This is a genomic window from Burkholderia sp. 22088 (genome assembly GCF_052045915.1).
GTDB lineage: Bacteria > Pseudomonadota > Gammaproteobacteria > Burkholderiales > Burkholderiaceae > Burkholderia > Burkholderia cepacia.
Map to the genome: position 1 here is coordinate 1 of NZ_JBQEPY010000013.1, position 110997 is coordinate 110997.

Here is a 110997-nt window from a genome sequence, read left to right on the forward strand (position 1 = left end):
GGTGGGTCTTCCGGTGGTGGGTCTTCCGGTGGTGGGTCTTCCGGCGGTGGCTCTTCCGGCGGTGGGTCTTCCGGCGGTGGGTCTTCCGGCGGTGGCTCTTCCGGCGGTGGGTCTTCCGGCGGTGGCTCTTCCGGCGGTGGGTCTTCCGGCGGTGGCTCTTCCGGCGGTGGGTCTTCCGGTGGTGGCTCTTCCGGTGGTGGCTCTTCCGGCGGCGGTTCTTCCGGCGGCGGTTCTTCCGGCGGCGGCGGTCACGGCAATGGTGGCGGCCACGGCGATGGCGGTGGTCACGGCAATGGCGACGGCGGTGGTCACGGCGATGGGGGCGGCCACGGCAACGGCGGTGGCCATGGCAGCGGTGACGGCGGCGGTCACGGTAACGGCGATGGTGGTGGTCACGGCAACGGCAATGGTGGCGGTCACGGTAACGGCGGTGGCCACGGCAACGGCGATGGTGGTGGCCACGGTAACGGCGGTGGCCACGGCAACGGCGATGGTGGTGGTCACGGCAACGGTGGCGGCCATGGCAACGGCCATGGCAACGGCGATGGCGGCGGTCACGGCAACGGCAATGGTGGTGGCCATGGCAACGGCGATGGCGGCGGTCACGGTAACGGCGGTGGCCACGGCAACGGCGATGGTGGTGGTCACGGCAATGGTGGCGGCCATGGCAACGGCGATGGCGGCGGTCACGGCAACGGCGGTGGCCATGGCGACGGTGGCAACGGTGGCCACGGCAATGGCGGTGGCAACGGCAATGGAAACGGCAGCGGCGGCGCTGGCAATGGCGGGGCCAACGGTGTCGGCAATGGCCATGGCAGCGGAAACGGCAATGGCGGCGGTCACGGCAACGGCGGATCCTCCGGAGGCAACCACTGACCTGCCGCGTTGCCCGGCCGGGCGTCGTCAGAGCATCTCGAGCACGCGCTTGCTGCGTGGCGGACGGAAGTACGCGTCAAGCTGCGCGCGCTCGTCATCGCTGAACACGAAATCGAGCGCGGCCCGGTTGTCGCGCACGTGTTCGATGCGCGACGCCTTCGGGATCGCGAAAACCCCCGGCTGCGCGAGCACCCACGCGAGCGCGACGCGCATCACCGACACCCCGCGCTGCCGTGCGATCTCGTCGAGCGGCGAGCGCTTCGGCAGCCGTCCATGATCGACCGGGCTGTAGGCCATCGCCGGCATCCCGTGCCCGGCAAGCCATGGCAGCAGGTCGAATTCCGGGCCGCGCCGCGCGATGTTGTAGAGGATCTGGTTGGTCGCGCACGCGCCGCCGCCGGCTTCATCGACGAGCTCGGCCATGTCGGCCGTATCGAAGTTGCTGACACCCCAGTGACGGATCTTGCCCGCGCGCTGCAGCGCTTCGAAGCCTTCGACCGTTTCATCGAGCGGCACCGAGCCGCGCCAGTGCAGCAGATACAGGTCGAGGCGATCGGTACGCAGGCGCTTGAGGCTCGCATCGCACGCGGCAACGACGCCGCGCCGGCTCGCATGGTGCGGATAGACCTTGCTGACGAGGAACACGTCGTCGCGCAGGCCCGCGAGCGCCTCGCCGACCAGTTCCTCGGTCGCGCCGTCGCCGTACATCTCGGCCGTGTCGACCAGCGTCATTCCGAGCGCGACGCCTTCGCGCAGCGCGGCGATCTCGTCCGCGCGCCGGGCAGGCCGCTCGCCCATCTCCCACGTGCCCAGGCCAAGCTTCGGAATCGTCTCGCCGTCCGGCAGGACGACCGTGGCGATCGTGTCTGTCATGCGCTCCTCGTTGCGGATTCATGGCCGCGCGCCGCGACCCAGGCATGGAATACGACGCATCAGTGTAGTCAATCGGCGCGCAATTCACCTATTGCACGGCAAAAACCGGCTATAACGGCGCCACGCGATGACTTAGAATGGCCGCAACCTGATCGATACCCACTCCATGAAGGCATCCACGGACGACCGCTGGCAGGACCTGCGCCCCGACCCCGACAACGACACGCCGCTCTACCTGCAGCTCGCCCGCAAGCTCGGCGACGCGATCCACGACAACCGCTGGACAGCCGGTGAGGCATTGCCCTCCGAGCGCGTGCTGTCCGATGCACTCGGCGTATCGCGCATCACCGCGCGCAAGGCGATCGCGCTGCTCGTCGAGCAAGGCCTGATTCGCCGCACGCAGGGCGCCGGCAATTTCATCCAGCCGCGCTACGAGGATCCGCTGTCGCGGCTGTCGAGCTTCAGCGAAATGCTCGAACGGCGCGGCTTCAAGCCGAGCTCGCAATGGCTCGCACGCGAGATCCAGCCGGCGAATCGCGACGAAGTGATCCAGCTCGGGCTGTCGCCGGCCGCATCGGTCACACGCCTGAAACGCCTGCGCCTCGCCGACGGCATCGTGATGGCCGTCGAGAATTCGACGTTTCCCGCGACGCTGATCCCCGATCCGCAGGCAATCGGCGATTCGCTGTACAGCTATCTCGAAGCGCGCGGCACGCCGATCGTGCGCGCGCTGCAGCATTTCCGCGCGGTCAACGCGACCGACGAGATCGCCGAGCAGATGGGCATCGCACCGCACGACGCGCTGCTGCTGATCACACGAATCGGCTATACGTCGGACCAGCGCGCGATCGAACTGACCGATACCTACTGCCGCAACGACTACTACGACTTCGTCGTCGAACTGCGCAAGTAACGCGAGCCGCGCCGCCGGCGCTTACAGCCAGCGCGCATCGTCGGTGCCGGGCGGCACGGACGGGCGCGCAAGCGACGGCGGTGTCACCGATAACCGCTCGGCGGGCCGCACCGCGTCGAGCATGCCGAACGGCGACGCGATGCGCTCGATCCGGTCGCTTACGTCGGCGCGCGCGAAATCGGGTGCCTGCAGGCCGTCCGGCACGATACCGAACGACTGCAGCCAGCGGCCCGTCTGCGCGAGCGACAGTCGCACGTGCCAGCTTCCCCCTTCGCGTGCCCTGCGCGCGAGCGCGATCATCGCGCCGAACGCCGCGAGATAACCCGTTGCATGATCGAGCGCCTGGCACGGCAGGTGGCGCGGCGCGTTCGCGTGCGCGGCCTGCTGTTCCTGCCACGCGATCCCGCTCGCCGACTGCACGAGACTGTCGAAGCCGCGCCGCTGCGCCCACGGCCCCGCATGCCCGTATGCCGATATCGACACGCACACGATGCCGGGCCGCCGCGCCGCCAGCGCGAGCGGTCCGAAGCCGCGCGCCGCGAGCGCGCCGGGCCGGTACGACTGCAGGAACACATCCGCATCGCGTGCGAGCGCGTGCAGCGTATCGACGCCCGCGTCGTCGCGCAGGTCGATCCACGTCGAACGCTTGCCACGCCCGTTGTCGATCACGAGCGGCGCGATGTTCGGCAGGTGCGGGCCGTTGACAAGCAGTGTCTGCGCGCCGTGCGACGCCAGCGTGCGGCCCGCGACCGGCCCCGCGATGATCCGCGTGAGATCGAGCACGCGCACACCGGCAAGCGGCTGGCCGGCGTCGCCCCCGCCGATCGGCTCGACGGGGGCATCGCCGATCCGCTCGATCTCGAACAGCGGCAGCGAGGCGATCGCACGCGCCTGCTCGTGTGCCGCCCACTCGTCAGGCGTTCTGATCAATGCGGCGCACAGCCCGGCCTCGGCCAGCGCGGTGTCGAGTGCTGCGCCGTCCCGCGTGCGGATCGCCGCGGCGACGTCGTCCCGCTGCGCGCCGCAGCCGAGCACGCCGAGCATCCCCCGCAGGTGATGCGGAAAGTTTGCGTGCAACTGGATCCAGCGCCCGTCGCGCGTCTCGTAGAAGCCCGTCACCGGATGACGCAACTCCGGCGGCGGGCCGTCGTCCACGCGCAGATAGCGTTCGCTGCGGAACGCGACGAGCGCGTCGCGCACCGATACGTCGACGGTTTGCGCAACGCCCGTGCGAAGCCGATGGCATTCGGCCGCCGCGAGCCCGGCTGCCGCGATCGTCGCCGCGGCCAGCGTGCCGACCCGGAAGGTCGACGGCAGCGTCGGGTCCTGCCCCGTCACGGTCGCGCGTGCCGGCGCGTCGGGGTCGCCGCGTGCGAGCCGCCACAGATGCGTCAACGCGAGTTCGGGTGTCATGGGGGGACGGGCCGTGGGGGGAGACAGGATCGAGTCTAGAATTCGCGACCGTCGCGAGCAATCCTGGACGAAAGCCGGTCCGCCAGCGCCGGGAGGCTACGTCGGCAACGATGCCGGCGCGTGACGCCGGCCGTCGCGCCATGCGACGAGCGGCCGCCACCACGCCTGCGCGGCGCGCACGGCGGGCGCGTCGAGCGGACCGAATGCGAACGTCGCGCCGTGCGCCCCCGCGCTGACCCAGACGCGCATGCCGGGCGTGAGCGTCAGCGAATCGCCGGCGCCGAGCCAGTGATCGTCGATCCGGCCCTCGATCGTTACCCAGACCTCGCCGTCGGCCACCTCCAGTGCGGTGCGATCGACGATCCGCCACCGACCGGCCGGCTCGTCGCCTTCGATCACGTAAAGTCGCAGTTCGCGCATGGCAGCCTCCTGGTCGCACGGGTCCGATGGCACCAGTATTTCGGACAGCGGCAGCACACGGACAGATACGGCGGCAGACCCTTTCGGCTGAACTGTACCGGTCACTCGACGAGGACAGGCACCCGCAGGCCGGACTTCGCACCGCCCTTGCGCCGAACCTGCACGGCGCGACGGCTTTCCCTACAATGTCGGCTGTCCCGCACCACCGCCCCGCCCCCATGTTCCAGCGCCCGCCTGCCGCCGCTCCCGGCGAAAAGAACCTCACCCTGATGCTCTGGCTCGTCGCAACGGGCTTCTTCATGCAGACGCTCGACTCGACGATCGTCAACACGGCGCTGCCGTCGATGGCCGCGAGCCTCGGCGAATCGCCGCTGCGCATGCAGTCGGTCGTGATCGCGTACTCGCTGACGATGGCGGTGATGATCCCCGTGTCGGGCTGGCTCGCCGATACCTTCGGCACGCGGCGCGTGTTCTTCAGCGCGATCCTGGTGTTCTCGCTCGGCTCGCTGCTGTGCGCGAACGCGCATACGCTGCAGCAACTCGTCGCGTTCCGCGTCGTACAGGGGGTCGGCGGCGCGATGCTGCTGCCGGTCGGGCGACTCGCGGTGCTGCGCACGTTCCCGGCCGAACGCTACCTGTCCGCGCTGTCGTTCGTCGCGATTCCCGGCCTGATCGGCCCGCTGATCGGGCCGACGCTCGGCGGCTGGCTCGTGAAGATCGCGTCGTGGCACTGGATCTTCCTGATCAACGTGCCGGTCGGCGTCGCGGGCTGCATCGCGACCTTCTATTCGATGCCCGATTCGCGCAACCCGGCCGTCGGCCGCTTCGACCTGAAGGGCTATCTGCTGCTGACGATCGGCATGGTCGCGATCTCGCTGTCGCTCGACGGGCTCGCCGATCTCGGCATGCAGCACGCGGCCGTGCTCGTGCTGCTGATCCTGAGCCTTGCGTGCTTCGTCGCATATGGCCTGTATGCGGTGCGCGCGCCGCAGCCGATCTTCTCGCTCGAGCTGTTCAGGATCCACACGTTCAGCGTCGGGCTGCTCGGCAACCTGTTCGCGCGGATCGGCAGCGGCGCGATGCCGTACCTGATCCCGCTGCTGCTGCAGGTGAGCCTCGGCTACTCGGCGTTCGAGGCCGGGCTGATGATGCTGCCGGTGGCGGCGGCCGGGATGTTCTCGAAGCGGATCATCACGCGCCTGATCACGCGCTACGGCTATCGCAAGGTGCTGCTCGTGAACACGATCATGGTCGGCGTGATGATGGCGAGCTTCGCGCTGATGCGCGACACGGTGCCGGTCTGGGTGAAGGTCGTGCATCTCGCGCTGTTCGGCGGCTTCAACTCGATGCAGTTCACCGCGATGAACACGCTGACGCTCAAGGATCTCGGCACGGGCGGCGCGAGCAGCGGCAACAGCCTGTTCTCGCTCGTGCAGATGCTGTCGATGAGCCTCGGCGTCACGGTCGCGGGGGCGCTGCTCGCGACGTTCACGGGCATGCTGCGCACCGTGACGCCGAGCAACACGCTGCCGGCGTTCCATGCGACGTTCATCTGCGTCGGGATCATCACGGCCGCTTCCGCGTGGATTTTTGCGCAGCTCGCGCCCGAGATCCGCAGCACCGCGCGCAAGACCGACCCGTCCGAGCGCGCGTGACGCGCGGCGCGCGCCGAACCGGGTCGGCGCGCACCATTGCGGTGCAGCGCGGGCCGTTCGATGCGCCGGCGATGACCGACGGCCCGGCCGCGACGCGCCGCCGCACGGGGTACGATGCCGTGCACGCTTCTTGCTCGCCTATTCTCTAGGTAAACTGGCAGTCTTCCTTCGGCCGACATCATGAGCATGATCGAAATCGATCCCCCCGGCTTTCAGCCGCCCCGCCCCGTCGCCGGCGACGACGGGAACCGGCGCACCGTGCTGTACGGCGGCTACACCGTGTTCAGCGTGTTCCAGCCCGTTTTCTCGGTGTCGCACCGCCGCGCGATCGGCTATCACGCGTCGCTGCGTGCGCACGACGAGGACAGCCGCCAGGTGGCGTCACACGAGGTGTTCACGCAGGCGGCGCGGCGCGGCGACCTGCTCGAGCTCGGCCGGCTCGCCGAATCGCTGCATCTCGGCAACTTCCACGCGTTCGACAGTCATGACGAATGGCTCTTCCTGAGCCTGCATCCGGCCGCGCTGATGGACACCGTCTACAGCGACGCCCTGCTCGCGAACCTGAAGGCGCTCGGGCTGCCGCCGCATCGCGTGGTGCTCGAAGTGCCCGAGCAGGCGGGCGGCGAAACGCCGCGCTACGCGGCGATCGTCGACGGGCTGCGCAAGGCCGGCTTCCTGATCGCGCTGGTCGGGTTCGGCGCGAAGCATTCGAACATCGACCGCGTGTGGCACCTGCATCCCGACATCGTCACGCTCGATCGCGGCATCCTCGCGCAGGCAAGCGAGCACTCGCATCTCGAACGCGTGCTGCCGGGGCTCGTGTCGCTGCTGCACGAATCCGGCCAGCTCGTGCTGATGGGCGGGCTCGCGACCGAACGCGACGCGCTGATCGCACTCGAGTGCGACGTCGATTTCGTGCAGGGCCAGTATTTCGCGGGGCCGAGCGTCGAACCGGTGCAACCGCAGGCCGCCGCGGGCTGCATGGATACGCTGTCGGCCGCATTGCGGCTGCGCGTCGCGCAACGCGAGCGCACGCAGGCGGAACGGCTCGCACCGTACGTCGCGGCGCTCGAGGAAGCGAGCCGGAAGCTCGGCGCGGGCGAGCCGCTCACCGATGCGGCGGCCGTCGTACTCGGGCTGCCCGAGACCGCCCGGTGTTTCCTGCTCGACGCATCGGGGCGCCAGATCGGCGACAACGTGCTCGCACGCGGCAGCGTATCGCAGCGCGCCAAGCGCTTCCGGCCGCTGCTGCACTCGGAAGGCGCGAGCTGGGAACGGCGCCCGTACTTCATCGACGCGATGCGCGCGCCGGGCCACGTGCACCTGACGTCCCCCTACCTGTCGATCAACGAGGCGCACCTGTGCGTGACCGCGTCGATCGCCGCGCCAGTCGCGACCGGCATGCAGGTGCTGTGCGTCGACATCAACTGGGAAGCGGCACTCAACCGCGAATGAGCGCACCGCCGCGCCGCGCTCACGCGGCGGCGGCCTTGCGCGCGATCAGCCGGTGCACGCGCTTGCCGGACGATGCGCTGACGACCTCGTGCTCGTCGATCACCTGCGTGCCCGCGCCGAGCGCCGCCCGCATCCGCGCCGAATCGAGCGGCGTGTAAAGGCGGCCGCGCTCGTCGCGCAACGCGCCGTTGCCGGCCACCCGCCAGCTCATGTACAACGTGCCGCCCGGCATCAGGAGCTCGGCCAGCCGCGCGGCGGCGGCCGCCGCGTCCGCCTGTTCGAGATGCATCACGACCGTTTCGCACAGCACGTTGCGAAACGCGCCGGACGGCACGCCGGCCAGCGCCGGCAGTGCGGCCAGCTCGAAGGTGAGGTCCGGATGGCGGCGCCGCGCCTCGTCGAGCAGTGCGACGCTCGCGTCGTAGCCGCGCGACGCGAGCCAGGCCGTATCGCGCCCGGCTCCGCAGCCGACGTCCGCGGTCGGCCCCGGCGAGAAATGCTGCTCCAGCAGCGCGTACATGTCGTCTGGCGCGGCCTGGTCGAGCCAGTCCTGCGCGTATTGCGCGGCATGGGCGTCGTAGGCATCGAGAGTCGGGCGATCCACCATGGTGACAGCTCCGCATAAGCGTCGTATGACGCACCCCGCATCTTGGCCGCAGCACCTGCCGTGCGGCCCCCCACGCCCCGCGCGTCGGCTTGCGCGGCCCCTACGCGGCCCGCACGTCGCCCGCGCGCACCGCCTGCGCGGTCAACTCGGCCCACAGCGCGGCGGCGCGCCAGGCCGGGCGCGCCGCCGCACGTTCCGCGTCATGCACGAGCGCGCACAGTCGCGCATTGACGGGCGCCTGCGCGCCGACGCGCGCGGCCAGCCGCACGACCTCGCCGTTGATCCACTCGACTTCCGTCGCACGCTGCGCCGCGAGATCGTCGGACATCGACGAACGCGCGAGCGGGTCGATCGCGAGCATCCGGCCGCCGAGCACGCGGAACGCGAAATCGGGCAAGTCGAGCACGGCCGGGATCCACGCGGCCGGCAACGGCGTCAACCGCGCAGGCCGGATCGCGGCCAGCGCCAGGCAATGCAGCGCTTCGCGCTGCGCGAGCGCGACGCAGCGCCGGTACGCATGTTGCGCGAGTTCGTCGCGCAGCGGCAGGTTCGCGAGTGCATTGACCGCGTTGTTCAGGTTGAGCAGCAGCTTCGCCCACTGCACGGCCCACATGTCGCGATGCAGCGCGAGCGGCAGCCCGGCGCGCGCGAATGCGTCGGCAAACGGCTGCAGCGCGGGAGACGCGTCGGCCGCAAGCGCGCCGGCCGAGCCCTGGTGAAACGCGCCGGGCTCGCGCTCGATCACGTTGAACGGCACCATGCCGGCCAGCACGATTGCTTGCGGCAGCGCCTCGCGCAGCACGTCGGCATTGTGCAGGCCGTTCTGGAAGCTGATCACGACCGTGCCGGGCCGCAGCACGCCGGCAAGTTGCGCCGCGGCCTCACGCGTCGCGGCCGATTTCACCGCCACGAGCACGAGCCGCGCGGCCGCCGCAGCCGCCGGATCGGTCGTGAACACGACATCGGCCGGGGCGAGCGTCGCACGATAGCCGCGCCGGTCGGTCAGCGTCAGCCCGCGCCGACGAATCGCATCGCCGATCCGTGCGCGCCCGACGAGCGTCACATTCGCGCCGGCCGCCGCGAGCCGTCCGCCGAGATAGCAGCCGACGGCGCCCGCGCCGAATACGCAGACCGGTGCGTCAGACATGCGAATGCGCGCCGCCGTGCACGGGGCCGGCCCGCCGCTCGACTTCGCGGCGCACTTCGCCGCGCAGTCCCGCGAAGAACGCGACCTCGGCGACGACGAACAGCGGCCCGACCATCAGGCCGACCAGATCGTCGACGAAGGCGGGCTTGCGCCCTTCGAACCAGTGCCCGACGAACTGGACGATCCAGCCGACGACGAACGCGCCGATGCCGATCGCGAGCCATTGCGCGGTCGGCAGCAACGCGAGCGCCTGCGCGGCCCACAGGCCCAGCGCGAACAGCGCGGTCATCACGATCCCGAACCGCAGGTCGAGCCGCAGGTAGAACACCGCGAACGCGACGGCGAGCAGCAGCGCCGGCGACAGCGCGACCCCGGCCGGCATCCCGAGCGCCGGCCGCGACAGCAGCACCTCGACCGCGAATACGATCATCGGGATCCCGACCAGATGCGTCGCGATGTTGCGCGCGTCGCGGTGGTAGGCCGCATATTGGGAAAGATGGTCTTCGAGCGTCTTCATCGCGTCTCCTGGTCGGTGGTTGAGCGCTATGATGCGCGTCACGCCCGAGAACCTCTGTCAGCTACCCGACATCGCGTGCCCATGCCCTCTTCGCTCGCCCCGTACCTGCCGCAGATCGAAGCGAACCCGTGGTTCGCCGCGCTGCCGCCCGCGTTGCGCGCGGACCTGCTCGCCCGCGCGGCGCTGCGCCGGCTGCCGGCCGGCCATGCGCTGTTCCGGCGCGGCGACCCGCCGTGCGGGCTGTACGCGGTACTGGCCGGTTCACTCACGATAGGTGCGGTCGACCCGCAGGGCAAGGAGGCGCTGCTGACGGTCGCCGAGCCCGTCACGTGGTTCGGCGAAATCGCGCTGTTCGACGGCCAGCCGCGCACGCACGACGCGATCGCGCTCGACGACGCGCTGCTGCTGCACGTCCCGCAGGCCGCGCTGCTCGCGATCCTCGACGCGACGCCGCAATACTGGCGGCAATTCGCGCTGCTGATGGCGCAGAAGCTGCGCCTGAGCTTCCTGACCGTCGAGTCGATGAGCGTGATGCCGGCCGCGCAGCGGCTCGCCGCCCGCCTGCTGATGATCGCCGACGGCTACGGCGGGATCAGCGCCGGCCGCACCCGCATCCGGCTGTCGCAGGAAAAGCTCGCGGCGATGCTGTCGCTGACGCGACAGACCACCAACCAGTTGCTGAAGGCGCTGCAGGCCGACGGTGTCGTGCGGCTGCACGTCGGTGAAATCGAGCTCGTCGACGTCGACGCGCTGCGGCGCGCGAGCGGGCTGCCCGACGGCATGCGCTGAGCCGCGGCAGCGCCGTCACGCGGCCACCCCGCCGTCGCCGCGTTGCGCTATCGTGGCGGCTCGTCCGTTCATCCATCCGCCGCGCCTTGAGCACATCGACCGCCTCCGCTCCCTCCCGCCATCCGTGGCCGGTGTTCATCGCATTCCTGCGGCTCGGCCTTACGTCGTTCGGCGGCCCGGTCGCGCATCTCGGCTACTTCCGCACCGAGTTCGTCACGCGGCGCGCCTGGCTCACCGAGCGCACCTACGCGGATCTCGTCGGGCTGTGCCAGTTCCTGCCGGGCCCTGCGAGCAGCCAGGTCGGGATGGCGATCGGCCTCGCGCGCGCAGGCTACGCGGGGATGTTCGCCGCGTGGCTCGGCTTCACGCTGCCGTCGGCGCTGCTGATGATGCTGTTCGCGCTCGGCGTGCACGCGACGGGCGCGCCGATCGAAGCCGGTGCATTGCACGGGTTGCGCATCGTGTCGGTCGCCGTGATCGCGCAGGCCGTGTGGGGCATGGCACGCACGCTGTGCCCGGATGCGCGCCGCGTCACGCTGATGGCCGCGGCCGCCAGCGTCGCGCTGCTCGCGCCGGCCGCATGGACGCAGGTTGCCGTGATCGTCGCGGCCGGATTGGCCGGCCTCGTGCTGCTGCCGCAGCCGGCGCGCGGCACCCACGATCCGTTGCCGCTGCATGTGTCGCCGCGCGCGGGCGCGCTGTGGCTCGCGCTGTTCGCCGCACTCCTCGTCGTACTGCCGTTCGCGGCCCGCGCGCTGCGCTCCGATACGCTTGCCGTCGTCGATGCGTTCTTCCGTACGGGCGCGCTCGTGTTCGGCGGCGGCCACGTGGTGCTGCCGCTGCTGCAGGCGGCCGTGGTCGCGCCCGGCTGGGTCGGCGATGCGGCGTTCCTGGCCGGTTATGGCGTCGCGCAGGCCGTGCCGGGGCCGCTGTTCACGTTCTCGGCCTTCCTCGGCGCGTCGCTGCGCCAGGCGCCGACCGGCTGGCTCGGCGGCACGATCGCGCTGGTGTCGATCTTCGCGCCGTCGTTCCTGCTGGTGGCCGGCACCGCGCCGTTCTGGGAGCGCCTGCGCCGCAGCACGCGGATGCAGGCCGCGCTCGCGGGCGTGAACGCGGCCGTCGTCGGGCTGCTGCTCGCGGCGCTCTATCACCCGGTCTGGACCGACACGATCATGGCGCCGCGCGACCTGGCCGCGGCGCTCGTCGCATTCGTCGCGCTGGTGTTCTGGCGCGTGCCGCCATGGGCCGTCGTGATCGCGAGCGCGGCGCTCGGCTGGGGGCTCGGCCTCCTCGCCTGATTGGGCACGCGGAGCACGTTCCGCCGCGGCAAAAACAAAAAAGCCCTCGAAACGAGGGCTTTTCTGCTGGGTACCGCGCGCCGTGGCGGCGCGCAGGTGCCGGACCTTACGCGAAGTTCTTCGCTGCGAAGTCCCAGTTCACGATGTTCCAGAACGCTTCGACGAACTTCGGACGTGCGTTGCGGTAGTCGATGTAGTACGCGTGTTCCCACACGTCGATCGTCAGCAGTGCCTTGTCGGCCGTCGTCAGCGGAGTTGCTGCGTTGCTCGTCGACACGATGTCGAGCGAACCGTCAGCCTTCTTCACGAGCCATGCCCAGCCCGAACCGAACGTGCCGACCGCGGCCTTCGTGAACGCTTCCTTGAATGCGTCGTACGAACCCCACTTCGCGTTGATCGCGTCGCCCAGCGCGCCCGTCGGTGCGCCGCCGCCGTTCGGCGACAGGCTGTTCCAGAAGAACGTGTGGTTCCAGATTTGCGCGGCGTTGTTGAAGATGCCACCCGACGACTTCTTCACGATCTCTTCCAGCGACAGGTTTTCGAATTCCGTGCCCGGGATCAGATTGTTCAGGTTCGTCACATAAGCCTGATGGTGCTTGCCGTAGTGGTACTGGATCGTCTCGAGCGAGATGGTCGGCGCGAGTGCGTCTTCAGCGTACGGGAGCGGCGGGAGCGTATGAGCCATGGCGATTCCTTCGTTGAGTATGTAGGGGGGCTTGTGTTGAATGCTGCCGAGCGTCCGATTGTAGGCGAGACCGAATAACCCCGCAAACTCACGGGCCATTTATCCGCGGTATGCGGAAAAGCGATGTTCGCGCATCGTCCACAGGGACGAGCCGATACCGCGCAACCGCCGTTCCCGCGCGTTTTGCCCGGTCGCGGCGCGTGCGCCGCTCACGTCAGATCGTATCGGCGAGGCGCGGCTGCACGTCGGCGAGCGACACGTCGGCCGAGCCTTCGGCGAGATGCACGGTCAGGCGGCGCTGCGGCTTCAATGCGTTCGGCGTGCGCACCGCGCGGCCCGTCTGCGCATCGATCAGCGCCGCATAACCGCGCTCGAGCGTGCGCTGCGGGCTCAACACCTCGAGCCTTGCCGCACAGGCCGACACGCGAGCCGTGTCGCGTTCGTGACGGCGCTGCAATGCAAGCGCAAGACGCTGCGACAGCCCCGCGAGTGCCTGGCGCGCCTGCGACGGATCGGGGCGCGCGCGCTGCCAGCGCAACTGCGCGAGCGCGAACCGCGCGCGCGCGTCGCGCACCGGCCGCGACGCCGCCGACGCCAGCCGCACGGCGAGCTGCTCGACATGCGTGCGCTGCCGCTGCAGCCGCTCGGCCGGGCTCACCAGCCGGCGCGCGAGCCAGTCGAGCTGCTGCGCGCGCTGTTCCAGCCGGCGTTCCATGCCGCGTGCGAGCGCACGCTGGCGCTCGCCGACCTCGCGCAGCAGCAGTGCGCGCTGCGGGCTCGCGAGCTCGGCGGCGCCGGTGGGCGTCGGCGCGCGCAGGTCGGCCGCGAAGTCCGCGATCGTGAAATCGGTCTCGTGCCCGACGCCGCTCACGACCGGCAGTTCGCTCGCCGCGATCGCGCGCGCCAGCGCCTCGTCGTTGAACGACCATAGATCCTCGATCGAGCCGCCGCCGCGACAGACCAGCAGCACGTCGACCTCGCGGCGCGCATTCGCGGTCTCGACGGCCGCGACGAGCTTTTCCGCCGAGCCCGCGCCCTGCACGGGCGCCGGATAGACGATCACCGGAATGTGCGGCGCGCGGCGCGCGAGCGTGGTCAGCACGTCGCGCAGCGCGGCGGCCTGCAGCGACGTGACGATGCCGATCGCGCGCGGGTGGGCCGGCAGCGGCCGCTTGCGCTCGGGGGCGAAGAGCCCCTCGCCCTCGAGCTGCGCCTTCAGCCGCAGGAATGCCTCGTACAGACGCCCCTGGCCCGTGCGCCGCACGGCCTCGACGTTGAGCTGCACTTCGCCGCGCGGCTCGTACATCGTCACGACCGCGCGTACCTCGATCCGGTCGCCTTCGCGCGGCGTGAATTCCGCGTATTGTGCGCGGCCGCGGAACATCACGCAGCGCATCTGCGCCTGCTGGTCCTTGATCGAGAAATACCAGTGGCCGCTCGCGGCGCGCGTGAAATTCGACACTTCGCCCGAAATCCACAGCAGCGGAAACGAGCGCTCGAGCATCGTCGAAATCGCGCGATTGAGCGCCGAAACGGGTATCACTTCGTCGCCGCCGCGGGTGGCGCCCGGCGCGGCAAATGGGGAGTCGGAAGGCATGGACGGTCGGATGAATGCTGGCGGCGACACGATAGTCCGACACGCGCGCGACGTCCAGCGCCGGGTGCGGGCGCGGTGACGCGCGGAAGGTGTCCACATTTTGGCAATCGTCGGCTTGAAACGCCTGAAAACCGCGGAAAAATCCAGACGATTTGCGATAACACATTGATTTTTATATATTTTTAAAACTTTCGAAACGATTCTCATCCGATTCGAGGCCCACCCGGCGGGCGTTTGACTCATTCGAGCGGGGAGTTCTTCACAGAGTTATCCACAAGCCGTCGCGATCCGGCCCCGTGGGCTGCGTCAGCCGGTCGGCTTGCCGCGCCCGCCCGCGGCGCGCTAGAGTGCCGCCTTCCGCAGACCCCGCGGCATGCGCCGCCCAACGGAGAATCCGCCTTGACGAATCCGTCCCACGCCGCGGCGCACGACCTGCCGCGCCCGGCCCGATGAGCGCGCCCGACGGCCCGCTCGCCCGGCTCGAAGCGCGCCTGACGCGCGAATGGCAGCGCCGCGGCGCGCTCGCGTGGGCACTCACGCCGTTCGCGTGCGTGTTCGGCCTGTGCGCGGCGCTGCGGCGCACCGCCTACGCGCAGGGCTGGAAGAAGCCGGTCGACGTCGGCGTGCCCGTCGTCGTGGTCGGCAACGTGACCGTCGGCGGCACCGGCAAGACGCCGACCGTGATCGCGCTCGTCGACGCGTTGCGGGCGGCCGGCTTCACACCCGGCATCGTGTCGCGCGGCTACGGCGCGAACGTGAAGGCGCCCACCGCCGTCACGGCCGCGTCGCGCGCCGGCGCGGGCGGCGACGAGCCGCTCCTGATCGCACGCCGCACCGGTGCGCCCGTCTGGGTCTGCCCGGATCGCGTCGCGGCCGCGCAGGCGCTGCGCGCCGCGCATCCGGACGTCGACGTGATCGTCAGCGACGACGGCCTGCAGCACTACCGCCTCGCGCGCACGGTCGAACTCGTCGTGTTCGACCACCGGCTCGGCGGCAACGGCTTCCTGCTGCCGGCCGGGCCGTTGCGCGAGCCGCTGTCGCGGCACCGCGACGCGACGCTTGTCAACGATCCGTACAGCGGCGCGCTGCCGCCGTGGCCCGACACCTATTCGCTCGCGCTCACGCCGGGTGCCGCGTGGCACCTCGACCAGCCGGCGCTGCGCCGCCCGCTGTCGCAATTCGCGAACGAGCGCGTCCTCGCCGCGGCCGGCATCGGCGCGCCGGAACGCTTCTTCGCGACGCTGCGCGCGGCCGGTCTCGCGCCCGCGACGCGCGCGCTGCCCGATCACTATGCGTTCGCCGACAATCCGTTCGTCGACGACGCCGTCGACGCGATCCTGATCACCGAGAAGGATGCAGTAAAATTGGGCGCTTCCTGGCGCGACGCTCGACTGTGGGTCGTCCCCGTCGAAGCCGCGCTCGACCCTCGCCTCATTGCCCTCGTTGTGGAGAAACTCCGTGGACGCTCGCCTGCTTGAAATCATTGTGTGCCCTATCTGCAAAGGCCCGCTCCACTATGACCGTGCCGCGCAGGAGCTGATCTGCAACGCGGACAAGCTCGCCTACCCGATCCGCGACGGCATCCCCGTGATGCTGGTCGACGAAGCGCGCCAGACCGTCGAAGGCACGCCGGTCGACCCGGCCGGCCGCTAAGCCGCCCGAGCCAGCCCTAGCCGCGGCCCGTCCGCGGCCAGGGCGCCGAACCCTCCGGGCGACCCGCGCCTGACGCGCCGCCCGCTCCGTTCTCTTCACCGCCCGCCCCGATGACTCACCCGCAACCCTTCATCGCCGTCATTCCCGCCCGGCTCGCGTCGACGCGGCTCCCGAACAAGCCGCTCGCCGATCTCGGCGGCAAGCCGATGGTCGTGCGCGTCGCCGAGCGTGCACGTGAAGCGGGCGCGCAGCAGGTGCTCGTCGCGTCCGACGCGCAGAGCGTGCTCGATGCCGCGCGCGATCACGGCTTCGAAGCGGTGCTGACGCGCGCCGACCATCCGTCCGGCACCGACCGTCTCGCGGAAGTCGCGGCGACGTTCGGGTGGAGCGACGACACCGTCGTCGTCAACGTTCAGGGCGACGAGCCGCTGATCGACCCCGTACTCGTGCGCGACGTAGCGTCGCACCTCGCCGCGCATCCGGCGTGCGCGATTGCGACGGCCGCCCACCCGATCCACGACGCGGCCGACGTGTTCAACCCGAACGTCGTGAAGGTCGCGCTCGACGCGCAGAGCGTCGCGCTGTACTTCTCGCGCGCGCCGATTCCATGGAGCCGGGACGCGTACCAGCCGCACTGGCCCGACGTCGCAGCCATGCCTGCGCCTGCTTTCCCGGTCTATCGGCACATCGGCCTCTATGCGTATCGCGCGCGTTTCCTGCGCACGTATCCGACGCTTGCGCAGGCGCCGATCGAACAGGCCGAGCAGCTCGAACAGCTGCGCGCGCTCTGGCACGGCGAGCGCATCGCGGTGCTGATCACCGAGTCCGCGCCCGAAGCCGGCATCGACACGCCGGCCGATCTCGCACGCGTGCAGGCCCTTTTTCAGCCGGGACCAAAATAACCCGTGGCATAATCAGGCGATTGTGCGAGCCGTCCGCGACCAGCGCGTCCTCGCTTGACCCCGCCCGTGGCCCTGCCGGCAGTCGCGCGTCGCCCAACCCGACGCGCCGCATCAGACCGGTCCGCCGCGCGCCAGGCAAGCGCCGCGCACACCGTCGCCGGCGCTTTTCGCGTCTCGCCACACGAATCTACATACTGGAGATATCACCATGCGTTTGATCCTGTTGGGCGCGCCCGGCGCGGGAAAGGGCACCCAGGCAAACTTCATCAAGGAAAAGTTCGGCATCCCGCAAATCTCGACGGGCGACATGCTGCGCGCGGCCGTGAAGGCCGGCACGCCGCTCGGCGTCGAGGCGAAGGGCTACATGGACGCCGGCAAGCTCGTTCCGGATGCGCTGATCATCGGCCTCGTCAAGGAGCGCCTGAAGGAAGCCGACTGCGCGAACGGCTATCTGTTCGACGGCTTCCCGCGCACGATCGCGCAGGCTGACGCCATGAAGGAAGCGGGCGTCGCGATCGACTACGTGCTCGAGATCGACGTGCCGTTCTCGGAAATCATCGAGCGCATGAGCGGCCGCCGTACGCACCCGGCATCGGGCCGCACGTACCACGTCAAGTTCAACCCGCCGAAGGTCGAAGGCCATGACGACGTGACGGGCGAACCGCTGATCCAGCGCGACGACGACAAGGAAGAAACCGTCAAGAAGCGTCTCGAAGTGTACGAAGCGCAGACCAAGCCGCTGATCACGTACTACGGCGACTGGGCGCAGCGCGGCGAGGAAAACGGCCTGAAGGCGCCGCAGTATCGCAAGATCTCGGGCCTCGGCGCCGTCGAGGAAATCCGCGAGCGCGCGTTTGACGCACTGAAGTAAGCAGCGCGTCGCGCACCCGCAAGCCGCCCGCTCCGGGCGGCTTTTTTTTGGTTCATCACGGATTACCGGGGAACGCGAGGCAGACTGCCGGCGATCGGCCGATTCCGTTGGAATACTCGGCTCGGACGACGTCCATAACTCACTTGCACTTGCGATGCGGTTCGGTTGAATCGATGCGCCTGACTTCGAAGAAGCTTTCGCCTCTCATCGCATGGCTACACCGCCATCGCAGTCATCTCGTTGCCGAGCGGCGCCGACCGTTTAGACATTCGTCGAAGGTTTTGCGCAGTTGTTGCCAACAGGAATTCGTCCTGCACTCCGCTCAGCTCTCGTGGCCTCAAGCGATCGAGCTTCAAAATTCGCTTCAGATGCGCGAACAGCATCTCGACCTACTTTCGATCGCGGCGCTATTGTTTGAACTCCGGTGTGCCCATAGCTTCCGCGCCACGTCCCGAGCATTTTCGTGAACGCACGCGCAATCTTGCGAAACGGGGCGGCTTCATGCTCAACGACTGCCGGAGAGATATCGCCGCCCCTTAACGTCAATTGGATTCCCGGCTCAAGCGTGGCAGGTAACTTTCGGGTCCCACTGATAATATCCAATCTTGCCGATATTTCCAGTTCTGCGATCAACCTCCATTAACGCAAACACTATAATATAATTATCTGTGCCAGTGCCAATAACAGAAGAATCGATACGGTTATCCAGAAACTGCTTAATATCGTAAGGCTCACCTTTGTCAATGTTGTAACCCAAATAAGACCCCGGGACATCACGCGGAGGGCCCTTAAATTGAAGGACATGCAGGATCCCGTTAGGTTTGATCGCAACCAGGGCTCCCGCATGGTTGATGTTTCCACTGAAGGAGAGACCGCGCCAACGGACGGTATCGCCGGTAAGGCCATAAATCGTGAGATCCGGTGTCGCGTTTGTTTTGGGATCCACATACTCCTCAGGAGCAACCAGATAGGCATATTTTACTGATTCCGGCCCGTGTTCGATCCACGTGGCGGCCTGAGGAGTATTATTATTCTTTATTGGATAATCGTGCAGAATTAACTCGACGTCAAACAATGCAACAATTTCGATTGTTGCGGGTGCGCCAGCGAGAATTTCTCGATGCCCCATGATTTTCTCCGAATTAAATTTGTGTCAAAGCAAAGGTGCTTGCGGCACCCGTTTCTCTTCTGGATTTAAAATCTTCTCGATCGAAGAATTCGAATCTCTCCAAAGAGTTCTCGCAGCGTAGGCGGAATTGGCGCGCGAATCGATTACACTCGATTACAGTCCGATGTAGCCGATAGAGGAGTATTGCTCACTAGCGGATTCCGCGCGATTCGCAGCAGTGGGACGGACAGCGATATCCACGGAAATTCGCGAAGACCCTTTTTTGCCCGGGCGGAATTCGCACGATCGTTCCGGTCTCGCCGTCACGCGAGGGTGCCCCGTACAATCGGTCGAGTGCGGGCGCCTCCGTTACCGGCGTGCCGGCATTTCAACCGATCACGCGGCAGGAACCAGGCAACCGCCTTGCATGGGATCGCCCCAAGCGCTGAAGCGCCAACGGCGGTCGACCGCCTTGCATGGGACCGCCCCAAGCGCTGAAGCGCCAAGGGCGGTCGACACGGAGACAGTCATGGAAATTCGCGGCAACGTATTTCTGATCACGGGCGGCGCATCCGGCCTCGGTGCCGGCACGGCGCGGATGCTCGCGCAAGCAGGCGGCACGGTCGTGCTCGCCGACCTGAACGACACGGCAGGCACCGCGCTCGCGGCCGAGCTGGGCGGCATCTTCGTGCACTGCGACGTGTCGAGCGAGACCGACGCGCAGGCGGCCGTCGACGCAGCGACGCGCGCGGGCACGCTGCGCGGCCTCGTGAACTGCGCCGGCATCGCGCCCGCCGCGAAGACCGTCGGCAAGGACGGCGCGCATCCGCTCGACGTGTTCGCGAAGACGATCAACGTGAACCTCATTGGCACGTTCAACATGATCCGGCTCGCGGCCGCCGCGATGGCCGCCACCGCGCCGACCGCGGAAGGCGAGCGCGGCGTGATCGTCAGCACCGCGTCGGTCGCCGCATTCGACGGGCAGATCGGCCAGGCCGCGTACGCGGCGTCGAAAGCCGGCGTCGCGGGCATGACGCTGCCGATCGCGCGCGACCTGTCGCGCAACGGCATCCGCGTGATGACGATCGCGCCCGGCCTGTTCGAGACGCCGATGCTGCTCGGCATGCCGCAGGACGTCCAGGACGCGCTCGGCGCGATGGTGCCGTTCCCGCCGCGGCTCGGCAAACCGGCCGAATACGCGCTGCTGGTGCGCCAGATCGTCGAGAATCCGATGCTCAACGGCGAAGTGATCCGCCTCGACGGCGCGATCCGGATGCAGCCGAAATAAGCACGCAAAAAAAACGCCCGCATCGCGGGCGTTTTGTCATTCACGGTTCCGGCAGGCAGCACGGCGGCGGCTCAGTCCTCGCCGTCGCGCTGCATCCGCTGCCGCAACTCGGTTACTTGCGATTCGACGACGGTCGCGTCGTCCGCGTCCGGCCGCTCGCCGAGATACTGCTCGAGATCCTCGAGTGCGGGGCGCAGGTAGTCGAGCCGCGCATACGCGAAACCGCGATCGCGGACTTCGTCGAGATGCTCGGGCAGCAGGATCACGAGCCGCTGCTGCACCGCGAGCAGCCGTTGCCAGCGCTCCGTCTGAAGATAGATCGTCTTCAGGTTGCGCAGCATCCGCGCGATGATCTCGCGGCTCGTCGCCGGCTGCAGCAGTGCGCGCAACGCGCTGTCGACCGCACCGGCCGCACGCGCGACGTACGGCTCGAGCATCTCGACCATCTCGGCTTCGGACAGCGAATGGCCGTTGGCCGGGTCGATGATCAGGTCGCCGTCCGGCAGCGTGACGCGCAGCAGGAAATGGCCGGGGAACGATACACCGCGCGCCGGCACGCCGATCTGCTCGGCAAGCTCCAGGTACAGCACCGACAGCGAGATCGGAATCCCGCGCCGCCGCTTCAGCACGGCGTTCAGGTGGCTGTTATCGGGGTCGTAGTAATCGTTGTGATTGCACGCGAAGCCGAGCTCGCGGAAGAAGAAGTCGTTCAGCGCGGCGACGCGGCCCTTCAGGTCCGTGTCGTCGGCGAGCCGCCGGCGCAGCCGCGCCGCCAGCATGTCGAGTTCGGCCAGCGTGCCCTGCAGGTCGAGGTCGGGATAGGCGTCCTGCGCCAGCGACAGCGCCGCTTCCGTGACGGGCAGGCTGTCGTCGTCCGCCACGAGCGTGCTGAAGTAGTCGAGGACGCGGGTCATTGCGGTCGTCACTTGGCGCGCCTTCTGAAATAAGCGTATTTGAAGCCCATCACCCACAACATACCGAAATATAGTGCAGCGAACAGCACGAGGCACGCGGCCATCAGCGCGATGCGATCGAGCGGCTGCGTACGCATCCCGGTCCAGTCGAAGCTGATCGACAGCCAGTGCATCAGGCCCGCGAGCACGAGCGCCGCGCCGATCAGCTGCACGAAGAAGCGCAGCCAGCCCGGCGACGGCTGGTAGATGCCGCGCTTGCGCAGCCCGAGGAACAGCAGCAGCGAGTTCAGGCACGCGCCGACGCCGATGCTCAGCGTCAGGCCCGCGTGGCCGATCAGCGGCACGAACACGTAGTTCGAGATCTGCGTGACGATCAGCACGCCGATCGCGATTTTAACGGGCGTCTTGATGTCCTGCTTCGCATAGAAGCCCGGCGCGAGGATCTTGATCAGGATGATGCCGACGAGGCCGATCCCGTAGGTCGCGAGCGCGCGCGCGACCATCGTGACGGTATGCCCATCGAACTTGCCGTAGTTGAAGAGGGTCGCCGTGAGCGGCGTCGCGAAGAAGAACAGCGCGAGCGCGCTCGGTGCCGCGAGCAGGAACGTGACGCGCAGCCCCCAGTCGAGCAGCGCCGAATACTCGTGCGAATCGGCGTCGACGTGCGCCTTCGACAGGCTCGGCAGCAGGATCGTGCCGAGCGCGACGCCGAGCAGCGCCGTCGGGAATTCCATCAGGCGGTCGGCGTAGTTGATCCACGACACGGCGCCCTGCCCGAGCCGCGACGCGATGTTGGTGTTGATGATCAGCGACAGTTGCGCGACCGACACCGCGAACGTCGCGGGCACCATCTTCGCGAGCACGCGCTTCACGCCCGGGTGGCGCAGCGCGCGCAGCGGGTTGAGGCCGATCAGCGGCACCATGTCGATCTTCTTCAGGCCCGGCAGCTGCACGAGGAACTGCAGCACGCCGCCGACGATGACGGCCCATGCAAGCGCGAACACCGGCACCTTCAGGTGCGGCGCGACGAACACGGCCGCGGCGATGAACGCGACGTTGAGCAGCACCGGCGCGAACGCGGGCAGCGAGAAGCTCTTGTACGTGTTCAGCACGCCGGATGCGAGCGTCGTCAGCGAGATGAACACGATGTACGGGAACATGATCCGCGTCATCGTGACCGCGAGCGGGAACGCCTGCCCGTCGGTGTGCAGGCCGGACGCGACCGCGAACACGACCCACGATGCGCCGGCGATCCCGAAGACCGACAGCACGGCTAGCGCCCACGCCAGCACCGTCGACATCGCGTCGACGAGCGCTTTCGTCGCATCGTGCCCCTGCTGGTTCTTGAACTCGGCGAGGATCGGCACGAACGCCTGCGAGAACGCGCCTTCGGCGGACAGGCGGCGCAGCAGGTTCGGGATACGGAAGGCGACGTAGAACGCGTCGGTGTATTGACTGGCGCCGAACGCACGGGCGATCAGCGTCTCGCGGGCCAGTCCGGTCACGCGCGACAGCAGCGTGAAGCCGCTGACCGTCAGCAGGGCTCGGAATAGATTCATGGGGCGCTTATTATACGGACGTTGCGTGGCCCGGCCAGCGGCCGATGCCGAAAAGCGCGCACGCCGCCGGTGCCCCGCCCGACGGTTGTCACGTTCAACTTGCCACTCGCTTGATTTTGTTGCTATAATCGCCGGTTTCTGGGCTCGTACATGCACGGCAACTGCCGTTTTCATGTCCCGGCCTCGGTTAAAATCACCGTTTTTTTATGCGCCCCTGGGCAATCGTTCTCAGGGGACGGATCGAAAAGCAGCGCTTGGCCGTCAGGCTCCAAGCTCTGGAAACAGGACAGGATAAGGAACCGTCATGGCTAACTCCGCACAAGCACGCAAGCGCGCCCGCCAGGCCGCGAAGGCAAACTCGCACAACTCGGCGCTGCGCTCGAAATTCCGTACCGCGATCAAGTCGGTTCGCAAGGCTGTTGAAGCCGGCGACCAGGCAAAGGCTGCCGAGCTGTTCAAGGCTGCCGTGAAGACGATCGACACGATCGCCGACAAGAAGATCGTTCACAAGAACAAGGCCGCTCGCAGCAAGAGCCGCCTCGCCGCGGCCGTCAAGGGTCTGCAGGCAGCAGCGTAATTCCGGTGCGCCCGCTCACGCGGGCGCTCCTGTTTCCTGCGATCGCAAAAAAGCCCGCCTAGGCGGGCTTTTTTGTCGCCTGTCGCCGGCGCACATCCTGCGGGCCGGCGACGTGTGCCAGGGCGGGCGCCGCATGCGCCCTCGCCCGTGCCGGCATCACTTCTTCGCGTCGTAGTCCGGCAGTTCGCACGCCTCGGTGACGACGAGGTTGTTGTCCTTCGCGAAATTCAGCACGAAATCGAACGCCATCGGCTCGACGTCGCGCAGCCGGGAATCGAGGATCACGCATTTGAGGTCGCCGAGCATCGTCGGACGCACGTAGAGCGAATACTTGAGACGCGCGTTCGGCCCGCTCGCCCCCGGCCCGAAGCAGGCCATCACACCGGCCAGACGTTCCGACCAGTCGCTCGGGCGAAACTTTTTCCCGTCTTTCGTGATGCCCTGGATGAAGAATTCGGTCGGAGGGGTTTCAGCCATGTGGTTACCCAAGTGACGGCCCGGCGATGTCCAGGCAACGGCGCCTGGATACGCGAACACAAAGCTGAAACGGACGGCGGCACAAGCATTCAGATGCCCCGAAAACGAGACGTCGACGTGTGCCGCCGGCGGACTGCACCGGATTTGTGCAGCGCACGGCTTGTGTCCGGCAGAGCGCGAAGAGGCTTGCCTGCCGGGCTGGAGAAAACTTTTGGATTATACCGCAGCGCGCCATCGCGCGTCGTTCCGACACCCCTCCTCCTGTGCCGCCCGCAACGCACGGCGATCGCGCCCCGCTTCTCTCCCTGGCTCGTCAAAGCACAGAAAATCCTTTATGCTGCTTTGAGTTATCCACACCCGACGGCGGCGCCGTCCGGCCTTGCTGCCGGGTGCAACCCGCCGCATTTCGCTTCATGACCGCCAAAACCATTCGTCACTACCTGCAGTTCAAGGATTTCTCGCTGGAAGACTACGAGTACGTGCTCGAACGCACGGGTATCCTGAAGCGCAAGTTCAAGAACTACGAGACCTATCACCCGCTGCACGACCGCACGCTCGCGATGATCTTCGAGAAGAACTCGACGCGCACGCGCCTGTCGTTCGAAGCCGGGATCTTCCAGCTCGGCGGCCACGCCGTCTTCATGAGCACGCGCGACACGCAGCTCGGTCGCGGCGAACCCGTCGAGGATTCCGCGCAGGTGATCTCGCGGATGGTCGACATCATCATGATCCGCACGTTCGAGCAGGAGATCATCCAGCGCTTCGCGGACAACTCCCGCGTGCCGGTGATCAACGGCCTGACGAACGAATACCACCCGTGCCAGGTGCTCGCCGACATCTTCACGTACTACGAGCACCGCGGCCCGATCGCCGGCAAGACCGTCGCGTGGGTCGGCGACGCGAACAACATGCTCTACACGTGGATCGAAGCCGCGCAAATCCTCGGCTTCAAGCTGCGCCTGTCCACGCCGCCCGGCTATGCGCTCGACATGAAGCTCGTGTCGCCCGACAGCGCGCCGTTCTACGAGGTGTTCGACGATCCGAACGAAGCGTGCAAGGGCGCCGATCTCGTCACCACCGACGTGTGGACGAGCATGGGCTTCGAGGCCGAGAACGAGGCCCGCAAGCAGGCATTCGCCGACTGGTGCGTCGACGAGGAGATGATGGGCCACGCGAACCCGGACGCCCTCTTCATGCACTGCCTGCCCGCGCACCGCGGCGAGGAAGTGACGGCCGGCGTGATCGACGGCCCGCAGAGCGTCGTATGGGATGAAGCCGAAAACCGCCTGCACGTGCAGAAGGCACTGATGGAGTTCCTGCTGCTCGGCCGCCTCAAGCACTGACGCGCCGGCACCCGGCAACCCATGTAAAAAGCGCCGATCGTCGATCGGCGCTTTTTGTTCGGGCCCACGAAAAGCGGTGCGAAACCCCGGTTACAGGCAGACGGGTTCGGGCTCGAGCTCGACGCCGAAATGCGCGCGCACGTCGGCCTGGATCGCCCGCGCCAGCGCGAGCACGTCGGCGCCCGTCGCGCCGCCGCGATTGACGAGCACGAGCGCCTGGCGGTCGTGCACGGCCGCCGCGCCCAGCACGCGCCCCTTCCAGCCGCAGCGGTCGATCAGCCAGCCGGCCGCGAGCTTGACCTGGCCATCCGGCTGCGGATACGACACGATCTCGGGCGCGCGGGCGCGCAGCGCCTCGAATTGCGCGGCATCGATCACCGGATTCTTGAAGAAGCTGCCCGCGTTGCCGAGGACGAGCGGATCGGGCAGCTTCGCGCGGCGGATCGCGACGACGGCGTCGAACACGTCAAGCGGCGCGGCCGCATCGGGTGCGATGCCACGGGCGTCGAGTTCGCGCGTGACGTCCGCGTAGCCGAGCCGCGGCGCCCATTGCTTCGGCAGCCGGAACGTCACCGACACGATCGCGAACCGGCCAGCCCCTTCCCGCTTGAAGAAACTGTCGCGATAGCCGAACGCGCAGCGCGCGGCGTCGAAGCGCTCGCTGCGCCCGGTCGCCAGCTCGACCGCGACCAGCGAGTCGAAATACACCTTCATCTCGAGACCGTATGCGCCGATGTTCTGGATCGGCGCGGCGCCGACCGTACCCGGAATCAGTGCGAGGTTCTCGAGGCCGGGCATCCCGTGCTCGAGCGTCCATGCGACGAATGCGTGCCAGTTCTCGCCGCCGCCGGCCTCGACGTACCACGCATCGTCGTCCTCGCGCACGACGCGGCGGCCCTTGATTTCATCGAGCAGCACGATACCGTCGAAATCGCGTGTGAACACGACGTTGCTGCCGCCGCCGAGCACGAGCCGCGGCAGGTTCGCGACGCGCGGGTCGCGATGGAGCGCCTCGAATTGCGACGCATGCGTGACGCGCGCGGCAAGGCGCGCGGTCGCGGCAATGCCGAACGTGTTGTGCGCGGCGAGCGGATGGTCGGGAAGCAGCGACAGGGTGGAATCGTCAGGAGGCATCGGCATTCGCGGTCACGTCCGCCCGGGCGGCGCATGGCCGGCCTTGGGCAAACGGAGGGGCATCGGTAAAATGGCAAACAGTCCGCAATTATAGCGAGTGCCCGCGCGCGAGCCGGGCGTCCGCATCTCAAGGGAGGAATGCCATGCCATCGTTCGACGTCGTTTCCGAAGCGAACATGATCGAAGTGAAGAACGCCATCGAGCAGTCGAACAAGGAAATTTCGACGCGCTTCGACTTCAAGGGCTCCGACGCGCGCGTCGAGCAGAAGGAGCGCGAGCTGACGCTGTTCGCCGATGACGATTTCAAGCTCGGCCAGGTCAAGGACGTGCTGATCGGCAAGCTGGCCAAGCGCAACGTCGACGTCCGCTTCCTCGACTACGGCAAGGTCGAGAAGATCGGCGGCGACAAGGTCAAGCAGATCGTCACCGTGAAGAAGGGCGTGACCGGCGATCTCGCGAAGAAGATCGTGCGGCTCGTGAAGGACAGCAAGATCAAGGTGCAGGCGAGCATCCAGGGCGACGCGGTGCGCGTGTCGGGCACGAAGCGCGACGACCTGCAGAGCACGATCGCGATGCTGCGCAAGGACGTGACCGACACGCCGCTCGACTTCAACAACTTCCGCGACTGATCGCCGGACGATCCGTCACGTCATCCCGCCGGGCCCCGCACACGCGGCGCGCCCGGCGTGCGGCAAGCGCCGCGCTTTCTCAGGCCTTGCCGCCGTCCTGTGCGCCGCCGTCCGCGGCCGCCTTCTTCTTGTCACCGATCCGGCTCTCCTGCCCCGCCAGCAGCTTCGAAATGTTGCCGCGGTGACGCCACACGAGCAGCACGCTCATCGCGAGCACGGCCCATGCGACCGGGTTGTGGCCCGTGCCGAACAGGAACACGTCGAACACCGGCGCGAACACGGCCGCCACCAGCGCCGCGAGCGACGAATAGCGGAAGAAGAACGCGACGATCAGCCAGGTGAGCGCGGTCGCGAGCCCGAGCACCGGGTGCACGGCGAGCAGCACGCCAGCCGCGGTCGCGACGCCCTTGCCGCCCTGGAAGCGGAAGAACACCGGATACAGGTGGCCAAGGAACACGGCGATCGCGACCCATGCGACCGCGACGTCGGGCAGGCCGAAGCGGCGGGCGAGCCAGACGGCAATCCAGCCCTTGAACGCGTCGCCGACGAGCGTCAGGATCGCGGCCTTCTTGTTGCCGCTGCGCAGCACGTTGGTCGCGCCGGGATTCTTCGACCCGTACGAACGCGGGTCGGCCAGGCCCATCGCGCCACTGACGACGACGGCGAACGACACCGAACCGATCAGGTAGGCAACGAGGGCGGCGAGCAGGATCTGCATGCGGTGGACTCTTCTTTCAACGTATCGGTAAAGGGACGGCTGCGCGGCAAGCCCGCAAGCCGAAACGGCGCCCATTCTACCGAACGGGCGCGGCCTGCCACGAAGGTGAAACCCTCAGTCGACACTGGCGCACTGTACGGGCTGCGCGCCGAGCAGCGACGTGAGCACGGCCGGCGCAAGACTGACGAGGTAGCCGCGGCGGCCGCCGTTCAGGTAGATCGTCGGCAGTTCGAGGATCGTCGCCTCGACGTAGACGGGCATCGTCTTGCGCGTGCCGAACGGCGACGTGCCGCCGACGAGATAGCCCGAATGGCGGTTCGCGACCTCGGGCTTGCACGGTTCGATGCGCTTCGCGCCGATCTGCCGTGCAAGGTTCTTCGTCGATACCGTGCGGTCGCCGTGCATCAGCACGATCAGCGGCTTCGCATGCTCGTCTTCCATCACGAGCGTCTTCACGACGCTGTGCTCGTCGACGCCGAGCTGGCGCGCCGATTCGCCGGTGCCGCCGTGCTCGACGTAGTCGTACGGATGCTCGCCGAACGCCACGCCGTGGCGGCGCAACAGCTGGGTGGCAGGGGTTTCGGACACGTGTCTGGATTTGCTCATGGCGGCATTTTAATGGTGAACGACCGGCTGGCGCGCAATCGCGCCCTTGGGCCCTTGGGCCCTCGCACCCGCGCCGACGGTATACTCGCGGCCCGTTTTCCGCCGGGCGGCCTGCTGCGTCGCCGCAGCGATTCCGCCCATCATCATTGCGGACATCGCGAAGCGCTATTGCCCGAATGGCCGATTGTGGCGCACGCGCCGTCATGGCACGATCGTTCGCCAACCTCGTCGGCCGCCGCCCGCCCCTTTTCTGGAGACGCCATGTCCTCGCCCCTCCGTTCTTCCGAGCCGCTCGACGTCGATGCACTGCTCGCCGCGCTGCCCCGCCGCATCGCCGACGTGCCCGCACGCCGGGCCGCCCAGGCACCCGGGCATCCGGCGCTGATCGAGGACGCACGCAGGCTGTCGTACGGCGACCTGTCGCAAGCCGTCGATGCGGCGGCCGCGCTGCTCGCCGGCCTCGGCGTGCAAGGCGGCGACCGCGTGATGATCGTCGCCGAAAACTGCGTCGCGCAGATCGTGCTGCTGTTCGCGGTCGCCCGCCTCGACGCGTGGGCGCTCGTGTCGAACGCGCGATTGTCGGCCGGCGAACTCGACGCGATCGCCGCGCACGCACGCCCGAAGCTGATCGCGTTCACCACCGACGTATCGCCCGACGCACGCACGCATGCCGCGCGGCACGGCGCGACACCTGCCGGCGCACTGCCGGTCGACATCGGCGCGTGGTCGTATCGCGTCGACGCGAGCGCGCCTGGCGAACCGGTCGCCGCCGACGGCGCCGCGCAATGCGCGGCGCTGATCTACACGACCGGCACGACCGGCACGCCGAAAGGCGTGATGCTGTCGCATCGCAACCTGCTGTTCATCGCGGCGACATCGAGCGCGCTGCGCCGCGTGTCGCCCGACGACGTCGTCTACACGGTACTACCCGTGTCGCACGTGTACGGGCTCGCGTCGGTCTGCCTCGGCAGCCTGTACGCGGGCGCGACGCTGCGGCTTGCGCCGCGCTTCTCGCCGGAAGCCGTGCGCGTCGCGCTCGCCGACGAAGGCGTCACGATCTTCCAGGGCGTGCCCGCGATGCACGCGAAGCTGCTCGAACACCTGCACACGCACGGCCACGCATGGCACGCACCGCGCCTGCGCTTCGCGTATTCGGGCGGCTCGCCGCTCGACACGAACCTGAAGGCACGCGTCGAGCGCCTGTATGGCGTGCCGCTGCACAACGGCTACGGAATGACCGAGAGCAGCCCGACGATCACGCAGACACCGCTCGACGCGCCACGCACCGACAGCTCGGTCGGCGTGCCGATTCCCGGTGTGGAGATGCGGATCGTCGCGCCGGACGGCACCGACGTGCCGCCCGGCGAAGTCGGCGAGATTCGCGTACGCGGGCCGAACGTGATGCTCGGCTACTACCGCAACGCGGACGCCACCCGCGCGGCCGTGTCGCCGGACGGCTGGTTGAGTACCGGCGATCTCGCGCGGCAGGAGGCGGACGGCGCGGTGACGATCGCGGGCCGCAGCAAGGAGCTGATCATCCGCTCGGGCTTCAACGTCTATCCGGTCGAAGTCGAGCAGGTGCTGAACGCGCACCCTGACGTCGTGCAGGCGGCCGTCATCGGCCGTGCGGTCGAAGGCAACGAGGAAGTGCTCGCGTTCGTCGAACAGGTGCCCGGCGCGACCGCCGACGAAGCGGCGCTGCACGCATGGTGCGCGGAGCGGCTCGCGCCTTACAAGCGCCCCGCGCATATCCGCGTCCTCGACGCGTTGCCGGCCGCATCGACGGGCAAGGTGCTGAAGCACAAGCTGCGCGAGTTGGTCTGACGCAGGCAGGCCGGTGCGCACACCGGAGCCTGCGCGGCAAAACGTGCGCTAACCGCGCGGATGGTGTTGCGCGTGCAGCGTCTTCAACCGCTCGCGCGCGACGTGCGTATAGATCTGCGTGGTCGAGATGTCGCTGTGACCGAGCAGCAATTGCACGACGCGCAGGTCGGCGCCGTGGTTCAGCAGGTGCGTCGCGAACGCGTGCCGCAGCGTGTGCGGCGACAGGTGTGCGCGCACGTCCGCGTGCTGCGCGTGACGCTTGATGATGTTCCAGAACTGCTGGCGCGTCATCCCGTCGCCGCGTGCGGTCACGAACAGCGCGTCGGCCGCGCGCGCGCCGAGCAGCGCCGGCCGCGCATCGCGCAGATAGCGCTCGATCCAGCCGTGCGCGACTTCGCCGAACGGCACGAGCCGCTCCTTCGAGCCCTTGCCCATCACGCGCACGACGCCCTCGTTGAGCCCGACCTCGACGGTCTTCAGCGTCACGAGTTCGCTCACGCGCAATCCGCTCGCATACATCAGCTCGAGCATCGTGCGATCGCGCAGGCCGAGCGGCGTGTCGATGTCGGGCGCGCCGAGCAGCGCCTCGACCTGCGCCTCCGACAACGTCGACGGAAACCGGGCCGCCTGTTTCGCGGACGAGATCCGCAGCGTCGGGTCGGCGCTCGCGCGATGCTCGCGCACGGCCCAGCCGTAATAGCGCCGGAACACGGACAGCCGCCGGTTCGACGACGTCGCCTTGCCGTCGCTGCGCGCGGCGATGTAGCCCGTCACCATCGCTTCGTCGACCGAATCGAGCGACGTGTCGTGGGTTGCGGCGAGCCATTGGGAAAACAGCACCAGATCGCGCCGGTAAGCATCGAGCGTGTTGCGCGCGAGCCCGTGCTCGAGCCACAGCGCATCGCAAAACACGTCGATCGATGCGCGGCTCGCGAGCAGCGCGGGGGACGCCGCGGCGGCATCGCCGTCGGGGGAAATCAGCGATTCACTCATCAGTACGGCACGCCCTCGTGCGCCAGCAGCCAGCGCTTCACTTTCTGGTAATACCCGTTGTCGTCGTGGTTCGCGAAACCGCCGAGGCCGCCCGCCGCGACGACGCGATGGCACGGGATCACGAGCGGGAAGTAGTTCGCGCCGCACGCCTGGCCGACCGCGCGCGGCGCGCTGCCGATCCGCTTCGCGACCTGGCCGTAGGTCAGCACCGTGCCGGGCGGGATATCGCTGATCACGTCCCACACGCGGTGCTGGAACGCGCTGCCGACCTCGGCGAGCGGCAGGTCGAAGCGCGCCGACGCGCGCGCGAAGTAACGTTCGATCTGCTTGACCGCGCGCTTCGCGAGCGGCGTATCCGGATCGACCGGCTTCACCGATTCGGGCAGATAGACGATCTCGCGCACCACCGCGGCATCCGTGCGGATGCCGACCTTGCCGAACGGTGCGTCGATGACTGCATTGAACATGGCCCTCTCCTGACCGATGGAAGCGCGCGGCAGCGCCGCGCGCCGACGACACTTTACGCCGCCTTCACACGGCACGCAGCGCCCATTCGACATGCTCGCGCACGACCGGCGACGGATCGTCGGCCCGCGCGCGCAACGCATCGACGATCGCATCGCGCGCCTGCGGCGCGAGCCGGCCCTCACCCGCGCGCAGCGCGTTGCCGAGCCCGACCGCGAGATTGCGCAGCCAGCTTTCGTAGCCGATGCGCCGGATCGCACTGCCCTGCATCCGCGTATCGAACGTGTCCGCATCCCACGCGAACAGCTCGACGAGCGTCGCGCGGTCGAGGCCGTGCCGCACGTCGAAATCGGCGACGGGCGCGGCCTGCGCGAACTTGTTCCACGGGCACACGAGCTGGCAATCGTCGCAGCCGTACACGCGATTGCCGATCATCGGCCGCAGCGGCTCGGGGATGCTGCCTTTCAGTTCGATCGTCAGGTACGAGATGCAGCGGCGCGCGTCGACGCGGTACGGCTCGACGATCGCGCCGGTCGGGCATGCGTCGATGCAGCGCGTGCAACTGCCGCAGTGGGCGCCGGGCGTCTCGGGCGCGGAGTCGGGCGATGTGTGCGCGTCGGTCGGCAGCGGAACGTCGACGTAGATCTCGCCGAGGAAGAACAGCGAACCCGCATCGCGCTGCAGCAGCAGCGTGTGCTTGCCGCGCCAGCCGACGCCGGCCTTCTGCGCAAGCTCGACCTCGAGCACGGGCGCCGAATCGGTGAACACGCGGTAGCCGAACGCGCCGATCGCCTGCTCGATGCGCTCGGCGAGCGTCTGCAGCCGGTTGCGCAGCACCTTGTGATAGTCGCGGCCGCGCGCATAGATCGACACGACGGCCGCCTGCGGATCGTCGAGCCGGGCCCGTTCGCGCGCGCGCCAGTCGTGCGGCACGAGTGCGCCGGGCGCACCGTCAGCGAGTGTTTGAGCCGGCAGATAGGCGAGCCGCGCGGAGATCACGCGTCGCGTACCGGCCACAAGTTCGGCCGGACGCGCGCGTTTCATCCCATGTTTCGCCATATAATCCATTTCGCCGTGGTATCCGGCTTCCAGCCAGGCGGCGAGGCCTGCTTCGGCATCCGAGAGATCGGTATCGCTGATGCCGATCGCCCCGAAACCCAATTCGCGCCCCCACGCCCTGATGCGCGCGGCGAGCGCAGTCAACGCCGCATCGTCGAGCGCACACGGTGCCGCGCCTTCGGCACGAGTCGAAGGCCTGTCGGATGCGGCGAGTTCCGGTAATCGGTTCATCGCACTATTTTACGAGAATGCCAGCCACGCCCAGCCAACCGCCTCACGACGCCATGCTGCCCGCCCTGCTCGCGGAGCGCGTGATCGCGCTCGCCGACGAAGCGGCCACCGAGGCTTTCGGCACCCGCTTCGCGCAAGCGCTCGACGCGGCGCGCATCGAGCTCGCCCGCGCGCACGCGTTCGACGGGCTGCAGATCCAGCTGGTCGGCGACCTCGGCGCGGGCAAGACGTCCCTCGTGCGCGCCATCCTGCGCGGCCTCGGCCACACGGGGCGCGTGCGCAGCCCGACCTATACGCTCGTCGAGCCGTACGCGCTCGAACGCGAGGATGGGGAACTCGAGGTCTATCACTTCGATCTGTATCGTTTCAACGATCCGGCCGAATGGTCCGACGCAGGCTTTCGCGAATATTTCAATTCCAGCGCGATCTGCCTCGTCGAATGGCCACAACAGGCGGGCACGCTGCTCGGCGTACCCGATCTGGTTTTCTCGCTCGACGTGGATGGCGACGGCCGCGTCCTCACCGTCCGGGCGTACAGCGCTTCAGGAAAGGCATGTCTCGAAAGATGTTGATCAAACCGTTCCGCTCGATCGAATCGGCGGCCACCGCGACGCACAACTGGCGGCGTCGCCAGATCCTGCGCGCGGGCGCGTCGACGCTGGTGCTCGGTCTCGTCGCGCCGCGGCTCGCGCACGCGTCGTCGGTGCTCGGCGTGCGCGTGTGGCCCGCACGCGATTACACGCGCGTCACGATCGAATCCGACCAGCCGCTGCAGAATACCCAACAGCTGCTACAGGGTCCCGACCGCCTCGTCGTCGACCTGAGCGGCCTCGATCTCGACCAGGCGCTGCGCGATCTCGTGTCGAAGATCGCGCCGAACGATCCGCAGATCCAGTCGGTGCGCGTCGGCCAGTATCAGCCGCACGTCGTGCGGATGGTGTTCGACCTGAAAGGTTCGGTGAAGCCGCAGGTGTTCACGCTGCCGCCGGTCGGCGCCTACAAGTACCGGCTCGTGTTCGACCTGTATCCGGCCGTCGCGCCCGATCCGCTGTCCGACCTGATCGCGCAGACGGAACGCAAGGAACAGGCGCTCAACGACACCGCGCGCGCGCAGCAGATGCAGCCGCCGTCCACGCTGGCCGGCCCGGGCACCCCGCCGCCCGCCGCGGGCGACAACAGCGATGCGTTCTTCCAGCGCTTCGCGCAGAACACGCCGGCCACGCCGCACACGCCGCACGCCGCCGGCACGCCTTCGACGCCCGCGAAGCCGGCCGTCAAGCCGCCGCCGGTCATCGCGCGCCGCGACGACAGCGACGACGACGGCGACACCTACAAGTTCACCGCACCGAAATCCGGCAAGGGCGGCACCGTGCGCCTGCTGACGGTGGCGATCGATCCGGGCCACGGCGGCGAGGATCCGGGCGCGATCGGCGGCGGCGGCACGTACGAGAAGCACATCGCGCTCGACATCGCGAAGAAGCTGCGCGCGAAGATCGACGGCGCGCCGAACATGCGCGCGATGATGACGCGCGACGCCGACTTCTTCGTGCCGCTGAACGTGCGCGTGCAGAAGGCGCGCCGCGTGGGCGCGGATCTCTTCGTGTCGATCCATGCGGACGCGTTCACGACGCCGTCCGCGCGCGGCTCGTCGGTGTTCGCGCTGTCCGATCACGGCGCGACGAGTGCCGCGGCGCGCTGGATGGCGAACAAGGAAAATTCGTCCGACCTGATCGGCGGCATCAACATCAAGACGGCGGATGCGGCCGTGAACCGCGCGCTGTTCGACATGTCGACGACCGCGCAGATCCGCGACTCGCTGCGCTACGGCAACTATGTGCTGAAGGAAGTCGGCGGCATCAACAAGCTGCACAAGGGCTCGGTCGAACAAGCCGGGTTCGCGGTGCTGAAGGCTCCCGACATTCCGTCGATCCTCGTCGAGACCGCGTTCATCAGCAACCCGGAAGAGGAGAGCCGGCTGAACGACGACAGCTATCGCGACCAGATGGCCGACGCGATCTTCCGCGGCATCAAGCGCTATTTCGCCGCGAATCCGCCGCTCGCGAAGAACCGGATGGCCTGACGGCCGTATCCGGCCATACTCGGCCACCCCGCCCCGCCGCCGGCACGCACTGCGTGCCGGCGCGTCACGATGCCGCGAAGCGGCGCATCAGTTTCCCGCCGAACACGTTCACCGCGAGCCCGCCCATCACGAGCGCCGTGCCGATCAGCTGCGCGCGCGTCAGATGCTCGTCGAGCAGCAGCGCCGACGAAGCCAGGCCGACGATCGGCACCAGCAGCGAGAATTGCGCGACCTGCGCGGCCGGATAGCGCGACAGCAGGCGGCTCCAGAGCCCGTAGCCGAGCAGCGTCGCGACGAACGCGAGATAGACGACCGCGAAGATCGACGCCCCGTTCAGCCCGGCGAGCGCGGTCGCGATCCGCTGCGGCCCTTCGAACCACAGCGACAGCAGGAAGAACGGCACGGGCGGCACGAGGCTCGCCCACACGACGAGCGACACGAGGTTCGCCCGGCCGACCTTCTTCGTGACGATGTTGCCGAACGCCCACATCGCGGCCGAACAGATCGTCAGCAGGAAGCCCGCGAGCGTCATTGCGCGGCCGCCCTGCGCCGCGATCACGACGAGCCCGCCCGCGGCGATCGCGAGCCCGAGCAGGTTCTGCATGCGCAGCCGCTCGCCGAGGAACAGCATCGCGAACACGAGCGTGAAGAATGCCTGCGACTGCAGTACGAGCGACGCGAGGCCGGCCGGCATGCCGACGTACATGCCGGTGAACAGGAACACGAACTGGCCGAGCTGGATCGTCGCGCCGTACAGCACCAGCAGGCGCCACGGAATCTGCGGCCGGCGCACGAAGAACACCGCGGGCACGGCCGCGAGCGTGAAGCGCAGCGCGCCGAGCAGCATCGGCGGCATGCCGTGCAGGCCGACCTTGATCACGACGAAGTTCACGCCCCACGCCAGGATCACGACCAGCGCAAGCAGCAAGTCCTTCGGGGCCATCATCGGCGTCTCCTCGATTGTCGAATCGTTGTGCAAGGTGTTCTCGAACCCTGTCGCTTTGCGCCAGGCGCCCGAGGAGGCGATCCCCCAAAGGGACCGCCTGCGGGGCAGAAAATACCGGGGCGGCCCGGCGTTTTCCTGGGAAGCCGGTCAGTCTACCGGGTTTCGGCACCCGGCCCGATACCCGCGCGGCGCGAATGGAATCGGCGGCGGACGGCCAGTACAATGACCGGCATCTCCCCCGCCGCCCCACAGGATCCGCCATGACCGCCCCGATCAAAGCCCTGCTGAAGCCGCACGTGCGCGACATCGGCAACCTGCAGGTGCGCCGCACGCTGCCCGCGCTCGCCGCACGCCTCGTCGGCCCGTTCATCTTCTTCGATCACATGGGACCCGCCACGCTGCCGCCCGGCACGGGGCTCGACGTGCGCCCGCACCCGCATATCGGTCTCGCCACCGTCACCTACCTGTTCGACGGCGCGATCCTGCACCGCGACAGCCTCGGATCGCTGCAGGAGATCGTGCCGGGCGACGTGAACTGGATGACGGCCGGCCGCGGGATCGTCCACTCCGAACGCACGCCCGACGCGCAGCGCGAAAACGGCCACACCGTGCACGGGATCCAGACCTGGGTCGCCCTGCCGCGCGCGCACGAGACGACCGAGCCGTCGTTCGAGCACCATCCGGCCGACACGCTGCCGAAGCGCAACGAAGACGGCGTGTCGCTGACGGTGATCGCCGGCGATGCGTTCGGGCTGCGCTCGCCGGTGATGACGTTCTCGCGCACGCTGTATGTCGCGGCCGAATTCGCGGCCGGCGGCCGCCTCGAACTCGACGCGTCGCACGAGGAGCGCGCGGTCTACGTGGTCGACGGCGAGCTCGCGATCGACGGCACGCCGGTGCCCGCCGAGCAGATGGCCGTGCTCGCGCCCGGTGCCGCAGTCACGCTGACGAGCGGCAGCGGCGCGCGCGCGATGCTGCTCGGCGGCGACAAGATCGACGGCGAGCGCTTCATCGAATGGAACTTCGTCGCCAGCAGCCGCGAAGCGATCGAACGCGCGAAAGAAGCATGGACGCGCCAGGAAATGGGCAAGGTGCCGGGCGAGACCGAGTGGATTCCGCTGCCCGAGTCGAAGCCGCGTTGAAAAAGGGGCGCGCCGCCCCCATCCTGACGACATTCGAACGAAAGAGAACGACATGGACACCACGCTTGCCACATTCGAGAAAGACGTCATCGAGGCGTCGCTGGACGCCCCCGTGCTGGTCGACTTCTGGGCGCCGTGGTGCGGCCCGTGCAAGACGCTCGGCCCGCTGCTGGAAAAACTCGAAGGCGATTACGAAGGCCGCTGGAAGCTCGTGAAGGTCAACGTCGACGAGAACCAGGAACTCGCCGCGCACTTCCAGACCCGCAGCATCCCGCACGTGATCGCGTTCGCCGACGGGCGCCCGGTCGACCAGTTCGTCGGCGTGCTGCCAGAAGGCCAGCTGCGCGCCTTTCTCGACCGGCTGCTGCCGGCCCCCGAGGAAGCCGAACGGCGCGCCGCGCAATACGCGATCGCCGAAGAGCGCCACGACGACGCGCTCACGCACCTCGAGGCGGCGCTCGCGCTGAATCCCGGCTTCGACGACGCACGCCTCGACCTGATCGAACTGCTGCTCGCGAGCAACCAGGTCGACGCCGCGCGCGCCGAGACGGAACGCCTGTCACCGCAGACCGTGCAAGGCGGCGACCCGCGCTACCAGGCGATCAAGACTCGTTTCGACGCCCTCGAAGCCACGGCCGACCTGCCGCCGACCGACGCACTCGAAGCGCGCATCGCGGCCAACCCGGCCGATCTCGACGCGCGCTTCGATCTCGCGCAGAGCCTGATCGCGCGGCGTGCGTATGAAGGGGCGCTGGAGCAGTTGCTGGAAATCGTCACGCGCGACCGCGCGTACGGCGACGATCTCGGCCGCCGCACGATGATCTCGGTATTCGAGCTGGCCGGCGACCGCCCGGACCTCGTCGCCGGGTGGCGGCGCAAGCTGAGCATGGCGCTCAACTGAGGGACGACCGGCCGGGCCGCAACGGCCCGGCTGCGTAACAGCCCGACTGCATAACAGCCCCGCATCGCATGCGGCGCGGCGCGCATCACGCGCCGCGGCATCGCGCCCGCGCCCGCGTGTCGCGCGCTCAGCCGGCGGCCTGCGCCGCGATCGCCCGCAGCGCATGCGCGGCGGCCGCGAAGCCGAAGCTCGCGGTCACGCACACGCTCGAACCGAATCCCGCACAGTTGAGCCCCGCGACGTGCGCGGCCGCGGACGGCTCCGCACCGTCCTCGAGATCGCAGGCGGCCGCTTCCGGATAGATCAGCGGCTCGTCCGAATACACGGCGCTGACCTTGAAACGCGCCTTCGGCCCGCGCGGAAAGCCGTGCTGCTTGCGCAACTGCGCGCGCACCTTCGACAGCAGCGGATCCTGGATCGTCAGCGCGAGATCGTCGATCCGGATGCGCGTCGGGTCGAGCTGGCCGCCCGCGCCGCCGACCACGACGAGCGGCTGACGCTTCGCGACGCACCACGCGATCAGCGCGACCTTCGTGCGCACGCTGTCGATCGCGTCGACCACGTAGTCGAAACCGCCGCCGAGCAGCGCGTCGAAGTTGTCGGGCTCGACGAAATCCTCGATCCGGTTCACGCGGCACGCGGGATCGATCAGCGCGATCCGCTCGGCCATCGCGTCCACCTTCGGCTTGCCGTAATTGCCGTCGAGCGCGTGGATCTGCCGGTTCGTATTGCTTTCCGCGACGTTGTCGAGATCGATCAGCGTGAGCGTGCCGACCGCGTTGCGTGCGAGCGCTTCGGCCACCCACGACCCGACGCCGCCGATCCCGATCACCGCGACGTGCGCGCGCTCGAACGCGGCGGCGGCCGGCGCGCCGTACAGCCGCGCGACGCCGCCGAAGCGCCGCGCGCGATCCACGTCAAGCTGGATTTCCGGGGTCGGGGTAAGATCAGAAGAACTGGGCGGGGCGGTGTCGGCGGCGGGCATGGCAGCAAGGAAAACGTAAGTCGTGCAGCCCTCTATTTTGCCTGAACTCCCCGCTCGCACGCGCCACTGTGCACGCACGTTTCTTGCGCGTTGGCTACAATGGTTCCAGATTGAAGCGTTTGCATAACATGACGACTCTCGCCGATCTCCGCATCAATTATTCGCGTGCTTCGCTCGACGAAGCCGATGTCGCCCACGACCCCTTCGCCCAGTTCGACCGCTGGTTCAAGGAGGCGCTTGCCGCCAAGCTGCCCGAGCCGAACACGATGACGCTCGCGACCGTCGGCGCCGACGGCCGGCCGTCGGCACGCATCGTGCTCATCAAGGGCGTCGACGAACGCGGGTTCGTCTTCTTCACCAATTACGAAAGCCGCAAGGGGCACGACCTCGCCGCGCATCCGCAGGCAGCGCTGCTGTTCTACTGGATCGAGCTCGAGCGCCAGGTGCGCATCGAAGGCCGGATCGAGAAAACCAGCGCCGAGGAAAGCGACCGCTATTTCGCGTCGCGCCCGCTCGGCTCGCGCATCGGCGCATGGGCGTCCGAGCAGAGCGCGGTGATCGACAGCCGCGCGACGCTCGAAGCGCAGGAAAAGGCCGTCAGCGAACGCTACGGCGACAACCCGCCGCGCCCGCCCCACTGGGGCGGCTACCGCCTCGTGCCCGACTCGATCGAGTTCTGGCAGGGCCGCCCGTCGCGGCTGCACGACCGTCTGCTCTATACGCGCGACGCCAACGCTTCGTCAGGCTGGTCGATCTCGCGCCTGTCGCCGTAAGCGCGGCGCCGGCGCACGCCGGTCGTGTCTCGTGTTGCATCCGGGCGCCCGCCGCGCAAGCGGCGGGCGCCGGTCAAGATACTTGGCTGTATTCGATTCAACGAACAAACGGAGAATCCAAATGTTCTGGGAAAAGAAGCTGGCACAGTGGGCGGACGAAGTACGGGCGAAAGCGAACATACCGGCGCGCCTCGTGCTGTGGAACGGCGACCAACTCGATTTCGGCACCTTCAGCGCGCCGCAGGTCACGCTGAAGGTGAACAGCGCGTCGGCGCTGCCGCTCTTGCTCGAACCGAGCCTCGACAATCTCGGCGAGGCCTACGTGAAGGGCAAGATCGACATCGAAGGCAAGCTGTCGGACATCATCAACATCGGCTACTCGCTCGCGCGCAGCACGGTGACGAGCGCGAGCAAGCTCGCGCGCGTGAAGCGCTACTTCAATCACACGAAGAGCACCGACAAGAAGGCGATCCAGTATCACTACGACGTCTCGAACGAGTTCTACAAGCTGTGGCTCGACGAGAACATGGTGTACTCGTGCGCCTACTTCGAGAACGGCGACGAGGATCTCGCCACCGCGCAGATCAAGAAGATCGACCACATCCTGACGAAGATCCGGCTCGAGCCCGGCCAGCGCCTGCTCGACATCGGCTGCGGCTGGGGTGCGCTCGTGCTGCGCGCCGCGCAGAAATTCGGCGCGCAGTGCCTCGGCGTCACGCTGTCGCAGAACCAGTTCGACCTCGCGACCGCGCGCGTGAAGGCGGCCGGGCTGGAGGACAGGATCGAGATCCGGCTGCAGGACTACCGCGAGATCGACGGCCAGTTCGACCGCATCACGAGTGTCGGAATGTTCGAGCACGTCGGGCGCAAGAACCTGCCGCTCTATTTCACGCGGATTCATGACCTGCTCGTCGACGACGGCATCGCGATGAACCACGGGATCACGTCGACCGACGCGGAAAGCGGCGAAACCGCGCTCGGCGGCGGCGAGTTCATCGACCGCTACGTGTTCCCGGACGGCGAGCTGCCGCACATCAGCCTCGCGCTGGAAGCCGCGCAGCGCGGCGGACTGGAAGCGATTGACGTCGAAAGCCTGCGACGGCACTATGCGCGCACGCTCGACATCTGGACGGAAAACTTCGAAGCGAAGGCAGAAGCGGCGCGACAACTCGTCGACGACGAAAAATTCCGCATCTGGCGCGTGTATCTCGCCGGCTGCGCGTACGCGTTCGAGCACGACGACGTGTCGATCTTCCAGATCGTGTGCCGCAAGGCCGGACGCAGCGCGAAAACGCTGCCGTGGTCGCGGCGCTATATGTACGAACACGCGCTGCCGCGCTAGGCGGCGCTTCACGCTGGGCATGCATGGGTGACGGCAGGACGCGGCGCAAGGGGCCGCCGGAACGACAGCAGCACGACGACGCGCACGCGCCGCACGCCGACGGGCAATTCGACCTGTTCGGCGTGCCGGCCGATGCTGCACGCGCGTCGCCCGAGGACGACGGCCCGCCTGCCCGCACCGACGAACACGTGAAGCCGGACGCGCGTGACGACGCGCAGCCGGCACCGCGCTCCCGCTCCCGTTCTTCCGACGAAACACCGCCTGCCGCTTCCGGCCTGCTGTGGGACGAACCGTCCCCGCCAGCCGCGCCGAAGAAAGGCCGGCGCCGACGCGGCGTGCTGCCCGCGCCGATCGCCCCCGAGGTGGCCGACGCGGCGGCCGGCCTGCCGCCGAACGTTCGGCTCGGCACGTCGTCGTGGTACTTCCCCGGCTGGGACGGCATCGTCTACGACGGCGATTTCGCGCAGACCAAGCTATCGCGCGAAGGGCTCGAAGCGTACGGCGCACATCCGCTGCTGAAGAGCGTGAGCCTCGACCGGTCGTTCTACGGCCCGCTGTCGGTCGCCGATTACCTGCGCTACGCGCAGCAGGTGCCCGACGATTTCCGCTTCGTCGTGAAGGCGCCGGCCTCCGTGACCGACGCGGTCATCCGCGGCCGGCGCGGCGAGCCGTCGGGGCCGAACCCGACCTTCCTCGACGCGCAGCTCGCCACCCGCGAGTTCGTGCAGCCGTGCCTCGAAGGGCTCGGCCGGAAAGCCGGCGTGCTCGTGTTCCAGTTCTCGCCGCTGCCCGACCAGCTGCTCGCGCAGCCGGCCGCGCTGATCGACCGGCTCGCCGCGTTCTTCGCGGCGCTGCCGCCGCTGCCGCCGGACGCCAACGGCACCCGCTATGCGATCGAGATTCGCGACGCGAGCCTGCTCACGCCGCGTTTCATCCGCGCGCTCGCCGCGCTCGGTGTGCGCTACTGCGTCGGCCTGCACGCGCGGATGCCCGACGCGCTGCGCCAGGCGGCCGCGCTCGCCCTGCTCGACGGCGACGCGCCGGGCCCGCTGATCGTACGCTGGAGCCTGCACAGCGGCTTCAAGTACGAACAGGCGAAAGCGAAATACGAGCCGTTCGACAAACTCGTCGACGAGGATCCAGCCACGCGCTCGGCGCTCGCCGAACTGGCCGCGCGCTATGCGCTGGCCGGGCAGCCGGTGATCATCACGATCAACAACAAGGCGGAAGGCTCCGCGCCGCTGTCGTGCATCGCGCTCGCGCGCGAGATCGCCGCCGCGTGCGCGCAGTGGCGCAACGAGGCGGCCTGACGCCCATTTGCGCCGGCTTCCGCCGTTCCGGCGCTTACGCGCCGCGCAGCGACTTCAGCCGGTGCGAGAACTTCTGCCGGAATTTCGCGAGCTTCGGCCCGATCACGACCGAGCAGTAGCCCTGCCCCGGGTTACGCGCGTAATAGTTCTGGTGATAATCCTCGGCCGGCCAGTAGTTGCCGTCGAGCGGCACGACCTGCGTGACGATCGGCTGCCCGAACACCTGCTCGCGCTCCAGCTCGCGGATCACGTCGAGCGCCGTGTCGCGTTGCGCGTCCGAATGCGTGAACACGACCGAACGGTACTGCGTGCCGACGTCGTTGCCCTGCCGGTTCAACTGGGTCGGATCGTGCGTCGCGAAGAAGATCTCGAGGATCTCGCGATAGCCGATACGCGCCGGATCGAACGTCACGTTGACGACTTCCGCGTGGCCCGTGTCGCCTTCGCAGATGTCGCGATAGCCGGGATTGCGCGTATGGCCGCCCGCGTAGCCCGACTGGACGGCCGTCACGCCGTCGACGTCGAGAAACACCGCCTCCGTGCACCAGAAACACCCGCCTCCCAATGTCGCGGTTTCAAGCATCTCGTTCACCATGAAATCAGTCCTTCGTTGATGTCGGCAGCCGGCACGCATGCGCCGGCACCACCGTTCCGTCTCGCCGCTGCCCACCCGGGCGGGTCGCAACGGCACTGCGGCAAGTATCTCACTCGCGCGCGAACCTGACAGGTTGCACAGGTACCGCGCACGACCGGCCGCCCGCTTTCTCGTCTACACTTAGGCACGCGCGAGCGCGGCGGCAAACCCGCTGCCTCGCGCAAAGCGCCCGATGCGTGCCCGACCCTGATGCAAACATCATCTGCCGGAACATCGATATGCATGCCTTAACAGACATCACCCGCATCACTCGCCCGGCCGTCGCCGCATCGCGGGCTGCCGCTTCGACCGTGCCCCCCCCTTGCCGTGCGTCCGTCTCGCCCCGCGTGCGGCGACCCGGAACACCGCCTTTCTCCGCTTTCACGATCTGATGCACGGCGCGCCGCACGTGTCGCCGACGCGTGCATCCGCCTGCCGATCGCGCCTGCCGGCGCCATGCGCGCCGCGCGGCAACCCCGACCCGCACGCCCGCAACGAACGGCCGTGCGTCAACGATCCGAACCCATCGAGAGGGCATCACCATGAGCATGCGACCTGACCCGACGTTTCACGCTTCGCCCGAGCTTGCGATGCAGGCGCCGGCGGAAGAGTTTGCCTATACGTTGTTGCTGAGCCCCGATTTTTCCAGACCCGACGCGCTCGCCGTGATCGACGTGAAGCCCGGCTCGCCGACCTACGGAAAAATCGTGCATACGGTGACGATGCCGAACACCGGCGACGAGTTTCACCACTTCGGCTGGAATGCCTGTTCGTCGTCGCTGTCGCCGCTGACCGGCCATGCGTTCCTCGAACGCCGCTTCCTGATCATCCCCGGCCTGCGCTCGTCGCGCATCTACGTGATCGACACGAAGCCGCATCCGACGCAGGCGCGCATCCACAAGATCGTCGAGCCCGACGAGATCTTCTCGAAAACCGGCTATTCGCGGCCGCACACCGTTCACTGCGGCCCCGAAGGCATCTATGTGAGCACGCTGGGCGGCGCGGGCAAGGACGGCACCGACGGCGCGCCCGGCATCTTCATCATGGATTGCGAAACCTTCGACGTGCTCGGCCGCTGGGAGATCGACCGCGGCCCGCAGGACAAGCACTACGACTTCTGGTGGAACCTGCCGCGCGACTACATGGTGTCGAGCGAATGGGCGCTGCCGCCGCAATTCGAGAACGGCATCGTGCCCGAGGACCTGCTCGCGAACAAATACGGGCACCGGCTGCATTTCTGGGACCTGCGCGCGCGGCGCAACGTGCAGACGATCGATCTCGGCGCACAGCACCAGATGGCGCTCGAAGTGCGGCCCGCGCACGACCCGGTGCGCGAATACGGGTTCGTCGGCGTCGTGGTCGACACGACGAATCTCGAAGGCTCGATCTGGACCTGGTGGCGCGAAGGCGGCAAGTTCCATGTGAAGAAGACCGCGACCATCCCGGCCGAACCGGCCGCGGCCGACGAACTGCCGCCGCTGCTGAAATCGTTCGGCGCGGTGCCGCCGCTCGTGACCGACATCGACCTGTCGCTCGACGACCGCTTCCTCTACGTGTCGTGCTGGGGCACCGGCGAGATGCGCCAGTACGACGTATCGGACCCGCACAACCCGGTGCTCGCGGGGTCGGTCCGCATCGGCGGCATCGCGCGCCGTGCGCCGCACTCGAACGGCCGCGCATTCGCGGGCGGCCCGCAGATGGTCGAGATCAGCCGCGACGGCCGGCGCGTGTACTGGACCAACTCGCTCTATTCGACGTGGGACGACCAGTTTTATCCGGATGGCGTGCCGGCCGCGCAGGTGCTCGCGCATGCGGGGCCGGAAGGCGGGCTGACGCTCGCCGACGATTACTGGGTCGAGTTCCCCGAAGGTTATCGCGCGCACCAGATCCGGCTCGAAGGCGGCGACTGCTCGACCGACTCGTTCTGCTATCCGTCGGTCAAGCGTTGAACGCCGGCCTACACGCCCAGTTCGCGCTGTGGGCGGCCGTGCTCGCGAGCGGGGTGTATCACGGGCTCAACCCCGCGATGGGCTGGCCGCTCGCGGTGTCGAACGCGCTGATGACGCGCCGCGGCGGCGCGCTCGTCGCGGCGCTCGGCTATCTCGCGCTCGGCCATGCGCTCGCGGTCTTCGCGGTGATGCTGCCGTTCGGGCTGCTCGCCGCGCTGCTTGCCTGGCAATCGGCGATCCGGATCGGCGCGAGCGCGCTCGTGATCGGCTTCGGCGCCGTGCTGCTGATCCGGCGCCGGCATCCGCGTGCGCTCGCGCGGATCCCGCCCGCGCGGCTCGGCCTGTGGTCGTTCGCGGTCGCGATCGCACATGGCGCGGGGCTGATGCTGGTGCCGATCTACCTCGGGCTCTGCGGGCTCGACCGGGACGCCGGCCACCGGGCGGCGGCCACGCTCGTCGATGCGCATCTCGGAATGGCGCTCGTCGTCGCGGCCGTGCATGCAATCGCGATGATCGGCGCCGGCGGCGGGCTCGCGTGGCTCGTGTACCGCTATCTCGGGCTGAAGTTCGTGTCGCGGAGCTGGTTCAATCTCGATGCGGTGTGGGCGTCGAGCCTGATCGTGACGGGCGCGCTGTCGCTCGGACTGGCGGCGGCGCGATAGATGGCGCGGGGATCGGCGGCGGGGAGATGCAACTGCGCAGGACCGCGCGGCGGCCCCGTTCGAAAAACGCGACAGAACGGCGTTGCCGGCCGCGCGCGATTGCCCGTCCTGCCGCGCGCCGCAGTGTTCGCTACGTCACCCTGCCCCCTCGATGCGCCGCCTGGCCGGGCCCGGCGGCCCCGATTCCGCTAAAATCGGGCCATGCGCACCCCTTCCCCATCGACCGCCTTGTCGCCTTTCGTCCGCCGTGCCCGCCCCGCTCGCGTCGCGCCGCGCCCGCCCGTCTCGTCCCGGATGGCTGCCCGATGAGCCAGGCCAATCCCCCGGATTTCGACTCGGCCGCTTTCCGGCAAGCGCTCGGCCAGTTCGCAACGGGCGTGACGGTGATCACGACGCGCGCGCCGTCCGGACAGCTGATCGGCATCACCGCCAGCTCGTTCAACTCGGTATCGCTCGATCCGCCGCTCGTGCTGTGGAGCCTCGCGCACAAATCGGCGTCGACGCCCGTGTTCCGCGGCAACAGCCACTATGTGGTGAACGTACTTGCTGCCTCGCAGCTCGACCTGTGCAAGCGCTTCTCGACCTACAAGGGCGACCGCTTCGAAGGAATCGCGCATGCGGCCGGCAACTCCGGGATGCCCGTGCTCGACGGCGCGCTCGCATGGTTCGAATGCCACAACCGCAGCCGCTATGACGAAGGCGACCACGTGATCTTCGTCGGCGAGGTCGAACGCTGCGGCGTGCGCGCCGCATCGGACACGACGCCGCCGCTCGTGTTCCACGGCGGCGGCTTCCACGGCCTTACACCGCTTTGATCGCTCCCGTGCGCGCCAGCCCGACCGGCGCGCCGGCTTCGTCCTTCAGCGTCTGCAGCACGATGTTCGAACGGATGTCCATGACGCCCGGCGCCTTGTAGAGCCGGTTCAGCACGAAATCCGAGTAGTGCTTGAGGTTGTGCGCGAGCACGCGCAGCAGATAGTGGCTCTCGCCCGTCACGACGAACGCGCCGACCACCTCCGGCCATTCGCGCAGCGCTTCCGCGAAGCGCTCGTGCCATTGATTTTCTTCGTTGCGCATCGATACCTGCACGAACGCCTCGAGCTCGAAGCCGAGCTTCTCGCGGCTCAGGCACGCGCGATAGTGCTCGATCACACCTTGCTCCTCGAGCAGGCGCATGCGGCGCAGGCAGGCAGATGGCGAAAGCGAAATGCGTTCCGCCAGGTCGAGATTGCTGATTCTGCCCTCTTCCTGCAGTACCGCCAGAATCCGGCAGTCGGTGGCATCGAGCGTGATCGCGTGCATTTTTGGTCCCCGTTTTCCCTCTGAGTCGAATTATCTGCCAATCCGGCGGTTTGTCCATGTTTATTTCGCAAGCACTTTCTGCGAGCGTCCACCTATCATTCGAAGCATCGACTCACCGAATCGTCATGCCATGGACACCCTCTGGGACATCTCGCCGCCTGTCAGCCCCGCCACCCCCGTGTGGCCGGGCGATACGCCGGTTTCCGTCGAACGCGTGTGGCGGATGGAGGCCGGCTCGCCGGTCAACGTCGCACGCCTGACGCTGTCGCCGCACACGGGCGCGCACTGCGACGCGCCGCTGCATTACGACGCCGACGGCGCGCCGATCGGCGCCGTGCCGCTCGACACCTATCTCGGCCCGTGCCGCGTGATCCATTGCATCGGCGCATCGCCGGTCGTGCAGCCGGCCGATGTCGCGGCCGCGCTCGACGGCGTGCCGCCGCGCGTGCTGCTGCGCACGTATGCACGCGCCAGCGTCGAACGATGGGACAGCGACTTCTGCGCGGTCGCGCCCGAGACCGTCGACCTGCTCGCCGCGCACGGCGTGAAGCTGATCGGCATCGATACGCCGTCGCTCGACCCGCAGGAATCGAAGACGATGGATGCGCATCACCGCGTGCGCGCGCACCGGATGGCGATCCTCGAAGGCATCGTGCTCGACGACGTGCCGCCCGGCGACTACGAACTGATCGCACTGCCGCTGAAATTCGCGACGCTCGACGCGAGCCCCGTGCGCGCGGTGCTGCGCGCGCTGCCCGCGCGTGCCTCCTGATTACCCCGACTGACGACCCACATCATGATCAAGACCCGTGAAGACGCACTCGCGCTCGACCGCGACGATCCGCTCGCCCCGCTGCGCGACCAGTTCTCCCTGCCCGACGGCGTGATCTATCTCGACGGCAACTCGCTCGGCGCGCAGCCGCGCGCATCGGCCGCCCGCGCGCAGCAGGTGATCGGCGCCGAATGGGGCGAAGGCCTGATCCGCAGCTGGAACACGGCCGGCTGGTTCGCGTTGCCGCGCCGTCTCGGCGACAAGCTCGCGACGCTGATCGGCGGCGCACCGGGCGAAACGGTCGTCACCGACACCATCTCGATCAACCTGTTCAAGCTGCTGTCGGCGATGCTGCGCCACCAGGCCGAGCGCGCGCCCGAGCGCCGCGTGATCGTGTCGGAGCGCTCGAACTTCCCGACCGACCTGTATATCGCGCAGGGGCTGATCGAGCAGCTCGGCGGCAACTATGAACTGCGCCTGATCGACGATCCGGCCGACCTGCCGGCCGCGCTCGGCGCGGACACGGCCGTCGCGATGATCACGCACGTGAATTACCGCACCGGCTACATGCACGACATGCCGGCCGTCACGCAGCTCGTGCACGACGCGGGCGCGCTGATGCTGTGGGACCTCGCGCACTCGGCCGGCGCGGTGCCGGTCGACCTGAACGGCGCACGCGCCGACGGCGCGGTCGGCTGCACGTACAAGTACCTGAACGGCGGCCCGGGTTCGCCCGCATTCGTGTGGGTGCCGCAGCGTCATCACGCACACTTCTCGCAGCCGCTGTCCGGCTGGTGGGGCCACCGCGCACCGTTCGCGATGCAGCCGGGCTTCGCGCCCGATCCGGGCATCGCGCGCTTCCTGTGCGGCACGCAGCCGATCGTGTCGATGTCGATGGTCGAATGCGGGCTCGACGTGTTCCTGCAAACCGACATGCAGGCGATCCGCCGCAAATCGCTCGCGCTGACCGATGCCTTCATCGCGCTCGTCGAAGCACGCTGCGCGGGCCTGTCGCTGAAGCTCGTCACGCCGCGCGCGCATCACCAGCGCGGCTCGCAGGCGAGCTTCGAGCATCCGCACGGCTACGAGGTGATGCAGGCGCTGATCGCGCGCGGCGTGATCGGCGACTACCGCGAGCCGTACGTGCTGCGCTTCGGCTTCACGCCGCTCTATGTGCGCTTCGTCGACGTGTGGGATGCCGTCGAGACGCTGCGCGACATCCTCGCCACCGACGCCTGGAAGGCGCCCGAGTTCGCCGAACGCGGCGCGGTAACCTGACCGGCCTTGCCCGGCGCGCACCGCGGTCACGCGGATTGCGCGCCGCGCCCCGTCATTCAAATCTGGAGATAGTCGTGAATTCTGGTCATATGCAGCCGCCCGGCGGCGACGCGCCGGCGGGCTGCCCGTTCTCGGGCGCACGCGCCGCCCATTCGGCACAAGCGGCACACGAAGCGCCGCACGTGCCGGGCGATGCCTCGGGCGAAGCCGGCTGGCACAACGCACAGCTCGATTTCTCGAAGTCGATGAGCTACGGCGACTACCTGTCGCTGAATTCGATCCTCGACGCGCAGCATCCGCTGTCGCCCGATCACAACGAGATGCTGTTCATCATCCAGCATCAGACGAGCGAGCTGTGGATGAAGCTCGCGCTGTTCGAGCTGCGCGGCGCGCTCGACGCGGTGCGCACCGACGCGCTGCCGCCCGCGTTCAAGATGCTCGCGCGCGTGTCGCGGATCCTCGAGCAACTGGTGCAGGCGTGGAACGTGCTGTCGACGATGACGCCGTCCGAGTATTCGGCGATGCGGCCGTATCTCGGGCAGTCGTCGGGCTTCCAGTCGTATCAGTATCGCCAGCTCGAATTCCTGCTCGGCAACAAGAACGTGCAGATGCTGCAGCCGCATGCGCACCGGCCCGACATCCTCGAACAGGTGCGCGCGACGCTCGAAGCGCCGTCGTTCTACGACGAGGTCGTCCGCCTGCTCGCGCGGCGCGGTTTCCCGATCGCGCAAGCGCGGCTCGAGCGCGACTGGACGCAGCCGACGCAGCACGACGAAACGGTCGAAGCCGCGTGGCTCGAGGTGTACCGCCACCCGCAGCAGCACTGGGAGCTCTACGAGATGGCCGAGGAACTGGTCGATCTCGAGGATGCATTCCGCCAGTGGCGCTTCCGTCACGTGACGACCGTCGAACGCATCATCGGCTTCAAGCAGGGCACGGGCGGCACCAGCGGTGCGCCGTACCTGCGCAAGATGCTCGACGTCGTGCTGTTCCCCGAGCTCTGGCACGTGCGCACCACGCTGTAACGCACCACTCGCCCGCCGTCACGACGACGTGCGGGCCAGTTCCTCCCCTTCGCGCGGCTGCGCCGCCGTACGTGACAGTCGCGGGATATGCCGCCGCACGGCGAGCAGCGCGACGCAGACGATGCGCATCGCGATCGCCAGCATCGTCAGATAGGCCGTGGCACCGCCCGTGGTGATCACGATCGCGCCCGCGAACGCGCTGAGGATCGCGCCGAGCCGGCCGAACGCGAGCGCACTTCCGGTACCCGTCGCGCGCACGGCGGTCGGGTAGATGTACGCACAGAGCGCATACATCGTCGACTGCACCGCGTTGACGAACAGCCCGTGCAGCCCGAGCCCGACGATCAGCCAGCCCGTGCGGCGGCTTGCATCGACCCCATCAGCCACACCGCACTCGCCGCGCCGCCGATGCTGCACAGCACGAGCGGCCAGCGCGACCCGGCATGCGCGATCGTCCACGCGCACAGCAGCGCGCCGATCACGCCGCCGAGGTTGTACGCGGTGAGCCCCGTCCCCGCGACCGACACGCTCAGCCCGCTCGCGGCCAGCATCGTCGGCAGCCAGCTGAACGCCGCATACACGGCGAGCAGGCACATGAAGAACGCGCACCACAGCGCGATCGTGTCGCGCGCCTTTCCACCCGCTCATTCCGCCCGCCGCCGCAGCGCACCATCGAAATGCCGTTTCCCCGCCTTGACTTTCGTTCGCCCGAATACGATCATTCGTTCACACAAAGAGCAAATGATCGAATTCGTACTCGGCAGGAAAATCTGGCACGAACAGGAGACACCGGATGAGCGCATCGCCCTCCGCCCGCACGCCCGTGCTGCTGCACATCGGCGCGGGCTCGTTTCACCGCGCGCACCAGGCGTGGTATCTGCATCGCGTGAACGCGGCCGTGCCGCCCGACGAGCGCTGGTCGCTGACCGTCGGCAACATCCGCGACGACATGCGCGCGACGATGGACGCGCTCGCCGCGCAGCACGGCGAATACACGCTCGAGACCGTCACGCCGCAAGGCGAGCGCGCGTACGAGACGATCCGCGCGATCACGCGCGTACTGCCCTGGTCGATCGATCTCGCCGCGCTGATCGACGCCGGCGCCGATCCGGCCTGCCGGATCGTGTCGTTCACCGTCACCGAAGGCGGCTACTACCTCGACGAACACAACCGGCTCGACGTCGCGAATGCCGATCTCGCGGCCGACCTGCAGGGTGCGCGCACGACGCTGTACGGCGCGCTCGCGGCGCTGCTCGCCGAACGCGCGAAGCGCGGCGCGGGCCCGCTCACGCTGCAGAGCTGCGACAACCTGCGCAACAACGGTGCGCGCTTTCGTGCGGGGATGCGCGAATTCCTCGAGCGGCGCGGGCAGGCCGACCTGCTCGCGTGGTTCGATGCGAACGTCGCGACGCCGAGCGCGATGGTCGACCGCATCACGCCGCGCCCGACCGCCGACGTGCGCGAGCGCGTGCTGGCGGCCACCGGCATCGACGACGCATGCCCGGTGATGGGCGAATCGTTCATCCAGTGGGTGATCGAGGACCGCTTCGCGGCCGGCCGGCCGCGCTGGGAGCTGGCCGGTGCCGAACTCGTCGACGACGTGCACCCGTACGAGGAAGCGAAGATCCGCATCCTCAACGCGACGCACAGCTGCATCGCGTGGGCCGGCACGCTCGCGGGCCACACGTATATCCACGAAGGCACGCATGACGCGGCGATCCGGCGCTTCGCGCACGACTACGTGACGCAAGACGTGATCCCGTGCCTGACGCCGAGCCCGCTCGATCTCGCGCGCTACCGCGACGTCGTGCTCGAACGCTTCGGCAACCCGTACGTACTCGACACGAACCAGCGCGTCGCGGCCGACGGCTTCTCGAAGATCCCCGGCTTCATCGCACCGACGCTCGTCGAATCGTTCGCACGCGGCGCGGCGCCGGTCGCCACAGCCGTGCTGCCCGCGCTGTTCCTGCGCTTTCTCGAACGCTGGGCGCGCGGCACCTTGCCGTATGCGTACCAGGACGGCGTGATGGACGAAAGCGCCGCGCGTGCGATCGTCGGGTCCGGCCATCCGGGGTCCGGCCATCCGGGGGCCGACGACCAGATCGCCGCGCTGTGCGCAAGCCGCGCGCTGTGGGGTTCGCTCGCCGGCAACGCGGCGCTGTTCGAGGCGTTGCGCGCCGGGCTCGCGCGGGTCGATGCATGGCTCGCGGCGCGCTGACGCGCATTGGGGCGAACCTGCCTTGGCACGTGCACGGCCGCGCGGCTAAAGTAGCGAGTCCCCACTGACGGAACGGATCGCTCATGTATCTCGGCATCGACCTCGGCACTTCGGAAGTGAAGGTGCTGCTGCTCGCCCCGGACGGCACGGTCGTCGGCACCGCCGGCTCGCCGTTCACCGTGTCGCGGCCGCATCCGCGCTGGGCCGAACAGCATCCGGACGACTGGTGGCAAGGCACGCTCGCCGCGCTCGCCTCATTGCGCGCACGGCATCCGCAAGCGTTCGCGGCCGTGCGCGGCATCGGCCTGTCGGGCCAGATGCACGGCGCCGTGCTGCTCGGCCGCGACGATCGCGTGCTGCGCCCCGCGATCCTGTGGAACGACATGCGCAGCGCCGACGAGTGCGCGCTGCTCACCGAACGCGCGCCCGATCTCCACGCCCTCGCCGGCAATCTCGCGATGCCGGGCTTCACAGCGCCGAAGCTGCTGTGGGTCGCGAAGCACGAGCCCGATGTGTTCGCGGCGACTGCCTGCGTGCTGATGCCGAAGGATTACCTGCGGTTCCGGCTCACCGGCGCGAAGGTGTCCGACCCGTCGGACGCAGCCGGCACGCTGTGGCTCGACGTCGCGCGCCGCGACTGGTCCGACGCACTGCTCGCCGCGTGCGGAATGACGCGTGACCAGATGCCGCGCATCGTCGAAGGCAATGCGCCGTCCGGCACGCTGCGCGCGGACATCGCGCGCGAACTCGGGCTGTCGGAGGCAGTCGTGGTAGCCGGCGGCGGCGGCGACAACGCAACGAGCGCGCTCGGCATCGGTGCGATCCACGCAGGCGACGGCTTCGTGTCGCTCGGCACGTCCGGCGTGCTGAGCGTGGTCGGCGATCGCTTCATGCCGAACCCCGCATCGGCCGTGCATGCGTTCTGCCATGCGATTCCCGATCGCTGGCAATTGATGAGCGTCGTGCTGTCGGCCGCGAGCTGCCTGCGCTGGGTCTGCAAGCTGACCGGCACCGACGAGCCCGCCCTGCTCGCCGAAGTCGAGGCGCTCGACGCCGACGCGCTCGCGACGGCCCCGCTGTTCCTGCCCTACCTGTCCGGCGAGCGCACGCCGCACAACGATCCGTACGCACAAGGCGTGTTCTTCGGGATGACGCATGCGACCGAACGCGCGCATCTCGGCTACGCGGTGCTCGAAGGCGTGACGCTCGGCCTCGCCGACGGTCTCGACGCGCTGCATGCGGCCGGCGTCGAAACCGCCCAGCTGTCGCTGATCGGCGGCGGCGCGCGCAGCGCGTACTGGGCACAACTGATCGCCGATGCGCTGAACGTGCGCACGCGCCAGCACGGCGGCGGCGAAACGGGTGCGGCGCTCGGCGCGGCGCGGCTCGGCTGGCTGGCTGTCGGCGGCGATCCGCATGCGGTGCTGGCCAAGCCGCCGGTGCGGGCCGAATACGCGCCGGATGCCGCCCGCCATGCGCTGCTGCGCGAACGCCTCGATGCGTTTCGTTCGCTGTACCGCCACGTGCGGCCGCTGTACGAACCGTCGCGCGCACGGCTCGCGTAAGCGCCGCCCGTCACGCGTGCCGGCCGTCGGCCGCATGCGCGACATGCGGTACAGTGGATGCCGTCATGCGGCCCGCCGGCCGGTCCGCGGGCGGCCCCCCAGCTCCGAACCGAATCGCTATCGTGTCCAAGTCCTCAGAAAAACTCGATCTCGCCACGCGTGCCGCGTGGCTCTACTACGTCGCGGGCGACACGCAGAACGAGATCGCGGAAAAGCTGCAGGTGTCGCGCCCGGTCGCGCAGCGCCTCGTCGCGTTCGCGGTCGAGAAGAACCTGATCCGCGTGCGCGTCGACCACCAGCTCGCCGACTGTCTCGATCTCGGCGCGCAGCTGTCGAAGCGCTACGGCCTCGCGATGTGCGAAGTCGTGCCCGTCGATGCCGATGCGCCCGACGCGATCGACCGCAAGCTGGCCGTCGCCGGCGCGCAGGTGATGGAGCGCTACCTGAACGAAACGCGGCCGATGGTGATCGCGGTCAGCAGCGGCCGGACGCTGAAGGCCGCGGTCGCACAGATCGCGCAGATCGACCGACCGCAGCACCGCCTCGTGTCGATGGTCGGCGCGATCGCGGCCGACGGTTCGTCGAACCGCTACGACGTCGCGCAGTACATCTCCGAGAAAACCGGCAGCAAGCACTTCCTGCTGCCCGCGCCGCTGTTCGCCGACAGCGCCGCCGAGCGCGCGCAGTGGTGCAATCACCGGCTGTACCGGATCGTCGAGGCGCTGTCGGGCCAGGCCGACGTCGCGTTCGTCGGGATCGGCAACATCGGCCCGCACTGCCCGCTCTACGAAGACGGCTTCATCACCGAACAGGAGCGCGACGAGATGACCGCGCTCGGCGCGGTGGCCGAACTGCTCGGCGTGCCGATCGACGCGCAAGGCAAGCTGATCGATGTGTCGACCGGCACGCGCGTGACGAGCGTATCGCTCGCCACGCCGCCGAAGCGCCCGACGATCGCGTTCGCGGGCGGCCCGAAGAAACGCGATGCGGTGATCGCCGCATTGCGCGGCGGCTGGATGTCGGGGCTCGTCACCGACGAGACGTGCGCGAGGGCGGCCCTGGAAGCGTAGCCGGCGTGGCGGCTTCCCGTCACCGCATGCGGTCGCCGCACGGCGGATCGCCGACGCGTCCGGACAACCCGGGCGTCACTGCAGAAACCCGAGCATCGCGGCCTTCATGACGGCCTCCGCCTTGTTGGCCGCACGAAGCTTGCGCATCACATTCATCAGGTGAAACTTCGCAGTCCGGTCATAGATGGACAGAATCAGTCCGATATCGGCATACGTCTTGCCTGCCGCAGTCCATTTCAGCCCCTCCTTCTCGCGCGCCGTCAGCGTCTGGCACACCTCCGGCATCGCCGTGGCAACGACGAGGCGCGCGCCAGGACGGCGCCGGGCATGCGGGCAATCTGAATCGCGCCCGCACCTGCGGGCTCACGCGGCGCGCGGCGCCGGAAACGCATGCCGGCGAGCCCGCCATGCGCCGACCCACGCGGCCGCCAGCAGCGCGACGAGCACCCACGGAATCGCGCCCGCCCCCGTTGCGCCGAGCAGCATCCCGCCCGCGATACCGCCACCCGCGATCGCGAGGTTCCACACCGTCACGAGCATCGACTGCGCGACATCCGCCGCCTCTCCCGCGGCGTTCGCGGTGGCCGTCTGGAACAGCGTCGGCGCGCCGCCGAACGCGAGCCCCCACAGCGCGACACCCGCATAGACGATCGCCATGCCGGAACCGGCGCCGAGCATCGCCGCCGCGATGGCGAACAACGCGATGCTGGCGAGCGTCAGCCGCCGTTGCGCGGCGCCGATCCACGCGCCCGTCAGCGCGATGCCGACCAGCGACGCGATACCGAACACGAGCAGCACCGCATCGACCTGCGCGCCCATCCGCACGCCCGCGAGAAACGGCGCGACGTACGTATACAGCATGTTGTGCGCCAGCACGTACGCGAACATCACGGTCAGCACCGGCCGCACGCCGGGCAGCGTCATCACGCCGAGCACCGGCTCGCGCGCGCCGGCCTGCTGCCCCGGATAATCGGGCAGACGCCAACGGATCCAGCCGATCAGCACGAGCGCCGCGAGCGTGATACCCGCGAACGCGACGCGCCACCCGAGCGCCGCGCCGAGTGCGGTGCCGGCCGGAATGCCGATCGACATCGCGACCGGCGCGCCGAGCATCGCGACCGCGATCGCCCGGCCACGCAACGAGGCATCGACCATCCGGCTCGCGTAGCCGGCAAGCAGCGCCCACAGCAGCCCGGCCGCCATCCCCGCGACGAAGCGCGCGGCGAGCGTCAGCGCGTAGTACGGCGACACGGCCGTCAGCGCATTCGACACGACGAAGCCGGCCAGCGCCGCGAGCAGCAGCGTGCGCCGGCGCATCGCGCGCGTCGCGGCGACGAGCGGAATCGCCGCGACGATCGAGCCGAGCGCATACACGGTCACGAGCTGGCCGATCAGCGCCTCGGGCACGCGCAGGTCGGTGCTCATCAGCGGCAGCAGGCCGGCAGGCAGCGCCTCGGTGAGAATCGTGATGAACGCGGCCGTCGCGAGCGCCAGCAGGTTCGCAACCGGCAGGCGCGCGCCGGCCTGCACCGGCTGAACGGCCAGCTCGTCTTCGATCGTCGTGCAGTCGCTCATGCCGCGCTCCCGGTTTCGACGCCGTAGACCGCATCGCGCACCGCGGTCACGATCCGCCCGTCGAGGCCCTCGTACAGCGTGTTGGTCAGCGCGACGGCCGTCAGCCCCGCCGCGCGGTCGACGAACCACGTGTGCCCGTACGCGCCGCCCCCGCGCCAGGTGCCGACCGACTCCGGCGACTGCGCGGCCACCGGATCGCGCAGCACCGAGAACCCAAGCCCGAAGCCGAAACCGGGTGCATCCCGCAGTTCGCCCGCACCCGGCTGGACACGCGCCATCTCGTCGACCCATGCGGGTTCGAGCCAGCCGTCGCGGCCCGTGCGCAGCGCATCGAGCAGCGTCACGCAATCGCGTGCGGTGCCGACCATCCCCGCGCCGCCCGACGGCCACGCATCGGCATCGAACACGCGCGCCGGCTCGAAGCGGATGCCGATCGTGCCGTCGAACACCGGCACGAGATCGACGTCCGCCATCCGGCGCGGGGCGCCCGGCGTGCTCACGTAAGGCGTCGCGACGCGTGCGGCGTCGTGCGCGACGAACGCGGTATCGGTCATCCCGAGCGGTGTCGTGACGAGCGCGGCGACCGCGTCGGCGAGCGGCCGCCCGTCGACCGCCTCGATCAGCGCGCCGACCACGTCCATCGAGAGCGAATAGCCCCACGACGTACCCGGCGCGAACTGCAGCGGCACGCTGGCGATGCGCCGCAGGTTCTCGGCGAGCGAGAGACCCGAGCGGTCCATTCCGTCGGACACGCCGGCGCGTGCATACGGGCCGTCGCCGTCCGCTTCGAGGAAGCGGTAGCCGAGGCCGGCCGTATGCGACAGCAGATGACGCAACGTGATGACGGCAGGCGTGCCGTCGGCCAACGTCGGGCGGAATCCGGGCAACGAGCGGGCGACCGGTTCGTCGAGCTCGATGCGCCCCGCCACGGCCAGCCGCATCGCGGCGGCCGCCACGACCGGCTTCGTGACCGACGACAGGCGAAACAGCGCGTCGTCCCGCATCGGCGTGCCGGCTTCCCGATCGGCAAGACCGACGGCGCGCGCATAACGCAGCTCGCCGTCCTGCGCGACCAGCACGACCGCGCCGACCATGCGCGCGTCGGCGAGCGCGCGATCCAGCGCGTCGTCGAGCCGGTGGCGCAACGCGGCGTCCGGTTCCACGCGCAAGGCGGTGACAGGCAGGGATGACATGACGTGACCTCTCGACAATGAACGAGCGCTCATCGTAGGGAGCCGACGCAAGAAGAAAAACCGGGGTAGAGTTCCGGACAATCCGGACGCCGGCGTCCGCAATCGGAAACTCGCATGGAAAACCTCGGCGGCTTCGTCGTGTTCGTTCAGGTCGCGGAAACGCGCAGTTTCGTCGCGGCCGGACGTGCGCTCGGGCTATCGGCTTCGGCGATCGGCAAACGCATCGCGCGGCTCGAGGCGCGGCTGAAGGTGCGGCTCTTTCACCGCAGCACGCGCAGCATCACGTTGACCGCCGAAGGCACGCGCTTTCTCGAACGGTGCCGGCGCGTGATCGCCGAGCTCGACGCGGCCGAGCAGGAACTGACGCACAGCGCCGAAGCGCCGCGCGGGCGCTTGCGCGTGAGCCTGCCGACGATCGGCACGCTGCTGCTGCCGGTGCTCGCCGATTTCATGGCCGCGTATCCGGAAATCGAGCTCGACATCGATTTCAGCGACCGGCTCGTGGACGTCGTCGACGAAGGGTTCGACGCGGTGCTGCGCACCGGCCAGCCCTCGGATTCCCGGCTGTCGTCGCGGCTGCTCGGCCACTTCCGCCAGCACCTCGTCGCGTCCCCCGGCTATCTCGACCGGCACGGCACGCCGCGCACGCCGGCCGATCTCGCGCAGCACCGCTGCCTGCACTACCGTTTCCCGACCAGCGGCAAGCTCGAGACCTGGCCGCTGCGCGTGCCGCGCGCGGGCACGCCGCCCGAAGTGCCGGTCGCGATGGTCAGCAACAGTGCGGAAGCGCGCCTGTGCTTCGCGCTGCGCGGGCTCGGCATCGCGTGCCTGCCCATCTTCTTCGTGCGCGAGGCGCTCGCGGACGGCACGCTGCGCGCGGTGCTCGACGAACACGTCGCGAGCTGCACGCCGGTCTACGTGCTGTGGCCGTCGGGCCGCCACCCGACGCCGAAGCTGCGCGCGTTCGTCGATTACATGGCCGCGCACCTGCCGCTGTGACCGCGGCCGGCCGTCATGCGGCCTTCGCGTGCACGCTCAGCCGGCGGAACGCCTGGCCGTGTTCGTCGAACAGGTGGCAGTGCTCGGCCTGCGCGTGCACGTGGAGCGCCTCGCCGGTGCGGTACGTGTCGAGCGGCGGAATCCGCGCGATCAGCCCGTCCGGCGCAACGGCCGACTCCGCATACAGGTACGCGGCATCGCCGAGCGATTCCACGGCCATCGTCCGCGCGGCCACGCCGGTGGCCGCGGCTTCGACCTTCAGGTGCTCGGGCCGCACGCCGACCGTCACCGCCGCGCCGCGCTGCAGCCCCGCCGCCTCGACCGCGACGCGCTGCGTCTCGCCGCTGTCGAAGCGCACGAGCACGCCGCCGGCATCGACCGAATCGACGGTCCCCATCAGGAAGTTCATCTTCGGCGAACCGATGAAGCCCGCAACGAACTGGTTCGCCGGCGCGTGGTAAAGCTCGTTCGGCGTGCCGACCTGCTGCACCGCGCCGCCCGACAGCACGACGATCTTGTCCGCGAGCGTCATCGCCTCGACCTGGTCGTGCGTCACGTAGATCATCGTCGTCTTCAGCTCGTCGTGCAGCCGCGCGAACTCCAGCCGCATCTTCACGCGCAGCGCTGCGTCGAGGTTCGACAGCGGTTCGTCGAACAGGAACACCTTCGGCTTGCGCGTGATCGCGCGGCCGATCGCGACACGCTGCCGCTGGCCGCCCGACAGCTGCTTCGGCTTGCGGTCGAGCAGATGGTCGATGTGCAGGATCTTCGCGGCGTTCTTCACGGCCTGGTCGATCTCGGGCTTCTTCGCGCCCGCGAGCTTCAGGCCGAACGCCATGTTGTCGTACAGCGTCATGTGCGGGTACAGCGCATACGACTGGAACACCATCGCGATGCCGCGCTTCGCGCTCGGCACGTCGTTGACCTTCGCGCCGTCGATCAGCAGGTCGCCGCTCGAGATGTCCTCGAGGCCCGCGATCATCCGCATCAGCGTGGATTTTCCGCAGCCGCTCGGGCCGACGAACACGACGAATTCGCCGTCGGCGATGTCGAGGTTCACGTTGCGCAGCACTTCGGTTTCGTCGTAGCGCTTCGCGATGTTGCGCAGGAGCACGCTTGCCATGATCTGTCTCCGTTCGTTCGTGATGCGTGATGCGCCGCGTCGAACGCGGCGCGCAATCGTTCGTGGTTGCTAGTTCGGCAGCACCGCGCCGGTCGCCTGCCAGCGCGCGACGTAACCGGGCAGTTCGTGCATGTCGTCGAATATGTGACGCGCGCCGATCCCGCGCAGCGCGTCGATCTGCGCGGCCGACGCATGCCCGCCGCCGACGAAGCCGAGCACGGTCATGCCGGCCGCGGCGGCCGCGGTGATGCCGGTCGCGCTGTCCTCGACCACGAGGCACTGCGCAGGCACGACGCCGAGCGTACGCGCGGCCGCGAGATACACGTCCGGCGCGGGCTTCGGCCGTGCGACGGCATCCGCGCAGAACAGCCGGTCGCCGAAGAAGCGCGCGAGGCCCGTGCGCGCCAGCGCCGCCTCGACGTACGTGCGGTAGCTGTTGCTCGCGCAGGCCGTCGTCAACTGAATCGCGTCCAGCGCCGCATCGATGCCGTCTACCATCGGCGCGTTGACGGCCGCCGCCTCGACCGCGCGGCGGATCGCGTCGACATCGCCGGCCGACAGCGTGCGCCCGACGGCGTCGCCCGCGCCGGCCAGCACGCGCTCGATGCGCAGCCCGAGCAACGGCATCACGGCCGGCCGCGCATCGACGCCCGGCCAGCGCGCGTCGAGCTCGCGCACGATCACGTCGGCCGCCACGGCCTCGCTGTCGATCAGTACACCGTCGCAATCGCAGATCAGGACGTTCGCGCTCATTTGACGGCTCCGAACGTGAGCCCGCGCACGAGCTGCTTCTGCGACAGCCAGCCGACGATCAGGATCGGCGCGACCGCCAGCAGGGAAGCTGCGGACAGCTTCGCCCAGAACAGCCCTTCGGGGCTCGAGTACGACGCGATGAACACGGTGAGCGGCGCGGCGTTCGAGCTCGACAGGTTGATGCTCCAGAACGCTTCGTTCCACGACAGGATCACGAGCAGCAGCGCGGTGGAGGCGAGCCCCGGCAGCGCCATCGGCATCAGCAGGTAGACGATCTCCTGCCACGTCGACGCGCCGTCGATGCGCCCGGCTTCGAGGATGTCCTTCGGGATCTCGTTGAAGTACGTGAAGGTCATCCACACCGCGATCGGCAGGTTGATCAGCGTGTAGACGATCACGAGACCCGACACGGTATCGAGCAGCCCCGCGTTTTTCCACAGCAGGTAGATCGGCACGAGCACGCCGACCGACGGCATCATCTTCGTCGACAGCATCCACAGCAGCACCTTCTGCGTGCGGTGGTTCGGGAAGAACGCCATCGCGTACGCGGCCGGCACCGCGAACAGCAGCGAGATCACCGTGACGCCGGCCGAGATCAGCACCGAATTCCAGGCGAACGAAAAGTAGTTGCTGCGCGCGAATACCTCGCGGAAGCTGTCGAGCGTCGGCATGAAGAACAGCGTCGACGCATACGCCTGCTGCTCGGTCTTGAACGCGGTGATCGCCATCCAGAAGATCGGGAAGAACAGCAGGAGCGCGATCAGCCACGCGAGCGTGCCGGGCAGCGCACGCCGCACGAGGTCGAACACGGCCGGCACGCGCCGGCCTTCGAAGGTCAGGTCGCTCATTTTTCGTACTCCCCCTTCAGGTTGCGCGCGAGCATCCGCACCAGGAAGAACGACACGACGTTCGCGACCACGACGGCGATGATGCCGCCCGCGGACGCGAGGCCGACGTCGAACTGCTGCAGGCCGAGCGCGTAGATCAGGTACGACAGGTTGGTCGTCGCATCGCCGGGGCCGCCGCCGGTCGTGGTGTAGATCTCCGCGAAGATCGACAGCAGGAAGATCGTCTCCATCATCACGACCACGGCGATCGCGCGCTTCAGGTGCGGCAGCGTGATGTAGAAGAACATCGCGATCGGGCCCGCGCCGTCGATGCGCGCGGCTTCCTTCTGCTCCTGGTCGAGCGACTGGATCGCGGTGAACAGGATCAGGAACGCGAACGGCAGCCACTGCCACGCGACGATGATGATCACCGCGGTGAGCGGGTAGTCGGCGAACCAGTCGATCGGCGTCATCCCGAGCGCGCGCATCGCGTTCGCGACGAGCCCGTACACCGGATGCAGGATCATGTTCTTCCAGATCAGCGCGGACACCGTCGGCATCACGAAGAACGGCGCGATCGCGAACAGGCGCGCGACGCCCTGCCCGTAGAACTTGCGGTCGAACAGCACGGCCATCAGCACGCCGCCGACCACCGTGATCGCGAGCACCGCGCCGATCAGCACGAGCGTGTGCCAGATCGCGGGCAGGAACGACGGATCGGTCGCGAGGAAGCGGTAGTTGTCGAGCCCGGCGAAACCTTTCACGTCCGGGTTCAGCAGGTTGTAGCGCGAGAACGAATACCAGATCGTCATCGCGAGCGGGATCGACATCCACAGCAGCAGCACCGCGACGGACGGCGAGACGAGCCAGCTCGCGCCGCCGCGCGCGCGGCGCGGCGCGCCGGGCGGCGACGACGCGTCGCCGACCGACGGCGCGTGAGCATGGCTCAGGGGAAGACGTAAATGACGCATGATCGGCGTTCCTCCGGTTGATGCGCGGGCGCGAACGGCCCGCCCGCCTTTCGGCTTCGCCGGCCCGCGACATGTGCAACGGCGCACGCCGCGAGCCGCGTGACTGCCGGCGCGTTACTTCTTGTAGCCGGCCTGCCGCACCGCGCGGTCGGCGGCGGCCTGACCGGCGGCGAGCGCCTGGTCGACCGTCATCTGGCCCGCGACCGCACCGGCGATCGACTGGCCGACCACCGTGCCGAACGACTGGAATTCAGGAATCCCGACGTACTGCACGCCCGTGTACGGCACCTTCTTCAGCGACGGATCGTTCGGGTCGGCCGTCTCGATCGCCTTCAGCACGAAGTCCGAGAACGGCGCGGCGGCCTTGTACTCGGGGCGCTGGTAGGTCGACGTGCGCGTGCCCGGCGGCACCGACGCCCAGCCTTCGTCCTTGCCGACCATCTCGATGTACTGCTTCGACGTCGCCCATGCGATGAACTTGCGCGCGGCGTCCTGCTGCTTCGACGTCTTCGGCACGGCCAGCGCCCACGCCCACAGCCAGTGCGAGCCCTTCGGCGTGGCGGCGACCGGCGCGGCCGCGAAGCCGATCCTGTCGGCCACCTGCGACTGCTGCTTGTTGTAGAGCATCCCGGCCGCGACCGTCGCGTCGATCCACATCGCGCACTTGCCCGATGCGGTGAGCGTCAGGTTCTCGTTGAAGCCGTTCGAGCTCGCTCCCGGCGGGCCGTCCTTCTTCAGCAGGTTCACGTAGAACGTGATCGCCTTCTTCCATTCCGGCGACGTCAGCTGCGCATTCCAGTTCTCGTCGAACCAGCGCCCGCCGAACGTGTTCACGACCGTCGACACGTACGCCATGTTCTCGCCCCACCCGGCCTTGCCGCGCAGGCAGATCCCGTAGGTCCCCTTCGCCTTGTCGGTGAGCTTGTCCGCGAACTCGGCGATCTGGTCGTAGGTCGGCTGGTCGGGCATCTTCAGCCCCTTCGCCGCGAACAGGTCCTTGCGGTAGAACGTCATCGAGCTCTCGACGTAGAACGGCAGCGCGTACAGCTGGCCGTTGTACGACAGGCTGTCGCGCGCGGTCTTCACGATGTCGTTCAGGTCGTAGTCGGCGGGCAGGCCCGTGATCGGCGCGAGCCAGCCGCGCTTGCCCCACTGCGGCGTCTCGTAGGTGCCGATCGCCATCACGTCGAACTGGCCGCTGCCGGTCGTGATGTCGGTCGTCGCGCGCTGGCGCAGCACGTTTTCCTCGAGGATCACCCAGTTCAGCTTGATGTCCGGGTTCGCCTTCTCGAACGCCGGCGACAGCTTCTTCAGCTCGATCATGTCGGGATTGTTCAGCGTCGCGATCGTCAGCGTGCCGGCGGACGCGGCGCAGGCCGCCGTCGCGAGCGCGGCTCCGGCGAAGCAGCGTGCGGCGGCGTCGAGCATCTTTCGTTGCATGGCATGTCTCCTGTGTTTGTTAGGGTCTGTTTCCATATGGAACGCACATGCGTTGCCACGAGAACGGCCGCTCGCGAGGCGCGCGACGCTGCGAATACTGGACGTATTCGCAAGGAGCGCAACGCGGCGAGCGGCCGTTCTCGTGGCAACCCCAAACTAAAAAAATACATTCCACGGGAATGCCCGAAATCGCCCACATGGCGGCGTCGCTCGTCGCTTGTTTGGCTCGGCCAAACGGCGCTCCTCACTTCTTGCCCTGCGAGCGATTTCGGGCATTCGCATGTGCGTTCCATATGGAAACAGACCCTAGTGTCGTCGGTCCTGCGTTTCCTTCGCGGCCCGTCATGCCGGCCGCTGCATTCCGCACGCGCGCGCATAGTGCGCGATCACGTCGCGTATCCGGTGGCGCACCCACGCGCGCGGCTCCTTCGCGAGCCCGCCCGTGCGGCACGCCGCGTAGACATCCGGCAGCCACTGCGCGACGAGCGTCTCCGGCACCGGCTGTCGCGCGAGGTTGTCGAACAGTTGCTCGACCGCGGCCGCGACGGCCGGCTGCAGCCAGTAGTAGCGAATCCGGTCGCTGTAGCTGAACTGGCGCGCGAGCCGCTGCTCGGTTTCGTCGCCGCGGTAGTACGGCGCCCAGTGCTCGGGCTGCGCGCGCATCGCGGCGTCGACCACGTCGCGCAACCGCGAGCGCTGCCCGACGTCGCCGGTCAGCGCGTCCTCGATGAAGGTCAGCGCGAACAGCGCCTCGCGCAGCGCGAACGTCAGTGCGGGGCCGACCTTCAGCACCGCAAAGTGGTCCCGCACGAGCGCGGCGAGTGCACCCTCGGTCTGGTAATCGGTCGAATGCGCCTCAAACACGAGGTGCGGTGTCTGCAGGATACTCGCGCCGAGCGCCGCGGCCTTCGCGCTGTCGTAGTCGAGCACGTGGCGATCGTCGAAGTCGACGCCCGGCTGCGCAACGATCGCGACGACGCGCGCCCACGCGTCGTCGAGCCCGGCCGCCGCGAACGCGGCGCGGTGCGCATCGAGCGTCGCCGCGATGCTGTCGCTGCGCGTGACCGCGATCTGCGCGATCGCCGCCTCGCCGTCGTGGCCGTTGTTGCCGCTGACTTCACCGCCCGGCGTCGGCACCTCGGTGCCGATCACGTAGACGGGCGCGATGCCGGTGCGCGCCGCCGCGTCTTCCGCCACGCGGCACAGTTCGGCCGCGCGTGCGGCGATCGTGCGATCGTCGAGCCGCACCGGATCGTCCGCGCACGCCATGCTCGCATCGAGGTGGATCTTTTCGAAGCCGGCTTCCACATAGGCGGCGACCATCGCGCCCGCCTCGCGCATCGCATCGGCCGCGCGGCGGTGCCGCCACGGGTTCGGCCCAAGATGGTCGCCGCCGAGCACGAGCGCCGACGGCGCCAGCCCACAACGCCGGGCGATCGCGTCGACGTCGCGGCGGAAATCGGCGGGCGTCATGCCCGTATAACCGCCGAGATGGTTCACCTGGTTGCAGGTCGCCTCGATCAGGAGCGGCGAGCCATCCGCGCGCGCCGCTTCGCACGCGGCCTCCAGCACGAGCCGGTGCGCGCTGCAGATCGAATAGATGCCGCGCTGCGCGTCGGCGCGGTTCGCATCGAAGATCATCCGCAGCACGGCGTCCGCATGGGCGGTGCGCGGGCGTTCGGCGAAGGTCGTCAGGCCGGACATGCGATACCTCGTTCGGTCAGGAAGCGGTCGATCTCGGCCGCGCTGCTGTTGCCTTCCATCGGGCCGCGCCGCGTGACCGCGATTGCGCCGGCCGCGTTCGCGCGGCGCAATGCGGCATCGATCGGCACGCCCGCGACGAAGCTCGCCACGAGCGTGCCGCCGAAGCAGTCGCCGGCGCCTGTCGGGTCGATTTCGTCGACCTGAAAGGCCGGTGCTTCGACGCGGTCGGCGCGGTCAAATGCAACGCTGCCTTGCGCGCCGCGTTTCAGCACGACACGCTCGAGCAACGGATGCGTCGCGAGCAGGCCCGCGATCGCGCGCTCGGCCGGCTGCGGCCCGCAGAAGAACGGCAAATCGGCCTCGCTCGGCATGAACAGGTGGCACGCGGCGAGCATCGTCTCGAGCGCCGCGCGCATCGGGCGAAAGCTCAGCATCTCGGGCCGCACGTTCGGATCGAACGACACCTTCGCGCCGGCGCGCGCGGCCTCGATCACGCCGCGCTGCACAGCGGCGATCGCCGATTCGCTCGTCAGCGACGAGCCCATCACGTGGAAATAGCGGCAGCCGTCGAACATCGCGGTATCGACATCGGACGCATCGACGCACGCGGCCGCACTGGTGGACAGACTGTAGACGAAGCTGCGCGAGCCGTCGTCGCGATACGCGACGAACGCGGTGCCGGTCGGACGCGCGACACGACGGATGCGCGCGACGTCGACACCGTCGCGCTCGAGCCGCGCGACGATCGCGTCGCCGAACGCATCGCGGCCGACGCAACCCGCATACGCGACGCGCGCGCCGAGCCGTGCGGCCTGGTCGGCGAAGATCGCCGGCGCGCCGCTCGGGAACGGCCCGGCGAACAGGCCCGGCGCGTCGAAACCCTGGCCGCGCTCGGCGGCGACGAATTCGGCCAGCAGTTCGCCGGCGACGACGATCTCGGCCATCAGGCGTGCCCTCCCCGTTCGACGGTGGCCGCGGTGAGCGGCGCGGCCGCCCCGTCGCAGGCCGGCCGGCAGGTGACGCGTGCGAGCGGCGTCACGTCAGCTCATCCAGTTGCCGCCGTCGACGTTCAGCGTCTGGGCGGTGACGTAGTCGGCGTCGGACGACGCGAGGAACAGCGCGGCGCCCGTCAGGTCGCCCGGCACGCCCATGCGGCCGAGCGGCACGGCTTCGCCCACGAGCCGCTTCTTCTCGCCGAGCGGCCGGTTCTCGTAGCGCGCGAACAGCGCATCGACCTGCTCCCACATCGGCGTGTCGACGACGCCGGGCGCGATGCCGTTCACGTTGATCCGGTGCGGCGCGAGCGCGAGCGCGGCCGACTGCGTGTAGCTGATCACCGCGGCCTTGGTCGCGCAGTAGTGCGAAACGAGCGCCTCGCCGCGACGCCCGGCCTGCGACGACATGTTGACGATCTTGCCGCCGCGCCCCTGCTCGACCATCCGCTGCGCGACGGCCTGCATCAGGAAGAACAGCCCTTTCACGTTGACCGCGAACAGCCGGTCGAACACGTCCCACGATTCGTCGAGGATCGGCCGCATGTCGAACAGCGCCGCGTTGTTGAACAGGATGTCGACGCCGCCGAAGCGCTCGACCGCCGTGGCGACGATGCGCTCGATGTCGTCGCGGCGCGTGACGTCCGCGGTGATGGCCACCGCGCGGCCGGGGTTCGCTTCGATGAGCCGCGCGAGCGAGCCGCTGGCAGGCTTCAGGTCGACGAGTACGCAGCGCGCGCCCTCGTCCAGATAGCGTTGCGCGACCGCCTCGCCGATGCCGCTTGCGGCGCCCGTCAGGATCGCGACCTTGTCTTCCAGTCTCACTGGCTGTCTCCGGTTCGTTCTGCTTTACGACGGCCGCGAGATGAACTAACGCTCGCCGACCGATCAATTGCTCTCTTGTTGATCGAATGATCGGATACGCGATTCGCGCTGTCAAGGCAACATGACGGCTTTCTATGATGCGCTGCGGCACAACGGCGCACCGCGGCGGCCCGCCACGCGCGCCCGGCAAGGCGCGGCGCGCGCGGTGCGGCGCGGTCGGATCGGCGATGAAGGGGACGGAGCGACGACGAAAAGGGGAATTCGCGCTGCACGGCGCGGCGATACGTTATATCATCGCCATACTTTGTTTCACGCCCAGCTTCACGCCATGGCTACCTCATCGTCCATTGACGCCCGGCTGTCCCGGGCCGACGCATTCGCCGCCGAGCACGGGCTCGCGTGGACGCCGCTGCGCCGCCAGGTCTACGAACGCGTGCTGGCCGCGCAGCGCCCGATCGGCGCGTACGACCTGCTCGCCGAGCTCGAGCCGCAGCGCGGCCGCGTGCCGCCCACGACCGTCTACCGCGCGCTGGATTTCCTCGTCGAGCACGGCTTCATCCACCGGATCGAATCGAAGAACGCGTTCTTCGCGTGCTGCGAGATCGGCGTCCCGCACGAAGGCCAGTTCCTGATCTGCGATTCGTGCGGCGACACCGTCGAGATTCCCGGCGGCGACCTCGCGAAGCAGTTGTCCGCGAGCGAGCCCGCGCACGGTTTCGAAGTCCACCATCAGGTCGTCGAGCTGAGCGGCCTGTGCGGACACTGCAAGCGCAAGCCCGCGCAGCGCTGACGCGTATCGGGCGGCACACGCGCCGCCCCCTTCCAACGAGGAGTTCCATGCCCATTGCCCTGAAGCGCGCGCCGCGGCGCGCCCTGACGCCTGTCCGCTGGCTCGCCGCTGCCGTCTCCACGGCCGCCGCGCTGTCGCTCGCGGCGCCCGCGTTCGCGCAGGCCGCGACCGTCAACGTCGTCGCCGCCGAGAATTTCTACGGCGACGTCGCGTCGCAGATCGGCGGCAGCCATGTCGCGGTGACGAGCATCCTCAGCAATCCCGACCAGGATCCGCACCTGTTCGAAGCGAGCCCGAAGACGGCCCGCGCGCTCCAGCACGCGCAGGTCGTGATCTACAACGGCGCGAACTACGATCCGTGGATGAGCAAGCTGCTCGGCGCGTCGAAGCAGGCGAAGCGCGCGACGATCGTCGTCGCCGACCTGGTCGGCAAGAAGGCCGGCGACAACCCGCACCTGTGGTACGACCCGGCGACGATGCCGGCCGCCGCACGCGCGATCGCGGCCGAACTCGGCCGCGCCGATCCGGCGAACAAGGCCGAATACGATGCGAACCTGCAGAAGTTCGTCGCGTCGCTGAAGCCCGTCGACGACAAGGTCGCCACGCTGCGCGCGCAGTACAAGGGCGTGCCGGTGACGGCCACCGAGCCGGTGTTCGGCTACCTGTCCGACGCGATCGGCCTCGACATGCGCAACCAGCGCTTCCAGCTCGCGACGATGAACGACACCGAAGCCAGCGCGCAGGACGTCGCCGCGTTCGAGAACGACCTGCGCAAGAAGCAGGTACGCGCGCTGATCTACAACAGCCAGGCCGAAGAACCGATGACCAAGCGCATGCTGAAGATCGCACGCGACGGCGGCGTGCCGACCGTCAGCGTCACCGAGACGCAGCCGGCCGGCAAGACTTTCCAGCAATGGATGGCCGGCCAGCTCGACGCGCTCTCGGCCGCGCTCGCCGCCGGCAAGAAATAAACAACCGTAACGCCATGACCGCCACTCCCCACGCACTCGCCGTCGATCGCGTCACGCTCGAACTGGGCGGACGCACGATCCTGCGCGACGTCAGCTTCGCGATCGAACCCGGCGAATTCGTCGGCGTGCTCGGGCCGAACGGCGCGGGCAAGACGACGCTGATGCGCGCGGTGCTCGGCCTCGTGCCCGTGTCGGCCGGCACGCTGTCCGTCGGCGGCGTGCCGGTCGTACGCGGCAACGCGTCGATCGGCTACATGCCGCAGATTCGCAGCGGCCTCGCGAACCGCCGGATGCGCGGCTACGACTTCGTCGCGATGGCCGCCGACGGCCACCGCTGGGGGCTGCCGCACACGAACGCGGCGACGCGCCGCGACGTCGACCGCGTGCTCGATCTCGTCGGCGGCCCGACGCTTGCCCGCCGGCCGCTGTCGGAACTGTCCGGCGGCGAGCGGCAGCGCCTGCTGCTCGCGCAATGCCTGCTCGGCAGCCCGAAGCTGCTGCTGCTCGACGAGCCGCTGATCAGCCTCGACCCGAACCACCAGCGCGGCGTCGTCGAGCTCGTGCGCAACGTGCAGCGCGAGCTCGGCATCACCGTGCTGTTCTCCGCGCACGAACTGAATCCGTTGCTGAACGCACTCGACCGTGTGCTGTATCTCGGCAACGGCGTCGCGGCGCTCGGCACCGTCGACGAGGTGATCACGAAGCCCGTGCTGTCGCGGCTCTACGGATCGCCGATCGACGTGATGCGCGTGAACGGCAAGATCTTCGTGATGTCGGGCGACGTCGAGATCGAGAAGCACGACCACGAACACGAGGACGACGACGGCCACTCGCACGGCGGTGGCGGCGGCCACGGCCATCACCACCACGGACACGCTCATCCCGGGCACTCGCACGATGTTTGAATACGACTTCATGATCAACGCCTTCGCGGCGTCGGGGATCGTCGCGGTGCTCGCGGGCATCGTCGGCTACTTCCTGGTGCTGCGCGGGCAGACCTTCGCCGGCCATGCGCTGTCGCACGTCGGCTTCACCGGCGCGACAGGTGCAGTGCTGCTCGGCATCTCGCCGATCTGGGGGATGGTCGGTTTCACGCTCGCGGCCGGGATCGGGATGGGCGCGCTCGGCGAAAAGCTCGCGGGCCGCGACGTCGCGATCGGCGTGATCCTGTCGGGTGCGCTGGGTTTCGGCCTGCTGTTCCTGCATTTCTACACGTCGTTCGCGACGCAGGTCACCGCGCTGCTGTTCGGCAACGTGCTCGCGGTGAGCCACGACACGCTCGCGGTGCTCGCCGGCATCGGCGCCGTGAGCCTGCTCGCGCTCGCGCTGATCGCGCGGCCGCTGCTGTTCGCGTCGCTGCAGCCCGAACTGGCCGAAGCCAAGGGCGTGTCGCTGCGCACGGTGTCGATGCTGTTCCTCGCGGTGTGCGCGCTCGCCGTGGCCGCGGCCACGCAGATCGTCGGCGTGCTGCTGGTGTTCACGCTGCTGGTCGGGCCGGCTGCCGCCGCGCAGAACGTGACGACGCGGCTGTCGACCGGCGTGCTGCTCGCCGCGCTGTTTGCGTTGTTCGAGGCATGGCTCGGCATCGTGCTCGCGTATCACACCGACTGGCCGACGAGTTTCTGGATCACCGCGCTGTCGGCGCTCGTGTACGGCGCAAGCCTGTTGCGGCGCCACTGATCGACGCCCGACGACCATGAAAAACGCCGGCGTGCCCGAGGGCAGCGCCGGCGTTTTTTCATGCACCCGCTCGTGCGGCGCGCCGTATGTCGCCGCGTGCCGCCGTGTGCGTTATGTGCTCCCCTTCCCGCTCATCGCGCGAGCACGCGCGCGTGATGCGCGATGTGATCGGCGATGAACGTCGAGATGAAGTAGTACCCGTGGTCGTAGCCCGGATGGCGGCGCAGCGTCAGCGGCTGGCCGGCCTTCGCGCACGCGGCTTCGAACACGTCGGGGTTGAGCTGGTTCGCGAGGAACTGATCCGCGAGGCCCTGATCGACGAGGATACCGTCCGCGAACTTCGGCGCATCGGCGCGCGCGACGAGTTCGCTCGCGTCGTGTGCCTTCCAGGCGTCGCGATCGGCGCCGAGGTAGCCCGAGAAGGCCTTCTCGCCCCACGGGCAGCGTGTCGGCGCGGCGATCGGCGCGAACGCCGATACCGACCGGTACAGCCCGGGATGACGCAGCGCAAGCGTCAGCGCGCCGTGCCCGCCCATCGAATGACCGAAGATCCCGAGCCGCGCGCCGTCGATCGGCAGTTCGGCCGTGACGAGTTCGCGCAGCTCGCCCGTCACGTACGACTCCATCCGGTAATGCGCGGACCACGGCGCTTCGGTCGCGTCGACATAGAAGCCCGCGCCGACGCCGAAGTCCCACGCGTCAGTCTCGCCCGGCACGCCCGCGCCGCGCGGGCTCGTGTCCGGCATCACGAGCGCGATGCCGTGCTGCGCCGCGTATTGCTGCGCGCCGGCCTTGATCGCGAACGTCTCGTCGGTGCACGTGAGCCCCGCGAGATAGAACAGCGCCGGCACGCGGCCGTGCGCGGCCTGCGGCGGCAGGTACACCGAGAACTTCATCGGCAGGCCGATGGCCGCCGAATCGTGACGGTAGAAACGCTGCTCGCCGCCGTGGCACGCATGCGAGGAAACGAGTTCGAGCATCGCGGTGCGCTCCCGGTCAGTACAGCACGACCGAACGGATCGACTCGCCGGCCTTCATCAGGTCGAAGCCTTCGTTGATCCGCTCGAGCGGCAGCGTATGCGTGATCAGGTCGTCGATGTTGATCTTGCCTTCCATGTACCAGTCGACGATCTTCGGCACGTCGGTGCGGCCGCGTGCGCCGCCGAACGCCGAACCCTTCCACTCGCGGCCCGTCACCAGCTGGAACGGACGCGTGCTGATTTCCTCGCCCGCTGCCGCCACGCCGATGATGAACGACTGGCCCCAGCCCTTGTGCGTGCACTCGAGCGCCTGGCGCATCAGCTTCACGTTGCCCACGCATTCGAACGAGTAATCCGCGCCGCCGTCGGTCAGCTGCACGATGTGGTCGACCACGTTCTCGACTTCGTTCGGGTTGATGAAGTGCGTCATCCCGAACTTCTTCGCGAGCTCGACGCGCTTCGGGTTGATGTCGACGCCGATGATCTTGTCCGCGCCGACCATCTTCGCGCCCTGGATCACGTTCAGGCCGATCCCGCCGAGGCCGAACACGACGACGTTCGCGCCGGCCTCGACCTTCGCCGAGTACACGACCGCGCCGACGCCCGTCGTCACGCCGCAGCCGATGTAGCAGATCTTGTCGAACGGCGCGTCCTCGCGCACCTTCGCGACCGCGATCTCCGGCACGACGATGTAGTTCGAGAACGTCGACGTGCCCATGTAGTGGAACAGCGGCTTGCCGTCGAGCGAGAAGCGCGACGTCGCATCGGGCATCAGGCCCTTGCCCTGCGTCGCGCGGATCTTCTGGCACAGGTTGGTCTTGCGCGACAGGCAGAACTTGCACTCGCGGCATTCGGGCGTGTAGAGCGGAATCACGTGGTCGCCCTTCCTCACGGTGCCGACGCCGGGGCCGACGTCGACCACGACGCCCGCGCCTTCATGGCCGAGGATCGCCGGGAAGATCCCTTCCGGATCGGCGCCCGACAGCGTGTAGTAGTCGGTGTGGCAGATGCCCGTCGCCTTCACCTCGATCAGCACTTCGCCTGCGCGCGGCCCTTCGAGATCGACTTCCTCGATCGTCAGCGGTGCGCCCGCCTTCCATGCAATCGCGGCTTTCGTCTTCATCGTGTGACTCCTGTCTGTGTGTGAGGTCGGCCCGGGTTCGCGCGTCGGCGCTCATGTCGACCGGCCTGGGTGCGCCAGCACCGACGCCGGCCCAATGCTTCGCACCGGGTTCCATGCAAAGCGGTCGAAACCATGCCGCGCGGCGTCGCGCGCGGCACGGCGAAAGAATCTCGTGCTCGCCATGATGGCCGGTTCCGCCGCGCATCGCGTGCGGGAAACGGCCGCCGGCTTGCCACGATGCGTCATCGCTGACGCAAAAGAACAAGTGCCCGATTTTAAGCGCCCGTCGTGAACCATGCATCCGTCCGGGCATACAGGTCGATGAAGCGCGCGTGGCGTGCGGCCAGCGAGCGATCGTCGCGCGGCTCGGCAACCCGCGCCGCGGCCGGCGCCAGCGCGTGCAGCGCGTCTTCCCGCCAGTGCCCGATCGCGACACCCGCCAGCAGCGCGGCGCCGCGCGTCGCGGCGTTCGGGCAGTCGATCGCGTGAAGCGACGCACCCAGCGAGTCGGCAAGCAGCTGGCGCCAGCGCGGATCGACCGAGCCGCCGCCCGCGAGACGCAGCGTCGTCACCGGGTCGCCGCGGTCGGCATCGCGGATCGCATCGAGCCCGGCGCGCAACGCGAACGCGACGCCTTCGAACGCGGCGCGCATCATCGCGCCGCGCGTGTCGCCGAGCCCGAGGCCGAGCCAGCCGCCGCGCGCGTCGGGGTTCATCCACGGTGAACGTTCGCCCGTCAGGTAAGGCAGGAAGCACAGACGTTCCGACGCAGCCTGCGCGAACGCATCGTCGTACGCATCGGCCCACTGCGCGTAGCCGAGCCAGCCGCGCACGGCTTCGAGCGCGAGCCCGACGTTCTGCATCGCGGCCATCGTGTAATAACCGCCGCCGGCCGCCGCGCGATAGCGATGCAGCCCGCGTCGCACGGGCGGCAGCACATCCGCAAGCACGACGATCTGGCCGCCGCTGCCCGTCGTCAGCAGCGCATCGCCGGCGGCGGCGAGCCCGCTGCCGAGGGCCGCGCATGCGGTGTCGGCCGCGCCCGTCGCCAGCGGCACGCCGGCCGGCAGGCCGAGTGCCGCCGCAGCCGGTGCGCCGAGCGTGCCGCAGCGCGCGGTCGACGGCTGCACCGATGCGAACCGGTCGGCCGGCAGGCCGAGTGCGTCGATCAATGCGAGATCCCATGCGCCGTCGGGCGTCGCGAGCGCGGTCGCGCACGCGTCGCTCGGATCGGCCGCGACTTCGCCGCCCAGCGCGATGCGCAACCAGTCCTTCGGCTGCACGGCCCAGCGCGCGGCGCGCAGCGCATCGGGTTCGTGAGCGGCCAGCCAGCGCAACAGCGGGCCGGCCATACCCGGCGCGACGGGGTTCGGGGCGACGGGCAATCCGGCGACGGGCAATCCGGCGACGGGCGATCCCGTGACGGGCCGGCCTGCCTCATCCGCTTCGCGCACCGCCCGCGTGTCGGGCCACAGCAGCGCGGGCCGCACCGGCTGCCCGGCCGCGTCGATCAGCACGACGCCGTGCATCTGCCCCGAGAACCCGATCGCCGCCACCTGCGCACGCTCGCCGGCCGGCAACCGCGCGGCCGCGCGCACCAGCGCCTGCCACCACGTGTCGGGCGCGATCTCGGCCCAGCCGGGCTGCGGTGACGACAGCGCATAAGGTTCGCTCGCGACCGCACGCTCGACGCCGTCGGCATCGAGCGTGACGAGTTTGACGGAGCCGGTGCCGAGGTCGATTCCGAGCAGGCGCATGACGTGAGGGCGAATTCGAATGAACGGATGTCGATGATAACGGGATCGCGATGCGCGCCCCGTCTTTTGCCGCCGCCGCGCCGGCCGAAATCGCCATGGCCTGCCGGATTTCACCCGGCTGCACGTTGGCGGTGAAAGCGGCCGCTCGCGGGTTAACCCGGCACGATTTTCCCCAGGCACTTTTTGCCGCTATGCGCCCCGCCCGATACACACCATAAAGCGGCCGATATTTGACATGGGGGCCAGCGCTATTTTGAAGGGCTATAAAACCGGGAACCCTCACTCCTGCGGCAGTTTCCCGATGATCGACACCCTGTTTCATGCCGAAATGGCATATCGAACCAGCAAAGAGCGGAATAGTACCCAGCGCTCTTGTTGCGTGGATTCATTCCGCATAACTTCGTATCACCCCGAAAACAAGATCATGGAGTGAGACAGATGCAATCGAACACGGTCCATCCGTGCGATGAGGTGCTGCCGACCGGCAAGCTGGTAACGCTTGGCCTGCAACACGTCCTCGTCATGTACGCCGGCGCTGTTGCCGTGCCGCTTATCGTTGGCGCCGCACTCAAGCTGCCGAAAGACCAGATCGCGTTCCTGATCAGCGCCGATCTGTTTTCGTGCGGCATCGCCACGCTGATCCAGACGCTGGGCCTGTGGATCTTCGGGATCCGCCTGCCCGTCATCATGGGCTGCACGTTCGCGGCAGTCGGCCCGATGATCGCGATCGGCACGAACCCCGGCCTCGGCATTCTCGACATCTTCGGCTCGACGATCGCGGCCGGCATCATCGGTATCGTGCTCGCGCCGATGATCGGCAAGCTGTTGCGGTTCTTCCCGCCGGTGGTGGTCGGCACCGTGATCGCGGTGATCGGGCTGTCGCTGATGGAAGTCGGCATCAACTGGGCGGCCGGCGGCGTCGGCAACCCCGAGTACGGCAGCCCCGTCTATCTCGGCCTGTCGCTGCTCGTGCTGACGCTGATCCTGCTGATCAACAAGTTCGGCCGCGGTTTCATCGCGAACATCTCGGTGCTGCTCGGCATCGTCGCCGGCTTCGCGATCGCGTTCGCGATCGGCCGCGTGAATACCGACGGCGTCGCGCACGCACCGTGGGTCGGCATCGTGATGCCGTTCCACTTCGGCATGCCGCACTTCGACCCGCTGTCGATCGTGACGATGGTCACGGTGATGTTCGTCACGTTCATCGAATCGACCGGCATGTTCCTCGCGGTCGGCGACATGGTCGATCGTCCGGTCAACCAGGAGCGCCTCGTGCGCGGCCTGCGCGTCGACGGCCTCGGCACGCTGATCGGCGGCATCTTCAACTCGTTCCCGCATACGTCGTTCTCGCAGAACGTCGGCCTGATCGGCGTGACGGGCGTGAAGAGCCGGTTCGTGTGTGCGACGGGCGGCGTGATTCTCGTGCTGCTCGGCCTGTTCCCGAAGATGGCGCAGGTGGTCGCATCGGTGCCGCCGTTCGTGCTCGGCGGTGCGGGCATCGTGATGTTCGGGATGGTGGCCGCGAACGGCATCAAGGTGCTGTCGAAGGTCGACTTCGTGAACAACTCGCACAACCTGTTCATCGTCGCCGTGAGCGTCGGCATGGGCCTCGTGCCGGTCGTGTCGCCGCACTTCTTCTCGAAGCTGCCGCCCGCGCTCGCCCCGATCCTGCACAGCGGCATCCTGCTGGCGTCGGCATCGGCCGTGATCCTGAACATCGTGTTCAACGGCGTGAAAGGCGAGAAGGATGCGCGCTGCGAGATCCGCCGCGCCGGACACGACTTCGACGGCCGCCCGGCCGACGTGCATCACTGATCACGACGCGCCGGACGACGGCGCGAAGCGGTAACGGAAAACGCCACGGCATGCCGTGGCGTTTTTGCTTGGCGGAGCCGGGCTACGCGGGGTTCCTCGCGCGCGAGGGGTGGCTGCCTGCGATGCGGTGCAGGCGGCCTGGTTGATCGGGTGATCGGTTGATCGCGCCTGGACGCGTATCTGCCGAGATCGGCATCGGCGGCATCCGATGCAGTCATCGTCACGCCAACCGTCGTGGTCTCGCACGACCCGGCCGCACAAAAGAAAACGCCACGGATTTTCATCCGTGGCGTTTTCGCTTTTGCATCTCGCCGGTTCGGCAGGCAGAAGCAGTTGCCCGCTCCTGCCCCGCCTTTCACTTACCCGTTCGTCGTCGACGACGACGCAGGCGCCGGAGCGGACGCCTTGTCGTAGTCGACCGGCGCATCCGGCGCGCGCGGCGTCTCGCCGGCCCGCTGGATCCACCCGCCGCCCAATGCGCGGTACAGCGTGACGAGGTTCGTCCAGCGCGCCAGACGTGCGTTGATCAGCGTCTGCTGTGCCGAGTACAGATCCGTCTGCGCGGTCAGCACCGACAGGTAGCTGTCGACGCCGTTCTTGTAACGCAGGTCCGACAGGTCGAAACGTCGCTGCTGCGCGTGTTCGTTGCGCTCGAGCGCCGCGATCTGCTGGTCGTACGTGCCGCGTGCGGCCAGGCCATCCGCCACTTCGCGGAATGCCGACTGGATCGCCTTCTCGTAGTTCGCGATCTCGATGCGTTTCTGCACGTTCGCGAGGTTCAGGTTCGCGATGTTCTGCCCGCCTTCGAAGATCGGCATCGTGATCTGCGGCGCGAATGACCACGCCGCCGTGCCGGCCTTGAACAGGCCGCCCAGCGTCGGGCTGCCGGTGCCGAACGCGCCCGTCAGCGAGATGCGCGGGAAGAACGCCGCGCGCGCCGCGCCGATGTTCGCATTCGCGGCCAGCAGCGTCTGCTCGGCCTGCATCACGTCCGGACGACGCGTCAGCAGATCCGACGGCAACCCGGCCGGCACGTCCGTCAGCAGGTTCTGCGCGTCGAGCGGCATGCCTGCCGGCAGGTCGTCCGGCAGCGGCTCGCCGATCAGTTGCACCAGCATGTTCAGTGCCTGAGCGCGCGCACGCGCCTGCTGCTGCTGGTTCGACAGCGCCTGCTCGACCACCGTCTGCGCCTGACGCAACTCGAGCTCGGAGCCCGTGCCGTTGTCGAACTGCAGCTTCGTCAGGTCGTACTGCGCCTGAGCGGACTTCAGCGTGTTCTCCGTGACCTTCAGCAGGTCGTCGGTCGACAGCAGCGTCAGGTACTGGTCCGCCACCTGCGACACCAGCGAGATCTCCGACGCCTGCCGTGCGTACGACGTCGACAGGTACTGCGCGAGCGCCTGGTCCTTCAGGCTCTGCACGCGGCCGAACAGGTCGAGCTCCCACGACGCGGACAAACCGACGTTGTAGGAACGCGAGATATACGGCGCCCCCGTCTGCGACAGACCTTGCGGCACGCGCTGGATGCTGCCCGTGCCTGTGCCGTCGAGCGTCGGGAACAGCTCCGCGCGCGTGATCTGGTACTGCGCGCGCGCCGCCTCGATGTTCAGCACCGACACGCGCAGGTCGCGGTTGTTTTTCAGCGCGATCTCGATCAGCCGCTGCAGGCGCGGATCGACGAAGAACTCGCGCCAGCCGATGGCGGTCGCCGCCTGGCCGTTCGCGCTGCGCGCGCCGGCCGCACCCGGCTGCGTCGCGTAGACGCCGCCGGCCGGGTACGCCTGTGCGACGGGCGCGTCGGGCCGCTTGTAATGCGGCGCCATCGTGCAGCCCGTGGCAAAGAGCGCGACCGCGATTGCAGTCAAAGCGTGTTTTTGCATCATCACTGTCCCTTGTTGCCTTCGTCGCCGTTGCCCGGCTTCTCTTCGTGGTGCGAGTGCTCCTGAGCCAGGCGCAGCGCCTCGTCGACGTCTTCCTTCTCGCCGCTGAAGATCGCACGGATCTTCACGAAGAACATCGGGATCATGAAGATCGCGAGGAACGTCGCCGTGATCATCCCGCCGATCACGCCCGTACCGATTGCGTGCTGGCTGGCCGAACCCGCGCCGTTGCTGATCGCGAGCGGCATCACACCGAGAATGAACGCGAGCGACGTCATCAGGATCGGACGCAGCCGCAGGCGCGCCGCTTCCAGCGCGGCCTCGATCGGCCCCATCTTCTCCGTCTGCTGCAGTTCGCGCGCGAACTCCACGATCAGGATCGCGTTCTTCGCGGACAAGCCCACGGTAGTCAGCAGGCCGACCTGGAAGAACACGTCGTTTTCCAGACCGCGCATCGTCGCCGCAAGCAGTGCACCGATCACGCCGAGCGGCACCACCATGATCACCGAGAACGGGATCGACCAGCTTTCATACAGTGCCGCCAGACACAGGAACACGACGAGGATCGAGATCGCGTACAGGATCGGCGCCTGCGAGCCGGACTGGATTTCCTGGAACGACAGGCCGGTCCACGAATAGCCGATACCGACCGGCAGCTTCTTCGCGAGCCCTTCCATCGCGGCCATCGCCTGACCGGTCGACTTGCCCGGTGCGGCCTGGCCCTGGATTTCCATCGCCGACACGCCGTTGTAGCGCTCGAGCTTCGGCGAACCGTACGTCCAGTGACCGGTCGCGAACGAGCTGAACGGCACCATCCCGCCCGACCCGTTGCGCACGTACCAGATGTTCAGGTCTTCCGGCGTCATCCGGAACGGTGCATCCGACTGCACGTACACCTTCTTGATCCGGCCGTCGGTATCCAGGAAGTTGTTCACGTACTTCGATGCCCATGCGATCGAGAACGTCTGGTCGATCGCATCCGCCGTCACGCCGAGCGCATTCGCCTTCTCGCGGTCGATGTCGACCTTGTACTGCGGCGTATCGTTCAGGCCGTTCGGGCGCACGCCCTGCAGCGTAGGATCCTTCGAGGCCATCCCGAGCAGCTGGTTACGCGCGGCCATCAGCGCATCGTGGCCGAGACCCGCGTTGTCGGTCAGTTCGAAGTCGAAGCCGGCAGCCGTACCGAGTTCAGGAATCGACGGCGGGTTGAACGGGATCACCACTGCGTCCTTGTAACCCGAGTAGCGCCCGAACATCCGGCCGATCAGCGCCTGCACCTTCTGGTTCGCATGCTGACGCTGCGAGTAGTCCTTCAGGCGAACGAACACGAGACCGGAGTTCTGGCCACGGCCCGCGAAGCTGAAGCCGTTGACCGTGAACGCCGATTCGACGATTTCCTTCTCGTCCTTCAGCAGGTAGTCGGAAATGTTCGCGAGCGTCTTCGCGGTCGTTTCCTGCGTCGAACCCGACGGCGTCTGCACGATCACGAACATCAGGCCCTGGTCTTCATCGGGCAGGAACGACTTCGGCAGGCGCACGAACAGCAGGCCAACCGCGACGATCACGACCAGATAGATGATGAGCCAGCGGCCCGAGCGCTTGATCACGTGGTGCACGCCGACGTGGTACTTGTCGCGGCTGTTGTTGAACGTGCGGTTGAACCAGCCGAAGAAGCCCTTCTTCTCTTCGTGATGCCCTTGCGGGATCGGCTTGAGGATCGTCGCGCACAGTGCCGGCGTCAGAATCAACGCGACGAGCACCGACAGCACCATCGCCGACACGATCGTCAGCGAGAACTGGCGATAAATTGCGCCGACCGAACCGCCCGAGAACGCCACCGGCACGAACACCGCCGACAGCACCAGCGCCACGCCGACGAGTGCGCCGGTGATCTGGCCCATCGCCTTGCGGGTCGCCTCCTTCGGTGACAGGCCCTCCTCCGCCATCACGCGCTCGACGTTCTCCACCACCACGATCGCATCGTCGACCAGCAGGCCGATCGCGAGCACGAGGCCGAACATCGACAGCGTGTTGATCGAGAAGCCCACCATCGACATGATCGCGAACGTGCCGAGCAGCACGACCGGCACCGCGATCGTCGGGATGATCGTTGCCCGCAGGTTCTGCAGGAACAGATACATCACGAGGAACACGAGCACGATACCTTCGAGCAGCGTCTTGACCACTTCCTCGATCGACAGCTTCACGAACGGCGTCGTGTCGTACGGGTACTTCACGACGAGGCCGTGCGGGAAGAACGGTGCCAGTTCGTCGATCTTCGCGCGCACGGCCTTCGCGGTTGCGAGCGCGTTCGCGTTGGTCGCGAGCTGGATACCGAGTGCCGCGGTCGGCTGACCGTTGTACTTCGTGTCGAAGTTGTAGTTTTCGCCGCCGAGGCCGATCTGCGCGACGTCCTTCAGGCGAACCTGCGAGCCGTCCTGGTTGACCTTCAGCAGGATGTTGCCGAACTGCTCGGGCGTCTGCAGCAGCGTCGATTCGGTGATCGTCGCCTGCAGCATGGTGCCCGGCTTCGCCGGCGTGCCGCCGATCTGGCCGCCCGCGATCTGCACGTTCTGCGCGGTGATCGCGGAGCTGACGTCGACCGGCGTGAGGCCGTAGTTCGTCAGGCGGTTCGGGTCGAGCCAGATCCGCATCGCGTACTGCGAGCCGAACAGCGTGACGGTACCGACGCCGTTCAACCGGCTGATCGGATCCTTCACGTGCGACGCCACGAAGTTCGCGAGGTCGTACTTGTTCATGCTGCCGTCTTCGGAGTTGAAGGCGAGCACCAGCAGGAAGCTGCTGCTCGACTTCGTCACCGAGAGGCCGAGCTGCTGCACGACCTGCGGCAGGATCGGCGTCGCGAGCGACAGCTTGTTCTGCACCTGGACCTGCGCGATGTCGGCGTTGGTACCCGGCGCGAAGGTCAGCGTGATCGTCGCGTTGCCCGAGTCGTCACTGGTCGACGACATGTACAGGAAGTTGTCGAGACCGCTCATCTGCTGCTCGATCACCTGCGTCACCGTGTCTTCCACCGTCTTCGCGGAAGCGCCCGGGTAGTTCGCGGTGATCTGGATCGATGGCGGTGCGATCGTCGGATACTGCGAGATCGGCAGCGTGAAGATCGCCGCAACCCCGGCCAGCATCAGGATGATGGCGATCACCCACGCGAAGATCGGGCGATCGATAAAAAACTTTGCCATGAAACAGGCTCCCTGTTATTGCGCGCTCGAAGCAGCGGCAGCACTCGCCGGCGCAGCGCCCGATGCGGCAGCACCGGAAGCGGCAGCGGCGCCGGAACCGGCGGCAGCCGGCGCGGCGGACGCGGCAGCCGCACCCGACGCGGCATCGGCCGCCGGTGCGAGCTGCGCGGGGACCGTCTTCACGGTCGCCCCCGGGCGCACCTTGTCGACGCCCTGCACGATCACGTGATCACCCGCTTGCAGACCACCTTCGACCACCCAGTTCGGGCCCTGCATGCCCGTCGTCTTCAGCGGACGCGGCTCGACCTTGTTGCTGGCGTTCACCACCATCGCGATCGCCTGACCCTTCTGGTCATGCGTGACGCCGATCTGCGGCACCAGGAACGCGTTCTCGTTCACGCCTTCCTCGATCCGTGCACGCACGAACATGCCCGGCAGCAGCACCTTGCCCGGGTTCGGGAAGACCGCGCGGATCGTCACCGAGCCGGTGGTCTGGTCGACCGTCACGTCCGAGAACTGCAGCTTGCCCGGCTCCGAATAGGTCTTGCCGTCTTCCAGGATCAGCGTCACCTTCGCCGCGCCCGGGCCGGACGTCTTCAGGCGGCCGCTCTGCACGTCCTGGCGCAGCTTCAGCCCTTCGAGGCTCGATTGCGTGAGGTCCACATACACCGGGTCGAGCTGCTGCACCGTCGACATCAGCGTCGCCTGGCTCGCCTGCACGTACGCGCCCGGCGTCACCTGCGAGATGCCGACGCGGCCGGTGATCGGCGACACGACATCGGTATAGCCGAGGTTGATCTGCGCGGTATCGACCGCCGCCTTGCCAGCCGCGACGTCCGCCGCGGCCTGGCCTTGCGTGGCCACCGCGTTGTCGTAGTCCTGCTTGCTGACCGCGTTCGCGGCCACCAGCACCTTGTAGCGTGCGACCAGCGCGTTCTGCGTGACGAGGTTCGCCTGCGCCTTCGCGAGCGTTGCCTTCGCGCTGTTCAGCGCGGCGATGTAAGGCGCCGGGTCGATCTTGTAGAGGCGCTGACCGGCCTTGACGTCGGTGCCTTCGGTGAATTCACGGCGCAGCACGATGCCGTCGACCCGCGCGCGGACCTGCGCGACGAGGAACGCGCTGGTGCGACCCGGCAGGTCGGTGAAGACCGGTACGGCTTGCGGCTGGACGGTGACGACGCCGACTTCCGGCGTTTGCGGCGGCGGTGCCGATTCTTTTTTCCCGCACGCGGCCAGGAAAACGGCGGCCGTCGCGACAGTGATTAAGCGGTATGGAACCCGTTCGACGCGCATGGAGCGACCTCTGTGTATAACCAATGGAATAAGTGCCGCACCCGACCGGAGCGAGCGCAACACGGATGCGCCTCACGGCGCAGATCGAACACCTGAATTACTGGACTGCTAGATACAGCAAGCGGCACGAAACCTCCGTGCCGACAGGATGCCCCGCAACTGCGGACTGGTACTTTGGCGGGAATCAGCAGAGTGGGATATTAACTGATTGCCACTTGGGTCATTCGATCGTAGGGTGGTATTGTATATACATTCATGAATGTATGTAAAAAGCCCGTTTGTGCGCGACCGGCTGTCCAGTCTTACAGATTGTTACCAGCCGCGAGCATAGCCAGTCTATACGACCGCGCCGGGGGTTGCAGACCCTATATTCACCTACGATCGATCCAATCAGGCCTGCACATGGTCAGACGTACCAAGGAGGAGGCGCTCGAGACGCGCAATCGCATTCTCGACGCCGCCGAGCACGTGTTCTTCGAGAAAGGCGTGTCGCACACGTCGCTCGCGGACATCGCGCAACATGCCGGCGTGACGCGCGGCGCAATCTACTGGCATTTCGCGAACAAGAGCGAACTGTTCGACGCAATGTTCGACCGCGTATTTCTGCCGATCGACGAGTTGAAGCGGATGCCGCTCGACGCGCCGGGCGGCAATCCGCTCGACAAGATCCGCCAGATCCTGATCTGGTGCCTGCTCGGCGTGCAGCGCGACGCGCAGTTGCGCCGCGTGTTCAGCATCCTGTTCATGAAGTGCGAATACGTCGCGGACCTGGAGCCGCTGCTGCAGCGCAACCGCGCGGGGATGAGCGAGGCACTGCACGCGATCGACGCCGATCTCGCGGGGGCCGTGCGGCTCAAGCTGCTGCCCGAGCGGCTCGATACGTGGCGCGCGACGTTGATGCTGCACACGCTCGTCAGCGGTTTCGTGCGCGACATGCTGATGCTGCCCGACGAGATCGACGCCGAGCAGCATGCGGAAAAGCTCGTCGACGGCTGTTTCGACATGCTGCGCTACAGCCCGGCGATGCTGAAGGACGGCGAATGACCGCGCGACGCGCGTTCGCCCGCGGTTCGGATCTTCGTTTCATCGCGCGGGCCGCCAATCTCGCCGACGGCCTGCCCGCCGCCCCTTCTCCCCGCCCGGTTCAAGCCGCCTTCGCGCGTTGCGCGCGGGCCCGCCGGTTCGACGCGGCGACCGAATCGCGCTTCGGCATCGGCGTACCTGCCAGCCCCGCGATCCACGCATCGGTGGACATCACGGCCGCGAAATTCGACTGGAACACCACCGCGTACGCGCGGTGAATCTCCTCGGCGCTCGCCGCGCCTGCTTCGTTCTCGTAAGGCAGCGTGCCCGTCGCGTCGTTCAGGTATTCGACATTCAGCCCCGCATGCGCCGCGTGATAGACCGTCGACGCATTGCAGTTGTGCGTCATGTAGCCGGCCACCGCGAGCGTGTCGATCCCGTGCGCATCGAGCCACGCCGCAAGGTCGGTCCCGGCAAACGAGCTTGCGCGCGTCTTCTCGATCAGGTGTGCGTACGGCCGGCCGGCGACGACCGCGTGCAGCGCGACGCCGTCGGTGCCGGGCGCGAAGATCGGCGCGCCGGCCGGCGCGACGTGCTGGACGACGATCACGGGCACGCCGGCCGCATGCGCGGCATCGATCGCGCGGCCGATGTTCGCGAGCGACACGTCGAGCGGCGGATATTCGATCGGCAGGTTGCCCGTCACGTACTCGTTCTGGACGTCGATCACGATCAGCGCGCGGCGGGTAGCGGAATGGGAAACGGAATGCGGGACGGCGTTCGACATGGCGGGCTCCTGGTTCAGGGGCGCAGCCCCGCCCCGGAACGGGGTGGTCAGCGGCGCGATGCGATGCATTGTCGGGGCGCGACGCTCACGTGGACAGTGGCCCGATAGCCATTCTTCGATAGAATCGGGCCATCACCAATCCGGAGCCCGCCATGACCGCCGCCTCGTCCACCCGGCCCGCCCCGACCGCTCCGACCGTCGTTGCCGTGATCGCGTACGACGGCATCAGCCCGTTCCACCTGTCGGTGCCGTCCGTCGTGTTCGGCAAGGAACGCGACGCGGCCGCGTCGCCCGCGTTCGAGTTCCGCGTCTGCTCGGCCGAGCGCGGCCCCCTGTCGACGACGGGCGGTTTCACGATCACCGCGCCCTACGGCCTCGACGGGCTCGACGACGCGGACATCGTCATCGTGCCGGCGTGGCGCGACCCGGACGAAGCGCCGCCCGACGTGCTGCTCGACGCCGTCCGTGCGGTCGCCGCGCGCGGCGCGCAACTCGTCGGGCTGTGCCTCGGCGCGTACGTGCTCGCCGCGGCCGGCTTGCTCGACGGCCGCCCGGCCACCACGCACTGGGCATGGGCCGACGACTTCGCACAACGCTTCCCGCGCGTGAAGCTCGATCCGGACGTGCTGTACGTGGACGACGGCAACCTGATGACGTCGGCCGGCACGGCCGCGGGGCTCGACTGCTGCCTGCACGTCGTGCGGCGGCGCTTCGGCTCGGACGCCGCGAACCAGATCGCGCGCCGCCTCGTGATCCCGCCGCACCGTCAGGGCGGGCAGGCGCAATACGTGCCGCAGCCGGTCGCCGCGCACCCGCGCGATGCGCGGCTCGCGGGCCTGCTCGACTGGGTGCGCGCGCACCTCGACGCCGCGCACAGCGTCGATTCGCTCGCCGACCGCGTGCTGATGAGCCGGCGCACGTTCACGCGCCACTTCCGCCAGGCGACCGGCACGACCGTCACCGCGTGGCTGCAGGCCGAGCGGCTGGCGCGCGCGCAGCATCTGCTGGAAACCACCGGGCAGTCGATCGATGCGATCGCGCAGGCAGCCGGCTACGGGTCGAGCGTGTCGCTGCGCCAGCATTTCGCGGGCGCGCTCGGCACGTCGCCGTCGGCGTATCGAAGGGAATTTCGCGGCGCCGGAGCCGGCGCCGATGCCGCCCGGTAGGCGCGCGGCGGGCGAGCCTTGCAGCGGAAACGGCCGGCCGCTCAGCCGCCGTTGATCCAGCGCGCCGCGTAGAGCAGCAGCGCGACGAAGACGATCATCGCGGCCCACGCCCACACGGGCACCGTGCCGGAGCCGCGATGCGGGAGCGCGCTGGCGGCACGCCCGGTCAGCGCGCCGCCGAGGTGCTGTGGCAGCGCCCGCTTCGTCGCGGCCACCAGCGACGCCGGCCGCAGGAACACGTGCTGGCGCCGCGGCGCGGCCGAGCGCGCGCGATTCGGTGCGAGACCGTGCTTCGCCTGCACGACCGCGCAGAATTCACGGAAGAAATCGTCGGTCCATTCGCGCAGCGTATTTTCGATCTGCCGCCCCGGCAGCTCGGTGAGCGGGCCGCTCGCCGTCGCCCAGACCACGTACTCGATACGCGTGGCGTTCGCGTCGTCATCCGGCATCAGCACGAGTTCGACCTGGCCGCGCAGCGCGCCGAGCCCGTCGGCCCGCGCCTTGAAATTGAGCACGCGGCGCGGCTGACCTTCCGCATCGCCCTGCTCGGCGGCCGCATGCGCACGCACGTCGTAGCGGGCGCGCAGCGGGCCGAGCGGCACCGTGATCGTCAGCGCGAACTCGCCGTCCGCAAGCTTCACGAACGATTCGCAATGATCGAAGCTCGCGCGCAGCAGCGCGAGATCCTCGAATGCCGCCCGCACGACGGGCGGCGCGAGCGGTATGCGCAATGTGTCGTTCAGTTCCATGACGCCTCCCCGATGAACGCGCGCCGCATCAGGATGTCTCGACGAGACTGTCGATCCGTGCGGCGTCGAAGGCGACGTAGAGCGCGAGCGCCGACGCCGCCCCCTTCGGTTCCTCGTAACTCCATGCGGCGTTCTCGATCACGCCGTCTTCCGTCTGCAAGTCGAAGTGCACGGCCTCGCCCCTGAACGGGCAGACCGACGTGACACCGGATTTCACGAGCCGGCGCATGTTGACGTCGCGGCGCGGCAGGTAGTGGGTGTCCGGCAGACCCGTTTCGCGCACGGTCAGCGCGCCGTGCGAATCGGCGTACGTGATGCCGCGATGGATCACGCGCACGCGATGACGGTTCGGCACGATTTCGAGACGAGGGTCGGCTGCGTCGGACATCGTTTCTCCTTGGGACGACCCGGGCAGGCCGGGCTCAGGAAACGAAAAAGCCACGGCACGGGTGCCGTGGCTTTCATTATGGGCGAAACCGCAGCCGAATGCGCGACCCGGGCCGGCGCCGCGCGCGGCAGGCTACTGCGCGCTCCACTGGAACGCCGTCTTCGCGCCGCCCTTCGCGCCGACCGTGACGGCGCGGGATTCCTCGTTGCCCTGGTACGACGCATGCACCGTATAGCGGCCCGGCGGCACCTTCACGAGCATGTACGGCCCGCGCGCGTCGGTCTTCAGCACCTCGTCGCCCTTGCCGTCGACGATCCGCACATGAACGTCGGCCAGGAACTCGCCGCCCTTGCCGGTGAAGCGCAGCGCCAGCGGCCATTTCGGCTCGTTGCGCTGGAACGCCGTCGATTCGTCCTGCCCGACGCCGCCGGACACGAAGGTGACGTCGCCCTGCTGGCCCGCGGCGGGCAAGCCGTCCGACTGCGCGTACGCGCCGGTCGCTCCGGCCGCGAGGCCGGCGGCCAGCGCCGCGGCGACGGCAAATCGGGACACGTTGCGTAGATATTGCATGGCTCTCTCCTTGGGGTCGGAACACATACAGGGCGCTGCGTCACGCATTCGAGCGGCGGCGGCGCCCGCCGCGGCCGGCCTGGCCGGCCGTCGGCCGTGGCCGGTCAGCTCAGGTCGACCGGCACGAAGATCTGGGCATTATCGCGCTGGATCAGGAGAGCAAGACTGTTGCCCGCGCCCTTGACCGCGTCGCGCAACTGCTCGGCGCTCGTGACCGGGCGGCCGTTGACCGCGAGGATCACGTCGCCGGGCTGGATGCCCGCGTTGGCGGCCGGCCCGCCGGCCTGCTGCACGATCAGGCCGTGCGACAGGTTGTCGGCGCTGCGCTCCTGCGGCGACAGCGGACGCACCGCGACGCCCAGGCGCCCCTGCTCGACGGGCCCGCCGTCGTTCGACGCGAGCTTCGCATCGGCCATCGCGCCGAGCGTCACGCTGATCGACTTCTTCGACTTGTCGCGCCAGATCTGCAGGTCGGCCTTCGAACCCGGCTTCAGGTTCGCGATCTGCGCGGGCAGCGACGTCGAATCGGCAACCGGCGAGCCGTTGACCGACAGGATCACGTCACCCGGCTGCAGGCCGGCCTTCGCGGCCGGGCCGTTCGGATCGACCGAGCTGACGAGCGCGCCGTCCGGCTTCTGCAGTCCGAACGAGCTCGCGAGCGTCTGGTTCAGCCCCTGCACGGCGACGCCGAGGCGGCCGCGGCTCACGTGGCCCGTCTTCACGAGTTCGTCCTTCACCTTGATCGCCTCGTTGATCGGGATCGCGAACGACAGGCCCTGGAAGCCGCCCGTCTGCGAATAGATCATCGAGTTGATGCCGATCACCTCGCCCTGCAGGTTGAACAGCGGGCCGCCCGAGTTGCCGGGGTTCACCGGCACGTCGGTCTGGATGAACGGCGTGTAGTTCTCGTCCGGCAGCGCGCGCGACTTCGCGCTGATGATGCCCGACGTGACCGTGTTGTCGAAGCCGTACGGCGAGCCGATCGCGACGACCCACTGGCCGACCTTGCTCTGCGCCGGGTCGCCGATCTTCACGGTCGGCAGGCCGCTCGCATCGATCTTCAGCACCGCGACGTCCGACTGCTTGTCCGAGCCGACGACCTTCGCCTTGTATTCGCGCTTGTCGGTCAGCTTGACCGTGACGACGTTCGCGCCGTCGATCACGTGCGCATTGGTGAGGATGTACCCGTCGGAGCTGATGACGAACCCGGAACCGAGGCTCGCGCTCGGCTGGTCGTCCGGTTGCGCGTCGCCGCCCATGCCCGGCACCTGGCCGTAGAAGTGCTTGAAGAACTGGTAGAACGGATCGCTCGGATCGATCGGCAGTTGCGGCTGCGGCACGCGCCGCGACACCTGCTTCACGACGTGCTTCGCGCTGATGTTCACCACCGCCGGGCCGTAAGTCTCGACGAGCCCGGAGAAATCGGGAATGCCGGTCTTGGCGGCCGCTTCGGCCGGCATCAGCGCGGCAGCCTGCGCGGGCGTGATGATTTGCGGATCGGCGCGGCGGGTGCCGGCAACATAACCGGCGGACAGGGCGGCCGCCACGGCGACCGCGACGGCGCCGCGCGCAAGGAATCGGGTGTTCATCGTAGGACCTCCTCTTTGTTAGGACGCAGCGTAACGACCCTGACTTAAAGGAGGCTTAATCAGCCTTAAGCGGGGCTTAAGCGGCCGCCGGGCCCGCCCGGCGGCACGCGTCACGCGGATTCGGAAGGCTGCGGCGCCTCGGCCGGCATCTCGGCGTCGCGGAACACGACGCTGACGAGCAGGCCGCCCGCGGCCGCGTCGCCGAGCGACACCGTCGCCCCCTGCTGCGCCGCCACGCGCTTGACGATCGCGAGCCCGAGCCCGCTGCCCGACACATCGGTGCGCGCCCGCGCGGAGCTGTCGCGGTAGAAACGGTCGAACACGCGCTCGCGCTCGTCGGCCGGGATGCCGGGCCCGCTGTCGCCGATCTGCACGCACGCGCGGCCGGCCGCGTCGCGGGTGAGCGACACGTCGATGCGGCCGCCGTCCGGCGTGTATTTCACCGCGTTGTCGAGCAGGTTGCCGAACATCACGCGCAGCGCGCCGACGTCCGCGACGACGCTCGCCGCGTGCGTCTCCTCGAAGCCGAGATCGATGTCGCGCCGCTGCGCGAGCGGCGCAAGCGCAGCCACGCATTCGGCGAGCAGTGCCTGCAGGTCGACGGGTTCGCGCATCGTCGCGCCGTCGGGTTCGGCGCGTGCCAGCGCGAGCAGTTGCTCCGTGAGACGCGTCGCGCGCGACACGCCATCCTGGAGATCCGCGACCGCCTCGCGGCGCGATGCGTCGTCCTTCGCGCGGGCGACGAGTTGCGCCTGGATCTGCACGGCCGCGAGCGGCGTGCGCAGTTCGTGCGCGGCGTCGGCCACGAACGCCTTCTGCGTGTCGAGCGCGGCCGACAGCCGCGCGAGCAGCCCGTTCAGCGCCCGCACGAGCGGCTGCACCTCGAGCGGCAGGCGCGCATCGGGCAGCGGATCGAGCGCTTCCGGCCGGCGCGCCTCGACGGCGCGCGTCACACGGCCGAGCGGCGCGAGCCCGCGTCCGACGATCACCCACACGGCCGCGCCGAGGAACGGCAGCAGCACGATCAGCGGCCACAGCGTGCGCAGCGCGACGTTCGCCGCGAGCCGGTTGCGCACCGACAGCGGCTGCGCGAGCTGCACGACGTTGTCGCCGACGATCGCCCCGTACACGCGCCATTCGCCGCGATCGGTGCGCTCGGTCGAGAAACCGAGTTCCGCGCGCGGCGCGATCGGCGCACGCGGATGCGAGAAGTACATCAGCACGCCGTTGCGGTTCCAGATCTGGATCACGATGCCTTCGTCGCCGTTGGTACGCGAGCCGAATACCTGCGAGAACGGTTCCGACGGCAGCGCCGCGGCGATTTCCTGCAACTGGTAGTCGAACAGTTCGTTCGCCTCGGCGAGCGCCTGCCGGTAGATCAGCCAGCCCGCGATGCCCACGCCCGCGACGACGATCGCGAGCAGCCAGATCAGCAATTGATGACGAATCGACCTCACGCGTCAGCTTTCCTTGACGACCATGTAGCCAAGCCCGCGCACGTTGCGGATCAGGTCGGAGCCGAGCTTCTTGCGCAGCGCGTGGATGTAGACCTCGACCGTGTTGCTGCCGATCTCCTCGCCCCAGCCGTACATCTTCTCCTCGAGCTGGCTCTTCGACAGCACCGCGCCGGGCCGCGCGAGCAGCGCCTCGAGCAGCGCGAACTCGCGCGCGGACAGCGCGACGGGCGCGCCGTCGAGCGTCACCTGGTGCGAGGCGGGATCGAGCGTCAGCGCGCCGTGGCGGATCAGCGATTCGCTGCGCCCCGCCTGGCGGCGGATCAGCGCGCGCATTCGCGCGCCGAGCTCGTCGAGGTCGAACGGCTTGACGAGGTAGTCGTCGGCGCCCGCGTCGAGGCCCTTCACGCGATCGGCCACCGCGTCGCGCGCGGTGACGATCAGCACCGGCAGCGCCAGCCCGCGCGCGCGCAGCGTGCGCAGCACGTCGATGCCGTCGCGCTTCGGCAGCCCGAGATCGAGCAGCAGCAGGTCGTACGTCTCGCCGCCGAGCGCCGTCAGTGCGGCGTCGCCGTCCTGCACCCAGTCGACTGCAAAGCCGTCCGAGCGCAGCGCCTTGCGCACGCCTTCGGCAATCATTCGATCATCTTCGACAAGCAGAATCCGCATCGGGACAGGCATCCATGGGGCGAGTCAAACACGCCGACCATTGTAGCGCCGCGAACCCGGCGCGCGGCACCGTGCAATGCAACAGAAAGGCGGATTGCAAGGGGGCTGTCCGGACTTGTCTCTACAATGTGCGCTTTGGCGCCGCGCGCGCCCTGCCCGAACGTCGTGCTTTCCCCGTATTCGCTCATGCCGATTTCCGATCTTTCCAACCGGTTCGCCCCCCGCGCCCGCGTCTGCCTGCGGGCGGCCGCCATCGTCGCCACCTGCACGGCCCTCGCCTTCGCGCCTGCCGCGCAGGCCCGCAAGAAATCCCACAAGGAAGCGCGCAAGACCACGGTCGTGTCGCCGGCCGCGCGCGCGGCCGGCCTGCCGGCATCCGTGCTCGTCGCGCTGCAGCGCGCGAAGGTGCCGGCGTCGGCGATGAGCGTCGTCGTCGAGCGCGTCGGCGATCCGGAACCGCTGATCGCGTGGAACGCGAGCCGGCCGATGCTGCCCGCCTCGACGATGAAGCTCGTGACGACCTTCTCGGGCCTGTCGATCCTCGGCCCCGACTACCGCTGGCGCACGACTGCGTACACGGACGGCACGGTCGACCCCGACGGCACGCTGCAGGGCAACCTGTACATCAAGGGCACCGGCGATCCGAAGCTCGTACCCGAAGAGCTGATCGACCTCGTCGACAAGCTCCGCAAGGCCGGCGTCAAGCGCGTGGCCGGCGGCCTCGTGCTCGACAAGAGCTACTTCGCGGCGTCGACGCGCGATCTCCCTTCGTTCGACGACGATGCGAGCGCGCCGTACAACGTCGGCCCCGATCCGCTGCTGTACGCGTTCAAGGCCGTGTCGTTCACCGTCACGCCGGGCGACGACGGCAAGGTGGCCGTCGACGTGCTGCCGCCGCTCGCGGACCTGTCGATCGACAACCAGCTGGTCGAAGGCTCGGGCTCGTGCAGCGCGGCCGCCGCGGCCGCGCGGCCGACGCTGACGGCCGGCAGCGGGATCATGACCGCTTCGTTCGCCGGCGACTATCCGCTGCGTTGCGGCGCGCACACGACCAACCTCGCGATCCTCGACCACACGACGTTCTTCGCCCGCGGCTTCCTCGCGCTGTGGCAGCAGGACGGCGGCACGATCGCGGGGCCCGTGAGCGAAGGCAAGGTGCCGACCACCGCGCGGCCGCTCGCCGTGCATCACAGCCCGGTGCTCGGCAGCATCGTCTACGACATCAACAAGTTCAGCAACAACGTGATGGCGCGCAACCTGTTCCTGACGATCGGCGCGGTCGGCGGCAGGCCGCCCGCGACGCCCGAGCAGTCGAGCCGCGTGATCCAGGCGTTCCTGCAGAAGAACGGCATCGCGATGCCCGACCTCGTGCTCGAAAACGGCTCGGGCCTGTCGCGCGAAGAGCATGTGAGCGCGCTGTCGCTTGCCGCGCTGCTGCAGGCCGCGAACGCGAGCCCCGTCGCGCAGGCCTTCATCGATTCGCTGCCGATCGCGGGCATCGACGGCACGATGAAGAACCGCCTCACCAACGCCGGCGTGCTCGGCAACGCGCACATCAAGACCGGCACGCTGCGCGACGTGCGCGCGATCGCCGGCTACGTTGCCGGCGCCGACGGCCAGAGCTACATCGTCGTCAGTTTCATCAACAACGATCACGCGGAAGCCGCGCGCGCCGCGCACGACACGCTGCTCGAATGGATCTACGCCGGCGCGCAATGACGATCCGCGCGCCGCGGCTTGGCGCGGCGCCGCCGGCAGCCGGCCCGCGCCGGCTTGCACCGGCCACGGGGCCGCACCGCGCAGCGGGTCGCCCCGACGGGCAATCGGGGCGCCCCGCAAGCGCCCCCGCGCACGGAATCCCGCCCTCCCCGGTTTGAAACGGCAGCCGCCGCCCGCGCGCGACACACCGCGCGCCGATCGCCCCCACAAAACAGGGCCACACCGCCCGGCCCCGTGCCGCGCGGCTTCCGTAGAAACCCTGTCCTCAGAGGGAACCCTCTACGCTGCCCCCTCGCCTAGCGCGTGGCGATTGCGTAGGCTGTTGGCCTGACCGATATCTACAACGGGCCATACGCCCGGCCTCAAGGCTTGCAGGGGAAAGAAGGAGACACGCCCATGCGATTCGACGTCGAATTGCTTCTGCTCGCGCTGGCGCCCGTCTTCCTGCTCTGCATCGCGTGGGAGGCCTGGCACCTCGCCCGCACTCGTGCGCAGGACTCTGTCTATGCGTGGCGCGACACGCTGTGCAACGCGGCGCTCGCGCTGATGCACCAGGGCGCCGACAAGATCGCGTGGCTGTTCGTGATCCCCGTCTACGCGTATTGCTACCGGCACTACCGCGTGTTCACGTGGCACGACGGCTGGCTGTCGTTCGCGGTGCTGTTCGTCGCGCAGGATTTCCTCTACTACGTGTTCCACCGCGCGAGCCATCGCGTGCGCTGGCTGTGGGCCGCGCACGTCGTGCATCACTCGTCCGAGCGGATGAATTTCTCGACCGCGTTCCGCCAGAGCCTGATGTATCCCGTCGCGGGCATGTGGGTGTTCTGGCTGCCGCTCGCGTTCGCCGGCTTTCCGCCGCAGCAGGTCGTTGGCATCGTGCTGATCAACCTCGCGTTCCAGTTCTTCGTGCACACGCAGGCGATCGGCAAGCTCGGCTGGCTCGAATACGTGCTGAACACGCCGTCGATCCACCGTGCGCACCATGCGCGCAATCCGCGCTACATCGACCGCAATTACGCAGGTGTCCTTGTGATCTGGGATCGCCTGTTCGGGAGTTATGTCGAGGAAACACCCGACGATCCGCCGCGGTACGGGATCGTCGAGCGGCTCGGCTCGAACAACCCGCTCGTCGCGACGTTCCACGAGTGGATATCGATGGCCGGCGACGCATTGCGCGTCGACGGATGGCGCAACAAGCTGCGCGCGATTTTCGGCCCGCCCGAATGGGCGAGCGCTTATCATGCGCAGATTGCCGAGGCCGCGAACCCCGATCCGCGCACCGTGCCGCTTGCGGCTGCGCGCGACCAATAAACCGTTTCAGCCAACGGCCGCCGCGCGGCCCGGAACCGAGCAGGCACGCGGCAGATGAGAAACACATCAGGCCATATCTACGAGGAGATCGAACGATGCAGACACAACAACACGCACCTTCCCGCACCCGGCAGCGCATGCTGCGTACCGCGCAGGTCGCGATCGCCGGCGCCGCGCTCGCGCTGCTCGCCGCATGCGGCGGCGGCGGTGACGACAACAACAACAGCGCGTCGAACACGCCGCCGTCGGGCGTGAAGATGCAGGTCGTGTCGTTCGGCGACAGCCTGTCCGACGCGGGCACCTACTCGCAGATCAAGCTCGGCTTCGGCGGCGGCCGCTTCACGACCAACCCGGGCCAGGTATGGACGCAGAACGTCGCGCAGTACTACGGCGACACGCTGCAGCCCGCGAACCAGGGCGGGTTCGGCATTCCGCTGCAGGCCACCGGCGGTCTCGGCTACGCACAGGGCGGCTCGCGCGTGACGCTGCAGCCGGGTATCGGCCATGCGGACGCGAGCGTGCCGAACGCCGACTACGCGCAGGCCACCACGACGCCGATCGCCGATCAGGTCAAGCAGTACCTGTCGCAGCACGGCAGCTTCAACGCCGGCCAGATCGTGCTGGTCAACGGCGGCGCGAACGACATCTTCTACCAGGCGCAGGTCGCGCAGGCGCAAGGCAACACGCCGGCCGCCCAACTCGCGGCGGCGCAGGCGATCGGCCTGGCCGCGCAGCAGCTCGGCGGCATCGTCCAGCAGATCGTCGCGGCAGGCGCGACGCACGTGTACGTGTCGAACGTGCCGGACATCGGCGGCACGCCGCTCGCGCTGCAGGGCGGCGCGCCGACGCAGGCCGCGTTCACGCAACTGTCGGGGCTGTTCAACAAGACGCTCGCCGGCACGCTGGCCGCGCTGAAGGTCGACACGACGAAGGTCGCGCTGCTCGACACGTTCACGTGGCAGGACGGCATCGCGGCCAACTACAAGGCGAACGGCTTCAGCGTGTCGAACACCGATACCGCCTGCAACCTGAAGGCGATGGTCCAGGCCGCCACGCAGTACGGCGTCGCGAACGCGACCGCATTCGGCTCGTCGCTGTTCTGCTCGCCGCAGACCTACACGGTCGCGAACGCCGACCAGACCTACATGTTCGCCGACACGGTCCACCCGACGACGCACCTGCACGCGCTGTTCGCGCAGTTCGTCGAACAGCAGATCGCGAAGTCGGGCGTCGGCAAGTAAGCCGCCGGCCACGCGCCCAAACAAAAACGCCCGACCGGTTCGCCGGTCGGGCGTTTTTTTCATTCCTGAATCAGCCGTCGAACGTGTCAGTCGCGCGCTTCGAACGCCGCCGCCGCACGGCCGAGACGATCGTTGACCGCGATCCATTCGACGGTCTCGGGCAGTTTCTCGACGAGGATGCGTGCGACCTGCGCGCGGTCGAGCGCGCGCAGCATCCCGTACAGGTCGCGTGCATACGCCTGCGGATCTTCCGGCGCCGCGACGAAATGCACGCCGTCGGCCTGCGCCCAGCGTCCCGCGCGCGACGCACGGGCGACGAGCGCGACACGCTCGCCATCGGCTTGCGCGGCCGCGAGCAGCGGCTCGAGCGCGTCGAACGGCAGCAGCGCGAGCGGCGTGCGCGGCGCGTAATGCGCCTTCAGCGTGCCCGACGCGCGCGGCGCGGTCGCGTCGCTGCCGTCCGGCAGCTTCGGCGCGCGGCCGAGCACGTCGGCGATCTGCTGCGGCGTCACGTGGCCCGGGCGCAGCAGCGCCGGGAAACCGCGCGACAGGTCGAGAATCGTCGATTCGATGCCGACTTCGGACGCGCCGCCGTCGAGCACGTGCACGGTGTCGCCGAATTCGTCGCGTACGTGTTGCGCGGTGGTCGGGCTCACATGGCCGAACCGGTTCGCGGACGGCGCGGCCACGCCGCCATGCCCGCCGCGCCGCGCGCTGAACGCGGCCAGCAGCGCCTGCGCGACCGGATGCGACGGGCAGCGCAGCCCGACCGAATCCTGGCCGCCGCTCACAGCGTCCGGAATGCGCGCATGACGCTTCAGGATCAGCGTCAGCGGGCCCGGCCAGAATGCATCGATCAACGCCTGCGCATCGGCCGGCAGATCGTCGGCCCAGTAACCGGGATCACCGCCCGGCGGCAGGTGCACGATCACCGGATGATTCGCCGGCCGCCCCTTCGCCGCGTAGATGCGCGCGACGGCCTCGGGATTCGCCGCGTCGGCGCCGAGCCCGTAGACGGTTTCGGTCGGAAAGGCGACGAGCTGGCCCGCGTCGAGCAACGCGGCGGCCGCGTCGATCTGCGCGGCCGTCACGGTGTTCGGGAGATCGATGGACATCGGCCGGCGCCTCAGTCGAGCGGCACGCGCAGCAGCTGCGCGCACGCGGTGGCCGCGGCAACGGCTTCGTCGCGCGTTTCGGCCGTGAAGTTCACGTGGCCCATCTTGCGGCCGACGCGCGCGTCCTCCTTGCCGTACAGATGCAGGTGCGCGGCCGGCATCGCGGCGACCGTGTCCCACGGCGGCGTGACGGCATCAGCCGTCGCACCTGCCGGGAACCACACGTCGCCGAGGATGTTCAGCATCGCGGCCGGCGAATGCTGGCGCGGGTTGCCGAGCGGCATGCGCGTCATCGCGCGCACCTGCTGCTCGAACTGGCTCGTTGCGCACGCATCGACCGTGTAGTGGCCGGAGTTGTGCGGGCGCGGCGCCATCTCGTTCGCGACGAACGAACCGTCTTCCAGCACGAAGAATTCAACGCACAGCACGCCGACGTAGCCGAGCGTATCGGCGATCCGCACGGCGGCCTGCTGCGCCTCTTCGACGCGCGCGGCATCGGCGGCCGGCGCGGGCACGACCGTCAGCGCGAGGATGCCGTTGTGATGCACGTTCTGCGCGAGCGGGAACGCGGCCGAGCGGCCGTCCGCGCCGCGCGCGATCAGCGCCGACACTTCGTATTTCAGCGGCAGGCGCTTCTCGAGCACGCACGGCACGCCGTTCAGCGCCGCATGCGCATCGCGCGCTTCCTGCGCGGTACTCACGCGCACCTGGCCCTTGCCGTCGTAGCCGAGGCGCGCCGTCTTCAGGATGCCCGGCAGCACCGCGTCGAGCGCGGCATCGTCGAGCGCGGCGAGTGCCGCCGACGATTCGATCACGACGTGCGGCGCGACGGGCACGCCCGACGCCTCGATGAAGCGCTTCTCCGCGATCCGGTCCTGTGCGACCGCGACGCAGCGGCCGGCCGGCGCGACGAACGTCGTGCGCGCGAGGAAATCGAGGCTTGCGGCCGGCACGTTCTCGAACTCCGTCGACACCGCGTCGCACAGGTCGGCCAGTTCCGCGAGCGCGGCTTCGTCGTCATATGCGGCGCGCAGGTGGCGGTCGGCGACCGCGCCGGCGGGGCTCGTCGGATCGGGATCGAGCACGGCGACGCGATAGCCCATCGACTGGGCGGCAAAGCAGAACATGCGGCCGAGCTGGCCACCGCCGACCATGCCCAGCCACGCGCCGGGCAGGATCGGGGAAACGGAATCAGGAGTTGCGGTCATGTCAGTGGTCGGTCGCGGCGGAACGCGAAAATGCCCGCCGCAGTGGGAAAATCCGGCGCCGGCCGCGTCGTGCGGCCGCGCGCCATGCCGTCATTCCAGCGGCGGCAGCACCATCGCGTGCGCGGCTTCGTTCTGGCGCACGCGGAACGCGGCGAGCCGGTTCGCGTAGTCGGTCGACGTGCCGGACAGGATCGACACCGCGAACAGCGCGGCATTCGCGGCGCCGGCCTCGCCGATCGCGAACGTCGCGACGGGCACGCCCTTCGGCATCTGCACGATCGAGTGCAGCGAATCGACACCCTTCAGGTACTTGCTCGCGACCGGCACGCCGAGCAGCGGCACCGTGGTCTTCGCGGCCAGCATGCCGGGCAGGTGCGCTGCGCCGCCGGCGCCCGCGATGATCGCGCGCAGCCCGCGCTCGCGCGCCTTCTCCGCATAGTCGAACATCTCGTCGGGCATCCGGTGCGCGGACACGACCTTCGCTTCGTACGGTACGCCGAATTCCTGCAGGATGGCGACCGCGTGCTTCATCACGTCCCAGTCGGAACTCGAACCCATCAGCACGCCGACGAGCGGCGCGCTGTGCGTGTGGGCAGTCTGGATTTCGCTCATGTCGTATGTACCTCGATCAGGCAAGCGCCTGGCCGGTGATGCGCTCGAGCGCTTCCTGGTACTTCGCGGCCGTCTTCTCGACGACGTCGGCCGGCAGCGCCGGCGCCGGCGCCGTCTTGCCCCACGGCTGCGCCTCGAGCCAGTCGCGCACGAACTGCTTGTCGAACGACGGCGGGTTGGTGCCGACCTCGTACTGGTCGGCCGGCCAGAAGCGCGACGAATCGGCGGTCAGCACTTCGTCCATCAGGTACAGCTTGCCGTGGTTGTCGAGGCCGAATTCGAACTTCGTGTCGGCGATGATGATGCCGCGCGTCGCCGCGTAATCGGCCGCTTCCTTGTACAGCTTGATCGAGATGTCGCGAATGGTGGCGGCCAGCTCGGTGCCGATGCGGCGCTCGGTTTCCTCGAACGTGATGTTCTCGTCGTGCTCGCCCATCTCGGCCTTCGCGGCCGGCGTGAAGATCGGCTCGGGCAGCTTCTGCGCGTTCTGCAGGCCTTCCGGCAGCTGCACGCCGCACACGGCGCCCGACGCCTGGTATTCCTTCCAGCCGCTGCCGGCCAGGTAGCCGCGCACGACCGCTTCGATCATGATCGGCTCGAGGCGCTTGACGACCACGCCGCGGCCCTTCACCTGCTCGACCTCGTCGGTCGCGACGACCGCTTCCGGCGCGTCGCCCGTCAGGTGGTTCGGCACGATGTGCGCGAGCTTGTCGAACCAGAAGTTCGCCATCTGGTTCAGCACGCGGCCCTTGTTCGGAATCGGCTCGCCCATCACCACGTCGAATGCCGACAGGCGGTCGGTCGTGACGATCAGGAGCTTGTCGTTGCCGACCGCGTAGTTATCGCGGACCTTGCCGCGACCGAGGAGCGGCAGCGAGCGGAGCGTGGATTCGTAAAGGGTAGACATCGTCTTTTCGCAGATAAGGAGCCAAACAAAAAGGGAAACGCCGTTCCCCGCGGCAGGCGGGAACGGCGGTCTTGCAATACGTCGGCGAACCGGCGGGCGACGGCGCCCGGCGGTTGCCGGCCGGCCCTTGTTCGGCCGGACGGAGCGGCTACCGGGGCCGGATCGGATCCGGCAACCGGGCGGCCAGCCCTTGCCCGGCGGCAGTACCGGGCGGGGGCAATCGTACTACAGTCTCAGCGCACGACCTGCGCGAGCGCGCCGGACTTGTACTGCTCGGCGATCTTGTCGAGCGACAGCGGCTTGATCTTGCCGGCCTGGCCTTCGCAGCCGAACGCGAGGTAGCGGTCGACGCAGACCTGCTTCGCCGCTTCGCGCGCGGGCTTCAGGTAGTCGCGCGGATCGAACTTGCCCGGGTTCTCGAACAGGTAGCGGCGGATCGCGCCGGTGATCGCGAGACGCAGGTCGGTGTCGATGTTGATCTTGCGCACGCCGTGCTTGATGCCTTCCTGGATTTCCTCGACCGGCACGCCGTAGGTTTCCTTCATGTCGCCGCCGAATTCGCGGATCTCGGCCAGCAATTCCTGCGGCACCGACGACGAACCGTGCATCACGAGGTGGGTGTTCGGAATGCGCGCGTGGATTTCCTTGATGCGCTGGATCGACAGGATGTCGCCCGTCGGCTTCTTCGAGAACTTGTACGCGCCGTGCGACGTGCCGATCGCGATCGCGAGCGCATCGCACTGCGTGAGCTTCACGAAATCGGCGGCCTGCTCCGGATCGGTCAGCAGCTGCTCGCGGGTCATCGTGCCTTCCGCGCCGTGGCCATCTTCCTTGTCGCCCTTCATCGTCTCGAGCGAGCCGAGCACGCCGAGTTCGGCTTCGACCGTCACGCCGATCGAGTGCGCCATCTCGACGACCTTGCGCGACACGTCGACGTTGTACTCGTACGACGCGACCGTCTTGCCGTCGGCTTCCAGCGAACCGTCCATCATCACGCTGGTGAAGCCGCTGCGGATCGCGGCCGTGCAGACTGCCGGCGACTGGCCGTGATCCTGGTGCATCACGACCGGGATGTGCGGGTACGATTCGACCGCCGCTTCGATCAGGTGGCGCAGGAACGGCTCGCCCGCATACTTACGCGCGCCGGCCGATGCCTGCATGATCACGGGCGCGCCGACCTGGTCCGCCGCCGCCATGATCGCCTGGACCTGCTCCAGGTTGTTCACGTTGAAGGCCGGCAGGCCGTAACCGTGCTCTGCCGCGTGGTCCAGCAATTGACGCATTGATACGAGAGGCATTGTGGAACTCCTTGGAATGAAAACCGGTGCGCCCTGACGCCGGCGCGGCGCTCGCTCCCGTTCGAACCGGGGTGGCGCGGCGCGGCTGAGCGTCGAATAGCCGCATTTTATCGCGAAGCGCCTCCGATTCCGACCGCCCGGTGGCGCCGACTCGCAATTTGTTACGTTCGCACGGCACAATGCGGGCAAAAAAGAGAAAAAAAGCCGCGTGGGACTTCGGACCCCACGCGGCTTTCGCGTATAAAACGGTGCCGGATCGATTTTTCAGCCGATCCGGGCGGCCGGCTCACTGGCCGGCGCGGTGCTCAGTCGGCGCTCAATAGTGCTCGCCGACCCGCACGATCTTCAGCGTATTGGTGCCGCCCGCCTGCCCCATCGGCTCGCCGACGGTCAGCACGACCATGTCGCCGTGCTGCACGTAGCCTTGCTTGACGACGATCTCGAGCGCCGCCTGCAGCGCCGAGTCGCGGTCGCTGTTGAAGTCGACGTGCAGCGGCGTCACGTTGCGGTACAGCGCCATCGTGCGCTCGCTGCCGACCCGCGGCGTCAGCGCGAAGATCGGCACGTGCGTGTAGTGACGCGACATCCACAGCGCGGTCGCGCCCGATTCGGTCAGCGCGATGATCGCCTTCGCGCCGAGGTGGTAAGCGGTGAACAGCGCGCCCATCGCGATCGACTGGTCGATCCGCGTGAACGTACGGTCGAGGAAATCCTTGTCGAGCTCGACCTCTTCGGACTTCTCCGCCTCGACGCACACGGCCGCCATCGTCTCGATCGTGACGACCGGGTACTTGCCCGCGGCCGTCTCGGCCGACAGCATCACCGCGTCGGTGCCGTCGAGCACCGCGTTCGCGACGTCCGACACTTCCGCGCGGGTCGGCACGGGCGCGTGGATCATCGACTCCATCATCTGCGTCGCGGTGATCACAAGCTTGTTCGACTCGCGCGCCATCCGGATCATGCGCTTCTGCAGCGCCGGCACGGCCGCGTTGCCCACTTCCACCGCGAGGTCGCCGCGCGCGACCATGATGCCGTCGGACGCGTCGAGAATGCTCTGCAGCGCCGGAATCGCTTCCGCGCGCTCGATCTTCGCGATCATCTTCGGCTTGATGCCGTACGGCGCGCCCGCGATGTTCGCGAGCTGGCGCGCCATTTCCATGTCGGTCGCGTTCTTCGGGAACGACACCGCCACCAGGTCCGCGCCAAGCGACATCGCGGTGCGGATGTCCTCCATGTCCTTCGCGGTCAGCGCGGGAGCCGACAGGCCGCCGCCCTGGCGGTTGATGCCCTTGTTGTTCGACAGCTCGCCGCCCACCTTGACGATCGTGTGGATCTCGTCGCCGAGCACGCGCTCGACGGTCAGCACGATCAGGCCGTCGTTCAGCAGCAGCAGGTCGCCCGGCTTCAGGTCGCGCGGCAGTTCCTTGTAGTCGAGCCCGACGCGCTCGTCGTTGCCGAGCTCGCAACCGGCATCGAGGATGAAGGGCTGCCCCGGCGTCAGCGTCGTCTTGCCGTTCTCGAACTTGCCGACGCGGATCTTCGGGCCCTGGAGGTCGGCCATGATCGCGATCTCGCGGCCGACCTTGCGGGCGGCCTCGCGCACCATCTCGGCGCGCTGGCGGTGATCGTCGGCCGTGCCGTGCGAAAAATTGAGCCGCACGACGTCGAGGCCCGCCTGCATCATCTGCAGCAGAATCTCCGGCGAACTGGAAGCCGGGCCGATCGTGGCGACTATCTTGGTGGCGCGCTGCATGAAACTCCTCATCTGGATCAAGGTGGATGCGCTGGGTGAAACGCTGCGAGAGCCGGAAGCGGCGGGCCCAGCGGCGGCCGTTCCGGGGGGCGTGCCGGTGCTTGCGCCCGGCATCGCTTTGTTCTGAATCTCGTGGTGCTGCTCGGCCGCGTCGCCGGCGGCCGCCGGTGCGCGCGGGGCGGTGTTCGCCCGCGCGGGCGCGCGTTTGCGCTTGCCCGCGCCGGCCGTCTGCTCCGCTTTCGCGGAGCGCGCGGCCTTCATCACCCCTGCGCGCGCCGCCACGCTCAGGCCGCCCGCGTTTCGAGCACTTCCACCGCCGGCAGCTTCTTCCCCTCGAGGAACTCGAGGAAGGCGCCGCCGCCCGTCGAGATGTAGCTGACCTGGTCGTGGATGCCGTACTTCGCGATGGCCGCGAGCGTGTCGCCGCCGCCCGCGATCGAGAACGCGGACGATTTGGCGATCGCTTCCGCGAGCGTCCTGGTGCCGTTGCCGAACTGGTCGAACTCGAACACGCCGACCGGGCCGTTCCACACGATCGTGCCGGCCTTCTCGAGCTGGCTCGCGAGCGCCTTCGCCGTATCGGGGCCGATGTCGAGGATCATGTCGTCCGCTTCGATGTCGGCGACCTGCTTCACCGTGGCCACGGCCGTCGGCGAGAATTCCTTGGCCGTCACGACGTCGGTCGGGATCGGCACCGACGCGCCGCGCTCGCGCGCTTCGTCGATGATCGCCTTCGCCTCGGCGACGAGGTCGGCTTCCGCGAGCGACTTGCCGATCGACAGGCCGGCCGCGAGCATGAACGTGTTCGCGATGCCGCCGCCGACGATCAGCTGGTCGACCTTGCCGGCCAGCGACTTCAGGATGGTGAGCTTGGTCGACACCTTCGAGCCGGCGACGATCGCCACCAGCGGACGGGCCGGGTTGCCGAGCGCCTTGCCGAGCGCGTCGAGTTCGGCGGCCAGCAGCGGGCCCGCGCACGCGACCGGCGCGTACTTCGCGATCCCGTGGGTGGTCGCTTCCGCGCGGTGCGCGGTGCCGAACGCGTCGTTCACGTACACGTCGCAGAGCTTCGCCATCTTCTGCGCGAGCTCGTCCGAATTCTTCTTCTCGCCCTTGTTCACGCGGCAGTTCTCGAGCAGCACGACCTGCCCCGGCGCGACGTTCACGCCGTTCTCGACCCAGTTCGAGACGAGCGGCACGTCACGGCCGAGCAGCTCGGCGAGGCGCTTCGCGACCGGCGCGAGCGAATCTTCCGGCTTGAATTCGCCTTCGGTCGGGCGGCCCAGGTGCGACGTGACCATCACGGCCGCGCCGGCGTCGAGCGCGGCCTGGATGGCCGGCACGGACGCGCGCACGCGCGTGTCCTCGGTGATGTTGCCCTGGTCGTCCTGCGGGACGTTCAGGTCGGCGCGGATGAATACCCGCTTGCCGGCGAGCTGGCCGGCGGCGATCAGGTCGGTAAGACGCTTGACTTGGCTCATGTTGAACAGATTGAAGTAGTGGATGGGGAAAGGGGGTTCACGCTGGACGTGCGCGGGCTGCCGCGAAAGGGCGCCGGATGCGGCCGTGGCTGGCGGTTCGCATGACGCGCACGGGTAAAAAATCTCGAACGGGCATTCTAGCCGATCCACCTGGCAGACTGACCCGTGCGGCGGCGAATTCCGCCTATTTGGGATCGCGCGCGGGAACGGACATGTTGCCGCAATGCAGCAATGCACCTGCGCGAGCGGCCGGTGCCCGGCGGGCCTGAACGGCGGCTCATCAGAAGATCAGGCGCAGCGCGGTGAACACGAGCATCCCGACGACGATCGTGCCGAGCATGCTGCGGCGCCACAAAAACCAGCCGAGGCCGGCGAGCGACGCGTAAAACGGATGGTTGGACAGCGCGAACGACAGCCCGGCCGGCGTTTCGAGCACGTCGGGCAGCACGACGGCGACGAGCGCGGCGGCCGGCGCGTAGCGCAGCGCGCGCTGCGCGCGTTCGGGCAGCACGGTGCGCTCGCCGCCGATCAGGAACAGCGCACGCGTGACCGCCGTGACGATCGTCATCCCGATGATGACGATCCAGATCTCCGTCGCGCTCATTCGATCTCCTTCTCATGCACGGTTTCGGTGCGGATGCGCCGCCAGTCGGCCCGTTCGACGAAGAAGTCGGCCGTGCAGCCGGCCGCGAGCGCGGCGAGCACCGCGAGCGGCAGCGCGAGCCGGTACGGCAGGTCGAACGCGACCAGCGACACGATGCCCGCGACCGCGACAGCCGCGAGCGTCGACCGGTTCGCGACCGCCGACACCATGATCGGGATCAGCGCGAGCGTGCCGGCCAGCTCCAGCCCCCAGCTCGCGGGGAAGAAGCTCGCGAGCAGGATGCCGGCGAGCGACGACACCTGCCAGGACAGCCAGCTCGCGAGCGCCATCCCCCAGAAATACGCTTCCTTGCCGGGCACGCGACCGTAGGCGAAGCCCTGTTTCTGGAACAGCAGGTAGATCACGTCGCCGTTGAAATAGCCGATCGCCAGGCGCCGCCACAGCGGCAGGTAGGAAAAATGGGGCGCAAGCCCGGCGCTGAAGATCACGAAGCGCGTGTTGACCATCGCGGCCGTGAGCAGGATGGTCCAGATCGGCAGCTTCGCCGCGAGGAGCGGCAGCACCGCGAGCTGCGACGAGCCCGCGTAGACCAGCAGCGACATCGCGCTCGCCTGCGCGAGTGTCATGACCGACTTGCTCATCGCGATGCCGGTGACGAGGCCCCACGAGAGAATCGCCATCAGCGTCGGGGAATAGTCGCGCGCGCCCTGGATCAGCGCGAAGCGGTCGGTGGCGGACAATCGAGCGAGCATGGGAAGCGGGCCGCGGCGGGCGGTTCGTCGGGCCGCCGGCGCCTCCTGCCGGTACGACCCGTCGTTATTGGAATCGGTACCGGGCGATTATAGCGCCGGCCCCGAGCCGACCGACCGGATCGCCGGCAAATGACGCTAAAATAAGCGTCTTTCCGGCTCAACGCTGCATACAACCCGCTGTACAACTGCTTCCCAGGAGAATCCTATGTCAATGGCCGACCGCGACGGCAAGATCTGGATGGACGGCAAGCTGATCGACTGGCGCGACGCCAAGATCCACGTCCTGACCCATACGCTGCACTACGGCATGGGTGTCTTCGAGGGCGTGCGCGCGTACAAGTCGGCTGACGGCAGCACCGCGATCTTCCGCCTGTACGAGCACACGAAACGTCTGCTGAATTCGGCGAAGATCTTCCAGATGGACGTGCCGTTCGACCGGGAAACGCTCGAAGCCGCGCAGCTGGAAGTCGTGCGCGAGAACAAGCTCGAGTCGTGCTACCTGCGCCCGATCATCTGGGTCGGCTCGGAAAAGCTCGGCGTGGCCGCGAAGGGCAACACGATCCACGTCGCGATCGCCGCATGGCCGTGGGGCGCGTACCTCGGCGAGGAAGGCCTCGCGAAGGGCATCCGCGTGAAGACGTCGTCGTTCACGCGCCACCACGTGAACGTGTCGATGGTCCGCGCGAAGGCCTCGGGCTGGTACGTGAACTCGATCCTGGCGAACCAGGAAGCAACGGCCGACGGCTACGACGAGGCGCTGCTGCTCGACGTCGACGGCTACGTGTCGGAAGGCTCCGGCGAAAACTTCTTCCTGGTGAACAACGGCAAGCTGTACACGCCCGACCTGTCGTCGTGCCTCGACGGCATCACGCGCGACACGGTCATCACGCTCGCGAAGGACGCCGGCATCGAGGTGATCGAGAAGCGCATCACGCGCGACGAGGTCTACACGGCCGACGAGGCGTTCTTCACCGGCACGGCCGCCGAAGTCACGCCGATCCGCGAGCTCGACAACCGCACGATCGGCAGCGGCGCGCGCGGCCCGGTCACGGAAAAGCTCCAGTCGGCGTTTTTCGATATCGTGTCGGGCAAGAACGCGAAGTACGCGCACTGGCTGACGAAGGTCTGAGCGCGCCGCGCCACCGACCGCCCCACAAAAGAGTGATAAGAGAAAGTCTCATGAGTGAAATCAAGGAAATGCCGCTGGTCGAGCTGACGGCCAAGGATCTTCCCGCGTACTGCCCGAACCCGGCCATGGCGCGCTGGAGCGCGCACCCGCGCGTCTTCATCGACGTCTCGCACGGCGAAGCACGCTGCCCGTACTGCGGCACGCGCTACAAGCTGCGCGACGGCGAGGTCGTCAAGGGCCACTGAGCCCCGGCGGCCGGGCCTGCAGGCTGGCAGGCCCGCCGACCCAAGGCGGCGCAGCCGGGCTTCCGGCGCGCCGCCGTTCTCCATTCTGGCAACCCGAACGCGGCGCCTGGGCGCCGCGCTTCATCAAGACATCGGAAGTCGACCTGATGCGTCGAGCGCTGGTTATCGCACCGAACTGGATCGGTGACGCATTGATGGCGCAGCCGCTTTTTGCGCTGCTGAAGAAGCTCCATCCCCGCATCGCGATCGATGCCGTCGCACCCTCGTGGGTCGCGCCCGTGCTCGAGCGGATGCCCGAGATCCACGATGTCTACGCGACCGATCTCGCGCACGGCAAGCTGCAGCTGCTGCGCCGCTGGCAACTCGCGAGCGACCTGCGCGACGTCGGCTACGACGCGGCGTACGTGCTGCCGAATTCGCTGAAATCCGCGGTGATCCCGTGGCTCGCGAACATCCCGCTGCGGATCGGCTACACGGGCGAGCACCGCTACGGGCTGCTGAACGTGCGGCACGCGAACCCGACCAAGTCGGGCGAGCGGCCGCCGATGACGACCCACTACGCGGCGCTCGCGTACGCGCCGGGCGCGAAGCTGCCCGAGTCGATGAAGACGCTGCCCGCGCCGCGCCTCGACGCGGATCTGAACGAGACGGCGCGCGTGTCCGCGCGCTTCAACCTCGACACCCGCAAGCCGCTCGTCGTGTTCTGCCCCGGCGCGGAATACGGCCCGGCCAAGCGCTGGCCGCCCGAACACTTCGCGTCGCTCGCCACCATCGTCCACCAGTCGTTCCCGTACACGCAGATCGTCGCGCTCGGCTCGCAGAAGGACGCCGCGGCCGCGCAGGCGATCGCCGACCACGCGCCGAACGTGCGCAACCTGTGCGGGCAGACGTCGCTGTCGGAGGCATGCGCGCTGATCGCGCGCGCGAACGCGGTGGTCACCAACGATTCGGGGCTGATGCACGTCGCCGCCGCGCTGCGCCGGCCGCTCGTCGCGCTGTACGGCTCGACGGATCCGCGCCACACCCCTCCGCTGTCGGACCTGGCGAAGGTACAATGGCTCCATCTCGAATGCAGTCCCTGCTTCGAACGTGAGTGCCCGCTCGGCCACCTGAAGTGCCTGCGCGAACTCGGTCCCGAGCAGGTATTCGGCGATTTGCGCGGCATGCTCGTCGGGCAGCGCTGACCCTGGCCGGCAGCGTCGCACGACGCGCCGGGCAATCCGATTCACCGGTGTACGGCGGCTCCATCCGGGCCGCCGTGCTGAATACGGCGCGCGACGCGCGCGAGAGATAACCCCGATGCCACGTTTTGCCCGCCTCTTCGAAGCCGCCGCCGATACGCTGAACGCTTACTACCAGGCCGTCGCCGATGCCAATCTCGACGCGCTGCTGGGTTTGTGGATCGACGAGGATTTCGCCAGCTGCGTATGGGCGGACGGCGAGCATCTGCACGGCCTCGACCAGATCCGCAGCGGGCTCGCCAACCGGCTCGCCACGCGCCCCGTGACGATCGAGCCGCTCGACATCCGTGTGTACGACAGCCTCGGCACGGTCGTCTATACGATCGCCGAAGCGCATCAGCAGGCCGACCTGACGGCCGAACCCGACATGGTTTTCGCCACGTACGTGATGATTCACGAGCGCGGCGAGTGGCGCATCGCGCATATTCACGCGAGCCCGATTCCCGAACAGGCGGCCGGACAATTCGCCGCGAAGATCCGTCACGGGCAGGGTCCGCTGCACTGACGAAGAACGAAGCAACGCATTAGCGGGGCGATCATGAGTACGGCTTCTCCGCCCACCTCGCCGCTGACCGGGGCCCCGGCCCCCAACGACGATTCATCGCGCTATCGCGCACCGCGCTGGCTGCCGAACAGCCATGCCCAGACCATCGTGCCCGCGCTGTTCGCACGGCGCCCGGCCGTCGCTTACCGACGAGAGCGATGGGAAACCCCCGACCACGATTTCATCGATCTCGACTGGGTCGCGCATCTCGACAGCGCGGCGCCGCCGCCCGACGCGCCGCTGTTCGTGCTGTTCCACGGCCTCGAAGGCAGCTCGGGCTCGCACTACGCGCTCGCGATGATGGCCGCCGCGCGCGCGAAGGGCTGGCACGCGGTCGTCCCGCACTTTCGCAGTTGCAGCGGCGAGATCAACCGCCAGCCGCGCTTCTACCATCTCGCCGACAGCGCCGAAGTCGACTGGATCCTGCGCCGGCTCGCCACGCAGCATCGCGGGCCGCTGGTTGCGGCCGGCGTGTCGCTCGGCGGCAACGTGCTGCTGCGCTGGCTCGGCGAGCATCGCAGCGACACGTCGATCCTGCGGGCGGCCGCCGCGATCTCGACGCCGATCGACGTGCACGCGGGCGGGCGCGCGCTGTCGCAAGGCTTCGCGATGGTCTACACGCGCAGCTTCCTGAAGACGCTCAAGCGCAAGGCGCTCGCGAAGCTCGACCAGTATCCGGGGTTGTTCGACCGTGAAGCGATGCTGCAGGCCGTGACGATGCGCGACTTCGACGAGGTCGTAACCGCCCCGCTGCACGGTTTCGCGGACGCGGACGACTACTGGACGAAGGCGACGACCCGGCCGCTGCTGCCGGCGATCGACGTGCCGACGCTGATCCTCAACGCCCGCAACGACCCGTTCCTGCCCGAGTCCGCGCTGCCGGGCCCGGCCGACGTATCGCCGGCCGTCGAGCTCGACCAGCCCGCGGACGGCGGACACGCGGGGTTCATGACCGGGCCGTTCCCCGGCCGTCTCGACTGGCTGTCGGCGCGGGTGTTCGGCTATTGCTCCAAATTCGTCGACCATGGATGACATCGTCAGGCAGGCCCTCGCCAAATGGCCGAACGTGCCGCACTGCACCGGCTGGCTGCTGCTCGACCGGCGCGGCGAATGGCGGCTGCGCGACGACGCGGCCCAGGCGGCCGGCGAACTCGGCTCGCCGATCCGGCATGCGGCGCTGAACGCGTTCATCGGCCGCAACTACGAATGCGACGCGCAGGGCCAGTGGTTCTTCCAGAACGGACCGCAGCGCGTGTACGTCGAGCTTGCCTATACGCCGTGGGTCGTCCGCCTGGCCGAGCGCGACGGGCAACTCGCGCTCACCGACCAGACCGGTACGCCGTTCGAACCGGACGAAGCATGGCTCGACGACGCGGGCGGCGTGCTGTTTCGCTCGGCCGGCACGGCGCCGCGCATCGCGGCGCTGCACGATCACGATCTCGGGCTGTTCGCCGATCACGCGGATTTCGACGCCGCACCGCCGGTACTGCGCTGGCGCGACGGCCGCACGCTGCCGCTCGGCAGCATCGTCTGCGCGGATGTGCCTGCGCGGTTCGGCTACGTCGTCAGCCCGGCACGACAGGCCCGCGACGCGGCCGGCGGCGACGCCTGACCCGCAGCGGCTTCGCGCGCGCCCGGCGCGCGCCGGACGCTACCCGCGGCCGTTCTTCTCGTCGTCGCGCTCTTCCTTGTAGCGCGCCTCGAATTCCAGCAGCCGTGCACCGATCATCGACTGCTCGTAGAACGAGACGTCCTTCGCGTCGCGCGCTTCCTTCAACTGACGAATCGCCGACGGCCACGCGCCGTCGAGCGCAAGCTTCTCCGCGAGCGCGCGGCGCCGCGCCAGCACGTCGCCCTTGCCGTCGCTCGCCTTCGCGAGATAGTCCCACCAGTCCGGCTGCTCGGGGTCGGCCTTCGCCTGCGCGCGCGCCTGCGCCTGCGCGTCGGCGAAACGGCGCGCCGCGATCAGTGCCTGAAGATGCTCGACGATCGCCGCGTGCGACGCCGGCCAGCGCCGCTGCGCGAGCGCCGCGAGCCGCACCGCTTCGTCGGCGCGCCCCGCACGGCGCGCGATGTCGGCGGCCAGCACGTCGAGGCTCGGCGAACTCGTCGCCGGATCGTCCTCGCGCCGCTCGCGCGCGTCGAACGCCGTGCGTGCCGACGCGAGCGCCTTGCCGGCCGCGTCGTACTCGCCGAGCTGCGCGTTCGCGAGCGCGATGCCGTACCAGTTCGCCGCGACGTTCGGCGCCGTGCGATCGTCGATCTCGGACTGCATCCGGCGCGCTTCGGCCGCGATGTCGGTCGGCGCGCGGTTCTGCAGGACCCGCAGCCGCGCGCGCACGAACCCGTATTCGGGCGACTGGCGCGGCTGCCGGTAAGGGGCGCGGCGCGCGCGATCCTCCATGTCGGCGATCCGCTCGCCGGTCAGCGGGTGCGTGCGCGCATACGCGGGCACGCCCGCATCGCCCATCGACGCGCGATCGAGCCGCTCGAAGAAGCCCGGCATCCCGTACGGGTCGTAGCCCGCGCCCGCGAGCAACTGGAAGCCGACGCGATCAGCCTCCCGCTCGGCCGAACGCGAGAAGCGCAGCTGGTTGTCCACCGCGTATGCCTGCCCGCCCATCGCGATCGCGCTGCCGAGGTCGCCGCTTCTCGCGAGCACGCCCGCCAGCACGCCGAGCAGCATCGTCGCGAGCGCCGTATAGCCGGTCTTCTCGTTCGCACCGATCATCCGCGCGATGTGCCGCTGCAGCACGTGCCCCATCTCGTGGCCGACCACCGACGCGAGTTCCGACTCCGTCTGCGTCGTGACGACGAGCCCGCTGTTGATCCCGATGAAGCCGCCCGGCATCGAGAACGCGTTGATCTGCGGATCGCGCACCGGGAACAGGTCGAAGTCCGGCGTGTAGCCGCCGATGAAGCGCGCGGCCGCCGCGGCCGCGAGCCGCGCCGCCATCGCATTCAGGTAGTCGCGCACGAGCCAGTCGTCGAGATAGTC

Annotated in this window: 105 protein-coding genes and 2 pseudogenes (1 of these 107 only partly in view); 48 read left to right on the top strand and 59 right to left on the bottom strand. The window is 68.6% G+C overall.

The features are described 5' to 3' along the window. Together ACTJLD_RS23995 and ACTJLD_RS24000 are read right to left on the bottom strand one after the other, a co-directional pair. Positions 1-843, bottom strand: an 843-nt coding sequence (locus ACTJLD_RS23995; RefSeq protein WP_440659784.1) for a hypothetical protein, incomplete at its 3' end; no start/stop codon positions are given. A 60-nt stretch (positions 844-903) separates the two neighbouring features. Then, the gene (locus ACTJLD_RS24000) at positions 904-1749 is read right to left on the bottom strand and encodes an aldo/keto reductase (RefSeq protein ID WP_440659785.1); all 846 of its coding nucleotides are present in this window, start codon (positions 1747-1749) and stop codon (positions 904-906) included. A 166-nt stretch (positions 1750-1915) separates the two neighbouring features. Here ACTJLD_RS24000 and ACTJLD_RS24005 point away from each other — a divergent pair, with 166 nt between their 5' ends. After that, a complete protein-coding gene (locus tag ACTJLD_RS24005) occupies positions 1916-2662 on the top strand; it encodes a GntR family transcriptional regulator (RefSeq protein ID WP_027789297.1) in 747 nt (248 codons plus the stop codon). Between the two features lie 21 nt (positions 2663-2683). Here ACTJLD_RS24005 and ACTJLD_RS24010 read toward each other — a convergent pair whose 3' ends face one another. Both ACTJLD_RS24010 and ACTJLD_RS24015 read right to left on the bottom strand, forming a co-directional pair. Next, entirely contained in the window at positions 2684-4075 is a 1392-nt protein-coding gene (locus tag ACTJLD_RS24010; RefSeq protein WP_440659786.1) for a CoA transferase, read from the bottom strand. A 96-nt stretch (positions 4076-4171) separates the two neighbouring features. Then, the gene (locus ACTJLD_RS24015) at positions 4172-4495 is read right to left on the bottom strand and encodes a DUF2917 domain-containing protein (RefSeq protein ID WP_021156384.1); all 324 of its coding nucleotides are present in this window, start codon (positions 4493-4495) and stop codon (positions 4172-4174) included. A gap of 218 nt (positions 4496-4713) precedes the next feature. Here ACTJLD_RS24015 and mdtD point away from each other — a divergent pair, with 218 nt between their 5' ends. Then, complete coding sequence (gene mdtD, locus ACTJLD_RS24020) at positions 4714-6150, top strand: multidrug transporter subunit MdtD (protein WP_027789294.1); 1437 nt, start codon at positions 4714-4716, stop codon at positions 6148-6150. A 180-nt stretch (positions 6151-6330) separates the two neighbouring features. Continuing rightward, positions 6331-7605, top strand: coding sequence for an EAL domain-containing protein (locus ACTJLD_RS24025; RefSeq protein ID WP_027789293.1), 1275 nt, complete (start codon positions 6331-6333; stop codon positions 7603-7605). A 19-nt stretch (positions 7606-7624) separates the two neighbouring features. On the opposite strand, the gene ACTJLD_RS24030 is transcribed toward ACTJLD_RS24025, so the two are convergent. The 3 genes from ACTJLD_RS24030 to ACTJLD_RS24040 all read right to left on the bottom strand — a co-directional run bounded on the left by ACTJLD_RS24030 (position 7625) and on the right by ACTJLD_RS24040 (position 9876). Beyond that, the gene (locus tag ACTJLD_RS24030; RefSeq protein WP_440659787.1) at positions 7625-8212 is read right to left on the bottom strand and encodes a class I SAM-dependent methyltransferase; all 588 of its coding nucleotides are present in this window, start codon (positions 8210-8212) and stop codon (positions 7625-7627) included. Between the two features lie 100 nt (positions 8213-8312). Then, a complete protein-coding gene (locus tag ACTJLD_RS24035) occupies positions 8313-9359 on the bottom strand; it encodes a 2-dehydropantoate 2-reductase (RefSeq protein WP_440659788.1) in 1047 nt (348 codons plus the stop codon). Further along, positions 9352-9876 (bottom strand): Mpo1 family 2-hydroxy fatty acid dioxygenase, encoded by a 525-nt coding sequence (locus tag ACTJLD_RS24040; protein ID WP_059692590.1) that lies wholly within the window; start codon positions 9874-9876, stop codon positions 9352-9354. The genes ACTJLD_RS24035 and ACTJLD_RS24040 overlap by 8 nt, the downstream gene beginning before the upstream one ends. An 81-nt stretch (positions 9877-9957) precedes the next feature. Between ACTJLD_RS24040 and ACTJLD_RS24045 the strand changes: the two genes are divergently transcribed. Continuing rightward, the gene (locus tag ACTJLD_RS24045) at positions 9958-10665 is read left to right on the top strand and encodes a Crp/Fnr family transcriptional regulator (protein WP_027789289.1); all 708 of its coding nucleotides are present in this window, start codon (positions 9958-9960) and stop codon (positions 10663-10665) included. Positions 10666-10751: 86 nt separating this feature from the next. Next, positions 10752-11963 carry a chromate efflux transporter gene (chrA, locus tag ACTJLD_RS24050; protein ID WP_091924542.1) on the top strand — a complete coding sequence of 404 codons (1212 nt, stop codon included), beginning with the start codon at positions 10752-10754 and terminating at the stop codon, positions 11961-11963. A gap of 106 nt (positions 11964-12069) precedes the next feature. On the opposite strand, the gene sodB is transcribed toward chrA, so the two are convergent. After that, entirely contained in the window at positions 12070-12648 is a 579-nt protein-coding gene (gene sodB / locus ACTJLD_RS24055; RefSeq protein ID WP_011352986.1) for a superoxide dismutase [Fe], read from the bottom strand. Between the two features lie 214 nt (positions 12649-12862). Further along, entirely contained in the window at positions 12863-14245 is a 1383-nt protein-coding gene (xseA, locus tag ACTJLD_RS24060; RefSeq protein ID WP_059688532.1) for an exodeoxyribonuclease VII large subunit, read from the bottom strand. A 449-nt stretch (positions 14246-14694) separates the two neighbouring features. Between xseA and lpxK the strand changes: the two genes are divergently transcribed. The 4 genes from lpxK to adk all read left to right on the top strand — a co-directional run bounded on the left by lpxK (position 14695) and on the right by adk (position 17671). Then, positions 14695-15723 (top strand): tetraacyldisaccharide 4'-kinase, encoded by a 1029-nt coding sequence (lpxK, locus tag ACTJLD_RS24065; protein WP_059623902.1) that lies wholly within the window; start codon positions 14695-14697, stop codon positions 15721-15723. After that, on the top strand, positions 15704-15898 hold the full coding sequence (locus tag ACTJLD_RS24070; RefSeq protein WP_006482216.1) for a Trm112 family protein: 195 nt from the start codon (positions 15704-15706) through the stop codon (positions 15896-15898). Before lpxK ends, ACTJLD_RS24070 begins: the two co-directional genes overlap by 20 nt. A 110-nt stretch (positions 15899-16008) precedes the next feature. After that, positions 16009-16800, top strand: coding sequence for a 3-deoxy-manno-octulosonate cytidylyltransferase (gene kdsB / locus ACTJLD_RS24075; protein ID WP_027789285.1), 792 nt, complete (start codon positions 16009-16011; stop codon positions 16798-16800). A 208-nt stretch (positions 16801-17008) separates the two neighbouring features. After that, positions 17009-17671: an adenylate kinase gene (gene adk / locus ACTJLD_RS24080; RefSeq protein ID WP_021162571.1), complete on the top strand. Its 663-nt coding sequence runs from the start codon at positions 17009-17011 to the stop codon at positions 17669-17671. 215 nt (positions 17672-17886) lie between these two features. On the opposite strand, the pseudogene ACTJLD_RS24085 reads toward adk, so the two are convergent. Both ACTJLD_RS24085 and ACTJLD_RS24090 read right to left on the bottom strand, forming a co-directional pair. Next, positions 17887-18140: pseudogene (locus ACTJLD_RS24085) on the bottom strand (IS5/IS1182 family transposase); the annotation flags it as partial. Between the two features lie 90 nt (positions 18141-18230). Further along, on the bottom strand, positions 18231-18800 hold the full coding sequence (locus ACTJLD_RS24090; RefSeq protein ID WP_081072864.1) for an AidA/PixA family protein: 570 nt from the start codon (positions 18798-18800) through the stop codon (positions 18231-18233). A gap of 508 nt (positions 18801-19308) precedes the next feature. Between ACTJLD_RS24090 and ACTJLD_RS24095 the strand changes: the two genes are divergently transcribed. Continuing rightward, positions 19309-20067 carry a 3-hydroxyacyl-CoA dehydrogenase gene (locus ACTJLD_RS24095; RefSeq protein ID WP_060372141.1) on the top strand — a complete coding sequence of 253 codons (759 nt, stop codon included), beginning with the start codon at positions 19309-19311 and terminating at the stop codon, positions 20065-20067. Between the two features lie 71 nt (positions 20068-20138). Here ACTJLD_RS24095 and ACTJLD_RS24100 read toward each other — a convergent pair whose 3' ends face one another. Both ACTJLD_RS24100 and murJ read right to left on the bottom strand, forming a co-directional pair. Then, entirely contained in the window at positions 20139-20981 is an 843-nt protein-coding gene (locus ACTJLD_RS24100) for a SirB1 family protein (protein ID WP_027789283.1), read from the bottom strand. A gap of 8 nt (positions 20982-20989) precedes the next feature. Continuing rightward, the gene (murJ, locus tag ACTJLD_RS24105) at positions 20990-22540 is read right to left on the bottom strand and encodes a murein biosynthesis integral membrane protein MurJ (RefSeq protein WP_027789282.1); all 1551 of its coding nucleotides are present in this window, start codon (positions 22538-22540) and stop codon (positions 20990-20992) included. Between the two features lie 304 nt (positions 22541-22844). Between murJ and rpsT the strand changes: the two genes are divergently transcribed. Further along, positions 22845-23117 carry a 30S ribosomal protein S20 gene (gene rpsT, locus ACTJLD_RS24110; protein ID WP_006482211.1) on the top strand — a complete coding sequence of 91 codons (273 nt, stop codon included), beginning with the start codon at positions 22845-22847 and terminating at the stop codon, positions 23115-23117. Between the two features lie 156 nt (positions 23118-23273). Here rpsT and ACTJLD_RS24115 read toward each other — a convergent pair whose 3' ends face one another. Then, entirely contained in the window at positions 23274-23594 is a 321-nt protein-coding gene (locus ACTJLD_RS24115) for a DUF3579 domain-containing protein (protein WP_021162567.1), read from the bottom strand. A 413-nt stretch (positions 23595-24007) separates the two neighbouring features. On the opposite strand from ACTJLD_RS24115, the gene argF reads away from it, so the two are divergent. Beyond that, entirely contained in the window at positions 24008-24937 is a 930-nt protein-coding gene (argF, locus tag ACTJLD_RS24120) for an ornithine carbamoyltransferase (protein WP_027789281.1), read from the top strand. A 90-nt stretch (positions 24938-25027) separates the two neighbouring features. Here the strand turns inward: argF and murB are convergent, their stop codons facing one another. Then, a complete protein-coding gene (gene murB, locus ACTJLD_RS24125) occupies positions 25028-26077 on the bottom strand; it encodes a UDP-N-acetylmuramate dehydrogenase (RefSeq protein WP_060195148.1) in 1050 nt (349 codons plus the stop codon). A 137-nt stretch (positions 26078-26214) separates the two neighbouring features. Here murB and ACTJLD_RS24130 point away from each other — a divergent pair, with 137 nt between their 5' ends. Next, positions 26215-26700 (top strand): YajQ family cyclic di-GMP-binding protein, encoded by a 486-nt coding sequence (locus ACTJLD_RS24130; protein WP_021162564.1) that lies wholly within the window; start codon positions 26215-26217, stop codon positions 26698-26700. Positions 26701-26779: 79 nt separating this feature from the next. On the opposite strand, the gene plsY is transcribed toward ACTJLD_RS24130, so the two are convergent. Continuing rightward, positions 26780-27418 carry a glycerol-3-phosphate 1-O-acyltransferase PlsY gene (gene plsY / locus ACTJLD_RS24135; protein ID WP_027789279.1) on the bottom strand — a complete coding sequence of 213 codons (639 nt, stop codon included), beginning with the start codon at positions 27416-27418 and terminating at the stop codon, positions 26780-26782. Positions 27419-27532: 114 nt separating this feature from the next. Beyond that, entirely contained in the window at positions 27533-28024 is a 492-nt protein-coding gene (gene ybaK, locus ACTJLD_RS24140) for a Cys-tRNA(Pro) deacylase (RefSeq protein ID WP_046544563.1), read from the bottom strand. 261 nt (positions 28025-28285) lie between these two features. Between ybaK and ACTJLD_RS24145 the strand changes: the two genes are divergently transcribed. Then, the gene (locus tag ACTJLD_RS24145; protein WP_440659789.1) at positions 28286-29848 is read left to right on the top strand and encodes a class I adenylate-forming enzyme family protein; all 1563 of its coding nucleotides are present in this window, start codon (positions 28286-28288) and stop codon (positions 29846-29848) included. A gap of 48 nt (positions 29849-29896) precedes the next feature. Here the strand turns inward: ACTJLD_RS24145 and xerD are convergent, their stop codons facing one another. From xerD to queG, 3 genes are all read right to left on the bottom strand, one after another. Then, positions 29897-30841, bottom strand: coding sequence for a site-specific tyrosine recombinase XerD (xerD, locus tag ACTJLD_RS24150; RefSeq protein ID WP_440659790.1), 945 nt, complete (start codon positions 30839-30841; stop codon positions 29897-29899). Further along, positions 30841-31308, bottom strand: a complete 468-nt coding sequence (locus tag ACTJLD_RS24155) for a methylated-DNA--[protein]-cysteine S-methyltransferase (RefSeq protein WP_021162558.1) — start codon at positions 31306-31308, stop codon at positions 30841-30843. Before ACTJLD_RS24155 ends, xerD begins: the two co-directional genes overlap by 1 nt. A 64-nt stretch (positions 31309-31372) precedes the next feature. Continuing rightward, on the bottom strand, positions 31373-32596 hold the full coding sequence (gene queG / locus ACTJLD_RS24160) for a tRNA epoxyqueuosine(34) reductase QueG (protein ID WP_060171850.1): 1224 nt from the start codon (positions 32594-32596) through the stop codon (positions 31373-31375). Positions 32597-32613: 17 nt separating this feature from the next. Between queG and tsaE the strand changes: the two genes are divergently transcribed. Together tsaE and ACTJLD_RS24170 are read left to right on the top strand one after the other, a co-directional pair. Next, positions 32614-33168, top strand: a complete 555-nt coding sequence (gene tsaE / locus ACTJLD_RS24165) for a tRNA (adenosine(37)-N6)-threonylcarbamoyltransferase complex ATPase subunit type 1 TsaE (RefSeq protein WP_134255679.1) — start codon at positions 32614-32616, stop codon at positions 33166-33168. Continuing rightward, positions 33150-34676 (top strand): N-acetylmuramoyl-L-alanine amidase, encoded by a 1527-nt coding sequence (locus tag ACTJLD_RS24170; protein WP_124919212.1) that lies wholly within the window; start codon positions 33150-33152, stop codon positions 34674-34676. Before tsaE ends, ACTJLD_RS24170 begins: the two co-directional genes overlap by 19 nt. 64 nt (positions 34677-34740) lie before the next feature. Here the strand turns inward: ACTJLD_RS24170 and ACTJLD_RS24175 are convergent, their stop codons facing one another. Then, positions 34741-35619, bottom strand: a complete 879-nt coding sequence (locus ACTJLD_RS24175; protein ID WP_027789271.1) for an EamA family transporter — start codon at positions 35617-35619, stop codon at positions 34741-34743. Positions 35620-35882: 263 nt separating this feature from the next. On the opposite strand from ACTJLD_RS24175, the gene ACTJLD_RS24180 reads away from it, so the two are divergent. After that, positions 35883-36764, top strand: coding sequence for a pirin family protein (locus ACTJLD_RS24180; protein WP_440659791.1), 882 nt, complete (start codon positions 35883-35885; stop codon positions 36762-36764). Between the two features lie 52 nt (positions 36765-36816). After that, complete coding sequence (gene trxA, locus ACTJLD_RS24185) at positions 36817-37665, top strand: thioredoxin (RefSeq protein ID WP_060086440.1); 849 nt, start codon at positions 36817-36819, stop codon at positions 37663-37665. Between the two features lie 127 nt (positions 37666-37792). Here trxA and ACTJLD_RS24190 read toward each other — a convergent pair whose 3' ends face one another. Continuing rightward, positions 37793-38650: a tRNA threonylcarbamoyladenosine dehydratase gene (locus ACTJLD_RS24190; RefSeq protein ID WP_124536396.1), complete on the bottom strand. Its 858-nt coding sequence runs from the start codon at positions 38648-38650 to the stop codon at positions 37793-37795. Between the two features lie 128 nt (positions 38651-38778). Here ACTJLD_RS24190 and pdxH point away from each other — a divergent pair, with 128 nt between their 5' ends. The 3 genes from pdxH (at position 38779) to ACTJLD_RS24205 (ending at position 42075) form a co-directional block, all read left to right on the top strand. Next, positions 38779-39423 carry a pyridoxamine 5'-phosphate oxidase gene (gene pdxH, locus ACTJLD_RS24195; RefSeq protein WP_027789268.1) on the top strand — a complete coding sequence of 215 codons (645 nt, stop codon included), beginning with the start codon at positions 38779-38781 and terminating at the stop codon, positions 39421-39423. Positions 39424-39544: 121 nt separating this feature from the next. Next, positions 39545-40765 (top strand): SAM-dependent methyltransferase, encoded by a 1221-nt coding sequence (locus ACTJLD_RS24200; protein ID WP_059692609.1) that lies wholly within the window; start codon positions 39545-39547, stop codon positions 40763-40765. Between the two features lie 23 nt (positions 40766-40788). Further along, positions 40789-42075, top strand: coding sequence for a DUF72 domain-containing protein (locus tag ACTJLD_RS24205; protein WP_440659792.1), 1287 nt, complete (start codon positions 40789-40791; stop codon positions 42073-42075). 34 nt (positions 42076-42109) lie between these two features. Here ACTJLD_RS24205 and msrA read toward each other — a convergent pair whose 3' ends face one another. Beyond that, positions 42110-42670 carry a peptide-methionine (S)-S-oxide reductase MsrA gene (msrA, locus tag ACTJLD_RS24210; protein WP_041492935.1) on the bottom strand — a complete coding sequence of 187 codons (561 nt, stop codon included), beginning with the start codon at positions 42668-42670 and terminating at the stop codon, positions 42110-42112. Between the two features lie 581 nt (positions 42671-43251). Here msrA and ACTJLD_RS24215 point away from each other — a divergent pair. The 3 genes from ACTJLD_RS24215 to ACTJLD_RS24225 all read left to right on the top strand — a co-directional run bounded on the left by ACTJLD_RS24215 (position 43252) and on the right by ACTJLD_RS24225 (position 46135). After that, on the top strand, positions 43252-44658 hold the full coding sequence (locus ACTJLD_RS24215; protein WP_027789264.1) for a selenium-binding protein SBP56-related protein: 1407 nt from the start codon (positions 43252-43254) through the stop codon (positions 44656-44658). Next, positions 44655-45320 (top strand): hypothetical protein, encoded by a 666-nt coding sequence (locus ACTJLD_RS24220; RefSeq protein WP_027789263.1) that lies wholly within the window; start codon positions 44655-44657, stop codon positions 45318-45320. The genes ACTJLD_RS24215 and ACTJLD_RS24220 overlap by 4 nt, the downstream gene beginning before the upstream one ends. Before the next feature lie 305 nt (positions 45321-45625). Further along, positions 45626-46135 (top strand): flavin reductase family protein, encoded by a 510-nt coding sequence (locus ACTJLD_RS24225; RefSeq protein ID WP_021162543.1) that lies wholly within the window; start codon positions 45626-45628, stop codon positions 46133-46135. Here ACTJLD_RS24225 and ACTJLD_RS24230 read toward each other — a convergent pair. Further along, on the bottom strand, positions 46122-46622 hold the full coding sequence (locus ACTJLD_RS24230; RefSeq protein WP_006477992.1) for an Lrp/AsnC family transcriptional regulator: 501 nt from the start codon (positions 46620-46622) through the stop codon (positions 46122-46124). The two genes, ACTJLD_RS24225 and ACTJLD_RS24230, sit on opposite strands and share 14 nt — an antisense overlap. A gap of 130 nt (positions 46623-46752) precedes the next feature. On the opposite strand from ACTJLD_RS24230, the gene kynB reads away from it, so the two are divergent. The 3 genes from kynB to kynA all read left to right on the top strand — a co-directional run bounded on the left by kynB (position 46753) and on the right by kynA (position 49697). Beyond that, positions 46753-47394, top strand: coding sequence for an arylformamidase (gene kynB, locus ACTJLD_RS24235; RefSeq protein ID WP_059692620.1), 642 nt, complete (start codon positions 46753-46755; stop codon positions 47392-47394). Between the two features lie 24 nt (positions 47395-47418). Continuing rightward, a complete protein-coding gene (gene kynU, locus ACTJLD_RS24240) occupies positions 47419-48672 on the top strand; it encodes a kynureninase (RefSeq protein ID WP_059688543.1) in 1254 nt (417 codons plus the stop codon). An 89-nt stretch (positions 48673-48761) separates the two neighbouring features. Next, complete coding sequence (kynA, locus tag ACTJLD_RS24245) at positions 48762-49697, top strand: tryptophan 2,3-dioxygenase (RefSeq protein ID WP_060312468.1); 936 nt, start codon at positions 48762-48764, stop codon at positions 49695-49697. An 18-nt stretch (positions 49698-49715) separates the two neighbouring features. Here the strand turns inward: kynA and ACTJLD_RS24250 are convergent. Then, positions 49716-50329: pseudogene (locus ACTJLD_RS24250) on the bottom strand (MFS transporter); the annotation flags it as partial. A 161-nt stretch (positions 50330-50490) separates the two neighbouring features. On the opposite strand from ACTJLD_RS24250, the gene dalD reads away from it, so the two are divergent. From dalD to ACTJLD_RS24265, 3 genes are all read left to right on the top strand, one after another. Beyond that, positions 50491-51915, top strand: a complete 1425-nt coding sequence (dalD, locus tag ACTJLD_RS24255) for a D-arabinitol 4-dehydrogenase (protein ID WP_440659793.1) — start codon at positions 50491-50493, stop codon at positions 51913-51915. 83 nt (positions 51916-51998) lie between these two features. Next, positions 51999-53480 carry a xylulokinase gene (gene xylB, locus ACTJLD_RS24260; protein WP_060086445.1) on the top strand — a complete coding sequence of 494 codons (1482 nt, stop codon included), beginning with the start codon at positions 51999-52001 and terminating at the stop codon, positions 53478-53480. Between the two features lie 122 nt (positions 53481-53602). Then, positions 53603-54550, top strand: a complete 948-nt coding sequence (locus ACTJLD_RS24265; protein ID WP_034195854.1) for a sugar-binding transcriptional regulator — start codon at positions 53603-53605, stop codon at positions 54548-54550. 75 nt (positions 54551-54625) lie between these two features. Here the strand turns inward: ACTJLD_RS24265 and ACTJLD_RS24270 are convergent, their stop codons facing one another. The 3 genes from ACTJLD_RS24270 to ACTJLD_RS24280 form a co-directional block, all read right to left on the bottom strand. Further along, positions 54626-54826: a helix-turn-helix domain-containing protein gene (locus ACTJLD_RS24270; protein WP_440659794.1), complete on the bottom strand. Its 201-nt coding sequence runs from the start codon at positions 54824-54826 to the stop codon at positions 54626-54628. Positions 54827-54913: 87 nt separating this feature from the next. Continuing rightward, positions 54914-56125, bottom strand: a complete 1212-nt coding sequence (locus ACTJLD_RS24275; protein ID WP_440659795.1) for an MFS transporter — start codon at positions 56123-56125, stop codon at positions 54914-54916. After that, positions 56122-57318, bottom strand: coding sequence for a serine hydrolase domain-containing protein (locus ACTJLD_RS24280; protein ID WP_440659796.1), 1197 nt, complete (start codon positions 57316-57318; stop codon positions 56122-56124). Before ACTJLD_RS24280 ends, ACTJLD_RS24275 begins: the two co-directional genes overlap by 4 nt. Before the next feature lie 114 nt (positions 57319-57432). Between ACTJLD_RS24280 and ACTJLD_RS24285 the strand changes: the two genes are divergently transcribed. Next, the gene (locus ACTJLD_RS24285; RefSeq protein WP_021159534.1) at positions 57433-58317 is read left to right on the top strand and encodes a LysR family transcriptional regulator; all 885 of its coding nucleotides are present in this window, start codon (positions 57433-57435) and stop codon (positions 58315-58317) included. A gap of 13 nt (positions 58318-58330) precedes the next feature. Here the strand turns inward: ACTJLD_RS24285 and ACTJLD_RS24290 are convergent, their stop codons facing one another. The 8 genes from ACTJLD_RS24290 to ACTJLD_RS24325 form a co-directional block, all read right to left on the bottom strand. After that, complete coding sequence (locus ACTJLD_RS24290; RefSeq protein WP_321967575.1) at positions 58331-59440, bottom strand: ABC transporter ATP-binding protein; 1110 nt, start codon at positions 59438-59440, stop codon at positions 58331-58333. A 69-nt stretch (positions 59441-59509) separates the two neighbouring features. Beyond that, positions 59510-60193 (bottom strand): HAD family hydrolase, encoded by a 684-nt coding sequence (locus tag ACTJLD_RS24295; protein WP_321845484.1) that lies wholly within the window; start codon positions 60191-60193, stop codon positions 59510-59512. Beyond that, complete coding sequence (locus tag ACTJLD_RS24300) at positions 60190-61041, bottom strand: carbohydrate ABC transporter permease (protein ID WP_027789251.1); 852 nt, start codon at positions 61039-61041, stop codon at positions 60190-60192. The genes ACTJLD_RS24295 and ACTJLD_RS24300 overlap by 4 nt, the downstream gene beginning before the upstream one ends. Further along, on the bottom strand, positions 61038-61991 hold the full coding sequence (locus tag ACTJLD_RS24305) for a carbohydrate ABC transporter permease (protein WP_021159530.1): 954 nt from the start codon (positions 61989-61991) through the stop codon (positions 61038-61040). Before ACTJLD_RS24305 ends, ACTJLD_RS24300 begins: the two co-directional genes overlap by 4 nt. 114 nt (positions 61992-62105) lie before the next feature. Beyond that, complete coding sequence (locus ACTJLD_RS24310; protein WP_021159529.1) at positions 62106-63431, bottom strand: ABC transporter substrate-binding protein; 1326 nt, start codon at positions 63429-63431, stop codon at positions 62106-62108. 342 nt (positions 63432-63773) lie between these two features. Next, a complete protein-coding gene (locus tag ACTJLD_RS24315; RefSeq protein WP_440659797.1) occupies positions 63774-65135 on the bottom strand; it encodes a D-tagatose-bisphosphate aldolase, class II, non-catalytic subunit in 1362 nt (453 codons plus the stop codon). Continuing rightward, entirely contained in the window at positions 65123-66079 is a 957-nt protein-coding gene (locus ACTJLD_RS24320; RefSeq protein ID WP_027789249.1) for a sugar kinase, read from the bottom strand. Before ACTJLD_RS24320 ends, ACTJLD_RS24315 begins: the two co-directional genes overlap by 13 nt. Before the next feature lie 96 nt (positions 66080-66175). After that, positions 66176-66952, bottom strand: a complete 777-nt coding sequence (locus tag ACTJLD_RS24325) for an L-iditol 2-dehydrogenase (protein WP_027789248.1) — start codon at positions 66950-66952, stop codon at positions 66176-66178. Between the two features lie 328 nt (positions 66953-67280). Here ACTJLD_RS24325 and ACTJLD_RS24330 point away from each other — a divergent pair, with 328 nt between their 5' ends. Genes ACTJLD_RS24330 through ACTJLD_RS24345 form a run of 4 tightly spaced genes read left to right on the top strand, consistent with a single transcriptional unit; the run spans position 67281 to position 70393 of the window. After that, the gene (locus ACTJLD_RS24330; protein ID WP_011546084.1) at positions 67281-67742 is read left to right on the top strand and encodes a Fur family transcriptional regulator; all 462 of its coding nucleotides are present in this window, start codon (positions 67281-67283) and stop codon (positions 67740-67742) included. 47 nt (positions 67743-67789) lie between these two features. Further along, positions 67790-68713 carry a metal ABC transporter solute-binding protein, Zn/Mn family gene (locus tag ACTJLD_RS24335; protein ID WP_440659798.1) on the top strand — a complete coding sequence of 308 codons (924 nt, stop codon included), beginning with the start codon at positions 67790-67792 and terminating at the stop codon, positions 68711-68713. Positions 68714-68727: 14 nt separating this feature from the next. Continuing rightward, on the top strand, positions 68728-69618 hold the full coding sequence (locus ACTJLD_RS24340; protein ID WP_059692641.1) for an ABC transporter ATP-binding protein: 891 nt from the start codon (positions 68728-68730) through the stop codon (positions 69616-69618). Next, the gene (locus ACTJLD_RS24345; protein ID WP_027789245.1) at positions 69611-70393 is read left to right on the top strand and encodes a metal ABC transporter permease; all 783 of its coding nucleotides are present in this window, start codon (positions 69611-69613) and stop codon (positions 70391-70393) included. The genes ACTJLD_RS24340 and ACTJLD_RS24345 overlap by 8 nt, the downstream gene beginning before the upstream one ends. Positions 70394-70524: 131 nt before the next feature. On the opposite strand, the gene fghA is transcribed toward ACTJLD_RS24345, so the two are convergent. From fghA to ACTJLD_RS24360, 3 genes are all read right to left on the bottom strand, one after another. Then, positions 70525-71373, bottom strand: coding sequence for an S-formylglutathione hydrolase (gene fghA, locus ACTJLD_RS24350; protein ID WP_021159522.1), 849 nt, complete (start codon positions 71371-71373; stop codon positions 70525-70527). 16 nt (positions 71374-71389) lie between these two features. Further along, positions 71390-72496 carry an S-(hydroxymethyl)glutathione dehydrogenase/class III alcohol dehydrogenase gene (locus ACTJLD_RS24355; protein ID WP_006483756.1) on the bottom strand — a complete coding sequence of 369 codons (1107 nt, stop codon included), beginning with the start codon at positions 72494-72496 and terminating at the stop codon, positions 71390-71392. 275 nt (positions 72497-72771) lie between these two features. Then, positions 72772-74253, bottom strand: a complete 1482-nt coding sequence (locus ACTJLD_RS24360; protein ID WP_440659800.1) for a xylulokinase — start codon at positions 74251-74253, stop codon at positions 72772-72774. A 438-nt stretch (positions 74254-74691) separates the two neighbouring features. Between ACTJLD_RS24360 and ACTJLD_RS24365 the strand changes: the two genes are divergently transcribed. Then, positions 74692-76068, top strand: coding sequence for a nucleobase:cation symporter-2 family protein (locus ACTJLD_RS24365; protein WP_021159518.1), 1377 nt, complete (start codon positions 74692-74694; stop codon positions 76066-76068). Between the two features lie 359 nt (positions 76069-76427). On the opposite strand, the gene ACTJLD_RS24370 is transcribed toward ACTJLD_RS24365, so the two are convergent. From ACTJLD_RS24370 to ACTJLD_RS24380, 3 genes are read right to left on the bottom strand one after another with little or no spacing between them, the layout of a single operon-like run. After that, positions 76428-77951 (bottom strand): efflux transporter outer membrane subunit, encoded by a 1524-nt coding sequence (locus ACTJLD_RS24370; protein WP_440659802.1) that lies wholly within the window; start codon positions 77949-77951, stop codon positions 76428-76430. Then, positions 77951-81151 carry an efflux RND transporter permease BpeB gene (bpeB, locus tag ACTJLD_RS24375; RefSeq protein WP_027789241.1) on the bottom strand — a complete coding sequence of 1067 codons (3201 nt, stop codon included), beginning with the start codon at positions 81149-81151 and terminating at the stop codon, positions 77951-77953. The genes ACTJLD_RS24370 and bpeB overlap by 1 nt, the downstream gene beginning before the upstream one ends. 15 nt (positions 81152-81166) lie before the next feature. After that, entirely contained in the window at positions 81167-82444 is a 1278-nt protein-coding gene (locus ACTJLD_RS24380) for an efflux RND transporter periplasmic adaptor subunit (RefSeq protein ID WP_440659803.1), read from the bottom strand. 402 nt (positions 82445-82846) lie between these two features. Here ACTJLD_RS24380 and ACTJLD_RS24385 point away from each other — a divergent pair, with 402 nt between their 5' ends. Continuing rightward, complete coding sequence (locus ACTJLD_RS24385) at positions 82847-83488, top strand: TetR family transcriptional regulator (RefSeq protein ID WP_027789239.1); 642 nt, start codon at positions 82847-82849, stop codon at positions 83486-83488. Between the two features lie 100 nt (positions 83489-83588). Here ACTJLD_RS24385 and ACTJLD_RS24390 read toward each other — a convergent pair whose 3' ends face one another. Beyond that, entirely contained in the window at positions 83589-84254 is a 666-nt protein-coding gene (locus ACTJLD_RS24390) for a cysteine hydrolase family protein (protein ID WP_060357073.1), read from the bottom strand. Positions 84255-84406: 152 nt separating this feature from the next. Here ACTJLD_RS24390 and ACTJLD_RS24395 point away from each other — a divergent pair, with 152 nt between their 5' ends. Next, positions 84407-85420 (top strand): helix-turn-helix domain-containing protein, encoded by a 1014-nt coding sequence (locus ACTJLD_RS24395; protein ID WP_060313414.1) that lies wholly within the window; start codon positions 84407-84409, stop codon positions 85418-85420. A gap of 41 nt (positions 85421-85461) precedes the next feature. Here ACTJLD_RS24395 and ACTJLD_RS24400 read toward each other — a convergent pair whose 3' ends face one another. The 6 genes from ACTJLD_RS24400 to ACTJLD_RS24425 all read right to left on the bottom strand — a co-directional run bounded on the left by ACTJLD_RS24400 (position 85462) and on the right by ACTJLD_RS24425 (position 90839). Further along, positions 85462-86169: a CoxG family protein gene (locus tag ACTJLD_RS24400; protein ID WP_136472386.1), complete on the bottom strand. Its 708-nt coding sequence runs from the start codon at positions 86167-86169 to the stop codon at positions 85462-85464. Between the two features lie 28 nt (positions 86170-86197). After that, entirely contained in the window at positions 86198-86557 is a 360-nt protein-coding gene (locus ACTJLD_RS24405) for a DUF427 domain-containing protein (protein ID WP_027789235.1), read from the bottom strand. A gap of 132 nt (positions 86558-86689) precedes the next feature. Further along, on the bottom strand, positions 86690-87127 hold the full coding sequence (locus tag ACTJLD_RS24410; protein WP_027789234.1) for a carboxypeptidase-like regulatory domain-containing protein: 438 nt from the start codon (positions 87125-87127) through the stop codon (positions 86690-86692). A 104-nt stretch (positions 87128-87231) separates the two neighbouring features. Beyond that, positions 87232-88716 carry a DegQ family serine endoprotease gene (locus ACTJLD_RS24415; RefSeq protein ID WP_059699986.1) on the bottom strand — a complete coding sequence of 495 codons (1485 nt, stop codon included), beginning with the start codon at positions 88714-88716 and terminating at the stop codon, positions 87232-87234. 110 nt (positions 88717-88826) lie between these two features. Beyond that, positions 88827-90173, bottom strand: coding sequence for an ATP-binding protein (locus ACTJLD_RS24420; RefSeq protein WP_059523396.1), 1347 nt, complete (start codon positions 90171-90173; stop codon positions 88827-88829). Positions 90174-90176: 3 nt separating this feature from the next. Continuing rightward, positions 90177-90839 (bottom strand): response regulator, encoded by a 663-nt coding sequence (locus ACTJLD_RS24425; protein WP_021164091.1) that lies wholly within the window; start codon positions 90837-90839, stop codon positions 90177-90179. Positions 90840-91025: 186 nt separating this feature from the next. On the opposite strand from ACTJLD_RS24425, the gene dacB reads away from it, so the two are divergent. From dacB to ACTJLD_RS24440, 3 genes are all read left to right on the top strand, one after another. Next, complete coding sequence (gene dacB / locus ACTJLD_RS24430) at positions 91026-92558, top strand: D-alanyl-D-alanine carboxypeptidase/D-alanyl-D-alanine endopeptidase (protein ID WP_060083071.1); 1533 nt, start codon at positions 91026-91028, stop codon at positions 92556-92558. Between the two features lie 396 nt (positions 92559-92954). Next, the gene (locus ACTJLD_RS24435; RefSeq protein WP_134255661.1) at positions 92955-93869 is read left to right on the top strand and encodes a sterol desaturase family protein; all 915 of its coding nucleotides are present in this window, start codon (positions 92955-92957) and stop codon (positions 93867-93869) included. A 95-nt stretch (positions 93870-93964) separates the two neighbouring features. Further along, positions 93965-95110, top strand: coding sequence for an SGNH/GDSL hydrolase family protein (locus ACTJLD_RS24440; protein WP_027789230.1), 1146 nt, complete (start codon positions 93965-93967; stop codon positions 95108-95110). Between the two features lie 86 nt (positions 95111-95196). On the opposite strand, the gene ACTJLD_RS24445 is transcribed toward ACTJLD_RS24440, so the two are convergent. The 6 genes from ACTJLD_RS24445 to pyk all read right to left on the bottom strand — a co-directional run bounded on the left by ACTJLD_RS24445 (position 95197) and on the right by pyk (position 102003). Then, positions 95197-96225 carry an L-threonylcarbamoyladenylate synthase gene (locus ACTJLD_RS24445; RefSeq protein WP_027789229.1) on the bottom strand — a complete coding sequence of 343 codons (1029 nt, stop codon included), beginning with the start codon at positions 96223-96225 and terminating at the stop codon, positions 95197-95199. An 11-nt stretch (positions 96226-96236) separates the two neighbouring features. Continuing rightward, positions 96237-97433: a 5-(carboxyamino)imidazole ribonucleotide synthase gene (locus tag ACTJLD_RS24450; RefSeq protein WP_060083073.1), complete on the bottom strand. Its 1197-nt coding sequence runs from the start codon at positions 97431-97433 to the stop codon at positions 96237-96239. A 90-nt stretch (positions 97434-97523) separates the two neighbouring features. Beyond that, positions 97524-98045 (bottom strand): 5-(carboxyamino)imidazole ribonucleotide mutase, encoded by a 522-nt coding sequence (purE, locus tag ACTJLD_RS24455; protein ID WP_440659806.1) that lies wholly within the window; start codon positions 98043-98045, stop codon positions 97524-97526. Between the two features lie 16 nt (positions 98046-98061). Then, positions 98062-98952, bottom strand: a complete 891-nt coding sequence (locus ACTJLD_RS24460; protein WP_176099472.1) for a phosphoribosylaminoimidazolesuccinocarboxamide synthase — start codon at positions 98950-98952, stop codon at positions 98062-98064. A 233-nt stretch (positions 98953-99185) separates the two neighbouring features. Continuing rightward, entirely contained in the window at positions 99186-100250 is a 1065-nt protein-coding gene (fba, locus tag ACTJLD_RS24465) for a class II fructose-bisphosphate aldolase (RefSeq protein ID WP_027789227.1), read from the bottom strand. A gap of 316 nt (positions 100251-100566) precedes the next feature. After that, positions 100567-102003: a pyruvate kinase gene (gene pyk, locus ACTJLD_RS24470; RefSeq protein ID WP_021164117.1), complete on the bottom strand. Its 1437-nt coding sequence runs from the start codon at positions 102001-102003 to the stop codon at positions 100567-100569. Between pyk and ACTJLD_RS24475 the strand changes: the two genes are divergently transcribed. Beyond that, the gene (locus tag ACTJLD_RS24475; protein ID WP_021164118.1) at positions 102002-102130 is read left to right on the top strand and encodes a hypothetical protein; all 129 of its coding nucleotides are present in this window, start codon (positions 102002-102004) and stop codon (positions 102128-102130) included. The genes pyk and ACTJLD_RS24475 overlap by 2 nt on opposite strands. Positions 102131-102287: 157 nt before the next feature. On the opposite strand, the gene ACTJLD_RS24480 is transcribed toward ACTJLD_RS24475, so the two are convergent. The 3 genes from ACTJLD_RS24480 to ACTJLD_RS24490 form a co-directional block, all read right to left on the bottom strand. Beyond that, complete coding sequence (locus ACTJLD_RS24480) at positions 102288-103484, bottom strand: phosphoglycerate kinase (protein ID WP_048024998.1); 1197 nt, start codon at positions 103482-103484, stop codon at positions 102288-102290. A gap of 280 nt (positions 103485-103764) precedes the next feature. Then, positions 103765-104088: an AzlD domain-containing protein gene (locus tag ACTJLD_RS24485; protein ID WP_027789225.1), complete on the bottom strand. Its 324-nt coding sequence runs from the start codon at positions 104086-104088 to the stop codon at positions 103765-103767. Beyond that, positions 104085-104840 (bottom strand): AzlC family ABC transporter permease, encoded by a 756-nt coding sequence (locus ACTJLD_RS24490; protein ID WP_027789224.1) that lies wholly within the window; start codon positions 104838-104840, stop codon positions 104085-104087. The genes ACTJLD_RS24485 and ACTJLD_RS24490 overlap by 4 nt, the downstream gene beginning before the upstream one ends. A 205-nt stretch (positions 104841-105045) precedes the next feature. Between ACTJLD_RS24490 and ACTJLD_RS24495 the strand changes: the two genes are divergently transcribed. The 6 genes from ACTJLD_RS24495 (at position 105046) to ACTJLD_RS24520 (ending at position 109611) form a co-directional block, all read left to right on the top strand. After that, complete coding sequence (locus ACTJLD_RS24495) at positions 105046-105969, top strand: branched-chain amino acid transaminase (protein WP_011353071.1); 924 nt, start codon at positions 105046-105048, stop codon at positions 105967-105969. Positions 105970-106019: 50 nt separating this feature from the next. Beyond that, a complete protein-coding gene (locus ACTJLD_RS24500; protein WP_006749970.1) occupies positions 106020-106214 on the top strand; it encodes a zinc-finger domain-containing protein in 195 nt (64 codons plus the stop codon). Positions 106215-106360: 146 nt separating this feature from the next. Beyond that, positions 106361-107398 (top strand): lipopolysaccharide heptosyltransferase II, encoded by a 1038-nt coding sequence (gene waaF / locus ACTJLD_RS24505; RefSeq protein WP_027785312.1) that lies wholly within the window; start codon positions 106361-106363, stop codon positions 107396-107398. Positions 107399-107513: 115 nt separating this feature from the next. Then, complete coding sequence (locus ACTJLD_RS24510) at positions 107514-107960, top strand: nuclear transport factor 2 family protein (RefSeq protein ID WP_006749968.1); 447 nt, start codon at positions 107514-107516, stop codon at positions 107958-107960. 33 nt (positions 107961-107993) lie between these two features. Next, positions 107994-109031: a hydrolase gene (locus ACTJLD_RS24515; RefSeq protein WP_059699978.1), complete on the top strand. Its 1038-nt coding sequence runs from the start codon at positions 107994-107996 to the stop codon at positions 109029-109031. After that, positions 109024-109611, top strand: coding sequence for a DUF2946 family protein (locus tag ACTJLD_RS24520; RefSeq protein WP_059699975.1), 588 nt, complete (start codon positions 109024-109026; stop codon positions 109609-109611). The genes ACTJLD_RS24515 and ACTJLD_RS24520 overlap by 8 nt, the downstream gene beginning before the upstream one ends. Positions 109612-109650: 39 nt before the next feature. Here ACTJLD_RS24520 and ACTJLD_RS24525 read toward each other — a convergent pair whose 3' ends face one another. Then, positions 109651-110997, bottom strand: the 3' portion of a protein-coding gene (locus ACTJLD_RS24525) for a M48 family metallopeptidase (protein WP_440659807.1). Its footprint extends 348 nt past the window's final position; only the last 1347 of its 1695 coding nucleotides appear in the window; its start codon lies beyond the right edge, outside the window — the gene reads right to left on this strand; its stop codon occupies positions 109651-109653.

Bases quoted from the DNA above. Each gene is read 5' to 3' on its own strand.
- ACTJLD_RS24280 (WP_440659796.1), bottom strand. From the start codon at position 57,318: ATGTCATCCCTGCCTGTCACCGCCTTGCGCGTGGAACCGGACGCCGCG.
- ACTJLD_RS24425 (WP_021164091.1), bottom strand. From the start codon at position 90,839: ATGCGGATTCTGCTTGTCGAAGATGATCGAATGATTGCCGAAGGCGTG.
- ACTJLD_RS24045 (WP_027789289.1), top strand. From the start codon at position 9,958: ATGCCCTCTTCGCTCGCCCCGTACCTGCCGCAGATCGAAGCGAACCCG.
- ACTJLD_RS24170 (WP_124919212.1), top strand. From the start codon at position 33,150: ATGTCTCGAAAGATGTTGATCAAACCGTTCCGCTCGATCGAATCGGCG.
- ACTJLD_RS24435 (WP_134255661.1), top strand. From the start codon at position 92,955: ATGCGATTCGACGTCGAATTGCTTCTGCTCGCGCTGGCGCCCGTCTTC.
- ACTJLD_RS24025 (WP_027789293.1), top strand. From the start codon at position 6,331: ATGAGCATGATCGAAATCGATCCCCCCGGCTTTCAGCCGCCCCGCCCC.
- ACTJLD_RS24205 (WP_440659792.1), top strand. From the start codon at position 40,789: ATGGGTGACGGCAGGACGCGGCGCAAGGGGCCGCCGGAACGACAGCAG.
- kynU (WP_059688543.1), top strand. From the start codon at position 47,419: ATGATCAAGACCCGTGAAGACGCACTCGCGCTCGACCGCGACGATCCG.
- ACTJLD_RS24485 (WP_027789225.1), bottom strand. From the start codon at position 104,088: ATGAGCGCGACGGAGATCTGGATCGTCATCATCGGGATGACGATCGTC.
- bpeB (WP_027789241.1), bottom strand. From the start codon at position 81,151: ATGGCAAAGTTTTTTATCGATCGCCCGATCTTCGCGTGGGTGATCGCC.
- ACTJLD_RS24145 (WP_440659789.1), top strand. From the start codon at position 28,286: ATGTCCTCGCCCCTCCGTTCTTCCGAGCCGCTCGACGTCGATGCACTG.
- ACTJLD_RS24380 (WP_440659803.1), bottom strand. From the start codon at position 82,444: ATGCGCGTCGAACGGGTTCCATACCGCTTAATCACTGTCGCGACGGCC.
- ybaK (WP_046544563.1), bottom strand. From the start codon at position 28,024: ATGAGCAAATCCAGACACGTGTCCGAAACCCCTGCCACCCAGCTGTTG.
- ACTJLD_RS24440 (WP_027789230.1), top strand. From the start codon at position 93,965: ATGCAGACACAACAACACGCACCTTCCCGCACCCGGCAGCGCATGCTG.
- fghA (WP_021159522.1), bottom strand. From the start codon at position 71,373: ATGCTCGAACTCGTTTCCTCGCATGCGTGCCACGGCGGCGAGCAGCGT.
- ACTJLD_RS24310 (WP_021159529.1), bottom strand. From the start codon at position 63,431: ATGCAACGAAAGATGCTCGACGCCGCCGCACGCTGCTTCGCCGGAGCC.
- ACTJLD_RS24385 (WP_027789239.1), top strand. From the start codon at position 82,847: ATGGTCAGACGTACCAAGGAGGAGGCGCTCGAGACGCGCAATCGCATT.
- ACTJLD_RS24180 (WP_440659791.1), top strand. From the start codon at position 35,883: ATGACCGCCCCGATCAAAGCCCTGCTGAAGCCGCACGTGCGCGACATC.
- plsY (WP_027789279.1), bottom strand. From the start codon at position 27,418: ATGCAGATCCTGCTCGCCGCCCTCGTTGCCTACCTGATCGGTTCGGTG.
- purE (WP_440659806.1), bottom strand. From the start codon at position 98,045: ATGAGCGAAATCCAGACTGCCCACACGCACAGCGCGCCGCTCGTCGGC.
- ACTJLD_RS24355 (WP_006483756.1), bottom strand. From the start codon at position 72,496: ATGAAGACGAAAGCCGCGATTGCATGGAAGGCGGGCGCACCGCTGACG.
- ACTJLD_RS24370 (WP_440659802.1), bottom strand. From the start codon at position 77,951: ATGATGCAAAAACACGCTTTGACTGCAATCGCGGTCGCGCTCTTTGCC.
- msrA (WP_041492935.1), bottom strand. From the start codon at position 42,670: ATGGTGAACGAGATGCTTGAAACCGCGACATTGGGAGGCGGGTGTTTC.
- ACTJLD_RS24175 (WP_027789271.1), bottom strand. From the start codon at position 35,619: ATGGCCCCGAAGGACTTGCTGCTTGCGCTGGTCGTGATCCTGGCGTGG.
- ACTJLD_RS24495 (WP_011353071.1), top strand. From the start codon at position 105,046: ATGTCAATGGCCGACCGCGACGGCAAGATCTGGATGGACGGCAAGCTG.
- pdxH (WP_027789268.1), top strand. From the start codon at position 38,779: ATGACGACTCTCGCCGATCTCCGCATCAATTATTCGCGTGCTTCGCTC.
- ACTJLD_RS24155 (WP_021162558.1), bottom strand. From the start codon at position 31,308: ATGTTCAATGCAGTCATCGACGCACCGTTCGGCAAGGTCGGCATCCGC.
- ACTJLD_RS24360 (WP_440659800.1), bottom strand. From the start codon at position 74,253: ATGCGCCTGCTCGGAATCGACCTCGGCACCGGCTCCGTCAAACTCGTC.
- ACTJLD_RS24230 (WP_006477992.1), bottom strand. From the start codon at position 46,622: ATGCACGCGATCACGCTCGATGCCACCGACTGCCGGATTCTGGCGGTA.
- ACTJLD_RS24330 (WP_011546084.1), top strand. From the start codon at position 67,281: ATGGCTACCTCATCGTCCATTGACGCCCGGCTGTCCCGGGCCGACGCA.
- fba (WP_027789227.1), bottom strand. From the start codon at position 100,250: ATGCCTCTCGTATCAATGCGTCAATTGCTGGACCACGCGGCAGAGCAC.
- xseA (WP_059688532.1), bottom strand. From the start codon at position 14,245: ATGCCTTCCGACTCCCCATTTGCCGCGCCGGGCGCCACCCGCGGCGGC.
- ACTJLD_RS24290 (WP_321967575.1), bottom strand. From the start codon at position 59,440: ATGGCAAGCGTGCTCCTGCGCAACATCGCGAAGCGCTACGACGAAACC.
- kdsB (WP_027789285.1), top strand. From the start codon at position 16,009: ATGACTCACCCGCAACCCTTCATCGCCGTCATTCCCGCCCGGCTCGCG.
- ACTJLD_RS24295 (WP_321845484.1), bottom strand. From the start codon at position 60,193: ATGAGCGCGAACGTCCTGATCTGCGATTGCGACGGTGTACTGATCGAC.
- ACTJLD_RS24200 (WP_059692609.1), top strand. From the start codon at position 39,545: ATGTTCTGGGAAAAGAAGCTGGCACAGTGGGCGGACGAAGTACGGGCG.
- ACTJLD_RS24415 (WP_059699986.1), bottom strand. From the start codon at position 88,716: ATGAACACCCGATTCCTTGCGCGCGGCGCCGTCGCGGTCGCCGTGGCG.
- ACTJLD_RS24285 (WP_021159534.1), top strand. From the start codon at position 57,433: ATGGAAAACCTCGGCGGCTTCGTCGTGTTCGTTCAGGTCGCGGAAACG.
- ACTJLD_RS24275 (WP_440659795.1), bottom strand. From the start codon at position 56,125: ATGAGCGACTGCACGACGATCGAAGACGAGCTGGCCGTTCAGCCGGTG.
- ACTJLD_RS24000 (WP_440659785.1), bottom strand. From the start codon at position 1,749: ATGACAGACACGATCGCCACGGTCGTCCTGCCGGACGGCGAGACGATT.
- ACTJLD_RS24520 (WP_059699975.1), top strand. From the start codon at position 109,024: ATGGATGACATCGTCAGGCAGGCCCTCGCCAAATGGCCGAACGTGCCG.
- trxA (WP_060086440.1), top strand. From the start codon at position 36,817: ATGGACACCACGCTTGCCACATTCGAGAAAGACGTCATCGAGGCGTCG.
- ACTJLD_RS24460 (WP_176099472.1), bottom strand. From the start codon at position 98,952: ATGTCTACCCTTTACGAATCCACGCTCCGCTCGCTGCCGCTCCTCGGT.
- ACTJLD_RS24400 (WP_136472386.1), bottom strand. From the start codon at position 86,169: ATGGAACTGAACGACACATTGCGCATACCGCTCGCGCCGCCCGTCGTG.
- ACTJLD_RS24410 (WP_027789234.1), bottom strand. From the start codon at position 87,127: ATGCAATATCTACGCAACGTGTCCCGATTTGCCGTCGCCGCGGCGCTG.
- ACTJLD_RS24320 (WP_027789249.1), bottom strand. From the start codon at position 66,079: ATGGCCGAGATCGTCGTCGCCGGCGAACTGCTGGCCGAATTCGTCGCC.
- kynA (WP_060312468.1), top strand. From the start codon at position 48,762: ATGCAGCCGCCCGGCGGCGACGCGCCGGCGGGCTGCCCGTTCTCGGGC.
- ACTJLD_RS24315 (WP_440659797.1), bottom strand. From the start codon at position 65,135: ATGTCCGGCCTGACGACCTTCGCCGAACGCCCGCGCACCGCCCATGCG.
- ACTJLD_RS24480 (WP_048024998.1), bottom strand. From the start codon at position 103,484: ATGAGCCAAGTCAAGCGTCTTACCGACCTGATCGCCGCCGGCCAGCTC.
- dacB (WP_060083071.1), top strand. From the start codon at position 91,026: ATGCCGATTTCCGATCTTTCCAACCGGTTCGCCCCCCGCGCCCGCGTC.
- kynB (WP_059692620.1), top strand. From the start codon at position 46,753: ATGGACACCCTCTGGGACATCTCGCCGCCTGTCAGCCCCGCCACCCCC.
- murB (WP_060195148.1), bottom strand. From the start codon at position 26,077: ATGCCGATGCCTCCTGACGATTCCACCCTGTCGCTGCTTCCCGACCAT.
- ACTJLD_RS24215 (WP_027789264.1), top strand. From the start codon at position 43,252: ATGAGCATGCGACCTGACCCGACGTTTCACGCTTCGCCCGAGCTTGCG.
- ACTJLD_RS24395 (WP_060313414.1), top strand. From the start codon at position 84,407: ATGACCGCCGCCTCGTCCACCCGGCCCGCCCCGACCGCTCCGACCGTC.
- ACTJLD_RS24345 (WP_027789245.1), top strand. From the start codon at position 69,611: ATGTTTGAATACGACTTCATGATCAACGCCTTCGCGGCGTCGGGGATC.
- ACTJLD_RS24515 (WP_059699978.1), top strand. From the start codon at position 107,994: ATGAGTACGGCTTCTCCGCCCACCTCGCCGCTGACCGGGGCCCCGGCC.
- ACTJLD_RS24300 (WP_027789251.1), bottom strand. From the start codon at position 61,041: ATGAGCGACCTGACCTTCGAAGGCCGGCGCGTGCCGGCCGTGTTCGAC.
- ACTJLD_RS24510 (WP_006749968.1), top strand. From the start codon at position 107,514: ATGCCACGTTTTGCCCGCCTCTTCGAAGCCGCCGCCGATACGCTGAAC.
- ACTJLD_RS24340 (WP_059692641.1), top strand. From the start codon at position 68,728: ATGACCGCCACTCCCCACGCACTCGCCGTCGATCGCGTCACGCTCGAA.
- ACTJLD_RS24445 (WP_027789229.1), bottom strand. From the start codon at position 96,225: ATGTCCATCGATCTCCCGAACACCGTGACGGCCGCGCAGATCGACGCG.
- ACTJLD_RS24500 (WP_006749970.1), top strand. From the start codon at position 106,020: ATGAGTGAAATCAAGGAAATGCCGCTGGTCGAGCTGACGGCCAAGGAT.
- ACTJLD_RS24450 (WP_060083073.1), bottom strand. From the start codon at position 97,433: ATGACCGCAACTCCTGATTCCGTTTCCCCGATCCTGCCCGGCGCGTGG.
- ACTJLD_RS24040 (WP_059692590.1), bottom strand. From the start codon at position 9,876: ATGAAGACGCTCGAAGACCATCTTTCCCAATATGCGGCCTACCACCGC.
- ACTJLD_RS24100 (WP_027789283.1), bottom strand. From the start codon at position 20,981: ATGACCCGCGTCCTCGACTACTTCAGCACGCTCGTGGCGGACGACGAC.
- sodB (WP_011352986.1), bottom strand. From the start codon at position 12,648: ATGGCTCATACGCTCCCGCCGCTCCCGTACGCTGAAGACGCACTCGCG.
- ACTJLD_RS24005 (WP_027789297.1), top strand. From the start codon at position 1,916: ATGAAGGCATCCACGGACGACCGCTGGCAGGACCTGCGCCCCGACCCC.
- pyk (WP_021164117.1), bottom strand. From the start codon at position 102,003: ATGCAGCGCGCCACCAAGATAGTCGCCACGATCGGCCCGGCTTCCAGT.
- rpsT (WP_006482211.1), top strand. From the start codon at position 22,845: ATGGCTAACTCCGCACAAGCACGCAAGCGCGCCCGCCAGGCCGCGAAG.
- ACTJLD_RS24475 (WP_021164118.1), top strand. From the start codon at position 102,002: ATGAAACTCCTCATCTGGATCAAGGTGGATGCGCTGGGTGAAACGCTG.
- tsaE (WP_134255679.1), top strand. From the start codon at position 32,614: ATGCCAGCCACGCCCAGCCAACCGCCTCACGACGCCATGCTGCCCGCC.
- ACTJLD_RS24095 (WP_060372141.1), top strand. From the start codon at position 19,309: ATGGAAATTCGCGGCAACGTATTTCTGATCACGGGCGGCGCATCCGGC.
- dalD (WP_440659793.1), top strand. From the start codon at position 50,491: ATGAGCGCATCGCCCTCCGCCCGCACGCCCGTGCTGCTGCACATCGGC.
- ACTJLD_RS24490 (WP_027789224.1), bottom strand. From the start codon at position 104,840: ATGCTCGCTCGATTGTCCGCCACCGACCGCTTCGCGCTGATCCAGGGC.
- adk (WP_021162571.1), top strand. From the start codon at position 17,009: ATGCGTTTGATCCTGTTGGGCGCGCCCGGCGCGGGAAAGGGCACCCAG.
- mdtD (WP_027789294.1), top strand. From the start codon at position 4,714: ATGTTCCAGCGCCCGCCTGCCGCCGCTCCCGGCGAAAAGAACCTCACC.
- ACTJLD_RS24015 (WP_021156384.1), bottom strand. From the start codon at position 4,495: ATGCGCGAACTGCGACTTTACGTGATCGAAGGCGACGAGCCGGCCGGT.
- ACTJLD_RS24390 (WP_060357073.1), bottom strand. From the start codon at position 84,254: ATGTCGAACGCCGTCCCGCATTCCGTTTCCCATTCCGCTACCCGCCGC.
- ACTJLD_RS24130 (WP_021162564.1), top strand. From the start codon at position 26,215: ATGCCATCGTTCGACGTCGTTTCCGAAGCGAACATGATCGAAGTGAAG.
- xerD (WP_440659790.1), bottom strand. From the start codon at position 30,841: ATGAGTGAATCGCTGATTTCCCCCGACGGCGATGCCGCCGCGGCGTCC.
- ACTJLD_RS24010 (WP_440659786.1), bottom strand. From the start codon at position 4,075: ATGACACCCGAACTCGCGTTGACGCATCTGTGGCGGCTCGCACGCGGC.
- lpxK (WP_059623902.1), top strand. From the start codon at position 14,695: ATGAGCGCGCCCGACGGCCCGCTCGCCCGGCTCGAAGCGCGCCTGACG.
- ACTJLD_RS24365 (WP_021159518.1), top strand. From the start codon at position 74,692: ATGCAATCGAACACGGTCCATCCGTGCGATGAGGTGCTGCCGACCGGC.
- ACTJLD_RS24090 (WP_081072864.1), bottom strand. From the start codon at position 18,800: ATGGGGCATCGAGAAATTCTCGCTGGCGCACCCGCAACAATCGAAATT.
- waaF (WP_027785312.1), top strand. From the start codon at position 106,361: ATGCGTCGAGCGCTGGTTATCGCACCGAACTGGATCGGTGACGCATTG.
- ACTJLD_RS24035 (WP_440659788.1), bottom strand. From the start codon at position 9,359: ATGTCTGACGCACCGGTCTGCGTATTCGGCGCGGGCGCCGTCGGCTGC.
- argF (WP_027789281.1), top strand. From the start codon at position 24,008: ATGACCGCCAAAACCATTCGTCACTACCTGCAGTTCAAGGATTTCTCG.
- ACTJLD_RS24335 (WP_440659798.1), top strand. From the start codon at position 67,790: ATGCCCATTGCCCTGAAGCGCGCGCCGCGGCGCGCCCTGACGCCTGTC.
- murJ (WP_027789282.1), bottom strand. From the start codon at position 22,540: ATGAATCTATTCCGAGCCCTGCTGACGGTCAGCGGCTTCACGCTGCTG.
- ACTJLD_RS24305 (WP_021159530.1), bottom strand. From the start codon at position 61,991: ATGCGTCATTTACGTCTTCCCCTGAGCCATGCTCACGCGCCGTCGGTC.
- ACTJLD_RS24115 (WP_021162567.1), bottom strand. From the start codon at position 23,594: ATGGCTGAAACCCCTCCGACCGAATTCTTCATCCAGGGCATCACGAAA.
- ACTJLD_RS24225 (WP_021162543.1), top strand. From the start codon at position 45,626: ATGAGCCAGGCCAATCCCCCGGATTTCGACTCGGCCGCTTTCCGGCAA.
- ACTJLD_RS24030 (WP_440659787.1), bottom strand. From the start codon at position 8,212: ATGGTGGATCGCCCGACTCTCGATGCCTACGACGCCCATGCCGCGCAA.
- xylB (WP_060086445.1), top strand. From the start codon at position 51,999: ATGTATCTCGGCATCGACCTCGGCACTTCGGAAGTGAAGGTGCTGCTG.
- queG (WP_060171850.1), bottom strand. From the start codon at position 32,596: ATGAACCGATTACCGGAACTCGCCGCATCCGACAGGCCTTCGACTCGT.
- ACTJLD_RS24405 (WP_027789235.1), bottom strand. From the start codon at position 86,557: ATGTCCGACGCAGCCGACCCTCGTCTCGAAATCGTGCCGAACCGTCAT.
- ACTJLD_RS24190 (WP_124536396.1), bottom strand. From the start codon at position 38,650: ATGCCCGCCGCCGACACCGCCCCGCCCAGTTCTTCTGATCTTACCCCG.